Annotated in this window: 102 protein-coding genes and 1 other RNA gene (1 of these 103 running past the window's edge); 58 read left to right on the top strand and 45 right to left on the bottom strand. The window is 33.3% G+C overall.

The window, feature by feature from the left end; genetic code table 11:
- A protein-coding gene (locus GB234_RS10885) for a peptidoglycan-binding protein LysM (RefSeq protein WP_151894598.1) crosses the window boundary here: on the top strand, window positions 1-322 show its 3' end. 329 nt of this gene lie to the left of the window's left edge; only the last 322 of its 651 coding nucleotides appear in the window; its start codon lies off the left edge, out of view; it ends in the stop codon at window positions 320-322.
- 8 nt (window positions 323-330) lie between these two features.
- Here GB234_RS10885 and GB234_RS10880 read toward each other — a convergent pair whose 3' ends face one another.
- From GB234_RS10880 to dnaA, 4 genes are all read right to left on the bottom strand, one after another.
- Window positions 331-1,044, bottom strand: a complete 714-nt coding sequence (locus tag GB234_RS10880; RefSeq protein ID WP_151894597.1) for an SAM-dependent methyltransferase — start codon at window positions 1,042-1,044, stop codon at window positions 331-333.
- A gap of 128 nt (window positions 1,045-1,172) precedes the next feature.
- Window positions 1,173-2,555, bottom strand: a complete 1,383-nt coding sequence (locus GB234_RS10875) for a PQQ-dependent sugar dehydrogenase (RefSeq protein WP_151894596.1) — start codon at window positions 2,553-2,555, stop codon at window positions 1,173-1,175.
- A gap of 45 nt (window positions 2,556-2,600) precedes the next feature.
- Complete coding sequence (locus GB234_RS10870) at window positions 2,601-3,056, bottom strand: low molecular weight protein-tyrosine-phosphatase (RefSeq protein ID WP_151894595.1); 456 nt, start codon at window positions 3,054-3,056, stop codon at window positions 2,601-2,603.
- Window positions 3,057-3,126: 70 nt separating this feature from the next.
- A complete protein-coding gene (gene dnaA / locus GB234_RS10865) occupies window positions 3,127-4,557 on the bottom strand; it encodes a chromosomal replication initiator protein DnaA (RefSeq protein WP_151894594.1) in 1,431 nt (476 codons plus the stop codon).
- 206 nt (window positions 4,558-4,763) lie between these two features.
- Between dnaA and GB234_RS10860 the strand changes: the two genes are divergently transcribed.
- Window positions 4,764-5,159, top strand: coding sequence for an acyl-CoA thioesterase (locus GB234_RS10860; protein ID WP_151894593.1), 396 nt, complete (start codon window positions 4,764-4,766; stop codon window positions 5,157-5,159).
- Between the two features lie 73 nt (window positions 5,160-5,232).
- On the opposite strand, the gene GB234_RS10855 is transcribed toward GB234_RS10860, so the two are convergent.
- Genes GB234_RS10855 through ribD form a run of 3 tightly spaced genes read right to left on the bottom strand, consistent with a single transcriptional unit; the run spans window position 5,233 to window position 7,789 of the window.
- Window positions 5,233-5,850: an IMPACT family protein gene (locus tag GB234_RS10855; protein WP_151894592.1), complete on the bottom strand. Its 618-nt coding sequence runs from the start codon at window positions 5,848-5,850 to the stop codon at window positions 5,233-5,235.
- Complete coding sequence (locus GB234_RS10850; RefSeq protein WP_151894591.1) at window positions 5,847-6,722, bottom strand: EamA family transporter; 876 nt, start codon at window positions 6,720-6,722, stop codon at window positions 5,847-5,849. The genes GB234_RS10855 and GB234_RS10850 overlap by 4 nt, the downstream gene beginning before the upstream one ends.
- Window positions 6,719-7,789, bottom strand: a complete 1,071-nt coding sequence (ribD, locus tag GB234_RS10845; RefSeq protein WP_151894590.1) for a bifunctional diaminohydroxyphosphoribosylaminopyrimidine deaminase/5-amino-6-(5-phosphoribosylamino)uracil reductase RibD — start codon at window positions 7,787-7,789, stop codon at window positions 6,719-6,721. Before ribD ends, GB234_RS10850 begins: the two co-directional genes overlap by 4 nt.
- Window positions 7,790-7,816: 27 nt before the next feature.
- Here ribD and GB234_RS10840 point away from each other — a divergent pair, with 27 nt between their 5' ends.
- The 18 genes from GB234_RS10840 to GB234_RS10760 all read left to right on the top strand — a co-directional run bounded on the left by GB234_RS10840 (window position 7,817) and on the right by GB234_RS10760 (window position 27,859).
- Window positions 7,817-8,302 carry a GNAT family N-acetyltransferase gene (locus GB234_RS10840; protein ID WP_151894589.1) on the top strand — a complete coding sequence of 162 codons (486 nt, stop codon included), beginning with the start codon at window positions 7,817-7,819 and terminating at the stop codon, window positions 8,300-8,302.
- A gap of 1 nt (window position 8,303) precedes the next feature.
- A complete protein-coding gene (gene prmC / locus GB234_RS15230; RefSeq protein WP_235906120.1) occupies window positions 8,304-9,227 on the top strand; it encodes a peptide chain release factor N(5)-glutamine methyltransferase in 924 nt (307 codons plus the stop codon).
- A gap of 3 nt (window positions 9,228-9,230) precedes the next feature.
- A complete protein-coding gene (locus GB234_RS15225; RefSeq protein ID WP_235906119.1) occupies window positions 9,231-9,821 on the top strand; it encodes an LOG family protein in 591 nt (196 codons plus the stop codon).
- A 151-nt stretch (window positions 9,822-9,972) separates the two neighbouring features.
- Window positions 9,973-12,012, top strand: a complete 2,040-nt coding sequence (ligA, locus tag GB234_RS10830) for an NAD-dependent DNA ligase LigA (RefSeq protein WP_151894588.1) — start codon at window positions 9,973-9,975, stop codon at window positions 12,010-12,012.
- A 74-nt stretch (window positions 12,013-12,086) separates the two neighbouring features.
- Entirely contained in the window at window positions 12,087-12,608 is a 522-nt protein-coding gene (locus GB234_RS10825) for a DUF6913 domain-containing protein (protein WP_151894587.1), read from the top strand.
- A gap of 46 nt (window positions 12,609-12,654) precedes the next feature.
- Complete coding sequence (dapA, locus tag GB234_RS10820) at window positions 12,655-13,533, top strand: 4-hydroxy-tetrahydrodipicolinate synthase (protein WP_151894586.1); 879 nt, start codon at window positions 12,655-12,657, stop codon at window positions 13,531-13,533.
- Window positions 13,534-13,665: 132 nt separating this feature from the next.
- Window positions 13,666-14,499, top strand: coding sequence for an outer membrane protein assembly factor BamD (locus GB234_RS10815; RefSeq protein WP_151894585.1), 834 nt, complete (start codon window positions 13,666-13,668; stop codon window positions 14,497-14,499).
- Window positions 14,500-14,503: 4 nt separating this feature from the next.
- On the top strand, window positions 14,504-14,839 hold the full coding sequence (locus GB234_RS10810; RefSeq protein WP_151894584.1) for a DNA-directed RNA polymerase subunit omega: 336 nt from the start codon (window positions 14,504-14,506) through the stop codon (window positions 14,837-14,839).
- Window positions 14,840-14,841: 2 nt separating this feature from the next.
- Window positions 14,842-16,056 carry a bifunctional phosphopantothenoylcysteine decarboxylase/phosphopantothenate--cysteine ligase CoaBC gene (gene coaBC / locus GB234_RS10805; protein ID WP_151894583.1) on the top strand — a complete coding sequence of 405 codons (1,215 nt, stop codon included), beginning with the start codon at window positions 14,842-14,844 and terminating at the stop codon, window positions 16,054-16,056.
- Window positions 16,049-16,939, top strand: a complete 891-nt coding sequence (gene porD, locus GB234_RS10800; RefSeq protein WP_151894582.1) for a type IX secretion system protein PorD — start codon at window positions 16,049-16,051, stop codon at window positions 16,937-16,939. The genes coaBC and porD overlap by 8 nt, the downstream gene beginning before the upstream one ends.
- Window positions 16,940-16,998: 59 nt before the next feature.
- The gene (recN, locus tag GB234_RS10795) at window positions 16,999-18,651 is read left to right on the top strand and encodes a DNA repair protein RecN (RefSeq protein WP_151894581.1); all 1,653 of its coding nucleotides are present in this window, start codon (window positions 16,999-17,001) and stop codon (window positions 18,649-18,651) included.
- 70 nt (window positions 18,652-18,721) lie between these two features.
- Window positions 18,722-19,537, top strand: a complete 816-nt coding sequence (locus tag GB234_RS10790) for an enoyl-ACP reductase FabI (protein WP_151894580.1) — start codon at window positions 18,722-18,724, stop codon at window positions 19,535-19,537.
- Between the two features lie 165 nt (window positions 19,538-19,702).
- The gene (locus tag GB234_RS10785) at window positions 19,703-22,894 is read left to right on the top strand and encodes a T9SS type A sorting domain-containing protein (RefSeq protein ID WP_151894579.1); all 3,192 of its coding nucleotides are present in this window, start codon (window positions 19,703-19,705) and stop codon (window positions 22,892-22,894) included.
- Between the two features lie 70 nt (window positions 22,895-22,964).
- A complete protein-coding gene (locus tag GB234_RS10780) occupies window positions 22,965-23,966 on the top strand; it encodes a glycosyltransferase family 2 protein (protein ID WP_151894578.1) in 1,002 nt (333 codons plus the stop codon).
- Between the two features lie 84 nt (window positions 23,967-24,050).
- Complete coding sequence (locus GB234_RS10775; RefSeq protein ID WP_172966877.1) at window positions 24,051-24,917, top strand: YbbR-like domain-containing protein; 867 nt, start codon at window positions 24,051-24,053, stop codon at window positions 24,915-24,917.
- Window positions 24,914-25,492, top strand: coding sequence for a dephospho-CoA kinase (gene coaE, locus GB234_RS10770; protein ID WP_151894576.1), 579 nt, complete (start codon window positions 24,914-24,916; stop codon window positions 25,490-25,492). The genes GB234_RS10775 and coaE overlap by 4 nt, the downstream gene beginning before the upstream one ends.
- Before the next feature lie 84 nt (window positions 25,493-25,576).
- Complete coding sequence (locus tag GB234_RS10765; RefSeq protein WP_151894575.1) at window positions 25,577-27,139, top strand: sensor histidine kinase; 1,563 nt, start codon at window positions 25,577-25,579, stop codon at window positions 27,137-27,139.
- A gap of 3 nt (window positions 27,140-27,142) precedes the next feature.
- Window positions 27,143-27,859, top strand: coding sequence for a response regulator transcription factor (locus GB234_RS10760; protein ID WP_151894574.1), 717 nt, complete (start codon window positions 27,143-27,145; stop codon window positions 27,857-27,859).
- Window positions 27,860-27,891: 32 nt separating this feature from the next.
- Here GB234_RS10760 and miaA read toward each other — a convergent pair whose 3' ends face one another.
- The 8 genes from miaA to GB234_RS10720 all read right to left on the bottom strand — a co-directional run bounded on the left by miaA (window position 27,892) and on the right by GB234_RS10720 (window position 35,650).
- On the bottom strand, window positions 27,892-28,803 hold the full coding sequence (gene miaA, locus GB234_RS10755; protein ID WP_151894573.1) for a tRNA (adenosine(37)-N6)-dimethylallyltransferase MiaA: 912 nt from the start codon (window positions 28,801-28,803) through the stop codon (window positions 27,892-27,894).
- Window positions 28,800-29,666: an ion transporter gene (locus GB234_RS10750; protein ID WP_235906118.1), complete on the bottom strand. Its 867-nt coding sequence runs from the start codon at window positions 29,664-29,666 to the stop codon at window positions 28,800-28,802. The genes miaA and GB234_RS10750 overlap by 4 nt, the downstream gene beginning before the upstream one ends.
- A 37-nt stretch (window positions 29,667-29,703) precedes the next feature.
- Window positions 29,704-31,086 (bottom strand): exonuclease domain-containing protein, encoded by a 1,383-nt coding sequence (locus GB234_RS10745; protein WP_151894572.1) that lies wholly within the window; start codon window positions 31,084-31,086, stop codon window positions 29,704-29,706.
- 35 nt (window positions 31,087-31,121) lie between these two features.
- Complete coding sequence (locus GB234_RS10740) at window positions 31,122-31,778, bottom strand: YggS family pyridoxal phosphate-dependent enzyme (protein WP_151894571.1); 657 nt, start codon at window positions 31,776-31,778, stop codon at window positions 31,122-31,124.
- Window positions 31,779-31,937: 159 nt separating this feature from the next.
- On the bottom strand, window positions 31,938-33,176 hold the full coding sequence (locus tag GB234_RS10735) for a DUF1015 domain-containing protein (RefSeq protein WP_151894570.1): 1,239 nt from the start codon (window positions 33,174-33,176) through the stop codon (window positions 31,938-31,940).
- Window positions 33,177-33,190: 14 nt separating this feature from the next.
- On the bottom strand, window positions 33,191-33,643 hold the full coding sequence (locus tag GB234_RS10730) for a hypothetical protein (protein ID WP_151894569.1): 453 nt from the start codon (window positions 33,641-33,643) through the stop codon (window positions 33,191-33,193).
- Window positions 33,644-33,758: 115 nt separating this feature from the next.
- Complete coding sequence (locus GB234_RS10725; protein ID WP_151894568.1) at window positions 33,759-34,646, bottom strand: 3-hydroxybutyryl-CoA dehydrogenase; 888 nt, start codon at window positions 34,644-34,646, stop codon at window positions 33,759-33,761.
- A 35-nt stretch (window positions 34,647-34,681) separates the two neighbouring features.
- Window positions 34,682-35,650 carry a Gfo/Idh/MocA family protein gene (locus tag GB234_RS10720; RefSeq protein ID WP_151894567.1) on the bottom strand — a complete coding sequence of 323 codons (969 nt, stop codon included), beginning with the start codon at window positions 35,648-35,650 and terminating at the stop codon, window positions 34,682-34,684.
- Between the two features lie 302 nt (window positions 35,651-35,952).
- Here GB234_RS10720 and GB234_RS10715 point away from each other — a divergent pair, with 302 nt between their 5' ends.
- Window positions 35,953-36,594 carry a protein-L-isoaspartate(D-aspartate) O-methyltransferase gene (locus GB234_RS10715; protein ID WP_151894566.1) on the top strand — a complete coding sequence of 214 codons (642 nt, stop codon included), beginning with the start codon at window positions 35,953-35,955 and terminating at the stop codon, window positions 36,592-36,594.
- A 1-nt stretch (window position 36,595) separates the two neighbouring features.
- On the opposite strand, the gene GB234_RS10710 is transcribed toward GB234_RS10715, so the two are convergent.
- Both GB234_RS10710 and smpB read right to left on the bottom strand, forming a co-directional pair.
- Complete coding sequence (locus tag GB234_RS10710; RefSeq protein ID WP_235906117.1) at window positions 36,596-39,079, bottom strand: DUF5686 and carboxypeptidase regulatory-like domain-containing protein; 2,484 nt, start codon at window positions 39,077-39,079, stop codon at window positions 36,596-36,598.
- Window positions 39,080-39,175: 96 nt separating this feature from the next.
- Complete coding sequence (gene smpB, locus GB234_RS10705; RefSeq protein WP_151894564.1) at window positions 39,176-39,643, bottom strand: SsrA-binding protein SmpB; 468 nt, start codon at window positions 39,641-39,643, stop codon at window positions 39,176-39,178.
- Between the two features lie 86 nt (window positions 39,644-39,729).
- Here smpB and GB234_RS10700 point away from each other — a divergent pair, with 86 nt between their 5' ends.
- Window positions 39,730-40,470 (top strand): DUF6503 family protein, encoded by a 741-nt coding sequence (locus GB234_RS10700; protein WP_151894563.1) that lies wholly within the window; start codon window positions 39,730-39,732, stop codon window positions 40,468-40,470.
- On the opposite strand, the gene GB234_RS10695 is transcribed toward GB234_RS10700, so the two are convergent.
- Complete coding sequence (locus GB234_RS10695) at window positions 40,463-41,026, bottom strand: SixA phosphatase family protein (RefSeq protein ID WP_151894562.1); 564 nt, start codon at window positions 41,024-41,026, stop codon at window positions 40,463-40,465. The genes GB234_RS10700 and GB234_RS10695 overlap by 8 nt on opposite strands.
- 134 nt (window positions 41,027-41,160) lie before the next feature.
- Window positions 41,161-41,292, bottom strand: coding sequence for a hypothetical protein (locus tag GB234_RS15275; RefSeq protein ID WP_262714110.1), 132 nt, complete (start codon window positions 41,290-41,292; stop codon window positions 41,161-41,163).
- Between the two features lie 297 nt (window positions 41,293-41,589).
- Between GB234_RS15275 and GB234_RS10690 the strand changes: the two genes are divergently transcribed.
- Window positions 41,590-41,775, top strand: coding sequence for a CsbD family protein (locus GB234_RS10690; RefSeq protein WP_151894561.1), 186 nt, complete (start codon window positions 41,590-41,592; stop codon window positions 41,773-41,775).
- 190 nt (window positions 41,776-41,965) lie between these two features.
- Here GB234_RS10690 and clpB read toward each other — a convergent pair whose 3' ends face one another.
- A complete protein-coding gene (gene clpB / locus GB234_RS10685; protein ID WP_151894560.1) occupies window positions 41,966-44,569 on the bottom strand; it encodes an ATP-dependent chaperone ClpB in 2,604 nt (867 codons plus the stop codon).
- A 214-nt stretch (window positions 44,570-44,783) separates the two neighbouring features.
- Between clpB and ytxJ the strand changes: the two genes are divergently transcribed.
- On the top strand, window positions 44,784-45,179 hold the full coding sequence (ytxJ, locus tag GB234_RS10680; protein WP_151894559.1) for a bacillithiol system redox-active protein YtxJ: 396 nt from the start codon (window positions 44,784-44,786) through the stop codon (window positions 45,177-45,179).
- A gap of 62 nt (window positions 45,180-45,241) precedes the next feature.
- Here ytxJ and GB234_RS10675 read toward each other — a convergent pair whose 3' ends face one another.
- The gene (locus GB234_RS10675; RefSeq protein WP_151894558.1) at window positions 45,242-46,426 is read right to left on the bottom strand and encodes a hypothetical protein; all 1,185 of its coding nucleotides are present in this window, start codon (window positions 46,424-46,426) and stop codon (window positions 45,242-45,244) included.
- Between the two features lie 118 nt (window positions 46,427-46,544).
- A complete protein-coding gene (gene fahA, locus GB234_RS10670) occupies window positions 46,545-47,822 on the bottom strand; it encodes a fumarylacetoacetase (RefSeq protein WP_151894557.1) in 1,278 nt (425 codons plus the stop codon).
- 335 nt (window positions 47,823-48,157) lie between these two features.
- On the opposite strand from fahA, the gene glyA reads away from it, so the two are divergent.
- The 3 genes from glyA (at window position 48,158) to GB234_RS10655 (ending at window position 50,489) form a co-directional block, all read left to right on the top strand.
- Window positions 48,158-49,432 (top strand): serine hydroxymethyltransferase, encoded by a 1,275-nt coding sequence (gene glyA / locus GB234_RS10665; RefSeq protein ID WP_151894556.1) that lies wholly within the window; start codon window positions 48,158-48,160, stop codon window positions 49,430-49,432.
- Between the two features lie 87 nt (window positions 49,433-49,519).
- Window positions 49,520-50,044: a GNAT family N-acetyltransferase gene (locus GB234_RS10660; RefSeq protein ID WP_151894555.1), complete on the top strand. Its 525-nt coding sequence runs from the start codon at window positions 49,520-49,522 to the stop codon at window positions 50,042-50,044.
- A gap of 253 nt (window positions 50,045-50,297) precedes the next feature.
- Window positions 50,298-50,489 (top strand): cold-shock protein, encoded by a 192-nt coding sequence (locus GB234_RS10655; protein WP_151894554.1) that lies wholly within the window; start codon window positions 50,298-50,300, stop codon window positions 50,487-50,489.
- Between the two features lie 283 nt (window positions 50,490-50,772).
- Here the strand turns inward: GB234_RS10655 and GB234_RS10650 are convergent, their stop codons facing one another.
- From GB234_RS10650 to GB234_RS10640, 3 genes are all read right to left on the bottom strand, one after another.
- Entirely contained in the window at window positions 50,773-52,311 is a 1,539-nt protein-coding gene (locus GB234_RS10650) for a hypothetical protein (RefSeq protein WP_151894553.1), read from the bottom strand.
- A 131-nt stretch (window positions 52,312-52,442) separates the two neighbouring features.
- Window positions 52,443-53,546 (bottom strand): carboxypeptidase-like regulatory domain-containing protein, encoded by a 1,104-nt coding sequence (locus GB234_RS10645; protein WP_235906115.1) that lies wholly within the window; start codon window positions 53,544-53,546, stop codon window positions 52,443-52,445.
- A gap of 98 nt (window positions 53,547-53,644) precedes the next feature.
- Window positions 53,645-54,694 carry a glutaminyl-peptide cyclotransferase gene (locus tag GB234_RS10640; protein ID WP_151894552.1) on the bottom strand — a complete coding sequence of 350 codons (1,050 nt, stop codon included), beginning with the start codon at window positions 54,692-54,694 and terminating at the stop codon, window positions 53,645-53,647.
- An 86-nt stretch (window positions 54,695-54,780) separates the two neighbouring features.
- Here GB234_RS10640 and ffs point away from each other — a divergent pair.
- The 7 genes from ffs to fsa all read left to right on the top strand — a co-directional run bounded on the left by ffs (window position 54,781) and on the right by fsa (window position 59,257).
- Window positions 54,781-54,879, top strand: an RNA gene (gene ffs, locus GB234_RS10635) — signal recognition particle sRNA small type.
- Window positions 54,880-55,013: 134 nt separating this feature from the next.
- The gene (locus GB234_RS10630; RefSeq protein WP_151894551.1) at window positions 55,014-55,343 is read left to right on the top strand and encodes an ArsR/SmtB family transcription factor; all 330 of its coding nucleotides are present in this window, start codon (window positions 55,014-55,016) and stop codon (window positions 55,341-55,343) included.
- 47 nt (window positions 55,344-55,390) lie between these two features.
- Window positions 55,391-55,858 carry a DUF6428 family protein gene (locus GB234_RS10625; RefSeq protein WP_151894550.1) on the top strand — a complete coding sequence of 156 codons (468 nt, stop codon included), beginning with the start codon at window positions 55,391-55,393 and terminating at the stop codon, window positions 55,856-55,858.
- 18 nt (window positions 55,859-55,876) lie between these two features.
- Window positions 55,877-56,509: an arsenate-mycothiol transferase ArsC gene (locus GB234_RS10620; RefSeq protein ID WP_151894549.1), complete on the top strand. Its 633-nt coding sequence runs from the start codon at window positions 55,877-55,879 to the stop codon at window positions 56,507-56,509.
- Between the two features lie 3 nt (window positions 56,510-56,512).
- Window positions 56,513-57,553, top strand: coding sequence for an ACR3 family arsenite efflux transporter (gene arsB / locus GB234_RS10615; RefSeq protein ID WP_151894548.1), 1,041 nt, complete (start codon window positions 56,513-56,515; stop codon window positions 57,551-57,553).
- Window positions 57,554-57,690: 137 nt separating this feature from the next.
- The gene (locus tag GB234_RS10610) at window positions 57,691-58,497 is read left to right on the top strand and encodes an SDR family oxidoreductase (protein ID WP_151894547.1); all 807 of its coding nucleotides are present in this window, start codon (window positions 57,691-57,693) and stop codon (window positions 58,495-58,497) included.
- A gap of 106 nt (window positions 58,498-58,603) precedes the next feature.
- Complete coding sequence (gene fsa / locus GB234_RS10605) at window positions 58,604-59,257, top strand: fructose-6-phosphate aldolase (protein ID WP_151894546.1); 654 nt, start codon at window positions 58,604-58,606, stop codon at window positions 59,255-59,257.
- A gap of 105 nt (window positions 59,258-59,362) precedes the next feature.
- On the opposite strand, the gene GB234_RS10600 is transcribed toward fsa, so the two are convergent.
- A complete protein-coding gene (locus GB234_RS10600; protein ID WP_151894545.1) occupies window positions 59,363-60,754 on the bottom strand; it encodes a thioredoxin-like domain-containing protein in 1,392 nt (463 codons plus the stop codon).
- 147 nt (window positions 60,755-60,901) lie between these two features.
- Here GB234_RS10600 and GB234_RS10595 point away from each other — a divergent pair, with 147 nt between their 5' ends.
- The gene (locus tag GB234_RS10595; protein ID WP_151894544.1) at window positions 60,902-62,527 is read left to right on the top strand and encodes an ABC-F family ATP-binding cassette domain-containing protein; all 1,626 of its coding nucleotides are present in this window, start codon (window positions 60,902-60,904) and stop codon (window positions 62,525-62,527) included.
- A gap of 78 nt (window positions 62,528-62,605) precedes the next feature.
- Here the strand turns inward: GB234_RS10595 and GB234_RS10590 are convergent, their stop codons facing one another.
- Both GB234_RS10590 and GB234_RS10585 read right to left on the bottom strand, forming a co-directional pair.
- Window positions 62,606-62,848, bottom strand: a complete 243-nt coding sequence (locus tag GB234_RS10590) for a DUF2007 domain-containing protein (protein ID WP_151894543.1) — start codon at window positions 62,846-62,848, stop codon at window positions 62,606-62,608.
- An 11-nt stretch (window positions 62,849-62,859) separates the two neighbouring features.
- On the bottom strand, window positions 62,860-63,576 hold the full coding sequence (locus GB234_RS10585) for a hypothetical protein (protein ID WP_151894542.1): 717 nt from the start codon (window positions 63,574-63,576) through the stop codon (window positions 62,860-62,862).
- Window positions 63,577-63,735: 159 nt separating this feature from the next.
- On the opposite strand from GB234_RS10585, the gene GB234_RS10580 reads away from it, so the two are divergent.
- The gene (locus GB234_RS10580) at window positions 63,736-64,311 is read left to right on the top strand and encodes a fasciclin domain-containing protein (RefSeq protein ID WP_151894541.1); all 576 of its coding nucleotides are present in this window, start codon (window positions 63,736-63,738) and stop codon (window positions 64,309-64,311) included.
- Between the two features lie 93 nt (window positions 64,312-64,404).
- Here GB234_RS10580 and pheT read toward each other — a convergent pair whose 3' ends face one another.
- Window positions 64,405-66,834, bottom strand: coding sequence for a phenylalanine--tRNA ligase subunit beta (gene pheT / locus GB234_RS10575; protein WP_151894540.1), 2,430 nt, complete (start codon window positions 66,832-66,834; stop codon window positions 64,405-64,407).
- A gap of 97 nt (window positions 66,835-66,931) precedes the next feature.
- Here pheT and GB234_RS10570 point away from each other — a divergent pair, with 97 nt between their 5' ends.
- Window positions 66,932-68,143, top strand: a complete 1,212-nt coding sequence (locus GB234_RS10570) for a peroxiredoxin family protein (protein WP_151894539.1) — start codon at window positions 66,932-66,934, stop codon at window positions 68,141-68,143.
- A 21-nt stretch (window positions 68,144-68,164) separates the two neighbouring features.
- On the opposite strand, the gene GB234_RS10565 is transcribed toward GB234_RS10570, so the two are convergent.
- Together GB234_RS10565 and recG are read right to left on the bottom strand one after the other, a co-directional pair.
- On the bottom strand, window positions 68,165-69,250 hold the full coding sequence (locus GB234_RS10565) for an acyltransferase family protein (RefSeq protein ID WP_151894538.1): 1,086 nt from the start codon (window positions 69,248-69,250) through the stop codon (window positions 68,165-68,167).
- Between the two features lie 86 nt (window positions 69,251-69,336).
- Window positions 69,337-71,442, bottom strand: coding sequence for an ATP-dependent DNA helicase RecG (gene recG / locus GB234_RS10560; RefSeq protein ID WP_151894537.1), 2,106 nt, complete (start codon window positions 71,440-71,442; stop codon window positions 69,337-69,339).
- A 208-nt stretch (window positions 71,443-71,650) separates the two neighbouring features.
- On the opposite strand from recG, the gene GB234_RS10555 reads away from it, so the two are divergent.
- Window positions 71,651-73,714, top strand: coding sequence for a M1 family metallopeptidase (locus GB234_RS10555; protein WP_235906113.1), 2,064 nt, complete (start codon window positions 71,651-71,653; stop codon window positions 73,712-73,714).
- 94 nt (window positions 73,715-73,808) lie between these two features.
- Here the strand turns inward: GB234_RS10555 and GB234_RS10550 are convergent, their stop codons facing one another.
- Entirely contained in the window at window positions 73,809-75,848 is a 2,040-nt protein-coding gene (locus tag GB234_RS10550; protein ID WP_151894536.1) for a T9SS type A sorting domain-containing protein, read from the bottom strand.
- A gap of 248 nt (window positions 75,849-76,096) precedes the next feature.
- On the opposite strand from GB234_RS10550, the gene GB234_RS10545 reads away from it, so the two are divergent.
- From GB234_RS10545 to GB234_RS10535, 3 genes are all read left to right on the top strand, one after another.
- Window positions 76,097-76,918, top strand: coding sequence for a hypothetical protein (locus tag GB234_RS10545; RefSeq protein WP_151894535.1), 822 nt, complete (start codon window positions 76,097-76,099; stop codon window positions 76,916-76,918).
- Window positions 76,919-77,556: 638 nt separating this feature from the next.
- Entirely contained in the window at window positions 77,557-78,342 is a 786-nt protein-coding gene (locus tag GB234_RS10540; RefSeq protein WP_151894534.1) for a sensor histidine kinase, read from the top strand.
- On the top strand, window positions 78,339-78,980 hold the full coding sequence (locus GB234_RS10535) for a response regulator transcription factor (RefSeq protein ID WP_151894533.1): 642 nt from the start codon (window positions 78,339-78,341) through the stop codon (window positions 78,978-78,980). The genes GB234_RS10540 and GB234_RS10535 overlap by 4 nt, the downstream gene beginning before the upstream one ends.
- Here the strand turns inward: GB234_RS10535 and GB234_RS10530 are convergent.
- The 3 genes from GB234_RS10530 to GB234_RS10520 all read right to left on the bottom strand — a co-directional run bounded on the left by GB234_RS10530 (window position 78,977) and on the right by GB234_RS10520 (window position 82,501).
- Window positions 78,977-79,501, bottom strand: a complete 525-nt coding sequence (locus GB234_RS10530; RefSeq protein ID WP_151894532.1) for a DUF7935 family protein — start codon at window positions 79,499-79,501, stop codon at window positions 78,977-78,979. The genes GB234_RS10535 and GB234_RS10530 overlap by 4 nt on opposite strands.
- A gap of 71 nt (window positions 79,502-79,572) precedes the next feature.
- Window positions 79,573-81,186, bottom strand: a complete 1,614-nt coding sequence (locus GB234_RS10525; protein ID WP_151894531.1) for an FMN-binding glutamate synthase family protein — start codon at window positions 81,184-81,186, stop codon at window positions 79,573-79,575.
- Window positions 81,187-81,220: 34 nt separating this feature from the next.
- The gene (locus tag GB234_RS10520; protein ID WP_151894530.1) at window positions 81,221-82,501 is read right to left on the bottom strand and encodes an amidohydrolase; all 1,281 of its coding nucleotides are present in this window, start codon (window positions 82,499-82,501) and stop codon (window positions 81,221-81,223) included.
- A gap of 285 nt (window positions 82,502-82,786) precedes the next feature.
- Between GB234_RS10520 and GB234_RS10515 the strand changes: the two genes are divergently transcribed.
- On the top strand, window positions 82,787-85,108 hold the full coding sequence (locus GB234_RS10515) for an ATP-dependent helicase (protein WP_151894529.1): 2,322 nt from the start codon (window positions 82,787-82,789) through the stop codon (window positions 85,106-85,108).
- On the opposite strand, the gene GB234_RS10510 is transcribed toward GB234_RS10515, so the two are convergent.
- Window positions 85,105-85,995 (bottom strand): alpha/beta hydrolase, encoded by an 891-nt coding sequence (locus GB234_RS10510; protein ID WP_151894528.1) that lies wholly within the window; start codon window positions 85,993-85,995, stop codon window positions 85,105-85,107. The genes GB234_RS10515 and GB234_RS10510 overlap by 4 nt on opposite strands.
- Before the next feature lie 146 nt (window positions 85,996-86,141).
- Between GB234_RS10510 and GB234_RS10505 the strand changes: the two genes are divergently transcribed.
- The 3 genes from GB234_RS10505 to GB234_RS10495 all read left to right on the top strand — a co-directional run bounded on the left by GB234_RS10505 (window position 86,142) and on the right by GB234_RS10495 (window position 87,964).
- Window positions 86,142-86,351, top strand: coding sequence for a hypervirulence associated TUDOR domain-containing protein (locus tag GB234_RS10505; RefSeq protein WP_151894527.1), 210 nt, complete (start codon window positions 86,142-86,144; stop codon window positions 86,349-86,351).
- A 67-nt stretch (window positions 86,352-86,418) separates the two neighbouring features.
- A complete protein-coding gene (locus GB234_RS10500; RefSeq protein ID WP_151894526.1) occupies window positions 86,419-87,036 on the top strand; it encodes an L-threonylcarbamoyladenylate synthase in 618 nt (205 codons plus the stop codon).
- A 193-nt stretch (window positions 87,037-87,229) separates the two neighbouring features.
- Window positions 87,230-87,964: a flavodoxin family protein gene (locus GB234_RS10495; protein ID WP_151894525.1), complete on the top strand. Its 735-nt coding sequence runs from the start codon at window positions 87,230-87,232 to the stop codon at window positions 87,962-87,964.
- Between the two features lie 38 nt (window positions 87,965-88,002).
- Here GB234_RS10495 and GB234_RS10490 read toward each other — a convergent pair whose 3' ends face one another.
- The 5 genes from GB234_RS10490 to GB234_RS10470 all read right to left on the bottom strand — a co-directional run bounded on the left by GB234_RS10490 (window position 88,003) and on the right by GB234_RS10470 (window position 93,821).
- Window positions 88,003-89,433, bottom strand: a complete 1,431-nt coding sequence (locus tag GB234_RS10490; protein WP_151894524.1) for an AAA family ATPase — start codon at window positions 89,431-89,433, stop codon at window positions 88,003-88,005.
- 109 nt (window positions 89,434-89,542) lie between these two features.
- Entirely contained in the window at window positions 89,543-91,243 is a 1,701-nt protein-coding gene (locus tag GB234_RS10485) for a phytoene desaturase family protein (protein WP_151894523.1), read from the bottom strand.
- 168 nt (window positions 91,244-91,411) lie between these two features.
- The gene (locus tag GB234_RS10480; RefSeq protein ID WP_151894522.1) at window positions 91,412-92,269 is read right to left on the bottom strand and encodes an OmpA/MotB family protein; all 858 of its coding nucleotides are present in this window, start codon (window positions 92,267-92,269) and stop codon (window positions 91,412-91,414) included.
- Between the two features lie 88 nt (window positions 92,270-92,357).
- The gene (locus GB234_RS10475) at window positions 92,358-93,353 is read right to left on the bottom strand and encodes a glycosyltransferase family 2 protein (protein WP_151894521.1); all 996 of its coding nucleotides are present in this window, start codon (window positions 93,351-93,353) and stop codon (window positions 92,358-92,360) included.
- Window positions 93,354-93,365: 12 nt separating this feature from the next.
- The gene (locus GB234_RS10470; protein ID WP_151894520.1) at window positions 93,366-93,821 is read right to left on the bottom strand and encodes a type I restriction enzyme HsdR N-terminal domain-containing protein; all 456 of its coding nucleotides are present in this window, start codon (window positions 93,819-93,821) and stop codon (window positions 93,366-93,368) included.
- Between the two features lie 173 nt (window positions 93,822-93,994).
- Between GB234_RS10470 and holA the strand changes: the two genes are divergently transcribed.
- Complete coding sequence (holA, locus tag GB234_RS10465; RefSeq protein ID WP_151894519.1) at window positions 93,995-94,999, top strand: DNA polymerase III subunit delta; 1,005 nt, start codon at window positions 93,995-93,997, stop codon at window positions 94,997-94,999.
- Window positions 95,000-95,008: 9 nt separating this feature from the next.
- Here holA and GB234_RS10460 read toward each other — a convergent pair whose 3' ends face one another.
- Entirely contained in the window at window positions 95,009-95,692 is a 684-nt protein-coding gene (locus tag GB234_RS10460; RefSeq protein ID WP_151894518.1) for a DUF6090 family protein, read from the bottom strand.
- Window positions 95,693-95,747: 55 nt separating this feature from the next.
- Complete coding sequence (locus GB234_RS10455; RefSeq protein WP_151894517.1) at window positions 95,748-96,119, bottom strand: DoxX family protein; 372 nt, start codon at window positions 96,117-96,119, stop codon at window positions 95,748-95,750.
- 268 nt (window positions 96,120-96,387) lie between these two features.
- Here GB234_RS10455 and GB234_RS10450 point away from each other — a divergent pair, with 268 nt between their 5' ends.
- The 8 genes from GB234_RS10450 (at window position 96,388) to GB234_RS10415 (ending at window position 108,275) form a co-directional block, all read left to right on the top strand.
- Window positions 96,388-99,729: a choice-of-anchor I family protein gene (locus GB234_RS10450; RefSeq protein WP_151894516.1), complete on the top strand. Its 3,342-nt coding sequence runs from the start codon at window positions 96,388-96,390 to the stop codon at window positions 99,727-99,729.
- A 139-nt stretch (window positions 99,730-99,868) separates the two neighbouring features.
- A complete protein-coding gene (gene menA, locus GB234_RS10445) occupies window positions 99,869-100,771 on the top strand; it encodes a 1,4-dihydroxy-2-naphthoate octaprenyltransferase (RefSeq protein ID WP_151894515.1) in 903 nt (300 codons plus the stop codon).
- A gap of 70 nt (window positions 100,772-100,841) precedes the next feature.
- Window positions 100,842-101,522 (top strand): metal-dependent hydrolase, encoded by a 681-nt coding sequence (locus GB234_RS10440; protein WP_151894514.1) that lies wholly within the window; start codon window positions 100,842-100,844, stop codon window positions 101,520-101,522.
- Between the two features lie 69 nt (window positions 101,523-101,591).
- Window positions 101,592-102,626, top strand: a complete 1,035-nt coding sequence (locus GB234_RS10435) for an o-succinylbenzoate synthase (RefSeq protein ID WP_151894513.1) — start codon at window positions 101,592-101,594, stop codon at window positions 102,624-102,626.
- 3 nt (window positions 102,627-102,629) lie between these two features.
- Window positions 102,630-103,598 carry a CPBP family intramembrane glutamic endopeptidase gene (locus GB234_RS10430; protein ID WP_151894512.1) on the top strand — a complete coding sequence of 323 codons (969 nt, stop codon included), beginning with the start codon at window positions 102,630-102,632 and terminating at the stop codon, window positions 103,596-103,598.
- A 42-nt stretch (window positions 103,599-103,640) separates the two neighbouring features.
- A complete protein-coding gene (locus GB234_RS10425; RefSeq protein ID WP_151894511.1) occupies window positions 103,641-104,735 on the top strand; it encodes an AMP-binding protein in 1,095 nt (364 codons plus the stop codon).
- Between the two features lie 131 nt (window positions 104,736-104,866).
- Window positions 104,867-106,834: a vWA domain-containing protein gene (locus GB234_RS10420; protein ID WP_151894510.1), complete on the top strand. Its 1,968-nt coding sequence runs from the start codon at window positions 104,867-104,869 to the stop codon at window positions 106,832-106,834.
- 121 nt (window positions 106,835-106,955) lie between these two features.
- A complete protein-coding gene (locus GB234_RS10415; protein ID WP_151894509.1) occupies window positions 106,956-108,275 on the top strand; it encodes a M24 family metallopeptidase in 1,320 nt (439 codons plus the stop codon).
- Window positions 108,276-108,358: 83 nt separating this feature from the next.
- On the opposite strand, the gene GB234_RS10410 is transcribed toward GB234_RS10415, so the two are convergent.
- Window positions 108,359-109,072: a leucine-rich repeat domain-containing protein gene (locus tag GB234_RS10410; RefSeq protein WP_151894508.1), complete on the bottom strand. Its 714-nt coding sequence runs from the start codon at window positions 109,070-109,072 to the stop codon at window positions 108,359-108,361.
- Window positions 109,073-109,161: 89 nt separating this feature from the next.
- On the bottom strand, window positions 109,162-109,809 hold the full coding sequence (locus GB234_RS10405; protein WP_151894507.1) for an alpha/beta hydrolase: 648 nt from the start codon (window positions 109,807-109,809) through the stop codon (window positions 109,162-109,164).
- A gap of 46 nt (window positions 109,810-109,855) precedes the next feature.
- Here GB234_RS10405 and GB234_RS10400 point away from each other — a divergent pair, with 46 nt between their 5' ends.
- The 4 genes from GB234_RS10400 to GB234_RS10385 form a co-directional block, all read left to right on the top strand.
- Window positions 109,856-110,275 (top strand): PaaI family thioesterase, encoded by a 420-nt coding sequence (locus GB234_RS10400; RefSeq protein WP_151894506.1) that lies wholly within the window; start codon window positions 109,856-109,858, stop codon window positions 110,273-110,275.
- Window positions 110,276-110,279: 4 nt separating this feature from the next.
- Window positions 110,280-111,347: an isochorismate synthase gene (locus GB234_RS10395; RefSeq protein WP_151894505.1), complete on the top strand. Its 1,068-nt coding sequence runs from the start codon at window positions 110,280-110,282 to the stop codon at window positions 111,345-111,347.
- Window positions 111,348-111,437: 90 nt separating this feature from the next.
- Window positions 111,438-113,111: a 2-succinyl-5-enolpyruvyl-6-hydroxy-3-cyclohexene-1-carboxylic-acid synthase gene (gene menD, locus GB234_RS10390; protein ID WP_151894504.1), complete on the top strand. Its 1,674-nt coding sequence runs from the start codon at window positions 111,438-111,440 to the stop codon at window positions 113,109-113,111.
- Window positions 113,112-113,218: 107 nt separating this feature from the next.
- Window positions 113,219-115,343, top strand: a 2,125-nt coding sequence (locus GB234_RS10385) for an FIDD domain-containing protein (protein WP_151894503.1), incomplete at its 3' end; no start/stop codon positions are given.

Here is a 115,343-nt window from a genome sequence, read left to right as displayed (position 1 = left end):
TGATAATCCAACAGGGTTTATCAAAGATAGTAAATTGCAAGAAAGAGCTTTTACTGCACATACATCACGTAATAAATGGATTTTACGTAGAGATATTAAACGATTTAAAGGAAAGTATATTAATGGTGTCAAAGTAACCGAGTCTGGTATCCTTGCTGCTGCACACCTTGCAGGTGCTGGAAATGTAAAAAAATATCTTCGCAGCGGAGGAGATTACAATTTTGAAGATGCCTTTGGGACAACCATTGGTTATTATCTTAAAAAGTTTTCGGGATATGATACCTCGCATGTAAAAGCAAATCAAAAAGCTACAGTAATATAAATTTATAATTATTGCTGAATGATAAATAAGGTGGGTCTTTTATGAAGGTCCACCTTTATTCTTTTCCATTCTGTTGCTGTTGCTGTTCTAATATATTCTGTGGGTAGTGTAATATCACAAGCCACACAAATTCTTGTATTTCCTTGTAATGTATTATGAAGGCTCTCGAGCATTTGATTATTGCGATAAGGAGTTTCAATGAATAATTGAGATTGATTTTCCTGTTGACTTCTTTTTTCTAATTTTTTTATTTCATTTTTACGTTCTCCCTTGTCAATTGGCAGGTAACCATTAAACGCAAAATTTTGACCATTAAATCCACTTGCCATCATTGCCATTAAAATAGAGGATGGCCCAACAAGTGGAACAACTTTTATCCCTTTTAAATGAGCATGTGAAACAACATCTGCTCCAGGGTCTGCGATTCCTGGGCAACCCGCATCGCTAATAACGCCTACATCATGACCTTCTAAACATGGTTGAAGCATTGTTGGAATGTCTTCAGGGTTAGTAAATTTATTAATTTCTTCAATCTTTAAACCGCCTTGATTTTTTTTCGAATCTATACTTTTAATAAATCTGCGTGCGTTTTTTTCATGCTCAACTATATAATATTCAATATGTTCTACGGCTTTTTTTACTAATAAAGGAAGTACTTCTAGTGGTGGTGTGTCTCCTAATGTACAAGGGATGAGATATAAATTTCCTTTTTTGATGTTCATGGTTTTATTGTTAGCTATTGGGAATTTCAATATAGTAAAAAAAATAATGTTGCCAATTGATTATGGAGTAATCAACAAGCAACATTGTATGTCTTTTGTAAGATAATTAATTAACCGCTATAATTAAATTATTGTATAATCAATTTCTTTATTACCACATTTCCGCTTTGCGTTTTAATAGTCATTAAGTACATTCCGCTTGCAAAAGTTGTTACATCAATATTTTTTTGAGAAGTGTTAATATCTGATTGTGATAAAATAACAGTTCCTTTTAGGTCTGAAATGTTAATCTCATCAACAACATCGTTATCTATACTCACATTGACATTGGTTATAGCAGGATTAGGTGTTAAGCGTATAGTATTTAAAATATTGTCATCAACTCCAGCAATTACTGTCGAAACTATTTTAAAAATGGAGCCACTATAACTGGCAATGTATAACTCTTTATTAAAGCCTTCGTAAAAAGTTGACCACATTCCTGGATAGGTATTTAAAATTGTTAAATCGTTTGATGGATTAACAATTCCAATTATGCTTGAAGAAAAGTCAGCGAAGAAATAAATGCCTTCTAAATCTGGATAATCATTACCTCTGTAAACATAACCTCCTGTAATTGAGCGACCAACAGAGTGGTTATATTCGGCAATGGGGAATATTAAATCTGTAGATGGGGGGCAAGTGCTTGAGTTGTTGTAAGGAGCGCTACCTTCGTAACATCTCCAGCCATAATTAAGGCCTCCAGTATCTTGAGTAGGGGTTATTTTATTTATTTCTTCAATTGCGCCCTGTCCTACATCTGCAATCCACAGGTCATTTGTTTCACTGTCAAAACTAAATTTCCATGGATTTCGCAATCCGTAAGCCCAGATTTCGTCGCGTGAATTTGCTACTCCCACAAATGGATTGTCGGGTGGAATGTTATAAGGGTTTGTTATCGAAGAGTTGTTTACATCAATTCTTAATAGTTTGCCAAGAAGGCTGTTTTGGTTTTGTCCATTGTTGTTGGGGTCGCCACCACTTCCTCCATCACCCATTGCGATATATAAAAAGCCATCTGGCCCAAACTTAATATCACCTCCATTATGATTTACAAAAGGTTGATTAATAGAAATAATGGATACAGCAGAATTTAAGTTTGCTATATCAGGATTTGAAGCGCTTACTGTGTACCGTGTTATTTGAGTGTTTTCGTTGCTATCTACATAATTGACAAAAAAGTGTCCGTTTGTTGCGTAATCTGGGTGAAAAGCCAAACCTAAAAGCCCTTGCTCTCCTCCAGGGGTAATAAGAGATGTAAGGTTAATAAATGGCGTTGCATTTACTGAGCCGTCTGGATTTAAAATTTTTATGCTACCACCTTGTTCAACGACAAAAATACGGTTGTCATTTGCGTGTTGAATATTTACTAAGTTATTAAAATCATCTTTAAGAAGTTCAAGAACAATTTCTTGGGCGCTAGAAAAAATAATAGTGAAGAAAATAAATAAGATAGAGAGTGTTTTTTTCATAACAATAGATTTGAAAATCAAGGTAATGAAAAAGAAAATAGCAAGCTAAGAAAGCCTACTCACAATTTTCTCACAGGATTGATAAAGCATATTAAATACATTATCAAAGCCATTGTTTCCGCCATAGTAGGGATCTGGAACATCAACATTCTCTCCGGGGAATAATTCATCAAGAATACGTTGAACTTTGTTAATTTCTTCTTGAGAGTTGGCAAGTTTTATAACATCATGGTAGTTTGTGTTATCCATTACAAAAATGTGATCGTAAATCTCAAAATCGTATTCAGAAAACTGCTTTCCTCTCTGGTCTGTAATGTCAATTCCATTTTTTTTAGCAACGGCAATACTTCGGGGGTCAGGAAGACTGCCTACGTGCCAACCACCAGTTCCAGCAGATGCTACTTCAAATTTTTCTAGGTCTATCATGCTTTTCAATATGCCTTCGGCAAGCGGTGAGCGGCAGATATTGCCAAGGCAGACCATTAGTATTTTTGTTTTCAATTGTTCAGGTTTTAAAATTTCCGAAGTAAAACAAAAAAATCCTACTCGAAAGCAGGATTTTTAATATTTTTTAAATGGTTAACTTTTTTTGGAGGTCTTCCACATATTTTCTAAACTGTTTGTCTGTACTTGATAAATTGTCTACTGTTTTGCATGCATGTAATACGGTTGCATGATCGCGCTGTCCTATTTGAGAACCAATTGAAGCTAATGATGCTTTTGTAAATTTCTTTGCAAAAAACATTGCTAGTTGTCTTGCTTGTACAATGTGACGTTTACGTGTTTTTGATTGTAATGTTTCTACGTCCATTTGAAAATAATCACTAACTACTTTTTGAATATAGTCAATAGATACTTCGCGCTTAGTATGTTTTACGTAGTTGTCAACAATTTTCTTCGCAAGTTCAATAGTGATTTCTTTCTTGTTGAAAGATGAATGTGCAATTAAGGAGATGATTGCTCCTTCGAGTTCTCTAATATTTGTTTTAATGTTATTCGCTAAAAACTCAACAATATCATCTGGCATTTCAACACCGTCTCTATACAGTTTATTTTTAATGATTGCGACACGGGTTTCATAATCTGGATGATTTAACTCAGCAGATAATCCCCATTTAAAACGAGATAACAAACGTTGCTCAATGTCAATCATATCAACAGGTGCCTTATCACTCGTAAGTATTACTTGACGTCCATTTTGGTGTAAATGATTGAATATGTGAAAAAATACATCTTGTGTTCCAGCTTTGCCAGAGAGTAATTGTATATCATCAACAATCAGCACATCAATAACTTGATAAAAATGTATAAAATCGTTACGATTGTTTTTTTGAACAGACTCACTATATTGTTGCACAAATTTCTCTGCGGAAATATATAACACCGTCTTCTCGGGGTATTTGTCTTTTATATCAACACCTATAGCATGAGCTAAATGTGTTTTTCCAAGACCAACACCACCAAAAACTAATAGTGGATTGAAAGATGTTCCTCCAGGTTTATTTGCAACAGCAATACCTGCAGAACGGGCTAAACGATTAGACTCTCCTTCAAGGAAGCTATCAAAATTATAATTAGGGTTTAATTGGGATTCGATTTTTACATTTCGAATTCCAGGGATAACAAAAGGATTTTTAAGTTCTGGACTCTTATTTTTAAGCGGAACATCAACATTTTGTGATGCCTGTGTATTGCTTCTATTTGAACTAGGAATTCTTTCAGTAAATGGTTGTTTGTTTCCGTAGGTATTTTCCATACGAATAACATAAACTAATTTTGCAGTAGCGCCAAGCTCTTTAGTCAAGGCAACCTTTAATAATTTAACATAATGCTCTTCAAGCCACTCATAGAAAAATTTACTAGGAACTTGTATGCTAAGTGCACTATCTGTAAGTTTTACTGCTTTAATGGGTTCAAACCAAGTTTTATATGCTTGAGAGGTAATATTGTCCTCGATGAATGCAAGACAATTATTCCAAACGGTTGCAGCAGTATTACTCATAATTGTTTTTAGAATTTCTTTTAGTTAATTGGTCATTATCAAAAATGAAGAAATTGGAATTTCTTACTGGTTTTTCGATAGTACAAATATGTGAACAAATAAGTGAAAAAAAAAGCCAAAAGGGTGTTGAATTTTCCGTTTTTTTTTCGCATACTTATTTCAAATAACTTTGTGTAGTAAAGTAACCCTTTTTATTTAAAAATATTGTGAAAAAAGCATCAACTAAATTAAGAGTACGTTATAATGAAACAGATAAAATGGGTGTTGTTTACCATGGAAATTATGCACAATATTTTGAACAAGGTAGGACTGAATGGCTAAGAAATATGGGCTTTTCCTATAGATGGATGGAGGAAAATGGCGTGCAGCTTCCTGTCATTAATTTAAACTTAGATTACAAGCAACCAGCACATTATGATGATGAACTGACGATAGTTACAGAAATAAAGAAAATTCCTACATATAGGATTGAGTTTCAGTACAAAATCTATAATCAAAATGATCAATTATTGGTTATTGGAGAGACTACTTTAGTGTTTATTAATTCGGTAACAAATAAGCTAATGAAAGCGCCTAAATATCTGTTAGATAAATTAGCATAAAAGCTAAACAAAAAAGTTTTTTATTGAGTAGATTCTTAGCTAATTTTAATCTTAAAATTTAATGTGGATTTTTTTAGGCTTTACTTTTTTTGATTATCACTTTATAAGTATTCTCAAAAATTTCAAAAATACGTTGAGCTTCTTTTTTTCTTACTGATATTTCAATTTCACAAGACAATTCCATTTTTTGATGTTCAATCTTCAAGTTTTCGTCTTTGATAATCCTCATCACTATATTCATTTCTGGGTATTCAAATTTGAGAATAAAATGTTCGTTTATAGTTAATTGTTTGATTTTTGATGCTTCAAGTGCTAATTGTGCACTCGCTTTATATGCTTGAATTAAACCACCAACACCTAATTTTGTTCCGCCAAAATAACGTACTGATACTACTAAAATATTTGTAACATCAAATGCTTGTAGTTGGCCATAAATGGGCATTCCTGCACTGTTGCTAGGTTCTCCGTCATCGTTTGCTCTATAATGTTCGTAGGTTTTTCCAAGTTGCCATGCATAGCAAAAGTGCCTTGCGGTGTGATGTTGTTTTTTTAAATCTTCAATAGCTTCTTTAATTTCATCTTCTGTCTTAACCGGAAATGCATATCCAAAAAACTTGCTCCCCCTATCTTTAAAGAGTGTTTCTTCTCCAGGCTTTAAAATGGTATTATATGTGTCTCGTTCTTCGCTCATAAAAATTGTCCAACTGCTACTAGCATAATACTTATAATTGCAAGGATAATCCCAATCCAGTTTTTTGTAAGTAATTTTTCATTAAAAAGTATAATTCCTACAAGCGTTGAAAGCATCACAATTCCTACATTGTTTACTGTAAAGATTCCTGAGCTATCAAATAAATCTGATCGTAAGGTTTTGATTAAAAAGTAAATAGAAAAAAAGTTTGGGATTCCTAAAGCTAGGCCGCCAATAATATTTTTAAATTCAAATTTTGACCCACCAGTAATTCCTTTTATGCTAATAATTGAAATACCTATAAGTGCTGCTGCTGCAAAAATTGTTGATGAAAATAGTGCTATGTCACCATCAGCAACAAAACTATCTTCGAGAAATTTAATGCTTGTATCAATAATTCCACTGCCTAAAAATACTAAAACAGGAAAAATTAAATAACTTCTTTTAACAACTAGTCCGTCACTATTTTTAATTGACGCAAGATAAACAGCTACTAATGCAAGCAACATTCCTATACCTTTATATATGCCCAAAGATTCCTTGTAGTATATCAACCCAAAAAGAATAGGGATCACTAAACTCATCTTTGTAGCGACAGATACTACAGAAAGTCCGCTACGTTGTGTTGTTAGTGCCATTAAATTAAAAACGATAATAAATAAAGCTCCAAGTCCTAATGTGTAGTAAAACCATTCGTATTGTGGGATTTCGCTCAAAACAATTGGTTTTCCGTATCCAATAACCCCACAAATGCACGCAACAAAATAATTAAATACAATAGCGTGTAAAGTGTTAATTTTAAATCGTGTAAATAATTTAAAAACCACAAAAATTAATGTGGATGCGAGTATGCTTAACAATAAATAAATCATAAAGATTGATTTTTAAAATAAATTAACTCGTCTCCTTTAATTAGTGTTTTTTCAATTGTTTTTCCTTTTAAAACAGGGGATTGAACTCCTTTTTTAAAAGTGCTATTTCCTTTAAATACAAATGCTTCATCCCAAAGATTTGTATCAATAAATGCTTGGATTGTACGAGTTCCTCCTTCAATTATCACACTTTGAATAGAATGTTTATAGAGGGTTTTGCAAATTTGATTTGGAATGTCCTCGGAAATTTTAAGTGCTTCAAAAAAAAGATTTCCATTATTCTCTTTAGTAACTTCTGTGAGTATAATTGTTTTCACTTTTTCGTCATAAATTGAAGCTGTGGTTAAAATTTTTAAATTTTTATCTATAACCACTCGCACAGGAGAATTCCCTTCCCAATCACGTGCTGTCAAACTTGGGTTGTCTTTAAGGACAGTAGTTGTGCCTACTAAAATGGCTTGTTCCTCAGTGCGCATTTTGTGGGTAAATTGCCTTGATTGTTTATTTGTAATCCATACTGGTGCTTTTTCTTCTCTAGATAGCGGTGCAATAAATCCATCAGTAGTTTCTGCCCATTTTAAAATAATAAAGGGTCTCTTTTTATTCTGAAATGTAAAAAAACGTTTGTTTAATGTGTCGCATTCATTTTCAAGTATGCCTAAGATAACTTCGCAACCAGCCTCAATTAGTTTTTTAATACCTCTTCCGGCTACTTTTGGATTTGGGTCTGTGCTTCCAATTACTACTTTTTTAATGCCTTTTTCAATTATTAAATCGGCACAGGGTGGTGTTTTTCCGTAATGACTACAAGGCTCTAAACTCACATAGATTGTAGCCTCACTAAAAATAGTGTTGAGACGGCTCGTTTCCGAAGCAAACCTCATTTCCGTAGCATTTATAGCGTTTACTTCTGCGTGAGGGCTGCCTGCTTTGTAGTGCCATCCCTCGCCAATAACTATATTGTTATGTACAATTACGCTACCAACTAGCGGATTAGGGTACGTTGTTCCCAGTCCATTTTTAGCTAGCTGAATGCAGCGAGACATATATTTTTCGTGTATTTTCACAATTCAAAAATACAATGATTTAGGCTTATGGCAGACGCTATCATACGACCAATTCAAAAAAAAGATAATCCCCACATTGCAAAGGTAATACGTAAGGTGCTCGTAGATTTAGGTGTGCCAAAAGTGGGTACGGCTTATGCAGATACTGCGCTAGACTGCATGTTTGAAACCTATCAAAAAGATCGTGCTATTTATTTTGTGGTGGAGCAAGAGGGTAAAATAATAGGTGGAGCAGGTGTTGCAAAACTTGATAATTATGAGGGTAATGTTTGCGAACTGCAAAAAATGTATTATCTCGAAGAAGCGCGAGGCAGGGGTATTGGTTCGCAAATGATTGCATTGTGTTTAAAAGCTGGCAGCGATTTTAACTTTGAAAAATGCTACCTTGAAACAATGACATTTATGGAAGCGGCTCAAAAATTATACAAACGTAATGGTTTTAAATACCTTGATGGTCCTCTTGGTAATACAGGTCATTTTTCATGTCCAGTACAAATGCTTCGAGATTTATAACATGACGCTACAAGAATTTCAAATAGATTTTAAAAAGGAGCTTTTAGAACAATATCCTAAAGAAGAGATACAAAACTTTTTTTCTATTCTATCTTCAGAAATTTTAGGGTATTCACGCTTTGAGGTTTCCTTGAATAAGTCTCAGAATCTTGAAGAAGCAGTATTGCTTAAGTTTAGAGATGCTCTTTCAAGGTTAAAGAACAATCAACCTATACAGTATATAATAGGACATACTGAATTTTATGGATTACAATTTAACGTAAATGAACACACGTTAATTCCAAGACCAGAAACCGAAGAGTTGGTTGAGTGGATTTTGACAAGTGAAAAAGAAAATTTGAAAATAAAAACAGAAGAAAATTCAAAAAAACAAATTTCAGCAACCCTTCCGATTACAGCGTACATTGAAAATAATATTGAAATTTTAGATATTGGTACAGGTTCTGGTTGTATAGCAATTTCGTTGGCAAAACAATTACCATTGGTTTCTGTTTCTGCACTTGATATTTCAAAGGAGGCGCTTAAAATGGCTGAAAAAAATGCTATTTTGAATAAGGTTTTGGTTAACTTCATGGAGCTAGATGTGCTTAATGCTACCTCATTTCCGAAGCGATACGACGTTATAGTTTCTAACCCGCCCTATGTGCGAGATTTAGAAAAACAAATGATGCAGGAAAATGTATTAAAATACGAACCTGATGGGGCGTTATTTGTAAGCGATGAAGACCCGCTAATTTTTTATCGTACCATTGCAAAACTGGCAAAAACGAACTTGAAAGTAAACGGGCTATTATATTTTGAGATAAATGAGTATCTTGGAAAGGAGATGCGAGAAATGCTTGTGGGTGAAGGGTTTGGTGGTGTTGAAATTAAAAAAGATATGTTTGGCAAAGACCGTATGTTACGATGTTCCATTAAAAATTAAGGTATGAATGATTTAAAAAGTATTTGTGTTTTTTGCGGAAGCAGTGATGGTAATGATGCTCAAATTACTAAAGCAACTAAACAATTGGGTAGCACACTTGCAGCACAGAATATAACGCTGGTTTATGGTGCGGCAAAAATAGGGGTCATGGGCACATTAGCTCAAACTTGTCTTGATGCAAAGGGAAAGGTAATAGGCGTTATCCCTGATTTTTTAAAATTAAAAGAGGTGGTTCATCTTGGGTTGACAACACTGCATACTACTCAAAATATGCACGAACGAAAAATGATGATGCAAGAAATTAGTAATGGTTTTATTGCGCTGCCAGGAGGATTTGGAACCCTTGAAGAGTTATTTGAAGTTATTACTTGGGGGCAATTGGGATTACATGCAAAACCCATTGGTCTGCTTAATATAAATGGTTTTTATGATGACTTATTGGGGTTGTTAGAAACAATGGTAAAAAAAGGTTTTCTTAGTATTGAAAACTATGAGCTGTTGCTAGTGGATGCAGATGTTGATGCCCTACTCGAGAAAATGCGAAACTTTAAAGCTCCTGAAGTCCCTAAATGGTTAAAGCCAGACAGGACTTAATTTTAAATTTAGAATAAGTATTTTAATAAAAGCATCTGTTTAATGTAGGTTATTCTGAAATATAATCTTCATTAACACTTGTTGATAAAAATGCAATGAAATGGTACAAGACTAAAAACCTTGTGCCATTTTGTTATTTATCTTTGTTTTCATGACTGCTGAAGAAAAAATTAATATCCTCCGCAACGAACTGCGCGAACATAATTACAACTATTACGTCCTCGATAATGCAACAATTACCGACTATGATTTTGATGTAAAATTAAAGGAGTTACAAGCGCTTGAATTAGCACATCCAGAATTTTATGACGCTAATTCTCCCACACTGCGCGTAGGTGGAGAAGTGACCAAAAATTTTGAAACCGTTAAACATGAGTTTCGCATGTATTCTTTAGATAACAGTTATTCAAAAGAGGATCTTGAAGATTGGGAGAACAGAATTAAAAAACAAGTTGACGGTAAAGTTGAGTATACGTGCGAGCTTAAATATGATGGAGCATCGATGAGTTTAACGTATGAAAACGGAGTGCTAATTAAGGCTGTAACTCGTGGTGACGGTTTTCAAGGTGATAATGTTACTGCTAATATTAAGACAATTAAATCCGTGCCGTTAAAATTAAAAGGAGATTTTCCTCAAAAATTTGAAATTCGTGGCGAAATAGTATTGCCATTTGACGGTTTTATAAAGATGAATGAAGAGCGAGAAGCTGCCGGAGAAGAACCTTATAGAAATCCTAGAAATACGGCTTCAGGAAGTTTAAAGTTGCAAGATAGTAGTGAGGTAGCAAGAAGACCTTTAGAGTGTTTATTGTATGGTCTAGTAGGTGAAAAGCTACCTGTTAAAACACAAATGGAAGGACTTGAGGAAGCTTCAAAATGGGGCTTTAAGGTGCCATCTATCGCAAAACTTGCAACAAGTATTGATGAGGTCATAGCGTTTGTTAATTATTGGGATATTCACAGGCACGATTTGCCTTATGAAACAGATGGTGTTGTAGTCAAAGTAAATAATCTACAGCAACAGGAAGAGCTTGGTTATACTGCAAAAGCACCTCGCTGGGCAATGGCTTATAAATTTAAGACAGAGCGGGTGAGCACGATTTTAAGTGAGATTACATATCAAGTTGGGCGTACGGGAGCAATTACTCCTGTAGCAAACTTAGAGCCTGTAGAGCTGGCAGGAACCACAGTAAAACGAGCTTCATTGCACAATGCAGATCAGATTGAAAAATTAGATATCCGTGAAGGAGATATGGTATATGTAGAAAAAGGAGGAGAGATTATTCCTAAGATTATAGGAGTAAATTTAGAAGAACGTCCAATAAATTCTACACCTACAAAATATATTGAAGATTGCCCAGAATGTGCCACAAGATTAGTGCGTACGGAGGGAGATGCCAAGCACTATTGTCCTAATGAAAAAGGGTGCCCTCCTCAAATTATAGGGCGTATTCAGCATTTTATTTCAAGAAAAGCAATGGATATTGAAGGTCTTGGGGGTGAAACTGTAGCCTTGTTAGTAGAAAATAATTTGATTTCAAATTACGCTGATTTGTATGATTTAAAAGTAGAGCAGCTTTTGCCCTTAGAGCGTATGGCTCAAAAGAGTGCAGAAAATTTGGTTGCAGGTGTTATTGCTTCAAAAGAAGTGCCTTTTGAGCGAGTTTTATTTGCGCTCGGCATTAGATTTGTGGGCGAAACTGTTGCAAAAAAATTAGCAAAACATTTTAAAAGTATTGACGCATTAATGTTAGCTAAAGAAGAGGAATTAATTGCTGTGGATGAAATAGGGGAGCGCATTGCTCAAAGTGTGGTTGCGTTTTTTGGTTCTAGTACTTCAACCGATTTGTTTTCTGAATTGTCACCCAGCGCTGAGGAAAATCGTGATATTATAGAAAGATTAAAAAATGCCAATGTTCAATTACAGATTAGTGAGTCTGAATTGGCAAACCAAACAGATACACTTGACGGAAATATTTTTGTAGTTTCGGGCGTGTTTGCTCGAGTTTCTCGAACGGAACTTAAAAAGCTTATTGAAGATAATGGTGGGAAAGTTTCGGGGAGTATTTCAGGGAAAACTAATTATGTGGTCGCAGGTGAAAATATGGGGCCGAGTAAGTTGGCAAAAGCCGAAACTTTAGGTGTTGCAATTATTAGCGAAGATGAATTTTTAGCTATGCTTGGATTGTAAAAGGTTGTTTTGTAATATTTCAATAAAAAACCTACAATAAAAGTCTTAATTTTACAATCTAGTTAAGCTAACGAATGTTCGAAAAATTACGCCGTAAAAATTTACAAAAGCAAATTGATAAAGCACTTTTAAATAGAGATGTTTCAGGACGAAATGGGAAAATAAAATCTTTGGCATTTTTGTACAATGAAGATGTAATATCTTCTGTTTCTGAAATGAAAAAGATTGCAGATGTGCTTAATATTTCTGAAGAACAAATAACTTTTTTATCATTTGTAACGTTTGATAAAAAAAACACGTCATTAACTTGTGAGCAGTTTACAAATAGAGATTTTTCGTGGAAGGGAGATTTGAAAAGAAAAGAATTAAAAGATTTTGTACACATACAATTTGATGCTTTGGTTTATTTTCAAGATGGGAGTCATGAGTTTTTAGATATTGTTGCAGCAAGGAGTGCTGCTAAGTTCAAAATAGGGCTATTAAATAGTGATGAGCGCATTCATGATTTGATGATATCTGTTACTGCTAAAGAAATAGATAAGGCGGCTCAAGAAATTAAAAAATACCTCCAGATAATGGGGAAGTTAGATATATAAAAAAGTTGAATTTAATGGATATTCCGTTTGCGACGGGACAATAAATATGAAAGAATTAATAGGAACAGGAGTTGCTTTAATTACACCGTTTACTTCAGATTTTAAAGTGGATGTTGAGGGTTTGAAGCGAGTGGTTCAATATCAAATAAATAATGGCATTGAATATCTTGTTGTGTTAGGAACAACGGGAGAAAGTGCTACATTAAATGATGAGGAAAAACAATTAGTAATTAATACTGTTGTTAAGGAAAATGCAGGTAAACTACCATTAGTTTTAGGTATTGGTGGTAATAATACTGCCGCAGTTGTTGAGGAATTTAAAACAACAAATTTAGATGCTTTTGTCGCAGTGCTTTCAGTGTCGCCAATGTATAATAAGCCAACACAAGAGGGGATTTATCAGCACTTTTCTGCGATAGCAAAAATATCTTCGAAGCCTATTATTTTATACAATGTTCCTGGAAGGACTTCAAGTAATTTAGAGCCTAGAACGGTAGCAAGATTAGCGCATGATTTTGGTAATATTGTGGCCATAAAAGAGGCAAAAGGAGACTTAGTACAAGCGATGGATATGATACATCAAACACCAGATGACTTTCATGTAATTAGCGGTGATGATATGATTGCCTTACCTATGGTGCTTGCCGGTGGGTCGGGCGTGATTTCGGTTATTGGGGAAGGTTTTCCTAAGCAGTTTTCAGATATGATTCGTTTGGGATTACAGCGAGATGTAGATGCTGCTTATAAAATACACTATGATATTGCCCCATGTATAAATTATATTTTTGCTGAGGGGAATCCTGCGGGTATTAAAAGTGTTTTCAGTGCGAAAGAAATTTGTGAAGATACTGTAAGACTCCCGTTAGTTATGGTTGGTGAACAACTTCGTAAAGATATTGAGGCTTTTGTTCTCTCTCATTCTTAATGCTGAAATTTTAAACAAAAGCCATCTTGTTTTTTCCAGCTCGTTTCTGCAATAATAGCACTAATACAAGCTAATAATATGTTTTTGTAATCTCTTTAATTTAACTACTTTTGCACGATGTTTTTTAGACAAATGAAATTATACTTTTTACCACTCCTTTTTATCTTGTTGTTTTTTACTTCATGTAGTGAATATCAAAACGTTTTAAAAGGTGATGACTCTGCTGCTAAACTTAAAATGGCAGAAAGTCTTTACCAAGTTGGCACTAAAGGAAAATATAAGAAAGCTCTTAGGTTAATGGAACAAATTGTGCCATTATATCGTGGAAAGCCTCAAGCAGAGAAGTTGATGTATATGTATTCAAATACATTTTATGAATTAGAAGATTATTTTGTAGCAGGTTATCAATTTGAAAGATTTGAATCATCGTACCCTAAAAGTGATAGTGTAGAAAGGGCTGCTTATAAAAGTGCTAAGAGTTACTATGAGTTGTCACCAAGGTTTTCTCTTGATCAAACAGATACAAGAAAGGCACTTGAAAAATTACAGGCTTACGTAAATAAATACCCAAACTCTCAATTTAGGCAGGAATCAAATGCACTTGTTAAAGAGTTGAGAGAAAAGCTAGAGAGGAAAGATATTGAAACAGCAGATCAATATTTATTAATTGGAAAACAAATAGGAAGCTTTAAGCCTGCTATTGATGCTTATGATAATTTTGTAAGTGATCACCCTGGTTCAATTTATAGAGAGCATGCTTTTTACGGTAGATTTGAAGCAGCGTATAATAGAGCGATAAATAGTATACCATCAGTAGTTGAAGAGCGTTTAATAACTGCAAAAGGATACTACAATCAATATTTAAAATATTACAAAGAAGGTGAAATGAAAGCTGATGCAGATGAATTGCTTGCAACGGTTGAAAAACTTTTAAGCACCTACGAAACAACAACTACAGAAAATTAAGATTATGGCAGATATAAAAAATAGCGAAGCACCGTTAAGTACAACTACTATTGACAAGAACAAAGTAGATTATGCTACTAACAATATTTATGAAGCAATTTCTATTATCTCAAAAAGAGCAAATCAAATTAATGGAGACATTAAAAAAGAGCTTTTAGAGAAACTAGATGAGTTTGCTACTTATAACGAAAGTCTTGAAGAGATTTTTGAAAACAAAGAGCAAATCGAAGTTTCAAAATTCTACGAAAAGTTACCTAAGCCACACTCGCTTGCAGTACAAGAATGGTTAGATGATAAAATCTACTACCGTAATACTGCTGATGAAGATTTAGCACAATAAACATGTCAGTCCTAAGCGGAAAAAATATTTTACTTGGCGTTACGGCAGGTATTGCCGCTTACAAGGCTAGTTTTTTAGTACGATTGCTGGTAAAAGCAGGGGCAGATGTGAAAGTTGTAATGACCCCATCGGCAAAAGATTTTGTCACCCCATTAACGCTTTCCACGCTTTCAAAAAATGAAGTTTTTTCTTCGTTTACTAACGAAGAAGATGATACTGCCCAATGGAATAACCATGTTGAGTTAGCCCTTTGGGCAGACTTGTTTATAATTGCTCCGGCAACTGCAAATACGCTATCAAAAATGGCGCATGGTACTTGTGATAATATTTTACTTGCGGTCTATCTTTCAGCAAAATGTCTTGTTTATTATGCTCCAGCGATGGATTTAGACATGTACAAACACCCTTCAACTAAAAATACTTTTGATACTTTAGATAGCTTCGGAAATATTAGAATTCCAGCAGCACATGGTGAATTAGCCAGCGGATTAGTGGGACAAGGAAGAATGGCAGAACCCGAAACTATAATTAGTTTTGTGGAAGCCGAAATTTCTAAAAATTTACCATTAAAAGGAAAAAAAGTACTTGTAACTGCAGGACCAACTTTTGAAGCTATTGATCCAGTAAGATTTATAGGAAATCACTCCAGCGGAAAAATGGGATGTGCCATTGCTGATGTTGCTTTAAGAATGGGTGCTGAGGTTGTTTTAGTTTTAGGGCCATCTTCGGTTATGGTGGATGAAGAGAAGATAAATGTACTTAGAGTAACAACAGCTGCTCAAATGTATAAGGCTGTTCATAATAATTTTAGGGATTGTGATGTTGCTATATTTAGTGCAGCAGTTGCAGACTATCGCCCCATTAATATTTCCGAAGAAAAAATTAAGAAAAAAGCTGGCGAAGGAATGACTATTGTGTTAGAACGAACACAGGATATTTTAGCATCGGTTGGAGAAATAAAGACGTCGCAGTTTTTAGTAGGTTTTGCATTAGAAACACAGAACGAACTTGAAAATGCAAAAAAGAAACTTGAAAAAAAGAATTTAGACTTAATTGTATTAAATTCGCTAAGAGACAAAGGAGCAGGTTTTAAAGCTGATACCAATAAGGTTACTTTTGTTGAAAAAGACAATAAAGTGACTCCTTTTGATGTTAAATCAAAGCAGGAAGTTGCAAAGGATATTTTAGAACATATTAGTAAAAAGATACATGCGTAAATTTATATACTTAATAGGATTGTTATTAACTTTTTCAACAGGTTTAGCTCAAGAGCTAAATGCTGTGGTAACTGTTGATAGTGAGCAAGCTGGAGGAAATTCAAATCTTCAAATCTTTAGAACATTACAACAGCAATTAACAGAGTTTATTAATAATCAACAATGGACTACAGAGGAGTATAAAAACCAAGAACGTATAGATTGTAATTTTACGTTGATTGTAACATCGTATGACGGTGATGCATTTAGTGGTTCACTACAAGTGCAGGCTTCTAGACCAGTTTATAATTCAACTTATAATACTTCAATTTACAATTATAACGACAAGCAGGTTAATTTTAATTATAAAGAGTTTGAGCCGTTAGTGTTTAATATAAATCAATTTAATTCAAATTTAATTTCGATAATTACTTATCATATTTACACAATTATAGGTCTTGATGCTAGTACGTTTGAATTAAATGGTGGCGATGCATATCATGAAGTTGCAAAACAAATTATTAATACAGCATCTTCTAGTAGTTTTGCTGGATGGAAATCTACAGATGGAACACAATCCCGTTACCGTTATAATGATGCCTTGGTAAGTCCTGTTTATAAGGAATTTCATGCAACAATGTATGAATACCACCGTTTAGGAATGGATTTAATGGCAGACGATGCAAAGGGGGCAAAAAATAACATTGCAGCTTCTCTTCAAACATTAAAAAGTATTAATGATAGGAGACCTAATTCTTATTTACTTAGGACATTTTTTGATGCAAAAGTTGATGAAATAAAAGCAATTTATAGTGGAGGTCCAGCTATGGATACATCAGATATTGTTGAATCCTTAAATAGAATGGCGCCAACTAGAAGAGCTTCTTGGGCAGAAATTAGATAAGGTTTCTAATTAAAAATATGTTATAGTTTCATTGTGTTTTTATCTTAAAAATTCATTTTGTGATTTTAAGTCTTTCCATAAAAAATTACGCTTTAATTGAAGACATTCGTGTGGATCTAGATAATGGTTTAACTATTATTACAGGTGAGACAGGAGCAGGAAAATCAATTTTATTAGGGGCATTGTCTCTATTAATGGGTAAGCGCGCAGATAGCAGTAGTGTTAAAAATGCATCAATTAAATGTATTATTGAGGGAGAATTTTCTTTGAAAAATTATAATCTTTCTGGAGTTTTTTCTGATAATGATTTAGATTACGACGCACACACAATTATTAGAAGAGAAATACTGCCAAGTGGCAAGTCCCGTGCTTTTGTCAATGATACTCCAGTAAGTTTAAATCAATTGCAATCCTTGGGAGAGCACCTTGTTGACATACATAGTCAAAATGAAACAAGATCATTTGCAAGTGAGGAATTTCAGTTTGAAGTATTAGATGCATTAGCTGGAAATTTTCCTATTTTGAATGACTACGGAAATTTGCTATCTGAATATAATTCTGTCTCAAAAGAACTTCAAATGCAAACCGAGTTAAAAAACGAAGCCTTAAAAGAGCTTGATTATAATTCTTTTTTGCAATCAGAGTTAGCCGAAGCTAATTTGACTAAACTTAATCAAGAAGAATTAGAGGCTATTTTTAATACATTAGATAACGCAGAAACTATCGAAGAGTCTTTTGCATCATTAATGCAGCTGTTTTCTCATGAAGAAATAGGAACAATTGAAACAGCAAAAGAAGCAAGAGGTGTTATTGGTAAAATTTCAAACTTTACAGATGCGTATAAAGAAATTCATGAACGTTTAAATAGCATAGTTATTGAGCTTGAAGATATTTTTGATGCCGTTGAGCGTGCTTCATTAAAAGTAGAGGCTGATCCAAATGAGTTAGCAACTGTTAATGAACGACTACAGATTTTATATAAACTCCAACAAAAACATAACGTAAACACTGTTGAAGAACTAATAATAATTGAAAACGAGCTTTCTTCAAAAATAAGTACAACACTTCATCTTGATACTATTATAGAAGCAATGATAATTGAAAAGAAACTTCTTTTTAATAAGTTAGAAAACATAGCAGAAAAATTGCATAAGAAAAGAAAGAGTGCAGTACCGCAATTTTTGCAAAAAATAAAAGTTTATCTTGATATGCTTGGGTTGCCTAATGCGAAGTTTGACTTTGTGTTTTCAAAAGTTGATTCTTTTAAGAAAAATGGAACAGACGTTCTTCAGGTTAATTTTACAGCAAATAAGGGATCTTCATTAGGACCTTTAAAAAAGGTAGCTTCTGGGGGAGAAATGAGTAGGATTATGCTTTCGGTCAAGGCGGTTCTAGCAAAATACAGAAAATTACCTACGCTTGTTTTTGATGAAATTGACACAGGAGTTTCTGGTGAAGTGGCTCTTAAAATGGCTACTATTATGGGAGGTATGAGCAAAGAAATGCAATTGATAAGTATTACTCACCTTCCGCAGATAGCTTCAAAAGGGGCACAACATATTAAAGTTTTCAAGGAAGATGTTAATAATAAAACAATAACTCAAATGCAACGCCTCACTGATGAGGAGCGTATTGTAGAGATTGCTCAAATGATAAGCGGAAACAAAATAACAGATACAGCTTTAGCGAATGCTCGTGAGCTATTAAATTAAATAAAAGTATCTTGTATCTTTACAGGATAAACAAACAAATAACCTTACTAAATAATTTAAACCAACCACCATGTCATATAACTTACTTAAAGGAAAAAGAGGAATTATTTTTGGCGCATTAGATGCAAATTCAATCGCTTGGAAAACTGCAGAGCGTGTTCATGAAGAAGGAGGAACTTTTGTTTTAACAAATGCTCCTATTGCATTAAGAATGGGAGAGATTAAAGAGCTAGCCAAAAAAACAGGATCAGAAGTAATTCCTGCAGATGCTACTTCGATGGAGGATTTAGAAAACCTAGTTGAAAAATCTATGGAAATTCTTGGTGGTAAAATTGACTTTGTCTTACACTCTATTGGTATGTCTGTAAATGTAAGAAAGGGTAACCATTATACAAGTCAAAATTATGATTACACTCATAAAGGTTGGGATATCTCAGCTGTATCATTTCATAAAACTATGAGTGTTCTATATAATAAAGATGCAATGACAGAATGGGGAAGTATTATCGCTTTAACATATATGGCAGCACAGCGCGTATTTCCTGATTACAATGATATGGCAGATAATAAAGCATATTTAGAGTCTATTGCCAGAAGTTTTGGCTATTTCTTCGGAAAAGATAAAAAAGTACGTGTAAATACAATTTCACAATCACCCACACCCACAACTGCTGGTCAAGGAGTAAAAGGTTTTGATGGTTTTATAGCTTATGCAGAAAAAATGAGTCCACTAGGAAACGCTACTGCTGAGGACTGTGCAAATTACACAATAGCTATGTTTAGTGATTTAACTAAAAGAGTAACACTTCAAAATTTATACAATGATGGAGGTTTTTCAAATATGGGAGTGAGTGATGCTGTCATGGATACTTTTGTAGGAGAATAATTTTTATTCAATTTTAATTTAATACCCGATAGTCTATAAAGATTATCGGGTATTTTTATTTAAATCAATTTATAGTCGTCAAAACATGTCACTCGTCGAAAAACATTTTGCGAATACATTATTTTGAATACATTTAAGATATTATTAACTAATTGTAAATTTATTATGAAAAAAATTACATTTTTATGGTGCGCATTATTTTCCGTTATGGGGATAACGTATGCACAAAATTACACAACGGCTGAGCAGCTTGAAATTAACGCTGCCTCCAATCTCGGTAATTGGCAACAAAATTTTGATATTAATATTATCCAACAAAAAGTCAATAATGCGACTTATGAAAATGTAGGTAATAATGCTATAAATGGCGAGAATAATATATTGACGCCCCAAGAGAGTGACTTTTATTCAAATTATGTTTACTCACAAAACCGTAACGTACTAGCGGATTTTATTCCAACTGCAGGAGCGACTGAAACATTTAATGTTGCAACAGGAGATTTCTTTTTTGATCCGGGTGGACCAGGAGGATCTATTGATACTGATGGAGTACCTGGAAATTATCCTAATTGTAATTGTATTACAACTACGACTTTAGTTGGTGCCGATGAGGTTACTTTTAATGATTTCTATGTGTTTTCAACTTTTGATTGGTTAAGAATTTATGATGGTGCAGATAATTCAGCACCTCTTCTTTTTGAAAATGATTTAACTACAACAATAACGTATGCTGATTTTATTGCAGCAAATGGAGGATCAGCATCAATAGTATCTACAGGAGGTATGCTAACTTTTGAATTTAGATCTTCTACTGTTGTTGACCGACTTGGATATGATGTTGAAATTACAAATGGCTCCGGAGGAGGCGGTGGCGGCGCAATGGCTTGTAATCAAGAACATACAGCAGCTGGTTCTGCAGCTGGTTCTGGTGTAGGGTCTTCTCTTGATTCTGATTTCAAAACTGCTGCAGATATTACTGTAGCTGCTGGTGAAAATTTTACTATTGACGCTATAACTGCTAGTTTTTTAACGTTTGCACCAAGCGACCCTCCTGTAAATGCTACGGTTACTTATTATGAAGATGCTGCTGGTTTTCCAGGAACAATGATAGGAACTGAAACTTTAGTGCCTACTATTGTTAGTGCTATGCCTTGGGTTAACCCAGTTGCAGATGTTTATGAAACCTCTTTAGCAATTACTCCATTTACTTTTGTAGGAGATATGGCAGCTGATACAAAATACTGGATAGAGATAGCTATGGGAACTGCAACTGCTCAAGGAACAGTTTTTTGGGAAGGAACTACAGACACAACTATTCAAGGTGAGCCTGCTGTGCAGTTTGATGCAACAACAGGAAATTGGACTGTTCCTCTTAATGGGACTACAGGATTACCACAAGATAATCAAGAAGTTATATATAATTTTAGTGGTGATTGTGAAGCTATCGGTGGTGGTGGTAGCGGTGATTGCTTTATTACAGACTCTACAGCAGTACCATTTGAAATTGACCCAGGTGGAACTCAGACAGCAGATTGTGCGGTAGCACCTAACTTAGTTCCTGTAACAATAACTGAAACTGGAATTATTGGTACTGATTATGACCTACAAACTGTAACAGTAGATATTGAACATACTTTTTCTGGAGATTTAGATTTATCATTAGTAGCTCCAGATGGAACAACTCTTGATCTTGCTTTAAGTTTAGGAGGAGGAACTGATGATGCATACAACGGGACTCAATTTCAAGATGGAGGAGCTGATATTAGTGCAGCAACAGCTCCATTTGGAGTAGGCCCTTATGAAGCTACAGGAGGTGCATTTTCAGTAGCCTTTGCTGGAGTGTCAATAGCAGGTGATTGGCAGTTACAAGTTTGTGATGGTGCTGGTGGAGATACTGGACAGGTACTTCAATTTTCAATTGAATTTTGCCCACCTGGTGCTGGACCAACAAATGATGAATGTGACTTTGCAATCAATGTAGAATGTGGTGATGTTGTAACTGGAGATACTAGTGATGATACAGATAGCGGTGGAAATGCTGCTCCAGATGAATTTTTTAAATTTACTGGTGATGGTGTAGCACAGGATGTTACTATATCTTTATGTGACGGTGGTACAGCATATGACTCATTATTAAGAGTTTTTACAGATTGTACACTAACAACAGAGATTGCAAGTAATGATGATAGTTGTGGATTACAATCAGAATTAGAGTTTGAATCTGATGGGGTTTCAACTTACTATATTATGGTTGAAGGTTTTGGTTCTAATTCTGGAGCTTTTAGTTTAGCTGTGACATGTGCATCTCCAGTTGAAAATGACTTATGTGAAAACGCAATTGAAATTGATTGTGGTGCTTCTGTAACAGGGACAACTATTGCAGCAACAATCGACAATGATGTAGCAGGTGCTAACTGTGGTACGGATATTACAGCGCCAGGAGTTTGGTATGCATTTACAGACTCTAGTGGTCTTCCTGGTACAGCATTAGCTACATTATGTAATGGAACAGATTACGATAGTAAAATATCTGTATTCTCAGGAGATTGCAGTGCATTAGTTTGTATAGATGGTAATGATGATGATTGTGGATTACAATCTTCAGTTACATTCCCTACTGACGGAGCTTCAACTTATTACATTTTGGTACACGGTTTTGGTGCTAATACAGGTAACTTCACCTTAGATGTTACATGTATGCCTACACCTCCACCAAACGATATGATAGCGAACTCTATTGATGTTGATGAAATAGGTTTCCCTTACACAGACCCAGCAGTAGCTATGCCAGCAGCAACACTTGAAGCAGGTGACCCAGCAGGTTGTTCTATTAATGGTTCTGCAGGAGTTTGGTACAATTTTGTAGCAGGTGGATCAGGAACTGCAACTGCATCTATTACTTCTCCAGGAGGAGCAAGTGCTGTAATTTTCTATACAGCTCCAGATGAGAATGCTTCTGAAACTGATCTTGTACATGTTGACCAGTTTAACAACCAGTGTGTTGGAGGAACTAGCGCATCCATTAATACACTTGCAGGTCAAGCGTATTATGTATTTGTTGTAAACACTGGAGCAATTACAGATATTGTAATTGATGGAACATTACTTGGAACAAATGAAAATACAATCGAAGGATTTGCATTTTATCCTAATCCTGCAAATGACCAATTAAACGTTACTGCAAAAGATACAATTGATAGCTTAATTTTATTCAATGTATTAGGGCAAAAAGTAATTGATCAAAATGTGGGAGCAACATCTTCTCAATTAGATGTTTCTTCACTACCAACAGGTACTTATATAATGAAGGTATCGGTTAATGGTGAAATAGGTACTTACAAAGTGATTAAACAGTAATTTTTTTTCATACCTAGTGAAAGACCGTCTCAAGTAAAATTGAGGCGGTTTTTTTATGTAAATTTGTGGAATGCAACGCTATTATTCTTTCATAATCCCCGTATACAATAGACCTCAAGAAGTGCAGGAATTATTAATAAGTTTTTCTGAAATGACAACTAAAATACCTTTTGAGGTGGTCATTGTAGAGGATGGATCTACTGAGGATTCTCAGCATGTTGCTAAATTATTTGAAAGTAAATTAAATATTAATTATCATCAAAAGCATAATACTGGTCCAGGCGACTCAAGAAATATTGGGATGCAAATTGCAAACGGAAACTATTTTATTATTTTAGATTCAGATTGTATAATTCCACAAAATTATCTAGAAATTGTCAATGATTTTTTAAATGAAACATATGTTGATTGTTATGGAGGGGCTGATGCTGCTCATGATGATTTTTCACCATTACAAAAAGCAATTAATTATGTAATGACATCTCTTTTAACTACTGGAGGAATAAGAGGAAATAAAAACGCAGTTCAAAAATTTGAACCCAGAAGTTTTAATATGGGTATTTCAAAAGAAGTATTTGAAGCTACTAAAGGATTTTCAAAAATACATCCAGGTGAAGATCCAGACTTATCTCAGAGAATAGAAAAAAAAGGATTTAAAACAGCATTTATTCCTAAAGCATTTGTTTATCATAAACGCCGTATATCATGGGAGAAATTTTATATACAAGTAAATAAATTTGGTTTAGTAAGACCAATTCTTAATGTATGGCATCCTAAAGCGGCGAAGCTTACGTTTTGGCTACCCACCTTGTTTATATGTTTTGTGTTCTCATCGATTGTACTGGCTATTGTATTTCATTACTCATTAATAGGACCCTTGCTCTTTTATATATTTATAGTTTTTATAGATTCGTCTTTAAAAAATAGAAGTTTATATATTGGGCTATTAACAATACGAGCATTGTTCATTCAGTTTTTTGGCTATGGAAGGGGTTTTTTAGTTTCAACATACTATATTGGATGGCTCAAACGGGATCCCGAGAAACAGTTTCCGAAGTTATTCTTTAAATAAAATTTAGACACTATCAAATCACCATTTAGAAATACAAAAATTAAAGCATTCTTGTTCTTTTTGCTGTTGTCATCAATTTTTTGGGTGCTCACAAAATTTTCAAGGAAAGACATTTCTGAAGTGAAAGCTAATATTGAATATGTAAATGTGCCAACAGATAAATTATTAGCAAATGATAACCTATCCACTTTAACCTTTGATTTACAGTCAAATAAATTTGAAGCAATATATTATGGCACAAAAACCCCAATTATACGTGTTGATGTCGGGGCTTATTTAGTGTCATCAAAAAAGAAAGCAATTGTAGACAAGGCTACTTTAGAGCTTTTAATACTTAATCAGGTAAATAAAAACTTAACAATTCGAAATATTTCGGTTAACGAACTTGAAATCAATTTGGATGATATTGAAACTAAGAAAGTTCCTGTAAAACCAATTACATCTATAACCTTTAAAAATGGGTTTGATGGAGTGGGAGCTGCTAAAATTAACCCAGATTCTATTTTATTAAAAGGACCATTAAAATTATTGGATAGTATTTCTGAAATTTCAACCATTAAATTTAACAGAGATAATATTGACAAATCCTTAAGAGTTAAAATTCCATTAAATCCTTTAATATCAAACGATGTTTTTATGGAAGAAACTTCAATTACTTATGCTTTGAAAGTTGAAGAGTTTTCACAAAAAATTGTAACAGTACCTGTTAAACTTATTAATGCTCCGCAAAGTGGTTCGATTAAACTAATACCTAATAGGGTAGAGGTTGATTTTACTGTATCGCTTAGTTTATTTAATGAAATAAGGGCAGAAGACTTTAAAGTTATTTGTGATTATGCTAAACGAAATTCTGAAGAAAACTTTATGATTCCTGAAATTGTTACATTTCCGAAGGAAATCAAAGATGCGGAACTTACTACAAAAAAAATAGATTTTTTAATATTCAAATGAAAATTATAGGACTCACAGGAGGGATAGGTAGCGGTAAATCTACTGTTGCAAAAATGTTTAAATCTTTAAATGTCCCTATTTATATTGCTGACGATGAAGCAAAAATACTTTTAGCAAATTCAAAAGTTATTAGAAAAAAAGTTATTGCATTGTTAGGAGAAGATGCTTACACTATTGATGGTCCTAATAAGCAATTTATAGCTTCAAAAATTTTTAATAATACAACTTTATTAACGGCAATGAACGCTATTATACATCCTAAAGTTGCGAGTCATTTTAAGCGATGGGTTGCAAAACAAGATGGACCTTATTGTATAAAAGAAGCTGCAATACTTTTTGAAAATGACGGCTATAAAAAATGTGATGCAACAATTTTAGTAACTGCTCCTAAGCAAATGCGTATAGAGCGTGTGATGTTAAGAGATGGTGTTACAAAAAAACAAGTAATTGAAAGGATGAAAAACCAGTGGGAGGACGAAATTAAAATTCCCCTTGCTGATTATATTATTGAAAATATTGAGCTAAAATTGACTGAAAAATCGGTTAGAGTTCTTCACAAAAAAATAGCTGATTAATTATATTAAACAATCTTTAAATTGTTTGTGTTAACATTTGGTTAAACAGCTAAGCAGCTAAATGTTAAAATCTTACTTTTGGATATGGATAAAAAGCTTTTTGGCTTACTAATAGCATTGATGACCCTCGCCTTATTGGGGATTATTTTCGTTCAATGGTATTGGATATCAAACTCTTATCAAAGTAAAGAAAGTCAATTTGTAACAACAGTTCGTCAAGTTTTATTAGACACGGCAGACGAGATTGAACTCCGTGAAGCTGAGAAGTATTTTGAAATGTATAATGATTTGTTAAGGGAAGCTGAAAATCCAGAAAATGTAACCTTTAGTGAATTGATTTACAGAATAGGGAATGGTAAAAGTAATGATGCCCATATTTTTTCGGATGGAATCCTTGAGGAAGATTTTAAATTATCTTCAAGTTTTTTAGATACAGATGTAGATAGTATTCTCTTTAAACGAATAACTAATAAGAAAGTAAAAACAAAAATTTTAAAAGATATAGACGCAGGAAGTAACCGTGTAGAAAAAACTGAGTCGTTTAGTCGTTTAAAACCTTATGAAAGAGCTCAATTTGAAGATGCATTTTCTAATATTTCAGCAAAAATTCCTATTCATAGAAGAGTTACTGCTAATGATATTAGTACTATCATTAATGATGAGTTGACTTTGAGAGGTATAGAATCAAAATTTCAATTTGCTATTTATAGTAATGATTTAGGAACTAAAGTGAGAACTCAGCGTTTTGATTTAGATCCTGAAACTACATTTAGGGTATCTTTGTTTGATAACAAAGACTTAAATATCGGTTATCAATTATATGTAAATTTTTATGAGCAAGAGCGAGAAGTTTTTGGTTCATTAATAGGAATGACTATCTTATCATTACTGTTTACAACTGTTATATTTGTAGCTTTTTATTCAGCACTTTCACAGTTATTTAAACAACGTCAAATTTCTCAAATAAAGAATGACTTTATTAATAATATGACGCATGAATTTAAAACACCTATAGCAACAATAAATTTAGCTTTAGATGCCTTAAAAAACCCTAAAGTAAAGGCAAGTGATGAATTTACTGGTAAATATTTAAAAATGATTAGGGATGAAAATCATAGAATGCATGAACAGGTTGAAAATGTTTTAAGAATATCTAAATTAGATAAAAACGAGCTTGATTTACCTAAGGAGCGTTATGATCTACATGACATTATTGAAGATTCAATTTCTCATATAGAATTGATAGTTGATGATAGGGGTGGGTATATTAATTCTCATTTGGGAGCATTAAAAACAAATGTGCTTGTAAATGAATCTCATATTACTAATGTCATTGTAAATATATTAGACAATGCAGTGAAGTATTCTGAAGATGAGCCTAAAATTGATATTTATACCGAGAATATTAAAAATTATGTTGTTCTTAAAATAAGAGATCAAGGTATGGGGATGAGTAAAGCAGCATTAAAAAAAATATTCGAAAAATTTTATAGAGTCCCCACGGGAGATATTCACAACGTTAAAGGTCATGGACTTGGATTGTCTTACGTTAAAAGAATTCTAGATGATCATGATGCTCAAGTGAGTGTTGAAAGTGATCAAGGAAAAGGAAGCACATTTATAATTAAATTACACTTAATATCTTAATATATGGAAACTGAAAATAAAAAAATACTATTAGTAGAGGATGATCCTAATTTTGGGACAGTCTTAAAAGATTACCTAGCTATGAATGACTATAATGTTACTCATGCAAAGAACGGTATGGAAGGTTTTGAAAAATTCAAGAAAGATGATTACGATTTGTGTATTCTTGATGTAATGATGCCATATAAAGATGGTTTTACACTTGCGAAAGAAATTAGAGAAAAAAATGAGGAAGTGCCTATTATTTTCTTGACTGCAAAAGCAATGAAAGAAGATGTCTTAAAAGGTTATAAGGTAGGTGCAGATGATTACCTTAATAAACCCTTTGATAGTGAAGTGCTTTTAATGAAGATTAAAGCAATAATTCAAAGAAAAGCAACTGACTCCATTGCAGATAGCAAACAATTTGAATTTGAAGTGGGTAACTTTTTCTTAAATTCTAAATTACGTTTTTTATCATATAAAAAAGAAGACCCAGTAAAATTATCACCAAAAGAAAATGAACTATTACGTTTACTCGCCTTACATAAAAATGACTTAATGCCAAGGGAATTAGCATTGACAAAAATATGGAGAGATGATAATTATTTTACATCTCGTAGTATGGATGTTTATATTGCTAAGCTTAGAAAATATTTAAGCCTTGATGACGATGTTGAGATTATCAATATTCATGGAGAAGGTTTCCGTCTCGTTGTAAAAAGTGAAGTTGATAATTAACATTTAAAGATATAGTGTAGAAAACGCCCTTTTTAGGGCGTTTTTTCATTGATAAAATCAATTACCTTCGATATTGGTGTATCATAGTTAAACCATGAGATTTCATTGTTTTTTTTATACCAAGTACCTTGGCGTTTAGCAAATCTACGAGTGTTCTTTTTAATTTCTTCAACAGCAACTTCCTTTGTGTAAAAACCATCAAAGTATTTAAATAACTCTCTATAGCCTACAGTTTGTAACGCATTTAATTCTTTGTGTTCTTCAAGGTTTTTTGCCTCTTCTATTAAACCAGCCGTGACCATAAGGTCAACCCTACGATTTATTCGGTTATAAATTATGGGACGCTCAGCTGTGATGCCAATAAACAATGTATTAAATGCTCTGTTATTTTTATTTTTATTTAAAAAAGAAGAGTACGGTTTTCCAGAACTACGAGAAACTTCAAGTGCTCTAATAACGCGCCTAGGGTTATCAATATCTATATTGTTATAATAAGTTGAGTCAACGTCTTTAAGCTCTTTTTGTAATTTTTCAATTCCATAAGTTGAAAGCTCTTGGTTAAGAACTTCTCTTGTTTTTACATCTACCTTCGGAAATGTATCAAGCCCTTTTACAACTGCATCTACATATAATCCTGAGCCTCCTACCATTACAACAATAGAATGTTTTTGAAATAGCTCTGAAAGTTTTAACAATGCCTCCTTTTCAAAATCACCTACTGTGTACTTTTCAAAAATACTTTTATGTTGAATGAAATGATGTGGTGCTGCTGCAAGTTCTTCTGGTGATGGAACTGCAGTTCCTATTTCCATTTCTTTAAAAAATTGCCTAGAATCTGCACTTAAAATTTCAGTAGAAAAAAAATTTGCTATCTTAATTGCAAGTGCTGTTTTTCCTATTCCAGTAGCACCTACAACACAGACGAGTAGTGGCTTTTTTTTCATGTATTTATAATATCTTCAGGGTGCAAATGATTTCCGCAGCGATGACAATAATCTGCATCATCTCTATGTTTTTTAGCTCCGCAATTTCTGCAAAGTTGTGTGTTTAAATGAACATAATCAGGGTCGTTTACATCTTTTGGCTTCGTGCTTTTTACATACTCAGCACTTACTATTCCAGTAGGAACAGCAATAATGCCATAACCCATAATCATAATGATTGCTGCTATAAATTGGCCTAGTGGGGTAATGGGAGCAATATCTCCAAAACCAACAGTTGTTAGTGTAACTATACACCAGTATACACTAACTGGAATACTAACAAACCCACTTTCTTCCCCTTCAACAAGGTACATAAGTGTACCTGATATGATTGCAATAATTAAAACAGCAAATAGAAATACTAATATCTTAGGCCGACTATCCTTTAGTGCTTTTGTTAACTTATTTGCTTCTCCTATATAGCGTGTAATTTTAAGTATCCTAAATACCCTTAGCAAGCGCAGTGCACGAACGGCAAGTAATACATTTGAACCAACTAAAATAAATGAAAGATATAGTGGAATGGTAGATAGAAAATCAATGATACCATAAAAACTGAAAATATAAATTGACGGTTTTTTGACGGTAATTATTCTAGCAATATATTCAAAAGTGAAAAAGATTGTAATAACCCACTCTCCATAGTAAAGCCATTCATACAAGTAGGGTGGGAGTCCTCTTATACTTTCCACCATTACAAAAATAACACTAACTACAATGAGTACAAGCAATAGAACATCAAACAGCTTACCTAATGGAGTATCTGCTTCATAAATGATAGTGTATAGCTTATTACGCCATCCGTTATTTATCCTTTTGCCCACTTATATTGATTTATTTTTAAAAATAGTCAAGTTTACCTTATTTTACGGAGTTTGATTTTAAATTAACAATTTTAAGCACTTTATTTTTTCTCAAATAACTTTGAATGATGTGTTGAGAATCACGATTATTATCCATGGGACGAATAATTGATTTTAAGATTTCAGGATTGTTAATTTGATAATTTAAGTTATAAAATCCAAAACCTTTAAACTTTCCTTCTTCGATTAAAACCACAGAACGCTCTTCAATATCACGGCCTCTATCAATAACAAGCATATTCTTGTCAGCATAACTGTATTCATCTAGAAAATTTTGAACTCGGGTATTATATAATTCAGGCGTTTCTTCCTGTATGCAAGCTCCTTCACATTGTTTTATTTCATAATTAAAACAACTGCCTTTAGTAGTATGAAATCCTCCTAATCGTTGGCAAAGGTTGTATTTATTAATAATATTTTCAAGATTATTTTTTGCTGATTGATAATTTGAAAAAGTAGTGATAGCTTTTTTACGAGCATCTGCCTTTTCAATTTTTAAATTAATGTACCCTAATTCATCTTTAAACGAACCTAATTGATAATTAAAAACAGTTTTGCGTAAAGCTCTATTATATTTAGGTTTGTGTTTTTTTATTTCATCACTCTCCTGTAATAATGCGATAAGTTCATTTCCAGTTTTTTCAAAAGTAACTGCAGTTACGACAAGTTGTATTGCCTTTGATTTTCGGTTATCGCTAGTAAAATGCTGAGTAAGTCGTTTCTTTATGTTTTTACTTTTCCCAATATAAATAATATCTCCTTGTTCATTGTGCATATAATAAACACCAACCTCTGAAGGCGTTCCTTTTATGATCTCTAACAACTTGGTGTCAATTTGCTTTTTTGGATCTCTCTTTACAAATTGTTTGACAATATCTTTATTTGTATCTTTTACTAAGAGTATCTTAAATAGCTCAACGGTTGCTTTTGCGTCACCTTGGGCACGATGTCTGTCACTTAAAGGGATTCCTAATGACCTAACTAACTTGCCCAAACTATATGAAGGCATATCTGGAATTAATTTTTTTGCGAGCTCCACTGTACAAAGTGTTTCTTTTTCAAAATTGTAACCTAATCTATCAAACTCTGTAGTTAAAATTCGGTTATCAAATTTTGCGTTATGTGCTACAAGTACTGCGCCATCAGTAATTTCAATAATGCGTTTTGCTACCTCATAAAACTTAGGTGCGTTACGTAACATTTCACTATTAATACCAGTAAGATTGACAACAAAAGGTTGGATAGAACGTTCGGGGTTTACTAAACTTGCAAATTGGTCAACTACTTTAGTGCCGTCAAATCTATATATCGCAATTTCTGTAATACCTTCTTCATTGTATTTTCCTCCGGTGGTTTCTATGTCTAAAATTGCGTATTCCAAATGTATTTTTCCTAAATCTAAATTCTTAATTGTGTTTAATTTCGGCTTCCAAAAATAGAGCTACCTATGCGTACCATAGTGCTGCCATGTTCAATCGCAAGCTTATAATCACCGCTCATGCCCATACTCAGTGTTTTTAATGCTGAATGTTTACTTCGGAAATTTTTAAAAATCACTTTCAATCTTTCAAATTCTGAAGCTACTTGACTTTCGTCTTCTGTAAATGTAGCCATTCCCATCAATCCTACGACCGAAACATTTTTTAATTCTTTAAATTCTTCTGAAATTAATATTTCTGAAGCAAGTGAGGCTTCCATTCCAAATTTACTATCCTCTTCGGCAATTTTTATCTGCAAGAGGCAGTTAATTTTTCTATCATTTTTTAAAGCTTGTTTGTTGATTTCTTTTAACAATTTTAAACTATCCACTGCATGAATCAAACTAACAAACGGTGCCATATATTTAACCTTGTTACGTTGCACATGTCCAATCATATGCCATTCAATATCCTTAGGCATTTCTTGCCATTTAGATTCCATTTCTTGAATCTTATTCTCACCAAAAACACGTTGACCAGCTTCGTAGGCTTCCATCAAATCTTCAACAGGTTTTGTTTTTGATACTGCTACAAGTGTAACATTTTTAGGTAACTCAGTTTTATATTTTTTTATGTTTTCTGAAATTTCAGACATACGTAATATTCAATGTTTAATTAATAGTAATCAATTAAAATGGTGTTTTCTAATTGATTGCAAAATCTTAAGTTTTAATTTTTCAGATACTTCAAAACAAAATAGTTGAAATTATTGATTTCACTAAAACCTAAAAAATGATAATAATTGATGGTTATATTAAAACTCATAAATGGTCACCCCACTACGAAGTTTTGGTTCTATATATGTACTCTTAGGTGGCATTTTTAGTCCCTCATCTGCAATTTGTTTCATTTCCGAAGTAGTTACAGGAAGCATACCAAATCCAACGGCAAATTCCCCCTTATCAACGGCACTTTTAAGAAATGCTAAATCGTTTTTGCCATGCGAATATTCTAACCGAGTGTCATTTCTTACATCTTCAATTCCTAAAATGGGCTTTAAAATTGTAGCATATAATATATGAGTGTCCAGCGCATCAAGGGCATTATTTATAGTATAATAGTCCTTTCGAAGATAGAGCGAATAAAAATCGCCATCTAGATACATACTAAAATGATGCTTCTTTGAGGGTTTGTAATATTCATGTCCTCTATTTTCAATTCGGAAAATTTCATCAAGTTTTATTAAAAATTCGTCTTTCTTTAGTCCGTTTAAATCTTTTATGAGCCTATTAAACTCATATATTTTTAAATCACTTTCAGGAATCAAATAACTCATAAAAAAGTTATAAGATTCTGTTCCATTATGTTTATCATTTTCAGCCTCTGATTTCTTTGCTAGTAGATAAGATGATGAACTTCTATGGTGCCCATCTGCAATGTAAAGTGTTTTTATTTCAGCAAATATGCTGGTAATTTGAGTAACTAATTCAACATTTGCGACAGGCCACATATAGTGAGTGTCTCTGTATGTTGTTGTAAATTCATACTCTGCTCTTGTCTCCATTATTTTGGCAATAATAGAGTCTAGATCTTTATTGTCAGGGTAAGTTAGTAGTACAGGCTCTGCATTAAAACCTACGGTTTTTAAGTATTCAACAAATATAGTCTCCTTATATTCTAGTGTGTCTTCGTGTTTTTTTATAACATCATCTTCATAATCCTGAGCACTTGCAGCAGCAACAATGCCATTAAATTCAAGACCGTCGCGGTTTACTATTTTATAAATATAAAATGAGGGGGCAGTATCCTTAATAAAATACTCATCTTCTTTAAATTCTTGATACCGATTACGAACTAGTTTATAGCGTTGAGCGCCACTTGTTACTTGTTGATATTTATAACCGGGGTTGACAATGTGTAAAAAAGAAAATGGATTGTCGCGGAGTCTAGCTTCCACTTGCTCTGGTCTATAACTATCATACGACCTTGCTGCAATAAGACTCACCTTATCCCGTGTGGGGCGAACTGCTTTAAATGGAATTATTTTTGCCAAATTTTATAGTATAATTAGCTATTATTTTTTCGTTTGTATCTTTTAAGTAATCGAAGTTCTTTTTTACGAACGTGTCTTATTACATTGTTTCTGGTGCATAGGCCAGTCCAATTATCTTGTTCAAAATTATTTGTATGTACTAAATAGGTTTGTCCTAAATCAAAATTATAGCCACAAGCAGCACCATCTTGTTGTGACTTTATTTTTATAATTTTCCTTTTAGAAACACCTTTAAATTTTTTGACAATTTCAAACGTATATAAGTTGTAACGTGAAGAAAATTCATTTTTTCCATCGTCAATTCTTTCAACATTAATAACAAGTCCAATAAAAACATAGTCGCTGCTTTCAATGCTGTAAAGTACTTTCTCTTTAAATGAACCCGAAACCTCCACACAAGAACATGCAAAAGAATTCTGAAAACCAAAAATCAGTATTGCAAATAATATGTATTTTAACTGGTTCATAATTTTAATTAACTCTTGGTTTAAGTTAGTAATCGTATGTCGAAAATTAATTATTACTTTTCGAAACTAATAACTCACTTTTTACTATCGTCTAAAAGTTACTGACTATGGTTTTTTATACAAACATACTAGCAACAACTTCGGCTTTCCTGTTTTCAGAATAATCATAGAAACCTTCGCCACTTTTTGCACCTAGTTTTCCTGCCATAACCATATTAACTAATAGTGGGCAAGGAGCATATTTAGGGTTTTTAAAGCCATCATACATTACGTTCAAAATAGAAAGACAGACATCAAGACCAATAAAATCTGCAAGTGCAAGCGGCCCCATTGGGTGAGCCATTCCTAGCATCATTACGGTGTCAATTTCTTTTACTCCAGCAACTCCATTATATAATGTTTCAATAGCCTCATTAATCATAGGCATCAAAATACGGTTTGCTACAAACCCTGGGTAGTCGTTTACTTCTACAGGAACTTTACCTAGTTTTTTAGAGATTTCTTCAACTGTTTTGTATGTTTCGTCGCTAGTACTGTACCCTTTTATAATTTCAACCAATTTCATAATTGGGACTGGGTTCATAAAATGCATTCCAATCACCATTTCTGGTCTTGAAGTTACTGCCGCAATTTGTGTAATAGAAATGGATGAAGTGTTGCTTGCAAGGATTGTGTCATCTGGGCAAAACTTTTCAAGGTCTCTAAAAATCTTCAGTTTTAAATCAAGATTTTCGGTTGCTGCCTCTACCACTAAACCAGCATTTTTTACACCCGCTTCCATGTTAGTAAAAGTGGTAATGTTGCTTAACGTTTCGGCTTTGCCATCTTCTGTTATTTTTTCTTTCGCTACCATGCGGTCAAGGTTTTTAGAAATGGTGGCCATTCCCTTATCAAGCGACGCTTGCGAAATATCAATCAATTGTACTTTATATCCTTTTTGTGCAAACGTGTGGGCAATACCGTTACCCATTGTTCCAGCACCTATTACTGCTACATTTTTCATATTCATTCCCCACAAATGCGGGTGTCTTTAAATTATTATATTTCTTTAAAATTTTCAATCACTTGCATTGCTACTCTCAGTGCATCTGCACCTTGTGATAATGATACCTCAGGAGTCGTGTCATTTGCAATAGCTTGGGCAAAACTATCAAGTTCGTCGAGAATTGCATTATTGCCTGCCACCTCAGGATTATCAAAGTAAATTTGTTTTTTCACACCTTCGGCATTGGTGAGTACCATTGCAAAATCGTCTGGATTTTTAGGAGCATCTTTCATCTTCACCACTTCACATTTTTTCTCTAAAAAATCGACCGATATATATGCATCTTTTTGAAAGAAACGCGCCTTACGCATTTTCTTCATCGAGATTCTACTCGCCGTTAAATTTGCCACACAGCCATTTTCAAACTCAATACGCGCGTTTGCTATATCTGGCGTGTCGCTAATTACAGATACGCCACTCGCATGCACATTTTTCACCTTACTTTTAACAACGCTTAAAATGGCATCAATATCATGTATCATCAAGTCTAAAACTACAGAAACATCTGTGCCTCGAGGATTGAAGTCTGATAATCTATGCGCTTCAATAAACATAGGATTTTCAATCATATGATTCACCGCCATAAACGCAGGGTTAAAACGTTCTACTTGCCCCACTTGTCCACGTACACCGTGCTTTTTAGCTAAGTCTCTAATGGTATCAGCTTCGGTTACCGTGTTCGTTATAGGTTTTTCTATAAAAAGGTGTTTACCAGCTTTGATAACTTTTTCGGCACACGCAAAGTGATGAATAGTGGGTGTAACAACATCAACCATATCGCAGGCATCAATAAGTGCCTCCATGGATGAAAAACTTTTATAGCCCAGCTCAGCTTCTAGAGCTTTTGCTGCCTCTTGATTTGCATCATAAAAACCCACTAATTCATAATTTGTGGATTGCTTTAATAACTTTAAATGAATTTTACCTAAGTGTCCAGCACCCAAGACTCCTGCTTTTAACATGCGCTCGTGTTTTCTACAAATGTACGAGAATGATAGGGAGTTTAAAAGGGTGATTTAATAGAAATATTGTTAACTTAAAATGGATGAATAATTATAATTATAAAGATTAATGTGTTTTCTTTTTTCTAAAATTTTAACGGCGGGAATGATGGGTGTTGTTTAAAGGTTTCGTACAATTTATTTGTAAAATTACTCGTCTTTTAAAAAATAAATTATTTCTCAAATTGCAATTTATTACATCAAAATTTATTTTCTTTTTTGCTATTTTGCAATCATCCATAACCTCCCAAAATTCTAGCACATTGAAAGACACTTTTACTCATCAAGGCATGCGTAAGCGCCTCGTGGAAACACTTAAGAAAAAAGGAATTACAAATCCAGATGTGCTCGCTGCCGTAAATAAAATACCACGCCATTTATTTATGGATAGTAGTTTTATTGATCATGCTTACGTGGATAAAGCATTTCCTATTGCTGCAGATCAAACAATCTCTCAACCCTATACCGTGGCACGTCAAACAGAATTACTAGGAGTAAAAAGAGGTGATAAAATACTCGAAATAGGTACAGGGAGTGGGTATCAAACGGCCGTTCTTCTTGAGGTAGGGGCAAAAGTTTATAGTATTGAACGCCAAAACGAACTTTTTAAAAAAACAAAACGCTTTCTACCCAAACTAGGCTACCGGCCTAAAAAATTAATTTTTGGGGATGGGTATATTGGTCTTGAAAACGAAGCGCCTTTTGATGGTATAATTGTAACTGCAGGAGCGCCGTATGTGCCTAAACCATTATTGGCACAATTAAAAGTGGGTGCTAAGCTAGTAATTCCTGTGGGAGATAAAGTGCAAATTATGGAAGTGTACACGCGTATCTCCCCAACTGCCTTTAGCAAAGAAGAATTTGGTGAGTTTAGGTTTGTACCTTTATTAGAGGATAAAAATTAATTTACAACCCCAATAAATCTAAAAACTTTAACCCAAATATAAATGCACCGTCTTTTACACCATTGTAATTAGAACGTACATAATCAACACGGAGTAATCGATAGTTACCAAAACCTAAATTATCAATACCTACTGAGAATTCTGAGTATGGCTTTCTGCTGTCTGTAGCTAATATGTGAGCGCCAATAACTAGGTTAAAATTAAGTTGATTAATACCAGGAATTTTTCCGAGGATCCAACCTTTAAAATCGTGTTCTAAGTGTCCTTCTAAATAATTTTGGTTAGTACTCAAATCATAATATGGTAATAGATTAAAAGTATTTGTATAATTAGGTGAAGTGCCTACTCTAGTTTGGTTTCCGTTGAAATGTTGATAATCAGCAAAGCTTATATCATCGCCATTAAAAAAGGTTCCACCTTTAACGCGATAGTAAAATTCGCCTTTATTTCCGAGGGAAAAATCTTGATACAATTCTCCGCTTAATTGGCTATAATTATAATTATTATTTGATGCGCCTAATCCATTTTCAAATCGAAGAGTAAGTTGTGGATATAATTCATTACCAATATTAAATTTCATATCAGGATTTGAAAAATATTTTTGCCCAAACGTAATACGCAATGCTATATTACTTTTAAAAATAGAGTGCTCGTCAATTGCAGAATTATCAAAATCTGCAGGTGTCAATGGATTGTTTGAAGTATAACTCACATCACTACCATTATTAATATAATAATGATTTGAATTATTAAAAATGGGACTTCTATTTTCATAGCCCAAGCGTACGCGAGTTTCTAGACCGTTAAATAATTCTTGCTGATAATTAAAACGCACAAAATCAAGAGCATACAATTTCATATAATTGCGCTCAAAAAACAACGTCGCAATGCTATTAATCAATGGCGAAATTGGTTCACTAGCATTAAATTGTTCGAGTTTGCTTCCTCCGGAAATTGAAACCCTTAAATTATTTTTTCGATTAAAATTTTTAGTAATGCGTCCAGTAAATCTAAATCTGTCTTCATCAATCCCGTAGGTTGCATTAACAGATGCTGCGAGCCAGTTTGTTTGATTTTCATTATACCATTTAAAGAAGCTCAATCCCGCGCTACTATTATAGCCTTGAACTGTATTAAATGCAATTTCAGGAACAGGACCATCATAACTAAGTCTCCATTTATCATAACTTTTACTGTAAGTATAGCCCAATAATGGGGCAGTTAAGCTAAACTTGTTTGATTTTTTATCAAGCGAATCTAAATAAGGCTTAGAGCGCCGCAATGTTTGTAAACTGTCCTTTTTTATATAATCATTGAGTTCTTCATTTGTTAAAGGCACTGGGCGTGTTCCTTTCCAGAAAAGGCTGTCTTTCTTGTTTGCTTCTGGCTCAAAGGAAAGCACTTCATTGCTAAAACTTTTTTTATCAAAATTAGGTTTAAAATCGTAGTTACTATAATTACAGATATAATGCCCTTCTCCGTTAAGTCCCATAAATCCAAAACCAAAATCGATGGTTTGAGATAGCTTTACCCAAAAGTCGTATTCACTATCATATTTAAAGTTTTGTTTAAAAACAATCTCTTTAATAAAGGGGACTTGGATGGCACTCCCTGTAGTTTTAATTTCTACTCCATAAAGTTGCCAGTCATCTTCAACAATATAAATTTGCCCACTAAATACACGATCTTTTGGTCTTTTAGGGATGACATTTATTTTATTAATGAGTTTGCCATTTTCATAAAAGACACCGTCAAGCTTATAATCGTAATAACTAAAAGCGTTATTAGCAATAGGAGAAACAATTGCCGCACTCAAATCAATGGTGTTTTCGTAAAACGAAAATGTAGATTCCTGCGCACTATTAAAACTAAAGCCATTATCTCTTCCGCTCACTTTGCTTGCAATGATGCGCTCATTAAAGTCATTAGGTTCTTGATACGAAATTTTTGAAATTGTTTCGGAAAGATAAATAATACCCGTACGCGTAGAATCTAAAGCGCCATCAAGATCACCTACTTCTTGACCAAGTATTTTTTCAGGAACATCTTCAACTTTCCATAAACCACGAGAGTAAAAATCTGCGGTGTACTCGCTAATTTTAGCTAAATTTTCTTTGCGCTGAGCAATAGTTGCTCTTATAATGCGATTTGCAGGGTCTTCTTCACTGTCTATTACAACTTCGTCAAGGCTAGTTGTCTCCTCGTTTAAGGTGATATTTAAAATGTAAGGAAATGACTTAATATTTATTTCTTTAGTAACCTTTGTATATCCTAAAAATTGGACGATAATAGTGTAAATGCCTTCGCGTCCCACATTAAGTTCAAAATTTCCATCATCATTTGTGGTTGTACCAGTATATGTATCTTGCACGTATACATTTACATAGGGGAGTGGTTCTTTAAGAGTATTAGTAACTTTACCAACAATTTGTGCTTCGGAAATGAAACTAGTGAGAAAAAGTAATGCAATAATTAATCTTTTCATAAGCTGAATATATAGCATAACGAAGATACGCAGAGCTGAGTGCTTATGAAAAATTTTTTAACTTTAGGAATACTATTAACTTACTCTAAAATATTTTTAATTATTAAAACTTTTCTTAATCCTCGCTAAGTTCCGTTTACTATCTCTATCTTTAATTGAATCTCTTTTGTCAAACTCACGTTTACCACGACATAAAGCGATTTGGATTTTTGCAAGCCCTTTATCATTTGTAAATAGCAATAGAGGTATAATTGTCAAACCAGAGGCTTTTACGGATTTGTGCAACTTTTTTAGCTCAGCACGATTGAGTAATAATTTGCGTTCGCTTTTTGGGTTGTGGTTAAAATGGGTTGCGTGCGAGTATTCCTGCACCGTCATGTTAATGACAAATAACTCTTCTTTTTCATTGAATTCGCAAAAACTCTCAGCAATAGATGCTTGTCCTTCGCGGATGGCTTTTATTTCAGTGCCAGCAAGGACAATACCTGCGACGTATTTGTCGAGAATTTCATACTCAAAGCGAGCTTTTCTATTTTTAATTTTTACGTTTTTCTGTAATGCCATAACACAAAAATAGAACTAATCCATTAAACATTTAAATAACTAACATAACTTTAAGTGGCTATCTTTGCTACTGAAATATAAAACTCATGAAATATATACTTTCCATAATCCTTTTTACGACTCTTGTTTCTTGTGCAAATACCGAAGAAAAACTAACCGCACAACAAATAATAGATAATGCTATTGAGACTGCCTGTAGTGGAAATTGTGAAAATATAACCATTGATTTTGACTTTAGAAAAGGAAAGTATCAAAGTACTAGAGATGGTGGAAATTATAGTTATAGCAGAATTATCCACGATAGTGTTTCTGTTATTAAAGATGTATTTTCAAATACAAATTTCAGAAGAGAAATAAATGATTCTATCGTTAATGTATCAGATTCTATAAAAATAAAAATTGTTGACGGGGTAAATTCGGTGCACTATTTTTCTCAGTTGCCGTATGGATTAAATGCTCCAGCGGTTAATAAAAAATTAGTGGGTGAGGGGAGTATAAACGATGTGCCGTATTATAAAATTGAGGTTACTTTTAAAGAAGAAGGAGGAGGGACAGATTTTGATGATGTATTTATGTACTGGGTTCACAAAACAAATTTTACCGTAGATTATTTAGCATATAGCTATGCTGTAAATGGAGGCGGGATTCGTTTTAGAGAAGCGTATAATCCACGTACTATTGAAGGAGTTCGTTTTGTAGATTATAATAACTACAAGCCTGAAAGTCTTGAAACACCACTCACAGATCTTGATAAGTTATTTGAGCAAAATAACCTAAAATTACTCTCAAAAATTGAAACTGAAAATGTGCGTGTAATGCTTAATTAATGTCTTTAACGATTGCAGTAGCGGTGTTTCCTTTAAATGTTACAACATATAGATTGTCGTAATCATTATCATCAATGTCACTAAATTTTTCTTCACCAATCATTCTATTAACTAGTTGAGGTATAGTATTGCTGTGACCTACAATGACTGCTGTTTGTCCTTGTACTTTGTTAAGAAATTGATTGTTGAAAAGTTCGCCAGGGTAATATAATTCGGCAGAAATATCTTTATCTCTCGCTAGATAAAAAATAGTATGTCTTGTCCTGTCGTAATTTGTAGTGTAAATTGCATTAATGACTTCGTTACTAAAATATTCAGCCCAAGATTCAGCACGTTTTTTTCCTTCCTCTGTTAATGGTGGGTCTTCACTTTTTACATCACGAGTATCCTTGTCTGCATGTCTAATGAGGTAAAAAGTAGTAATTGTCGACTCTGGAATTTTAATAGAATCATCTTTCAATTCAGCCGTTACGTCAGCTTCCTTTTGCTCATTCTTGTTTTCTTGACAAGACATACTTGCTACCGCTAAAAATAAAATAAATACCCAATTTTTCATCTGTAAGATTTTTAAAAGTTTTTCAGAAATTAGTAGTTTCAAAATTCAAAAATACGAGAAAATTTGGTTGTGTTATAGATAAAATATTGACTAAAATTTCCGAAGAAAAAAATTTTATCTCTAGAGATTCTCTTTTATAATTGTGTTTGTGCAAGAAAAATAGCGTAAGTAATTACAATAGTTGTAATGCTAAACATATAAATTGCTAGTGGAGTATTACGTTGTTGTATTGTCTCTCTTTTCTGTGTATTTTTTTGCGTTTTCATAATAATTAATTTTAAAGGTTATGCCATTTTTTTTAAATGATTAATGACGTCTCACATAAATATGACGCGCAAACTGTTGATTTTGTTACATCTATATAATCAGTTTTTTAAAGTTTATAGTAGGAATCGATTTTCCCAGAACAATTTTTTTGCAGTATTTTAATATTGACTTTTGTTATTACTTAAATATCTTTTGAAATTATGACAATATTAGGGTATTATTAGCTTTTACTTAATACTAAGAGTAATTGATGTTTTGTAGTTTTATATTAGTATTAATTTCTAAACAAAAAAGCTATGAATACGACAGAATTAAAAGGAAAATGGAACCAAATTAAAGGAAAAGCAAAAGAACAATACGGCATGACTTTTAATGATGATGAAGCTTTTTCTGAAGGGCAGTACGACCAACTAGTTGGTAAGATGCAAGAGAAAACAGGTAAGGCTAAAGAAGCAGTACAAAAAGAAATAGCAAGCTGGTAAAACAGTAAGTTATTTAAAAATGCCTCTAGAATTTTAATATTCTAGAGGCATTTTTTTATTTTAAAGAACCGCTAATGCTTTTTTAAAACATTAGCGGCTAACCAACCAATTATGAAACTGAGAGTTTTTTTTCCTTAATAAGTCGATAGATTTACTTCCAGAAATGAGGTACACTCAAAACCTCGTATTGTTAATTTGTAACTAGATCATTTTGGTTTCTAAAAACTAATTTTGAATCAAAACTATCTAGTAGAATGATACTATCTGTAGTCACTTTACCCGAAAGAATTTCTTTAGATAACTCATTTAAAACTTCTTTTTGAATAACTCTCTTTACCGGTCTTGCACCAAACTGGGGGTCAAATCCTTTCTCAGAAAGATAGTTAATAGCCTCATCTGTAGCATCTAGTGTAATACCTTGTTTTGTTAACATTTTTGATAATCCTTTTAATTGTAATCCCACAATTTTTTTGATGTGGTCTTTATTTAAAGGAGTAAACATTATTATGTCGTCAATGCGATTTAAAAATTCTGGGCGTACCATTTGTTTTAACAATCCAAGTACTTCTACTTTTGCACCTTCCATTGCAGTTTCTGGATCTTTAACCGTTTCAAACTTTTGTTGGATGATTTCACTTCCCATATTACTGGTCATAATGATAATCGTATTTTTAAAATCTGCAATACGCCCTTTATTATCTGTTAATCTTCCTTCATCAAGTACTTGTAGTAAAATATTAAAAGTGTCTGGATGTGCTTTTTCAATTTCATCAAGCAGTACCACTGAATATGGTTTTCTTCTTACTGCCTCAGTCAATTGCCCACCTTCGTCATAACCTACATATCCTGGAGGAGCACCAACTAAACGGCTTACACTATGACGTTCTTGATATTCACTCATATCAATTCTAGTCATTGCGTTGTCATCATCAAACATATATGCTGCAAGGGCTTTTGCTAGCTCAGTTTTACCTACTCCAGTTGTTCCCAAGAATAGAAAACTTCCTAGTGGTTTTTTGGGATCTTGTAATCCAGCTCTACTTCTTCGTACAGCATCACTAACCGCCACAATTGCTTCTTCTTGTCCAACAACTCTTTTATGGAGCTCGTTTTCTAACTTTAGTAGCTTTTCTCTATCACTTTGTAGCATTTTAGTCACAGGAATCCCTGTCCATTTTGCAACAACTTCAGCAATATCTTCATTAGTAACCTCTTCTTTGATTAAAGAATTTCCAGATTGGTTTTTAGCAAGTTGTTGTTCTAATTCTGAAAGCTTTTCTTGCGTTTCTTTAATTTTTCCGTATCGAATTTCAGCTACTTTACCAAAATCTCCCTCGCGCTCCGCACGTTCTGCTTCAAGTTTATAGTCTTCAATCTCAGTTTTTAAATTCTGGACATTTTCAACAACTTCTTTTTCGCTTTTCCATTTAGCATTAAGTTCGTTGCGTTCTTCTTTTATATTAGCGAGATCACTTCTTAAGCTTTTTAATTTTGTTTCGTCATTCTCACGTTTTATAGCCTCTATTTCAATCTCAAGTTGCATAACTTTACGATCAAGAACATCAAGTTCCTCCGGCTTGCTATTAATTTCCATACGCATTTTACTAGCAGCTTCATCCATTAAATCAATAGCCTTATCTGGTAAAAACCTGTTAGTAATATAGCGTTGTGATAACTCAACAGCGGCAATAATTGCCTCATCTTTTATGCGTACTTTATGGTGTGCTTCATATTTTTCCTTAATACCTCTAAGTATTGAAATTGCACTTTCTGTATCAGGCTCATTCACCATCACTTTTTGAAAACGACGCTCTAAAGCTTTGTCTTTTTCAAAATATTTTTGATATTCATCAAGTGTTGTTGCTCCTATAGCACGAAGTTCTCCACGTGCTAATGCTGGCTTTAAAATATTTGCCGCATCCATCGCACCCTGTCCACCACCTGCACCTACGAGTGTGTGAATCTCATCAATAAAGAGAACAATATCTCCATCACTTGATGTCACCTCTTTAATGACAGCTTTAAGTCGTTCTTCAAACTCTCCTTTAAATTTAGCTCCTGCAATTAAGGCACCCATATCTAAAGAAAACACTTCTTTAGTTTTTAAATTTTCGGGAACATCACCATCAACTATTCTGTGTGCAAGTCCTTCGGCAATAGCTGTTTTACCAGTACCAGGTTCTCCTACGAGCATTGGGTTGTTTTTGGTCCTACGAGTTAATATTTGAAGAATTCTTCTTATCTCTTCATCACGTCCAATTACGGGATCTAGTTTTCCGTCGCGCGCTAATTGATTTAAATTTCGTGCGTATTTGTTAAGTGAATTGTATGTTTCTTCAGCACTCTGAGAAGTCACCCGGTCACCTTTCCGGAGTTCTTCTATTGCAGCTTTTAAACCTTTTTCTGTAACGCCTTGATCCTTTAATGTTTGGGCAATATTACTTTTTGATTTAAAAATAGCCAATAGTAGATGTTCTACTGAAACGTATTCGTCATTCATTTTCTTCGCAATGTTGCTAGCCTCATTAACTGTGCTGCTAGCCGAACGCGATAACATAATATCACCGCCAGATACTTTAGGAAAGCTTTCTAATTGCTTATCTAAAATTTGCTGTAACGTAGATACGTTTACGTTTAATTTTTTTAATAGAAACGGAGTAACATTTTCATCCACTTCAAAAATGGCTTTCATAATGTGTTCGTTTTCTATTTGCTGATGGCCATATCCTTGCGCAAGTTGTTGGGCTTGCTGTATGGCCTCTTGACTTTTTATGGTATAATTATTAAAATTCATTTTTTATATTTTATTCTGAAACGGATTAAATCAATTTCAGTAGTTGTTATATTTAATTTCGAGATGCATATTTCAAAAGGTAAGCCAATTTAAGAAAAAGACAAAATGTCTGTTATTACAGGTGTTTAGCAAGACAAAATGTCGGCTTATTACTTTAATATAACATTCAGAAAAAGTAATTATCTAGATTGTATCTTTGTTAAAATTAAAAGATATGGGATTATTTAGCAAATTTAAAAAGACAGCAAGCGACGTTGCAAAAGAAGAGATTATAGAAGTTCCTTGGCATGTGCTTTCTCAAATGGAACAACTAGAAGAGATTGTTGAGCAATCAAAATCTACTCCTGTGGCTATTTTTAAACACTCTACAACTTGTGGAATTAGCAAAATGGTATATCGAAATTTTGAAAGAAGTTATTCTTTGAACGATAGTCAAATGAAATTGTATTACTTGGATTTAAAAGCATATAGAGAGGTTTCAAATGAGGTTGGGTATAAATTTCAGGTTATTCATCAAAGTCCGCAACTTATAGTTGTTAAAAATGGAACAGCAGTATTTAATGAATCTCATCATTCAATTCAAGCAGCAGATCTTGAACGGTTTGTTTAAAATAAAATAGTATAAAAAAAAGACTCCTGCTAGGAGTCTTTTTTAGTTTTAGAAAAATCAATTTACCTAAAACCATTATTTTTTAAAATATCTTTAAGTCTTAATTTTAAATCCTCTCCAGCATCAAAAACCATTTGTTCACTAGTAGGAAAAGGAATATAATCACGTTTTAAAAATTTTCTATCCTCTGGAGTTAATGCTCGCTCATCTCCTCTAAACCTCGCAAATTCATTTTCAAAAATAAATTCGCTAGCCATTGGGTATCTATTTAATAGTCTATTTTTAACTAAATCTTTATAAACAACATCTCCACCTATAATAGTAGCTTTAGTTTGTGTTGTAAAAGTTATACGAGCATTAACCGTAATATATTTGTCGATTTTAATATCATTTCCGAGACTATCTTTTTTTACATTTCCACGGCGGTCGTATACATATTCCCAACCATCTTTAATTCTTTTACTACGACGTTCTTCAACTTCACTCATTCTTTCTGGAGCAACAGAGATTTCTCGAATATCAAATTCAACACCAAAATTGTAATCAATATCTCGTTCTTTCACAGAATGATATTGTGTCCAGAAATCATCTAAACCATAGGTGTTGAAGTCAAGTAGGTCACGTTCTAATCTTAATGGAATTAATTGACCACTACGATTATAAAGTTGTACATGTACAAAATCTGTCCCATAAAAACGAGCATCATCCTTTAATTGAGTAACATTTTTATAATTAGATTGTAGTTCATCAATATCACAATATATATTATAAGCTGTCCTATAGTCATCTATTGTCTGCCTATTCATATAGATATCTGCTTCATTATATAGCGCATTTAAATAATTATTTTTAGCTAGTATAATATCATTGCTATAATCAACCATTTTAAACTTTGCATACCTATTCAAAGAAGCACTATGTAAAGGCAATAGTGGGCGTATCATACTCTGGTAATATTCCATATTTTGATACGTGTAAAAAATTTTTCTAGTTGCTTGCGGAGTATTCTGTTTCTTTAAGAATGAAATACTACGCGTATCTTCATCGATAGCTTTTGCAAAAGCATCCTCAAGTAAAACAATTCGAGCATCATTTTTTCCAGCAGATTTATCTTTTTGAAGTTTTTTAACAGCAAGCTCAATTGCTTGTTCATATTCACCTTCACTAAGTAATCGCAAGTTTCGCTTTGTGCTATTGCAACTTGCAAATAGCATAGCAACTAATAATATGATTATAAAGTTTTTCATAACTCAAAGGTATTGGTTATGATTTTAACATTTCAATTGGCGTGCCAAAAAAAAAAGTCACAAAGAATTTATTCTTTGTGACTTCATAAATTATAATTTTAAAATAAGCTAATTTTAATTACAATATGGCAGGTAAAACTTTTCCATCGCATTCACCAAAACCTATTCTTAACCCATCTTTTTCACAGTGTGCTCTCATTATTACAGTATCACCATCGTTGATAAATTTACGTTCTGTTCCGTCGCTTAACTTAATTGGGTTTTGTCCTCTCCAAGTTAATTCTAACATAGAGCCGTAGCTATCTTTTGTGGGTCCCGAAATTGTTCCACTACCCATCATATCACCACTGCGCACGTTACAACCATTTACCGTATGGTGTGTTAATTGTTGCGCCATTGACCAATACATATATTTAAAGTTTGAATTTGCTACCACAGTTTCTTCACCATCTTCTGGCTTAATACCTACTTGTAGGTTAATATCAAAATTCATTTTTCCATGTTGTTCTAAGTAGGGAAGTGGTTCTGGATCTTGTGTAGGTCCATCAGTTCTAAAAGGTTCTAGAGCATCAAGCGTTACAATCCAAGGAGAAATTGTTGAGGCAAAACTTTTCCCTAAAAATGGCCCTAATGGAACATACTCCCAAGCTTGAATATCTCTAGCACTCCAATCATTAAATTGAACTAAACCAAAAATATAATCCTCGGCTTCACTAATATCAACACGCTTTCCAAGATCATTAGCAGCCGTTGTAATAAAAGCCATTTCTAATTCAAAATCTAATAATTTTGAAGGTCCAAAACCAGGAACACCATCTTCACCAGGTTTCATTTGTCCCACTGGTCTACGCACTGGCGTACCGCTTGGAATAATAGATGAACTTCTCCCGTGATATCCTATGGGGATGCGAAGCCAGTTAGGCAACAAAGCATTTTCTGGGTCTCTAAAAAGTGATCCCACATTTGTTGCGTGCTCTTTACTTGCATAAAAATCTGTATAATCACCAACATCCACAGGGAGTTGCATTTCAATTTCGCTAAGTTTAAATAGTATTTTACTACAATGAGCGCGGTTAGTTTGTAGTTCATGATTTCCTTTTAAGAAAATATCACTAATTCTATTTCTAACCAAGCGCCATGTTTTACGACCATCGGCAATAAAATCGTTTAAGCTATCTTGAAGAAAAATATCATCAGTCAAATCAATCCCTTTAAAGTAGCCTAATTGGTGCAGTGCTGCAAGATCAATCGCGGTATCACCTATTCGGGTACCAATTGTAATAATATCATCACGGGTTAAAAATACTCCAAACGGAATATTTTGTATTGGGAAATCACTGTTCTCAGGAACATCAATCCACGTCTCTCTCTTTGGGTTATTAGCGGTTAAGGGCATAGTGTTTAATTTCTGTTAGTAAAATACACATCAAATATATAATTTTAAGAATAGGTCACGTATGGATTTGGTATTTTTGGAAGAAATTAACAGTATCGTAATATGATGTTGTTTTTGGTTTCTGAAATTATAGATTTGATTGTTTTTCTTCCGAAATATAGCCAAATAAATATATACTAGCCATTAAGTATTTTGATAACGGATTTTTTTGTTTTTTTAAATTTCCGAAGTCTTTTAGAAACATTAAAAATTTAAACCAAAAGCACATTCTTGAAGCCTTAAAATTTCCGAAGTGCATAAAAAATACATTCAACAATTAAAAATTAGCGCATCCTATGAAACGTGACGAACAAATATTTGAATTAATCCAAGCAGAGCACGAACGTCAATTAGACGGACTAGAATTAATAGCTTCTGAAAATTTTGTAAGCGACCAAGTAATGGAAGCGGCAGGCTCAGTTTTAACAAATAAATATGCAGAGGGATACCCAGGAAAGCGCTACTATGGTGGTTGTGAGGTTGTCGATGAGGTGGAACAAATAGCGATTGATAGAGCGAAGGCTTTATTTGGTGCAGAGTATGCAAATGTACAGCCGCACAGTGGTTCACAAGCAAATACAGCAGTTTTTGCTGCTTGTTTAAAACCTGGAGATAAATTTTTAGGTTTTGATTTGTCCCACGGTGGTCACTTAACGCACGGGTCTCCCGTTAACTTTAGTGGTCGTTTATATTCGCCAGTTTTTTACGGTGTTGAGGAAACGACGGGTATGCTTGATTATGATAAAATTGAAGCAATTGCAATTAAAGAACAACCTAAATTAATCATTGCAGGGGCATCAGCATATTCACGTGAAATAGACTATAAACGTTTTAGAGAAATTGCTGATAAGGTAGGGGCAATCCTATTTGCAGACATTGCGCATCCAGCAGGTTTAATTGCAAAAGGTATTATTGCAGATCCTGTTCCACATTGTCATATTATTACTACGACCACGCATAAAACATTGCGAGGACCTCGTGGAGGGATGATTTTAATGGGTAAGGATTTTGAAAACCCATTTGGGATTACTTTAAAAAATGGAAAGAAAAGAATGATGTCTTCTCTTTTAGATAGCGGAATTTTCCCTGGAAACCAAGGTGGCCCCTTAGAACACATAATCGCAGCAAAAGCAATTGCTTTTGGCGAAGCATTGACAGATGAGTTTTTGCATTATATGATTCAAGTAAAAAAGAATGCAGCTGTAATGGCACAGGCTTTTGTAGATAAGGGATATAAAATTATTAGCGGCGGTACAGATAATCACATGATGTTAATTGACCTTCGAAATAAAAATATTACGGGAAAACAAGCTGAAGAAGCCTTAGGAAAAGCAGATATTACTGTAAATAAAAATATGGTACCGTTTGATGATAAATCTCCTTTTGTTACCAGCGGAATTAGAATAGGTACAGCAGCCATTACTACTCGAGGATTAAAAGAAGGTGCAATGCAGAGTATTGTCGATTTAATTGATGAGGTTATCACAAACCACGAAGATGAAGCAAAACTTGATGTCATTGCAATTAAAGTAAACGCTATGATGGAGGGAATTCCTTTATTTAAAATGTAGTACTTCAATAGATTTTAAAAGGCTTCAAGTTTTATTGAAGCCTTTTTAATTTTATGAACATATTCTAAAAGACATACCTTATATATAATGACACCAATTAGTTTACCATTAATAACGGAGCGATTAATGATTCGTGAAATAAAAACGAGTGACGCCCCATTTTTTTTGGAGCTATTTAATTCAAAAGGATGGATTGAATTTATTGGAGACCGAAATATTAAGAGCATTAAAGATGCTGAAATTGTATTAAAGGAGAAGTACTTAAGTAGTTATGTTGACAATGGTTTTGGTTCTTATCTTGTTTTAGAGAAAGAAACACAAAAACCAATTGGAACATGCGGAGTCTACAAAAGATCAGACTTAGATCACCCAGATTTAGGCTTTGCTTTTTTAGATAACCAAGTAGGGAAGGGGTATGGAATTGAGTCTAGCAAGGCGGTGTTAGAATATGTTACCTCAAATTTTACTATTCAAGAATTGTATGCTTTTACATTACGCACAAACCCACGGTCTATTCATTTATTGGAGAAGTTAGGGTTTAAAGAAAATGGAACATATAAACCCGAAGGTGATGATGAAACATTGTTATTATTTACTTTTGAAATTTTCTAAAGTCTCTAATAATTAAGAAGTATGAGGAAACAATAATTAACTAAAGTTAAGGTTGCTAATCTAATTACCTAATTTGCTTAAAAAACTACTTTTTTAAAGTTATTAATTTTTAGTAGAAGGGAAAATTTATAGTTAAATGTTCGTGAAGCCTTGATATAGTTGCGATTTGAGTGAATTGTAAATAAAAGCTAATTTGTATTGTCTACTCAATAACTAAGTTTACCTTTGTGGCTTAATAATTTAATTCATTACAATGAACAAAGGAACAGTAAAATTCTTCAACGACACTAAAGGTTTCGGATTTATCACAGAAGAAGGAGTAGAAAAAGATCATTTCGTACACATCTCAGGTCTTATTGACGAGATTAGAGAAGGTGACGAAGTAGAATTTGACCTTAAAGAAGGTAACAAAGGTCTTAACGCAGTAAACGTAAGAGTACTTTAATATATACTTTTTGAATTTACAGAAAGCCCATTCTTAACAGAATGGGCTTTTTTTGTGGAGTTATTTTAAAACCTTTTTAAAGTTGATTGAGAAAAAACGGTTCTATTTATCTGCTCTAAACAAATATAATAGACTATGGATCTTTGGTTGAAAATTATAATTTTTTAGTGAGGTACATTATCGTTAATGTAAAAAGTCTCTTTTCAGCAATAAAAAAAGGGTTAAAAAGTAAATCATATTATGATTGACCTTTAACCCTTAATATTCTATTTAAAAGTTTTCTCTAACCTTGAGGGAAAACAACACTTTCATAAGCTCCTGCATCTGGAGGAGTTGCACGAGATGTACCATTGAGGTCAACAGGGACAATACCATTTATTGAAGAGTCCCCAATATTCTCTGCTCCCGAAACATTTTGCTCAATATTAAAATCATTTAATTGTGAATCAAAAAATGCTGGATCTTCATTGAGTACTACATTGTTATAAGGAGCTTGATCAAATTGATAAAGAGGATTATTTGTAAAATCATTTCCTGTATCATTAAAACGTAGTAACGTATTGTTTAATTCATAATTAAAAAGTACTGACGCATCATCAACTGCAAATAAGCCAAGTTCGAGATTCTCATTTCCGTAGATAATACAATTATTAAAATTTGCTTGGACTAATGACGAAGCTAGTATCTCGCTTCCTGTATCAATTGCATTATTTATTGATACAGTAGGGAAGGATCTAAAACTGTTGGACCAATAATTTGCAAAAGTGCAATGATTAAATTCGTAATTTCCTCCAAGTGAAATTGTTAAGCTTGACTGTCCGCAATTATTAATAACCATATTCTGGCCATTTACCGTTCCAGTTAATGCTTCAAGTCCACTTACAGCTGCGTTATATATTTGTACATTCTCTAAATCAATTTGACTATTCGCAACGCGTAAACCTATTAAAGAATTTTTTATGGTTGCATTAGTAAATGTATTTCCTGTACTGTTATTTGTAAACCAAATAGTTCCCCATTGTCCAGGAGTGTTTTCAAAATCTGGCTCTAAACGGTCACCTTGAAAAATCACTTCGTTTTCTAATAATTCTGGGTCTGCACTTGGAGTTCCATTGACATTCATTACACCTCCTTCATTGATTAAAAGACCACTTCCATTATGAAAATGAATTCGTGCTCCTGCATCCACGGTTAATGTTTTTCCGGTATTAACAGCCGCGTATCCATATATAACATAAGGCTTTTCATTGGTCCAATTAAGTTCTGTATCATCTAAGAAAAACCCTTCTATGAGGATGTCATTACCTTCTCCATCTTGCCCTAAATTGAGGGTTTCTACCATTCCGTTTCCTAAATCAGCAGGAAATAGAAATACTGCATCTTGCACTAAAGTTACTAACTCAACTTTTTGCTGTATAGCGCCTGTGTCAAATAAAATTTGATCAGTATATAGAAAATTTAAATCATTTCCTGGAAGATTATCAATATCTAGTGTAGTTTCTACAAAAACAAAAATACTATCGTTTGCAAGTATATTGATATCGTTAAATTCCTTTCCTGGGATCCCGTCAACATTTAGTCTATAATTTGAAAATTGTCCTTCTCCAAGAGATATAGTAGGTATTGTAATGTCATCATCGCTGCGGTTGTATACTTTTAAATTATAGGTACTAGAGCCTATATTCGTAAAGACAGTGTCTAGATAAACAGTGTCTCTTGAAAACTCAAGATTTCCTGTGTTAGCAATAGTTTCAAAATCGTTTCGGCACGAACTCCATAGGATAATGCAGCAAAATAACGCCAAGCCATAGATATATTTCATCAAAGAAAATTTTAGGTAAAAATATAACTTTTATTTGGCTCTAATATTGTGAAACCTCCTTGATTTATTAGAATTGTCAAATCAAAGCACTCTAACTGTTTTTTAAAAGTTTTTATTAAAATTTAGAAGGTTTAATTTCTACTTTTGTTTTTTAGTTTTTCAAATCTCTTTTCTTTTCGTTGTTTTCTTTTTAATTTTCTTGCTTCTCTTTTTTCTCTCCATTTTCTACGCTTAAATTTTAATCCATTTTCATAAGCGTCTCTTTGTTTTTTCTTAATAGCATCTCTTTCATAATCATAAGCAAAAGAGATGTTTCCAAAGGGCATTATTGATGGGCCTGATGGTTCTGAAATAATTAATCCTACGGTATAAAAACCACCAGTAATGTTTTCTTCCATCATTAGGTTAATTGTTTTTGAATGTTCTGAAATAACTTTTTCAACATTATCAAACCCCACATAGCTAAAAACTAAGGATTGTCCTTCCTCAGCATTTATATTATAAAGCCCATCAAAATCACTTTGTGTTCCACTTGTTGTGCCTTTTACAATAATATTTACACCAGGTAGAGGCAAACCGCTACTGTCAGTCACTGTGCCTGATATTTTTATTAGGGCTTGGTTTTTATTTAGAGATACATTTTTTATTTTATTTTGGTTTTTAATAATAATTTTAGAAGGATCAAAATTTGCAGCTTCAAAAAGGAGAGTTTCTCCATGATTACAGGTAATTTTATATTCGCCTTTGTAATTTGTATAGGATACAACGCCTGTTTCAATAGAAGTAATTTTTACGTTTTTTATTGCATTTCCGAAGCCATCCGTTACAACCCCAATAGTAAGGTTGACGGCTTTTGAGGGTATTGTAGTATCACTAAATTTGCCAATACCTATTGATTTGTATACACTTTCAGTTTTATTTTCTTTTGAAGAAGCCTTACTGTTTAGACTCCCCAATAATGTCAACGGTAACAATAAACTAGCAGCATATGGAGCAAGAGATGTTGTAGATTTTCGTTGAAGTATAATCTCTCTATTTAGCTGTGTTTTCTTAAATCGTCCACAGCTATTAGGGTTTTCTTTTAGAATTTTAAAAATTTGCTCGTCGCTTTTTTGAGTAAAGTCTGTCACTTCTTTTTCGCAAGAAGCACAATGTCTACCTTTTTCTGTTAGAGTCATTTTCTTCCAATCCTCATGACAAGGTTTTGGAATTTTTACAAGTATAGTCTTTTTCATCTTTAATGGTTTTGTTACCACAAAGGTGAGTTTAACATAGGTTATTTAAAATGACAATTGAGGGAATGGATGTTTTGATTGAGGGAGAGTTAAAAAAATTACTTTTCAAATATCTCTATCTTAAAAAGCTTATCCCATTTTTTCCCCGTAACATAAATAATATTTGGTTCACCTTTATAAGCAATCCCGTTTAAAACATCAAGCTGGTTGTGCTGAGTCACTTTCTCTTTTAAGCCTTTCATGTTGATAATGCCAGTTACAGCGCCGTTTGCAGGGTCAACTATTGCTATAGCCTCGCTTTGATAAACGTTCGCAAAAATTTTTCCTTCAATCCATTCAAGCTCGTTAACACTTTTTACTTTACTTGTGTTTGTATATATTTCTATATAATCTTCTTCGGCAAGGGTGTTTGGGTTAAGAGTCCATATTTTTTCAGTGCCATCACTTTTATAAATTTTTGTACCGTCGTTTGCTAGTCCCCAGCCTTCTTTGCTTTTATTATATTTAAACGTTGTGTTTTGTTTTAATGAAGGAAAATCATAAACAATCCCTTGTCCAGCTTGCCATGTGAGTTGATATAATTTATCATTTAAAATTGTTAAACCTTCACCAAAAAATTGAGGTTTTAAATCGTTATCAATGAGGACTTCGCCAGTTTTATAGTTCGTTTTTCTCAAGTCAGAAAATCCACGTTGGCCTGTACTTTCATATAAGTCTTCACCCTCAAACTCTAATCCTTGTGTATAAGCTTCTTGATCATGTGGGTAAACTTCAAGAACTCTGTAGCCATATAGTTTAGGTTTTACAGATGATAAAATTGTAAAAGGTTTTGAAATAGTATAATCATTTCCCTCAGAAGTAATCGTTGCATTTATGGTACGTTCGCCAAGTTTTTCTGCGGAAATATTAAGCGATGCACCACTCGTTTTTCCATCAAATGGATTTTCGTCTAGCGAGTAGGAAACATTATCAATAGGTTTCCCCTTTTTACTTATTAGTGTTATAGCTACCGTTTCCGAAGTTGTAAAACTCTTTTTATTATCCTTTATTTCAATTGAAAAATGTTGATTAGGATTTTTAATTTCTTCATCACAACTTGTAATTAATAACAGTAAAACAAAGACAATTAGTAGATTAGCAAATTTCATAACGCGGCTATTTTTTACGCAAGATATTTATTAAAAATGAGTTGGAAAAATTATTGCAAAAGAAGGGAAAAGAAGTATCTTTGCAGCGGCAAGTCCTACACAACTAGCTCCTGTTGAATCCCCCAGGGTGGGAACGCAGCAAGGGTAGACGGTCGTAGCAGTGTGATGTAGGTAGCTTGCCATTTTTTGTACCCTAAAGTCAAGGACTTTAAACTTCGAAAACCTAATTCTATCTAACTATTTTCATTAATTTTTTTAATAAAATTTTAGACTTACATATATTAATCGTAATATTGCAATCAAGTAATAAAAGGAACTTATGGGATTAGCAAAAACCGAGATGTTTACAGATCAACAAAATGAAATAGCTTTGTTTGCAAAGGTATTTGGGCATCCAGCAAGGGTTGCTATATTACAACATTTGTTTAATATAAATAGTTGTGTTTGTGGTGATTTAGTAAATGAGATAGGGCTTGCGCAACCTACAATTTCTCAACACCTTAAAGAATTAAAACATTTAGGCTTAATTAAAGGTAATGTCGAAGGAACTAGTGTTTGCTATTGTATTAACACTGAAAATTGGGTAAAAATGAAAGAAGTTATGTCGCAATTTTTAAATCAAGATATTTCAAAAGCAGAATGTTGCTAAAAAAATTTAGCGCATTAATCGTATAATCGCAATAAACAAATATAATTATGAAACTCTCAGAAATAAAAAGTAAATTAAACGAACTAGAAACCATTTCATTTCAGTTGCCAAATGGAACGTTAGTCCCTAATCATTTTCATGTTACAGAAGTGGGGAAAATAACAAAACACTTTATTGACTGTGGTGGGACTGTTAGAAACGAAGAGGTTGCAAATTTCCAACTTTGGAACGCAAACGACTATGACCATAGGTTACACCCTGAAAAGTTGTTGAACATAATTGAACTATCTGAAAAGATATTAGGTATTGAAGATTTAGAAATTGAAGTTGAATACCAAGGAGACACGATTGGGAAATTTGGTCTTGATTTTGACGGGGTAAATTTTGTTTTGACAACAAAACAAACAGATTGTTTGGCAAAAGACCAATGTGGTATTCCTACAGAAAAACCAAAAATAAAATTTTCAGAATTACAAACCGAAAACTCTTGCACACCTGGAGGTGGTTGCTGTTAAACTATATAATTTCCTATTATGAAAGCAAAATTATCAGGTTTGTTCCCAGATATTGAAAAGATAGTTAATGGTCTTGAAACAGAGACTATCACAGAAGAGCGTAAAGCAATTTTGAAACCTTTAATTGATTTTATTAAATCAAAAGTTTCAATACAAGAAACTTGCCGTATTAATTTTATCTGTACTCATAACTCCCGCAGAAGCCATTTGTCACAAATTTGGGCACAGGCAATGGCGTTTCATTTTAATATTAAAAATGTTTTTTGTTATTCTGGCGGAACTGAAAATACGGCGCTTTTTCAAATGGTTGTTGAGACTTTAAAAACTTCCGGGTTTGGGATTGTTAAAATTTCAGAAGGAGAAAATCCTATTTATAGTATTAAGTATGCTGAAAATGAGCACCCTATAATTGGGTTTTCTAAGCAACTTGATAATGACTTTAATCCAAAATCTAATTTTGCAGCAATTATGACCTGTGATAGTGCAAATGAAGCGTGTCCATTTGTGCCTGGTGCTGAAAAACGTATACCTATTACTTATAAAGACCCTAAGGCTTTTGATAATACACCACAACAAGTTGAAAAATATAATGAAAGAAGTCTGCAAATTGCGACTGAATTATTTTATGTCTTTTCTCAAATAAATTCTTAAAAAATGGCTTTAAAAAAATTAAGTTTCCTTGATAGTTATTTAACTCTTTGGATATTTACTGCAATGGTAGTAGGTGTAGGATTAGGTTATTTTTATCCATCATTTCCAGAAATTGTTAACTCTTTTAGTAGTGGTAGTACAAATATTCCTATAGCAATAGGTTTAATGATTATGATGTACCCACCTTTAGCTAAAGTTAATTTTGCCTTACTACCTAAGGTTTTTAGAAATACAAAAATTCTTTCTATTTCGTTAATCTTAAATTGGATAGTTGGTCCTATTTTGATGTTCATTTTAGCGATTACTTTTTTAAGAGACTACCCTGAGTATATGGTAGGGTTAATTTTAATAGGATTAGCGCGTTGTATTGCAATGGTTTTAGTGTGGAATGACCTCGCAGAAGGTAGTAGTGAATACGGTGCAGGATTAGTAGCATTGAACAGTATTTTTCAAGTATTTGCTTATAGTTTTTATGCCTGGCTTTTTATAACAGTATTGCCGCCTTATTTTGGATTTGAAGGTGCAATTGTTGATATATCAGTAGGAACAATAGCCGAAAGTGTAGCTATTTATTTAGGGATTCCTTTTTTAATGGGCATTTTAAGTAGGGTCATTTTAGTTAAATTAAAAGGGGAGACATGGTATTCTCAAAAGTTTATTCCAGCAATTTCACCCTTAACATTAATTGCTCTTTTATTTACAATCATAATAATGTTCTCATTAAAAGGAGAGTTGATTGTGGAGATACCTATGGATGTATTAATAATAGCAGTTCCTTTACTTATCTATTTTACATTAATGTTTATTATTGGTTTTTTCTTTACAAAAGCAATGGGAGCGACGTACGATAAAACAGCAGCCGTTGCTTTTACTGCAGCAGGTAATAATTTTGAATTGGCAATCGCAGTCGCTATTGCAGTTTTTGGATTAAATTCTGGACAAGCCTTTGCGGGAGTTATAGGTCCATTAGTTGAAGTTCCGGCATTAATTTTATTAGTAAGGGTTTCTTTTTGGTTAAGGAAAAAGTATTACTTAAAATCTTAATTTTTAATAATGTTGTTTCTTAACAATACAGCTCATAGGTTTATTATTTTTAACTAAAGAGAAATTTAAAAACCTTCATTAAATAAAATTTTGCATATATCACAACGTAACTGCATCTTTGCATCTTACAAAATTTTATGAGTAAGGTTGTATTGATTACAGGAGGTTCTTCAGGAATAGGGAAGGCAATAGGAGAATATCTTTCTGAAAAAGGATATACTGTTTATGGTACAAGTAGAAATCCTGATAGATTTAAAAATGATTTTCCATTTAACTTAGTAGCTCTGGATGTTACAAATACAGAGAGTATTAAAAATTGCATCTTAGATGTAATTGCTTTGGAAGGTAAAATTGATGTACTTATTAACAATGCTGGAGTGGGAATCACTGGCCCTATGGAAGAAACTCCAACTATAGAGATAAAAAAGGCATTTAATACAAACCTTTTTGGCCCTATTGAAATGATTAATGCTACGCTCCCACACATGCGAAAGCAAAAAAATGGTCATATTATTAATATTACATCAATTGCAGGGTATATGGGATTGCCATATCGCGGTGTTTATAGTGCGACAAAAGGTGCTCTTGAGTTAATAACAGAAGCTTATAGAATGGAGGTAAAGCAATTTGGTATTCAAATGGCAAATGTTGCTCCTGGAGACTTTGCTACGAACATTGCTGCTGGAAGATATCATGCACCAGTTTTAGAACAATCTGCATACAGACAAGCTTATGGTGATACACTAAAAATGATGGATGCGCACGTAGATGGTGGTAATGATCCCAATGAAATGGCAAAAGCAGTCCTTTCTATCATTGAAACAACAAAACCAAGAGTGCATTATAGAGTAGGTGCATTTGTACAAAAACTTTCCATAGGCCTTAAAAAAGTATTACCTTCAAAAACCTATGAAAAAATGTTGATGAAACATTATAAGCTGTAAAATAAGAAGCTTGTATTATATAGCTTCAATAACTTAGTACCGCTTTAACAAAGCAACACAATTTTCTTCTTTATTTTTATACTGAAATTTTAATAAAACAAAAACTATGAAATTTTTCATTGATACTGCGAATCTTGACCAAATTAAAGAAGCACAAGCTTTAGGGGTTTTAGATGGTGTAACCACAAACCCATCATTGATGGCGAAAGAAGGCATTACTGGGCATGATAATATTTTAAAACATTACGTTTCTATTTGTAAAATAGTTGACGGCGATGTTTCTGCCGAAGTAATCTCCACAGATTTTGAAGGAATGGTAAAAGAAGGAGAAGCACTTGCTGAGTTGCACCCACAAATTGTAGTAAAAGTTCCTATGATTAAAGAGGGTATTAAAGCGATAAAGTATTTTAGTGATAATGGCATTCGTACTAATTGCACATTAGTTTTTTCTGCAGGGCAAGCGTTATTAGCTGCTAAGGCAGGAGCTACATACGTTTCTCCATTTATAGGAAGACTGGATGATATTTCAACAGATGGTTTAAATCTTATTGCCGAAATTAGATTAATCTATGATAACTATGGTTTTGAAACCGAAATTTTAGCAGCCTCTGTGCGTCATACGATGCATATTTTAGAGTGTGCAAAACTAGGGGCAGATGTTATGACTGGACCACTATCTTCTATTGAAGGATTGTTAAAACATCCTTTAACAGACATTGGACTTGCTAAATTTTTAGAAGATTATAAAAAAGGAAACTAGAAAAATAATTAGTTTATATTATATTTCTAATTATCTAAAATAGTTTTCAGTTTTAATATTTCCGAAGAGAAAGAAAAAGGTTTTCAAATAATTGAAAGCCTTTTTTTAGTTAATATAACCAAGCAATTTTGTTTCAAAACCTTGATTAAATATATTTGAGTAAGTGTCAATGATTTTACTATCGTTGTCAATTATTATAGCCTTGTTGACAGAATTGATCAATAATTCATTCTCAGCTTCTTTATCATTTTCAAATTGATATTCATGGGTTTTGCTATAACCAGAAGCTAATACAGTTTTTTGCCATTTCTTAAAATGATTATCTGTGTTAATACCTATGTAATCGTATTCAGGAAATTTGCTTTTTAGCTCAGCAATGCGCAAATGAATTTCCTTATAATGCCTAATAGAATTTTTTGACCAAAAGAAAAGTACTGTTTTTTTCTTAAGTATATCTTCTAAAAGAATAGTTTCATTCGTTACTGTGACTAATATTATTTCTGGAACTTTCTCTCCTTTTCTTAATTTTGAAGTTTTTTGAGCATACTTTAAAATTTCAGATTGGTGGCGTTTATTGGTGTCAATTTTGTTGAATAAGGCTAGTAGCTCTGTATCTCTACTCGCATCGTGTGTGTCAATTAAATACCTGCGTAAATTTGAACGTAATAAGTTATTTTTCAAACTTTCGGTTTTTACAAGACTATCAATTAAAAGCAATTTATATTTATGTTGCTTAAAATCTGCTTCAAGTTCTTCATCATTAATTTTACTTAACGCGAGGTTTTCAAAATGTCTATTTAAAAACCTATTATATGCATAATGATTTTGAAGTGATGAATCACTGTAAGCAATCTTATTTCTAAAATCATAGAAGTTAGCAGGGATTTTAGCTGAAGAGTTATCTTCCTCTTCCATTAACCTTTTACTTAAGTACCGCTCTTTTTGAGAATAACTATTGTAGTCTATAGTCCCTTGAGCTATTTTAATAAAATCATCAGATAATGGTATACTCTCTTCTAACTCGGTAAGTGAATTTTTACGACGGTTAGTTATAGAATCTATTTTTGCAGAATATGCAGCTGGTGATAACTTATAATAACCAGGTAGTTTTTCTGCTACAGACTCATTTTTGAGAAATAAACTGACTAAAAAATTATTTTTTTCTGCACCTTTTCCAGAAAATGCTAATGATTCATCAAAATCAACAGTATTAACTCTAAAAAGTAAACTATCTCCTTTTTCTAAATAGAAAAATTGAATTTCACCGTGTCTAAAAGTATATAGTCCAGTTTCTAAAGATTCACATTCAAAACGAAATGAGCCATCATCATCAAGACGGATGGTATCGTTTTTTGAATTAAAATCACTTATAATAACAAAATTAGAAACCGGATTAATTATTTGTCCACCTAAAAAGGTAGCTTCCTTCTTATTATCATTGTTTTCACATGATATAAAAGGGATTAACAAAAGAGAGAGAAGTAGTTTTTTTATCAAAAATGGGGTTTTAGTTGAGCAAATATAACCGTCTCCTAGTGACTCAATTGTTAACACATAGTTAAAATGATTTTAAGAGTTTTAAAGTTTTAAAGATGTACCTTATTTAATTACTTTTGCGCAACATTTTAAACAAGGAAAAATAGTATGCTTTCAGTTTCAAATTTATCAGTGCAGTTTGGTAAACGTATTCTTTTTGATGAGGTAAATACGCAATTTGTATCAGGCAATTGTTATGGAATTATTGGTGCAAACGGTGCTGGTAAATCAACGTTCTTGAAAATCATTTCAGGCAAACAAGATCCAACCTCTGGGAGTGTTCATTTAGAGCATGGTAAGCGTATGTCTGTGCTTGAACAAAACCATAATGCTTATGATGAATATCCAGTTTTAGAAACTGTGGTTAGAGGTAATAAGGAGTTATTTGAAATTAAATCTAAAATAGATGCTCTTTATGCAGATTATACTGACGAGAACGCAGAAAAAATAGGTGAACTTCAAGTTATTTTTGAAGAAATGAATGGTTGGAATGCAGATAGTGATGCAGCAGCACTTCTTTCTAATTTAGGTATTGATGAAAGCTTGCATTATAGTATGATGAGTGATGTTGATGGAAAGCAAAAAGTACGTATTCTTCTAGCTCAAGCACTTTTTGGTAATCCAGATGTATTGATAATGGATGAGCCTACTAACGACTTGGATTATGAAACAATAGGTTGGTTAGAGCATTTTTTAGCTAATTATGATGCGTGTGTAATAGTTGTATCTCACGATAGGCATTTTCTAGATGCGGTTTGTACTCATATAAGTGATATTGATTTTGGAAAAATAAATCATTTTAGTGGTAATTACACTTTCTGGTATGAGAGTAGTCAATTAGCTTCTCGTCAAAGAGCCCAACAAAATAAAAAGGCAGAAGATAAAAAGAAAGAATTAGAGGAGTTTATACGTCGGTTTTCTGCAAATGTTGCGAAATCAAAACAAGCAACAAGTAGAAAGAAGATGATTGAAAAGCTTGATGTAAGTAACATAAAACCCTCAAGTAGAAGATATCCAGCAATAATATTTGAAAGAGAGCGTGAAGCTGGAGATCAAATATTAAACATTGAAAATCTTTCTGCATCATTAGAAGGTGATGTGCTTTTTCAAAATGTTGATATTAACCTTGTAAAAGGAGATAAAATTGTAGTTTATTCTAAAGACTCAAGAGCTACAACGGCTTTTTATCAGATTATCTCTGGTAATGAAAAGGCAGATGGAGGCGAGTATAATTGGGGAGTAACAACTAATCAAAGTTATCTCCCATTAGACAATCACCACTTTTTTGAAAGTGATGACTCTCTTGTAGATTGGCTACGTCAATGGGCAAAAACCGAAGAAGAAAGAGAAGAGGTGCACATTCGTGGTTTCCTTGGTAAAATGATATTTAGTGGGGAAGAAGCATTAAAAAAATGTAATGTACTTTCTGGAGGTGAAAAAGTACGTTGTATGTTAAGTAGGATGATGATGATGCGTGCAAATGTGTTGATGCTTGATGAGCCTACAAACCACTTAGACTTAGAGTCTATTACGGCATTTAATAATTCGCTTAAAAACTTTAAAGGAACAATAATGTTTACAACTCATGACCATGAGTTTGCTCAAACAGTAGGTAATAGAGTTATTGAATTAACCCCTAATGGAGTTATTGATAGATATATGACCTTTGATGAATATATGAATGACCCAAAAATTAAAGAACAGCGTGAAAAAATGTATGAAGTTAACGCTTAATTAATCCTCAGCTATTTTTAATAGAAAGCCCCAATATATCAAGTAAGATATTTGGGGCTTTCTATTGTCTTTTAGGTTTTAATTTTCTCCTACTTCTTTTAAGTATAACTCAATCAACTCTTTGGATTTTTCAAGTTCTTCTCTTCTTATAAATAACCTAACTTGATTAGGAACTCCTGTAGCAAATCCTCCTGTAATACCACTTTGGTGGTCATCTTTTACAATTGGCGAAATTCCTAAGTCATTTAATCTTGCTATTAATCCTTGACCTATCATGGCAGGTCCTGTAAATATTCGTACTGTTTCTTTTTCTAAATCCATTAGGTATAAGTTTAAGCATTATAGTATTTGCTATTCCAGATAGCACCATTAAAGTTTTTTCCTTTAGAAAAACCATAAAATAGCACTACACCAGCGACACCTTTGAACATAAATAAAAATAACATAAGGTATTCTTGATTTAAATCTCTACGAGAAAACAAGTGCATTGGTGTAATCATTGTAAGAAATATACTTACTAATAAAATTGTAAAAACAAGATTTTCAAAACTTTTATAAGGCCACATTTGAGCTTTTCTAAATGGATGTAAATCTGTACCCCATTTATGTACTAAATAATAATAATCATTCCCCATGGGAGAAAAGAGTAGTGGATCATCAGCATTTTCTAACTTCATTAATTTTGCAGGAGCTACAATTTTAAATCCTTTTAAAGTTGTGTCATGCATATTTTCAAGGCTTCTTATTTTAGAAATTGCTTCGTCTGGATATGGACCTTTAAAATAATGAGAGTCTAAAAATCGAAGCCTGTAATCGATACAAAGTTTTTTAATATCTTCAATGTGAAAAATATTTTCTGAAATTAACAAATCAATGTTAAAACGGTTTTCATTTAAAATGTTTTTAGTCTCAAGTCTATTTTTAATTACATCTCGTTCTTTTTGATTTTTTTTAAAAATTTCTTGAACCTTACATAAAATTTCCTTTTCGTCAATTCGTTTTGCTCTTGTTTTTTCTAACTGCGTTTTAATATTCGTACGTGCTATCATAGCGATAATTTATTTATATAAATTTACGGGCAAAGCATTTAAAAAACAACACGTTTTAGTAATTTAACTAATTAGAGCAACTATTTAATTAAATTAACGTTGTGGTACATAGTTTGTATCTTTGATTTTAACAAGTATAAATTCTGAAATTTTAAAAACATGAAACATATAATTTTTGCACTTTTAATCGTAACATCTTTTTCAGTATCGGCTCAAAAGTATATGAATAAAACAGCAAACAATAGTACTAAGATTTTTAAAGGAACTACATTTACTGGGGCGAAGACACTAATCGATAATATTTCTGAAAGTAATTCTTTTACATATGCTACTCAAATACTTTCAAATGAAACACTTTTAAAAGAAATAGACCAAGAAGAGATGGTGACTGTTTTTGTTATGACTGATAAGGTTTTTAATAACATGGACAAAGAGGAACGTGAAGCACTTATGATTGATACAGATAAGTTATCAATGATGTTTAAGGCTCATAGTGTACCAGGAAGATTAGATGCAGTATCTATTAAAAAGGCAATCGAAAGTAACAATGGTTCTGCAAGTTTTTTAACATTAGCTGGAACAAAACTTATCGCAACCTCAAATGGAAATACTATCACGTTAAATGATGTTGAAGGAAATAAAGCTTTGATAATAGATACTAATTTTTATCACAAAAATGGTTTCTTTCATATTGTAGAGGGAATGGCATTCTCTTTAAAAGAAGAAAAAAAATAACTAAAATAGAAATAACAGTAGAGAAAAAATCCTGAGAACGTTTTATTCTCAGGATTTTTTAAGTTTTGCTAATTGCTAATTGCTAATTGCTAATTATCTCAAACTGGCTCCATAATCTTTTTCAAATCGTTGTTGCAGTTTCCCCATAATTTTGTCAATTTGCTTATCTGTAAGCGTTTTGTTTTCATCTTGTAGTGTAAAACTCAATGCGTACGATTTTTTTCCACTTGGGAGATTTTTTCCAGTATAAACATCAAAAAGGTTAACTTCCTTTAATAAACTTCGTTCTGTTTGAAATGCCGTATTTTTTAAATCTGAAAATAATACCCCTTCATCTAATAACAAAGAGAAATCTTTTTTCACCTTCGGAAATTTAGGAATAGGCTGTACTGTGAAATTTGATGTGGATATTTCTGAAAGTATTGCATTCCATTGAAAATCTGCGTATAAAATTTCTGTATCAAGGCCAAAATGTTTTGTTACTTTCTTTGATATAACACCAAACTCAACTAATACTTTTTTCTTTTTTGCTATTGCAATACCTTCAGAAAACAATGAGTTTTTCAATTCTCTTTCAATCGTTCCATTAATTCCCAACAGCTCTAAAATTGACATCGCTACCCCTTTTCCGTAGAAAAAATCACCCTTTTGAGCTGTAGCGTTATGCCAATTATCTTGAGTTTTATTTCCTGAAATTAATAGTGATAGATGACTCATCTCTTCACGCTTATCGCTGTAATTGTGGTAGGTTTTCCCAAATTCGAATAGCTTTATGTTTGTAGCTTTTCGGTTTGCATTATATGCTAAGGATTCTAATCCACCAAATAGCATAGACTGTCGCATAACAGATAATTCTTGGCTCAATGGATTAAGCATAGATACATCGTTGTCATTACTCAAACCTTCACTTAACTCTAAATATTTAGGAGAAGTGAGCGAGTTGTTCAACATTTCATTAAAGCCTATACTCGCAAGAAATGTAGCTGCCTTATTTTGAATTTTATAATCTTGAACTCCGTGAGTAGTTGCAATTGACGCATTTAATTTTTGTGTAGTTTTAATGTTATTATAACCATAAACACGTAAAACCTCTTCAATTACATCTGCCTCTCTTGTCACATCGTTGCGATAGGCTGGGATGGTCATTCCTATACCTGTTTCAGTAACGTTATTTACTTTGATTTCAAGAGAAGTAAGTATTCTTTTTATGGTTTCTTTAGAAATCTCTTCGCCTATAAGGCTATTTGCCTTTTCATAATTTAAAAATACTTGATGATCTTCAATCTTTTTGGGATACACATCAATTATATCGCTACTTATTTTTCCACCAGCAATCTCGCATATTAAAATAGCAGCACGTTTTAATGCGTATTCTGTGATATTAGGGTCAATGCCTCTCTCAAAACGAAAAGAAGCATCTGTGTTTAATCCATGACGTTTTGCAGTTTTACGAATGCTTACAGGATTGAAATATGCACTCTCCAAGAAAATGCTAGATGTACTATTTGTAACCCCGCTATCTATACCGCCAAAAACTCCAGCAATACACATAGGCTTATTCTCATTACAAATCATTAAATCCTCTTCATGCAATGTTCGTTCTACGCCGTCAAGGGTTGTAAATTTAGTGCCTGATGGAAGTGTTTTTACATTAATTATATTACCCTCAATTTTTGCGCCGTCAAATGCGTGCAATGGTTGTCCAAGCTCGTGGAGAATATAATTAGTGATGTCAACAATGTTGTTAATAGGTGCAAGTCCTATAGCTTTCAATCTGTTTTGAAGCCATGCAGGAGATTCTTGCACTACGATTTCTGAAATACTTACACCACAATATCTTGGTGCAAGTTCATTATTTTCAACATTGATTTCAATTTTTCGAGTACGGTCTTCAATATGAAAATTTGATGTTGATGGAGTAATTAATTCCATTGAAATATCTTTTTGAATTAAACCAGCTCTTAAATCTCTTGCAACACCCCAGTGGCTCATTGCATCAGCGCGGTTGGGCGTTAACCCTATTTCAAAAATTTCGTCATTTTCAACATCTAATATTTCCGAAGCTAACGTTCCAGGAGCAATTTTTTCATCAAGCACCATAATGCCATCATGCCCTTTTCCTAGCCCAAGTTCGTCTTCTGCACAAATCATTCCTTCGCTTACTTCGCCTCTTATTTTTCCTTTCTTTATTTGCCAAGGGTTGCCTTCTGCATCATAAAGTGTAGTTCCTATAGTAGCTACAGGTACTTTTTGACCAGTAGCAACATTAGGTGCTCCACAAACTATTTGTACAATATTGCCATCGCCAAGATCTACTTTTGTCACCTTTAAGCGGTCTGCATTGTTGTGTTGTTCGCATGAGAGTACGTGACCAACTACGATACCTTTTAATCCGCCTTTAATTGAAGAATATTGTTCTATTCCTTCAATTTCTAATCCAAGGTCAGTAAGGAGTTCGCCAGTTTTTTCGGCTTCCCAGTCGGTTTTAATAAATTGTTTTAGCCAGTTGTATGAGATCTTCATTATAAAGTTTTCTTAAAGAACGGCAAAGATAACATTTAGAACATTTAATGTAAGTACTTTTAAAACTTATAGTCTAAAGATTTTATAAATTATACTGATGAAAAAAGTTTTATTGTTTCTTATAGTACCATTTTTTATTGCTTGTCAAGAGGCAAAGCCGAAATTTCCTAAAGATGGTACTTGGAGAGCTGCATTAAAGCTTGATAAAGGTAAAGAGATTCCGTTCATTTTAGAATGGCAGAAAGGTTCAAAAATGATTATTCAAAATGCCGAAGAGCGCATTGAAGTTAAGGATATTACATTTTTTGGGGATAGTGTGTATATTGAACATCCTGTTTTTGAGGGTATATTTAAAGGAATTTATTCAAATGATACAATTTCAGGAAATTTTATAAAACCTAGTCTTGATAGAGTTGTTCCATTTTATATGTATGCAGGAAAAGAAAAACGTTTTAAAATAAAAGGAGCGCCCACAGTAATTATTAATGGGGCCTGGGAAACTGTTTTTAGTCCAAATAAACCAGCTGATAGATATATTGCAAAAGGTATTTTTAAGCAAACAGGAAATAAAGTGCATGGTACTTTTAGAACAACCACTGGTGATTATCGTTATCTCGATGGAATGATCCAAGATGATACTTTAAAGCTTTCTACTTTTGATGGTGCACATGCTTTTTTATTTGAAGCAAAAGTGACAGATAGTTTGATGGAGGGGCATTTTTATAGTGGTAATCATTGGAAAGAGCCTTTTATGGCAAAACTTAATAATGAGTATGAGTTGCCAAGTACAGACTCTCTTACATTTATAAAAGAAGGATATGAAAAGATAGAATTTACTTTTAAGGATACTAAAGGAAAAGAGGTTTCATTGGCAGATGATAGATTTAAAGATAAAGTTGTATTGGTTCAAATAATGGGAACATGGTGTCCTAACTGCCTTGATGAAACAAAATATTTTTCTGAATATTACAAAAAGAATAAAAGTGAAAATCTAGAAATGGTAGCTCTAGCATTTGAATATGCAAAAACAGAGGAGGGTGCAATAAAATCTATCAACAAATTTAAAAAGGGTGTTGGTGTTCCTTATCCTGTTTTACTTGCTCAATATGGAAGCGCTAGTAAGCTAAAGGCTAATAAAAAATTACCAATGCTTAACCATGTTTTAAGTTACCCTACGACTATTTTTATCGATAAAACAGGAAAAGTACGCAGGATACACACGGGTTTCAATGGACCAGCAACGGGTAAGGAGTATACAAAATTCACTAAGGAATTTGAAGAGTTTGTTGGCGGGTTAGTGAAAGAGTAGTAATTAGTTTTTTTTTACTATTTAATTATTTCTTGTTTTACGTTTCATCTTTAAGAAATATTTCTCAAAATATTGATAAGAAAAATGAGACACAGTTATAGTAATTCCAATCACTAAAACATTGATTGTTATGATGGTTAGTGCATTGTTTATTTTAAATTTTGGAAGTAATTTCAGAAATAAGAAACCTACGGATTGCATTGCGATGGCATGATACATATAAATCCCGTAAGATATTTTGCCTAAGTAATTCATGACTTTGTTTTCAAGGAACCTAATAGGTTTAACTGCTAATACAGCTATTGTGAACCCAAAAAGTAATACGCTAAATGCATGATAAATAATATCATTTAAATTTTTACTGAAAATATCTGACACAAAATAAAGTATAAATAATACTAGAATAGGTAATCTCATTATTGTGATAGTACGCTGTATGTGTTTTTTGTTCCATAGAATTGCACAAATACCACTAAATGAGAAATAATAGTAGAGCATATCATATTTTCTAAAAAATATAAATTGCTCTGAGAAAAAAACTAAAAAGTAAAATGTAGTAAATACTCCTAAAAAAAATACAACTCTTTTAACAGGTAACAATAAAAATAATGGTGCAATTAGTAAGTAAAATTGCTCTTCAATACCTATAGACCATAAGATTTCAAGAATACCTCCTGGTGAAAAAGTAGCAAAAACATTAGGAAGAAAGCAAACGGATAAAAATATTCCTGTGATTAAATCATAATTATTTTCAAAATCAAATCCTAAATGGGGGAGTATTAATTGATAATACAGAAATCCAATAATCAAAATAAGGTAATATAATGGGAATATTCTTAGAATTCGCCTTATGTAAAATCCTTTAAGATTAACTGTCCCTGTTTTTTTCTTTTCTATAAATAGCTGTTTAATAATTAAAAAACCGCTTAATGCAAAAAACATATAAACTGCTTCTCGGCCTTTGTGGAAAATAGCTAAATCATTAAAAAAAGGAAATCCTCTGTTATTTGAAAATTGAGGAATATGATAAATAACTACAAGAAGAGCTAAAAAAAATCGTATAGGAGTTAGGTTAGGTATATGTTTCTGCTTAATCGAGGTGCTCATGCAGTGTTATTAGTTGTGTTTTGTAAATTAGCTAAAAGCAAATATAAATTTTTCAATGGTGCTATATTAAAACCCTTCTTAGGTCATTAAGATATATAATTCCAAATATTCTTATATTTCATCAATTGCGCGTAGCTATCCTTAATAGGCTCATTTTCTTGCTTAACAAAATTGGGATCTTCTCTTAATAATTTTTGAGCATAACTTCGCGCTATTTTTAAAATTTCAGTGTCTTTAATGATGTCTGCGATTTTTAAATTGAGAACGCCACTTTGTTGCGTTCCCATAATGTCGCCAGGACCTCGAAGTTTTAAATCAACTTCGGCTATTTCAAATCCATCACTAGTGTGTGTCATAGTTTGTATTCTTGTTTTTGCATCTTCACTTAATTTATGGCTTGTCATTAAAATACAGTAACTTTGCTCAGCACCGCGACCCACACGACCTCGCAATTGATGGAGTTGCGATAGACCAAAACGCTCAGCGCTTTCAATCACCATCACAGACGCATTAGGCACATTTACCCCAACCTCAATTACCGTTGTTGCGACCATTATTTGAGTTTCGCCTTTGATAAAACGGTTCATTTCAAATTCTTTATCAACTGCTTTCATTTGCCCGTGGACAATAGATATTTGATATTTTGGCTGCTGAAATTCTCGAGAAATACTCTCATAGCCATCCATTAAATCTTTATAGTCTAACGCCTCGCTTTCTTGTATCAATGGATAAACAATATATACCTGTCTTCCTAACGCAATTTCATCTCTTATAAAACCAAATACTTTCAATCTATTCGCATCAAAACGGTGTACAGTTTTAATGTCTTTTCTTCCTGGTGGTAGTTCGTCAATTACACTAATGTCAAGGTCGCCATAAACACTCATTGCAAGGGTTCTAGGAATAGGGGTGGCGGTCATCACAAGAATATGTGGAGGGTATTCGTTTTTATGCCAAAGCTTACTCCGTTGTGCTACGCCAAAACGATGTTGTTCATCTATAATAGCAAGTCCTAAATTTTTAAACTTTACTTTATCTTCAAGCAACGCATGTGTGCCAACAAGTATGTTTAATTCACCATTTTCAAGAGATTTATGTATGATTCGCCTTTCTGAAGTTTTACTTGAGCCTGTTAAAAGTGATATGCTGATATTCAAATCGTTACACAGTTCAAGTAATCCATTGTAATGCTGTACTGACAAAATTTCAGTAGGCGCCATTAAACACGCTTGAAATCCGTTGTCAAGTGCCATTAGCATTGATAAAAAGGCTACAATCGTCTTTCCACTTCCTACATCTCCTTGTAATAAGCGATTCATTTGTGCATTACTACCTAAATCAAACCGTATTTCTTTAACTACTCGTTTTTGTGCGTCTGTTAATTCAAAGGGTAATTGTTCATTGTAAAAAGTGTTGAAGTAGTTCCCTATTTCGGTAAAAGGATATCCTTTTATTTTGCTTTTATGAATGAGGTTTTTGAATAATAATTGCAGCTGAATGTAAAATAATTCTTCAAATTTTAATCTATATTGTGCTCTAGCCAATTTTTCCTGACTTTCTGGAAAATGAATATTTATAATTGACTCGCCTTTTGGCAGTAATTTTAGTTCACTCAAAAGTGGTTTTGATAGCGTCTCTTTTTGGTTGTTTTTAATTTCAGAAAAGAGCGTTGCAAGCAGTCCTAAAAGTACTCTGTTTGTAATGTTGCTATTGGCTAATTTTTCTGTGGACGGATATACGGGCTGCATGGTTGCTTTAAGCCCTTTTTCATATTCGGTAAGTAATTCCATTTCCGGATGTGGCATGGAATAACTATGGTTAAAATGATTGGTTTTTCCAAAGACAACATACGGCACATTAATTTTTAAATTTTCTTTAATCCATTTGTGACCTCTAAACCAGACTAATTCCATCGAGCCAGTTTCATCTCTAAATGTAGCAACTAATCGTTTCCCTCTCTTTTGCTGCACAGTTTTAATATGCGTAATTTTTCCAATGATTTGAATATCTGCACTTGTAGGTTTTAATTGCGCAATTTTATAAAACTGAGTGCGGTCAATGTACCTATTTGGAAATAAATGGATGAGGTCTTGAAACGTATGAATCCCAAGCTCCGTCTTTAGCAATGAAGCCCTATTAGGGCCAACACCTTTAAGATACTCAATGGGAGTTTGTAGAAAATTTGAATTCATAAAACGAAAATAATGAATTTTAAATTTGGAATTCAGAATTCGGAATTCAGAATTATTATATTTACGTATGGAAATCCATTTTAGAACAAAATATATCTCTTAAATTTTCCCCTGTCATAGAGGATGTAGAATTGATTATTAGTAAAGTAAAACGTTCTCGACATACAAAAATTACAATGCATTAGAAATTCAAAATAAAGCTTCAACATTGATAAAATATCTTTTACTCTTTGCCTCAATCGCATCTTTTTCCCAGCAAACAAATATTGTTGATTTCAAAAAAATCACAGCGACGATAATGCCCAATGCTTCGGAAATGTCTGTCAATGGAGATGTTTTTGTCTCATTTACCATTTTGAAGGATATAGATAAAGTTTATCTAGACGCGATTAATATGGAGCGCCCCGATGCGAAAGACGGTGATACCAAAATTTATTACACCGATGATAAAATTATTTTCCACAACAATTTTAAAGCGGGTAATACCTACGAGGTCAATTTTCAATACGTTGCAAAACCTAAAAAGGCGCTTTATTTTACTGGCGATCATATATGGACACAAGGACAAGGGAAAAATACATCGCACTGGCTACCGAGTATTGATGACATGAATGATAAGATTGAGTTTGATTTAAAATATGTTGTTCCAGAAACACAAACTATTTTAAGTAATGGAATATTAGTAGATATAATTAGAAAAGATAATTTTAAAGAATATTTTTTCGACATGGAAAACCCAATGTCAAGTTACCTAGTAGCTTTTGCAATGGGAGATTATAATAAAACTACAGTGGTTTCGGCAAGTGGAATTCCTATTGAGTTATATTATAGGCCTAACGATTCAGCAATTGTAAAAACTACGTATAAGCACACAAAAACCATTTTTGATTATTTAGAAAATGAAATAGACGTTCCGTACCCTTGGCAAAATTACAAACAAGTTCCTGTGCGCGATTTTCTGTATGCAGGTATGGAGAATACAAGTTGCACTATTTTTTCTGAATCTTTTGTCGTTGACGAAATAGGCATAAATGATAGAGATTATACAAACGTAAATGCGCATGAATTAGCGCATCAATGGTTTGGAAATCTAGTGACAGAAACCTCTGGAACTCACCATTGGTTGCAAGAAGGTTTTGCAACGTATTATGCGCTATTGGCAGAACGAGAAATCTATGGTGATGATTATTACTATTGGAAATTGTTACAATCAGCAAACAGTTTACAAGAGGTAAGCGAGGCTGGAAAAGGGCAATCTCTTTTAGACCCAAAAGCATCTTCACTTACTTTTTATGAAAAAGGAGCATGGGCATTACATATTTTGAGAGAGCGAATAGGGGATACCGCATTTAAAAACACTATTAAGCAATACCTCGAAGAACATGCATTTAAAAATGTAGAAACAGATAATTTTTTAAATATGGTCAAACGTAATACAACAATTACGATAGACAATTGGGAAAAAGACTGGCTTCAACAAACGGCCTTTCAGGCCAATCAAGCATATGAGTCTTTACTAGCGTCACCATTTATAAAAGAATATTTTGAGCTTTCTTCTTTGCGACCAGTAGCAATAGCCGAAAAGAAAATACCATTGACCACTGCGTTGACTTTTAACAATGAGTATTTAGGTCAAGAGGCTGTTTTTCAATTAACTGCGGAGCCTGTTGAGAAAGTGATTCCATATTTAAAGAAAGCCTTTGAGAGTAATAATTTAATGACGCGACAAGCGATTGCAATTTCGTACGAAGGGGCAATACCTAATGTATTAAAAGCAGATTTTGAATCTTTACTAAATGATGAAAGCTACGTGACTATTGAAGCGGCTTTACTTTTATTAAGAAAAGCATTACCAAACCAAATGCCAAAATATTTAGACAAAACCAAAGGTATTGTTGGTTTTCAAGATAAGAATGTGCGTCAAATTTGGTTAGTTCTCGCAATGTTAACAGAAGGCTACCAAAAGCAGAACGCAGCAAATTTTACAAGTGAACTAAATAATTATACATCAAACAACTACTCTTTTGAAATACGAGAAAAAGCTTTTGAGTATGTAAATTATTTAGGAATTTTTGATGATACATCCTTAGCGTCATTAGTAAATGCTAGTACACATCATTATTGGAGGTTTAGAGACAGTGCTCGCACTTTACTCACCGAGGTTTTAAAAGAAGAAAAATATAGCAATAAAGTTAAGGAAATCTATTCGCAATTTTCAGATACAGAAAAAGAGTATCTTGAAAGAATAGGTTTTAAGGCTTCGGAAAAGTAACTATTGTTTAAAATTTCCGAAGTAAAAAAATATAAAAAAGACCCTTTGAAATTATATCAAAGGGTCTTAAAAAATCTAATTATGGTTAGTTGGCTTATTCAATAATTAGCTTTGATGTATGCATGCTACCGTCTGCTGCGGTTGCTTTTACTAAATACATCCCTGATGCTAGCCCTTCAACATTTACTTCTTGAAATGTATTACTATTTCTATTTGTATCATCTTTTACAATGTTTCCACTCATAGTTGTAATGACAACTTGATTGACAGTATTGTTTTCAAGGCGAACAGTAACAATACTTGTAGCAGGATTAGGTGACACATTTAACATTGAAATATTGTTAGATATTTGAATTCCATCTCTACGCGAACCAATTGTAGGTGCATATCTGCCTAACATTGAGATAATACGTTGTTTATGTGCTGGGTTTAATCCAGATTGCGGTATTGAAGGTATTCGATTATTATATGTTAATTGGTAAGTGAAACCTTCATCATAACAATCTACACAACAACTATTAGAGTACATCCCTACAATATAAAGTTTGTTTTGATCAAATGGGAAGTTGTTGTAAACTGTTGTTAGATTCCATGGAGTTGCTCCAGATGTTCCTGGATTGAAAATACTATATCCAGTATCATTACCCCAACCATAAGAGTCTGCAAAATCTATTGTAATGCTTCCTCCGCTATAGTTGTCAACGGTAGCTACAAACCAGTACCACGGCTCTTCACAAATTTCGGTATCAAATGGTAATACATCATCACCTGTGCTTATTGTATTTATAGACCCTGTAATTTGTTGAGGATTTCCTTGGTGTTGTACTGTAATGGTTAATTCTGGGTCAGCCAACTCGCTAACTGCGATATCATCAATTGCAAGATCATTACCATCACCTAATCCGTCTTCTTTAAGTAATATTCTAAAATCCATATCTTCACCCCCAGTAAAACAAAAGCTTACTGATTGCCATGCACAAGGATCTGTAGGATCTACATCAATCACTGCAGTCTGGCTAAATCCTGTTGTGGTTACGATTTCAATTTCCGGAAGAATATCAAACGTACATTGTGGCATATTTTTGAAATTAGCACAAAAACGGTATTCTTTATTTTCATCTAAGTTTAATGACTTTCTGTAAATTTCTGAAACAGTACCTGCGGGTTGTGTCGTCTTTCCATTTACTAAAAGAAATTTATCATTTGTGGCATATGCTATGGGATCTTCGCAAAATGAGTGGTCTGTAATGTTTGCACCAAATGCACTTGCACTATCTGTTACATCATATTGTCCTGGTAGTGTTGCACCATTTTGCGAATAGCTACTTGTAAATCCTGTGTTTCCAAATTCAAAATTTCCATTTGTCATAAGGTTTTCACTTTCATCACAACAATATGATCCATCTTCTGTAGGTGGTTCTTCTGTAAATGTACTATCACAATCTTGACTTATACATATATTGTCAATACCAAAGCGTTCATCCCCACCCGCTACATCTACTAAATATGCAATTGACCCTACGTTTGAAATTAATGAATTCCACGCTGCAGCTCCTCCGCTATTAATTACCCATGTGCCATCACTATTGCCTGGTAGGTTTCCAGCAGCATCAGCAAAATCAATAGGGGCACAAATACGTACCCATCCTCTCGATGGATCCACAGGAATGTTAAGTGTAAATACTGCAGATACTGTTGAAGATTGTGGGTCTGGACCATCGTAAATACGAAGGGAACTTCCACTTAATGTTCCGGTTTGAATATGAAAAGTCCTAAAATCATAACAAAAGCAACCTTCATCTTGCGTCATAGCCATCCAGTTTCCTGCGTAGTCTATTGCATTATAAATAAAACTAGCTCCATTACCACATGAGCCATCATCCATATAAAGGTATCTGTCACCAGCACCGTTCTGGCTATTATTATCTGTATAGTTAATATCTGTATTAATGACTCCCCAATTATCTAAAACATTAGGTGTTGCAACCCCATTACACCCAGGACCTGCTGGTGAGGTATTGTTAAACTGATCAAAAGGTTCACAAAAACCTTGATTTTGTGCGCTCATGCTTGCTGTAAATAAAATGCAGCAAAGCCATGCGACTTTTTTTGAGATGTGTAGAAAATTTTTCATGATAAAAGTTTTAATAATACCTACTCTTTTTTTGTGGCTTTTCAGTTACCGCCAAGTAATGGTTGGTTAGCATTACTGAGGCAAAGATGCTACCCAAATCACATTAATTGTCAAGTTAAACAACTGTTAATTAGAAATTTAAGTCCTTTTTTGATTTAGTCATTTCTCTTTTTTAAAAAGGGGGAATCCCCCTTTTGTGTATTTAGCTATTACTCATACATTTACATAAACTAAAAAACTAACAAACAATGAAAGATTTAAAACAAACAATTATTGGAGCTATTGCTATTTTTTTATTTGCGACTTTATTTAGTTCATGTGGTTTATTTTCAGAAGAGCCTACAGGTGATTCAAACGATGAAACTCCACCAGAATATGTAAATGAGCCTGCTAAAATTATCTCAATTAAGCAAGCTAAAAACATGTATGATATTTATACAGAGAGAAAAGTACCTGCTTTAATGTGGGGAGCAGATAATCCAGAATTAAATCAAAACTCTGATGGAACTAACACGACAGATCCTAATTTTAAACCTACGCGATATATTGAGTATAGCTTAGAAGAGATAAAACATTATATATCTTACATAGAAAGTGAAGCTGATTTAGCAGGTGCTAAAGTAGGGAATCTTAGAATCTATCTAGGTGCATACCCAATCAAAGGCGATGTGTTTGAAAGTGGAGAAGTTGCTAGATATAATAGACAAGAGTCTATTTTTATTTTGCCAACCACTAAAAACCCAGCAAATGGAATGCAACAAGGCTTTTATACTTCTGGTAGTGCTAATGGAGGAAAGCGAGAGCCAGTATTTCTAATTAATGGGGTGGAAGAACTAAATAAAAAAGACGGTAAAGTAAATAGAAAAGGGAATAGAATTGGTAAACAAGTATCTCAAGCTTCAATGTTAGGTTTTAATATTGCTCAAGACAACGAGGATAGAAGTCTTATATTAAATGACGGTAATGTTGTTCCTCCACCTAAGCAAAATACTGATATGGGAGGTAGTGATAACGATAATGATAGCAACGACAATGATAATGACGATAATAATAATGGAAAAAAAGGATAATTAATAGCTAAGTAATTTAAATTGGAAACCGAAACACTTATTTCTATTCTTGTAAAAACCTACATGGTGCAATACGTTATTGTTGCGTTACTTGCAATATGGAGGTTTAAGGAATATAAAGAGACTGGGCTTAAGTGGTTTCCTATATTAGCCGTACTTATTTTTTTAATAGAATTTATTGGATTTTTTACAATTCAAATTTTAAATCTTACTACAAACTTTATTTTTTATAACATTTTTTATCTTTTTTATTTCTTATTTATTTTCCAAGTTTTTAAAGAAAATGTTATTTATAACATTTTCAAAAAATGCATAAGCGCTATGATGATTATTTTCATTCTTCTATATGGAATCAAGATAATTATAAGTAATTTCTTCACAGAAATGCAAGTGTCTATTTATGTTTTAGGTGGATTTTTTACAATCATATCTATTGTAATGTTTTACATAGATTTATTGAGGACTAAGCGAGTAATGATAATTCAATTTAATATGCTTTTTTGGATTAGTGTGGGATTATTCCTCTTTTTTATTGGATATATTCCCATAAAAATTATAAAAAATAGTTTTGTTGAATACAATAATTTATTCTTTCAATTCAGCATATTACAGTATGTATTAATTATAATAATGAACTTATGCTTTATAGTGGGCTTATTAGTGGCGAAAAAGAAGTATTTAGCGTTACGCTAATTGGTATTGCACTTTTGCTGGCAGTAGTCATTATTGTACTATTGCTTGTATTTATGGGGAGTAAAAACTCACTAGTTAAAGAACAGGAACAAGCTAAAAAATCGTTTGAAAAGGAGCTTGCCGAATCACAAATTGAGATCAGGGAGGCAACCCTTCGCAATATAAGTTGGGAGTTACATGATAATATTGGCCAATTATTGACATTAGCAAAAATACAAGCACAGAGCATTAAAGACCATCCAGAACGTATTGACGAAATGGTACAAACTATAGGCACAGGATTAGATGAATTGCGTGCATTATCAAAATTAATAAATCCAGATGTACTTAAAAGCTTATCTCTTTCTGAGGCTGTCCAATTAGAGATTGACAGGTTCAATAGGCTAGAATTTATAAACGCATCTTTAGAGATTAGTGGAAGCCCATTTTCATTTAATGCAAATCATGAGATTATTTTGTTTCGTATACTTCAAGAGTTTTTTTCAAACACAATAAAACATTCAAAAGCATCTAATCTAGAAGTAGTTATTTCCTTTTCAGAAATAGTAACAATGGAAGCTAAAGACAATGGTATTGGCTTCGCCGAAATGTCAAAAATTGAAGGAATAGGACTATTGAATATGAAAAATAGAGCAAAATTAATAGGTGCCCAATTGCAGCTAATTTCCGAAGAGAAAAAAGGAACACAACTTAAAATTCAATATAAACCTACTAATCAAAAAATAATATGAAAAAATACACCGTAGTAGTAGTTGATGATCACACTTTATTGTCACAGGCCATAGGAGGATTAGTAAACGATTTTAAAAATTTTGAAACTTTATATCTCTGTAAAAACGGACAAGAACTTTTAGACAAATGTAAAAACCCTAATTTTGTGCCAGACGTTGTTTTAATGGATGTTAATATGCCCATTTTAAACGGAATTGAAACTACCGAAATTTTGAAATCTGAATACCCAAGAGTTAATGTAATGGCATTGTCTGTTGAAGAAAATGAGGAAACTATATTAAAAATGTTGCGAGTAGGAGCAAAGGGGTATTTGATGAAAGACACAAAAAAAGATATTCTAGAAGATGCACTTGAACAACTTATGGAAAAAGGATTTTATCATACAAATGCAGTTTCAAGACTTTTAATTAACTCTTTAAACGGTACAAAAGAATCATCACTCCAGCTCAAAGATCGCGAAGTAGAATTTTTAAAACATGCGTGTACAGAGATGAATTATAAAGAAATAGCCTCGCAAATGTTTTTGAGTCCAAAAACAATTGAAGGCTATAGAGATTCTGTATATGAAAAATTAGGAATAAAAAATAGAATAGGGTTAGTACTCTTTGCTATTAAAGCAGGATATTTTAAACCCTAAAATAATTCTGAAATTTCTGTTTTTATAAAGGCAAGTGCTTTTTGAGAAGGTGAAACTCCAGCCATAGCATTATTTAAAAGTGATTCTCTTAATTTATCTGCCGAATCATTTTTCTCATTCATTGCCATTTGTCTTACAGTTTGTATTGTAGCGTTTTTAGCTGTACGAATAATATTCCAAGCCTCTGCAGAAACATAAATTTGTTGCGTCAAATTGTGTTCATACTCTTGTTCAATACCATTGATTAAATCATTCTCATAAACTTCGACATTACTATTTCTAGGTTTAATGCGTACAACAGATTTGTTTAAATCCATACGTTCTAGAAAGAGTGTGATTCGCTCAAAAGCTTGTAATCTAAGAGGTAATAATTTTCCTTGTGCATCTTTATGAAGCAAATAACGACGTCGATTTTCTTCGTTTTCTGTATGTTTTTTAAAAAATAAAAATGCCACTGCACCAACTATCAATGCAGTAATTATTAAAGCAAAATAAGGAAATAATTGTTCGAGTTGTTCCATAAATAAAGTAGGTTGATGATTTGGATTTTATAAACTTAAAAAATAACGAAAAATAAATGTAGGTATTGTTTTTAATATCTTACTTCTTCTTTTTTGATTGCAGCTTTTACGACTTTCTTTTCTTCTTTAACTTTATAGCCTCCACCCAGATGTTCACACTTTTGTAATGTTTTTGTATTACTAAATGGAACTTTTACTTTATTATACTTAAATACACGAGATAAATCATTTACCATTTCTTTATCTCCAGTTGCCATTTCAACATCATCCATGGTAAATAAACAAGGATGTTCATAGCCAGCAGCATGAGTCATCTCTAATAACTCTTTTCTAAAATTTTTAAAATAGTAATGCGCTCTAACAGATTTTTCATCAACATTAATACCCATTTGCTTCCATTTGCTTTGAGTAGCAACACCACTTGGACACTCGTTAGTATGACATAATTTAGCTTGTATACAACCTATAGATAGCATTGCTTCACGAGCAACATTAATACAATCTACCCCCATTGCAAAAGCCATAACCGCTCTTGCAGGAAATCCTAATTTTCCACTTCCTATAAATACAATTTTTTCGTTGAGGTCATATTTTTTAAAAATTTGATAAATTTCACTAAACCCATAAATCCATGGTAAAGCAACATGGTCTGCAAAACTTGGGGGCGCAGCACCTGTACCACCTTCACCACCATCGACTGTTATAAAATCAGGGCCTTTACCAGTTTCGGCCATTATAGAAGCTAGTTTTTCCCAATCTTCCAATTTTCCAATAGCTGCTTTTATACCTACTGGTAATCCAGTAGCATTTGCAATATCTTCTACAAAATCAACAAGCCCATCAACGCCATTAAATGCTGAGTGTGTAGGAGGTGACAAAACATCTTTGCCAACTTCTACATGTCTAATTTCGGCAATTTCAGCAGTAATTTTTTTACCAGGTAGGACACCACCTTTTCCTGGTTTTGCACCTTGTGATAGTTTTACTTCAACAGCTCTAACTTGAGGGTTCTCCGCACAAAGTTTTACCATTTTTTCCATAGAAAAAGTACCTTCGCTACTGCGTACACCAAAGTAACCTGTTCCAAAGTGGAAAATAACATCCCCACCTTTTTTATGATAAGGTGATAGTCCACCCTCGCCAGTATTATGATATGCATGTGATAACTTACAGCCTACATTCAAAGATTCAACTGCACGCGCAGAAAGAGAGCCAAAACTCATAGCAGAAACATTAATTACTGATGCTGGTCTAAACGGTCTCCTTCTTTCATGAGCTAATCCCATGACTTTAGCACAAGGTAGAAAATATGGGTCTTTCGCATTTGGGTGGTTATTTTCTACTTTAAAAGGCATCATTGCATTCTTAACAAAAATATAGTTAGGTTCGTATATATCTCTGTCAGTTCCAAAACCTTCATAATTATTTTCATTTTTTGACGAAGCATAAATCCAACCCCTTTCAATACGGTTAAATGGTAGTTCTTCTCGGTTATTTGCTACAATATATTGTCTCAACTCAGGCCCTATACTTTCAAGCATATATCTAAAGTGACCAACTACTGGAAAATTATGTAAAATGGTGTGTTTTTTCTGTAGTACATCATATACTGCAACTAATAACACTACAAGAATTACCCAGCCCCACCAAGGGATATTTCCTAGAAAACTTAAAATTTCATTCATACCTTAAACAATTTTTTTTGTTTGTCACTTTATTTTATTCATTCAAAAAGTCTATTGCTAATTGTGATAATGCTTTTACTCCAAGCAACATCCCGGCATCGTCAATTTGAAAATCTGGTGTATGGTGTGGATATGGATTTGTGTTTCCAGGTGTCATCCCACCTAAGAAAAAATAAACTCCAGGAATTTTTTCTTGAAAATAACTAAAATCTTCACCTCCAGTAACCGCTTTCATATCTTCTACCTTATCTGCCCCCGCAACACCTTTTAAAGTTTCAATAGCTTTCACAGTAAGTGCTGGGTCGTTATAAGTTACAATGGTATTGTTTTGCCATTCAATCGTTGCTTTACCTCCATATGCTTTTGCGATGTCGCCTGCCATTTCGGTCATGCGCTTAATGATGAGGTCTCGCATATTTGGATCTAATGTGCGAACCGTACCAATTAACTCAGCACTTTCAGGGATGACATTAAAACGTGTTCCACTAGTTATTTTTCCTACTGTAATTACTGCGGGTGCATCAATCAAATTAGACTCGCGAGAAATAATTGTTTGAAACCCATCAATTATTTTTGCCGAAATTAATATAGGATCAACTCCACTCCAAGGTGCAGAACCGTGCGAACCTTTTCCTTCTACATTAATCACAAAACGCTCCACCGCAGCCATAATACCTTCGGGCTTTAATTTAATCGTTCCCACCGGAGTTCCGCTATTTATGTGTAATCCATAAATTGCATCAACATCTGGGTTTTTAAGAACACCTTCTTTTACCATTAATTTTGCGCCACCTTCTTCACCGGGAGGTGGGCCTTCTTCGGCTGGTTGAAAAATAAATTTTATTGTACCGTTGATTTTGTCTTTGTGCTTGCTCATTACTTCGGCAACGCCCATTAATATTGCAATATGTGTGTCATGACCACAGGCGTGCATTACGCCAGTTTCGGTGCCTAGGAACGTATCTTTTACATTGCTTTTAAAAGATAAATCGTTTCTTTCGGTCACTGGCAATCCGTCTATATCTGCTCTCAAAGCAACGACTTTTCCAGGATTGCTACCTTTAAGTAAACCTACAACCCCCGTTTTTGCGATACCTGTTTGCACTTCCATCCCTAAGCTTTTTAAATGCTCCTCAATTTTCTTTGCAGTGTTAAATTCGCGGTTGGAAAGCTCTGGATTTTCATGAAAATAATGACGCCAATCGATAACTTGGCTTTCTATATTTTCAATGTCTTTTAAAATAGATATATCTAATTGTGCATTTGCACTAAAGACTATTAATGCAAATAGGAGGAGGGTGTATGTTTTTTTCATATTTTTTATTTTACTTAATTCGCTTTACTTCGGAAATATAGTACAACCATTAATTGAAAAATGAATGAAGCATTTTGTTCGGTAATGTCACTTTAATGTAAATTGTAAGTACAATCAACGCTAAAGATATTCAATTAATATCATTTCAGAAGTGAAAAAAAGTTTGTTTATAATTTCTGAAAATAGCTTCGGAAATTTTAACCTAAATTGAGTATTTTCGAAGTAGTAAAAAATCTGCTTATTTCGAAACCCCATTATATTTCCGAAGTACTAAAAATCAAACATTTGCAAGAATATTTAGATCAACTCAATGAGGCACAATTAGCGCCTACGATTCAAAAAGACGGTGCCATGATTGTTATTGCTGGCGCAGGCTCTGGCAAAACACGTGTGCTAACATACCGTATTGCTTTTTTAATGTCAAAAGGTGTAGATCCTTTTAGTATTCTCGCACTTACGTTTACTAATAAAGCAGCCCGCGAAATGAAAAAACGTATTGCTGATATTGTGGGGACAAGTGAGGCTAAAAACCTATGGATGGGAACGTTTCATAGTATTTTTGCTAAGATTTTACGGTTTGAGGGACATCAATTGGGGTACCCTTCAAATTTTACAATTTATGACACGCAAGATTCTCAAAGTGTGATTCGAGCTGTTATTAAAGAAATGCATCTTGACAAAGATGTGTATAAATACAAGCAGGTTTATTCGCGAATTTCGAGTTATAAAAACAGTTTAGTTACTGTAAAGGCATATTTTAATAATCCAGAATTAATGGAAGCAGACGCCATGGCAAAAATGCCGCGTTTAGGTGAAATCTATAAAAGCTATTGCGATAAATGTTTTAAGGCCGGGGCGATGGACTTTGATGATTTATTATTGAAAACAAATGAGCTTTTAACACGTTTTCCAGCGACACTTGCTAAGTATCAAAATCGTTTTAGGTATATTCTAGTTGATGAGTACCAAGATACAAACCACAGCCAATATTTAATTGTAAAAGCATTGAGTGATAAGTTTCAAAATATATGCGTAGTAGGTGACGATGCTCAAAGTATTTATGCTTTTAGAGGCGCAAATATTAATAACATTCTCAATTTTCAGAAAGATTATGATGATGTTAAAACATATCGTCTAGAACAAAATTATCGTTCCACAAAAAATATTGTTAATGCAGCAAACAGTATAATTGAAAAGAATAAAACACGTCTTGATAAAGTGGTGTGGACAGCGAACGATGAAGGTGTGCCTATTATGATTAATCGCACAATGACAGATGGTGATGAAGGAAGATTTGTAGCCAGCAACATTTTTGAAACACAAATGAACGAGCAGCGTAAAAATGGTGATTTTGCCATTTTATATCGTACAAATGCGCAATCAAGAGCTATGGAAGACGCGCTTAGAAAACGTGATATTCCTTATAGAATTTACGGAGGATTAAGTTTTTACCAGCGTAAAGAAATTAAAGATGTACTCTCATATTTACGTTTAATTTTAAATCCTAAGGATGAAGAAGCTATTAAGAGAGTGATAAATTATCCAGCTCGTGGAATAGGGCAAACAACCATTGAGCGATTAACAGTTGCTGCAAATCACTATGACCGTTCTATGTTTGAAGTGATGAAAGTTCTAGACAAACTAGAATTAAACATTAATAATGGTACAAAGAATAAATTAAAGAATTTTGTTACTATGATTGAAAGCTTTCAGGTTGTTAATCAAACGATGAATGCTTTTGAAATTGCTGAGCACGTAGCTAAAAAAACAGGCCTTTTAACTGAGCTTAAAAAAGACGGTACACCTGAGGGAATTGCTCGTATTGAAAACATTGAAGAGTTGCTAAACGGTATGCGAGATTTTACCGAAGAGCAAAAAGAACTTGCTGATGCAACGGGAAGCCTTTCAGAATTTATGGAAGACGTAGCACTAGCAACAGACCTTGATAATGATAAAGGCGATGATGATAGAGTTGCTTTGATGACTGTACATTTAGCAAAGGGATTAGAGTTTCCGTACGTTTATATTGTAGGGATGGAGGAGGAGCTATTCCCAAGCGGGATGGCAATGAATACGCGTGCCGAGCTTGAAGAGGAACGTAGATTGTTTTACGTTGCATTAACACGCGCAGAGAAGCAAGCGTACTTGACATACACGCAATCTAGGTATCGTTGGGGTAAATTAATAGATGCTGAACCTAGTCGCTTTATTGATGAAATAGCCGAAGAGTACAAACAATACCTAACGCCAATAACAGAACATCGCTATAAGCCTCTTTTAGATGCAGATATTTTTGATGAGGTAGACAAAAGTAAATTGAGATTAAGCAAGCCTGTTGCAGGAAAGGCACCTACGGGACCTAGTGAAGATCAACTTAGAAAACTAAGAAGGCTTAAGCCTGTAACTAGCAGCGCAGACAAAAATTTTGACCCAGCTGCAGCTAACTTAAATGTAGGAACATTTGTAGAACATGTGCGTTTTGGAAAAGGGCGTATAAATAAAATTGAAGGCGTAGGCGCAGATACGAAAGCCGAAATTAATTTTGAAAACGGAGGACTTAAAAAGCTGTTACTTCGTTTTGCTAAGCTGAATGTATTAGATAATTAATCAATAGCTAAGTGTGCTTCGATAAAAGCAGATAATTTTGCTTCAACGTCTGCAAATTGAATTGTATTCCAATTGCCATGTCCACCATCATACACAGTATATTGATGTTCAATACTGTTTGCCTCAAGAGCAGCATTGAGCCTGTCTCCATTTGTTAATGGTACTAACTCATCTTGATTACCATAGAACATAATCGTAGGACTTGTTCTAACACTTACTTGTAATGCAGGGCTTAACGCTGTTGCAAAATTTGTATTTGGGGGGTATTGAGATTCGTCTGTGAAAAAATTTAATAAAGTACTAAAATTAGGATTATCAGCGTAAAAAGGATCTGTAAAATCTGATGGCCCAACAATATCTGCCACAAACTTTACTTGATCATTTGTATCATACACAGAGTCGTATTGTAACGATATGTGTGCTCCAGCACTTAAACCAATTAAACCAAATTCTGGTAAAATTTGTAAAGTTTCGCGCTCTGCGGTTAACTTTGTTATCACTGCTTTTAAATCTAAAAATTGATTAGGGAACGCAGGTATTGTTGGAATAACCGCGAGTCTATAATTCATATTTACTATCGCATGATTAGGGTTGTTTTGTTGTATTAATGAAATATAACCAGTCACATCTGCTTTGTCGCCTTCAATCCATCCACCGCCATGTACAAGGATAATTACTTTAGTTTTCTCATCTGTTCGGTTTGCGGGAAGATATAAATCATAGACCTGTTGACTATCATTTCCGTAGGAAACATTTTGCTGAAAAGAAGCTTCAAGAGGCTCAGAGTTTTCCATCATTTGAGGAATTTCATTTATAGACTCATCATCATTACAGCTAATAAATGATGATAAAATGAGGAATGAGAATAAATAAAAAGTGGTTTTCATTAACAAAGTTTTTAGGATAACGTAAAAAAACTATTTTTATGTTAATGAAGTGTTATTCTGTTGGTAACACTAAAAAACTATAATTATTTTAGTTTGGCGGAGCACTTTGTAATCCTAATGCTTCGGAAATATTAAATAATTAAACTATGATAAAAGAAGGAACAAAAGTAACTTGGAAATGGGGTAGTGGTTCTGCTAGCGGAAAAGTAAAAAGTACCTTTACAAAAAAAGTAACTAGAACAATCGATGGTACCGAAGTAACACGAAACGGAGAAGAAGGAAATAAGGCATTATACATTGAGGTAACAGATGGTAACAATGTTCTTAAGCTAGAATCTGAAGTAGAACGCGCTTAAATTAAATTATTAAACTAGAATTAATTAGGTAATTCTCAATTTAAACCTCAATCCTAAATATAATAATATGGCAGAATTAATTAAAATTTACGAAGATAATCCTAACCCTAAAGAGATAAAAAAAGTTGTGAATGTACTTCGCAACGGAGGATTGATAATTTATCCTAGCGATACAGTATATGCTTTGGGGTGCGATATTACGAACAAAAATGCAATGGAGCGAATAGCTCGTATTAAAGGCGTTAAACTAGAGAAAGCAAATTTTGCATTTGTTTGTGAGGATTTAAGTAATCTTAGTGATTACGTTAAACAAATTGATGGTGCTACCTTTAAATTATTAAAACGTGCCCTTCCAGGTCCTTATACATTTATATTAGAAGCAAATAATAACTTGCCATCTACTTTTAAGAAAAAGAAGGAAGTAGGGATTCGTGTGCCAGATCATAACACGGTGCGTGCAATTATACATGAGTTAGGAAATCCAATTATTACCTCATCGATAAAAGATGAAGACGAAGTTCTAGAATACACAACAGACCCAGAACTTATATTTGAAAAATGGGAAAATCTTGTCGATTTAGTAATAGATGGTGGTTATGGTGGTAATATAGCCTCAACCGTTATTGATTTGACAGGTGGTGAGCCAGTGCTTATTAGAGAAGGAAAAGGAAGCTTAGAGGTCTAGTTTATATCAAATTAAAATGATTTTATATACCTTAAAATAAAGGGATGATTTCTTTGTATGTAAGTTTAGTTTGTAATTAACGACGATAAATAGACCTCAATTATTACGGAGATTCATTCAAGTTTATTTAAGTTTGGTAAAATTACTAGGCGGTTTGAATAAAATAGCCTTCTAATTTTCTAAAACAAAAAACATGAAAAAACCAGACTTTAGTAATTTAAAAGTTGTCTATGTAAATTGTACACTTAAAAAATCGCCAAGCGAAAGCCATACTGAAACATTAATTAGTGTTTCTAGAAAAATTATGGAAAAAGAACATGTTTCAATTGATGATATTAGATTAGTTGACCATGAAGTGCCACCGGGTGTCTATCCAGATATGACAGAGCATAATTGGAATGCAGACGAATGGCCTCAATTGTTTGAGCGTATTTTTGCAGCAGATATTTTGATAGTAGGAACCCCAATCTGGCTTGGTGAAAAATCATCTGTCGCTCAAAAATTAATTGAGCGATTATACGCTATGAGCGGTAAAACAAATGAAAAAGGACAGTATCTTTTTTATGGCAAAGTAGGAGGTTGTGTAGTCACTGGAAACGAAGATGGAGTAAAACATTGTGCTATGGGTATTTTATACGCTTTGCAGCATATAGGCTACTCTGTGCCACCACAAGCAGACTGCGGTTGGATAGGCGAGGTTGGCCCTGGTGCTAGTTATGGAGATACTGAGTGGAATGGAAAAAAATTAGACAATCCAGTAGGATTTAAAAGTGATTTCACAAACCGAAATACAACATTCATGACTTATAATTTACTTCATTTAGCAGCAATGTTAAAATCAAATAGTGGATACTCTAGCTACGGTAATTCTAGGAAAGATTGGGACGCTGGTACACATTGGGCATTCGAAAATCCTGAATATAGATAATTTTTTTTCTACTGAAATTTTCTTCGATTGATTTTTTTTTAGTCAAAGAAAATTTCAGTAGTTAAATCATTAGTTACAATTTCAGATTTATATTTATTTTCAAGGACACCATACGTGCTAATAAATGTGAGATGAATTACTTTTCTAGTATTTGTCACGGTTTTTAATCCCTGCAATTTTGTACGCAATTTTTTGGCATAGTCTATATTAATAGTAAACTCGTCTGCATAGAATTTCATTTCACAAATATTGATAATGTCATCTTTTCGATCTATCAAAAGATCAATTTGAAATCCTTTTCCAAAGCGGTCATCACCTTTGTGTAAAAAACTATTTACACTAGTTTCGACTGCCGAAATTCCCAAGGCATTCTTAATGTTGTCAACATGTTTCATACAAAGGGATTCAAATGCATATCCCACCCATATTTTGTACCCTTGACTTTCACTAACTCGCATCCAACTATTTTGACCACTCACCCGCTTGCCATCCATAAATTTTAGATAGAATAAAGAATATTCGTCAGTTAATCGAAATAATGTTTGCTTCTTTTTATTTTCTAATGGTTCATACGTAGAGATAAAACCAGAGCTTTCTAATTCTTTTAAAACTTTAGAAAACCAGCCTCCATCAGTCATGCTTGTAGCACTTAAAATTTCTTGTCTATCAAGTCCTTTTGCTTTAGTTGCAAGTGCTTTAATAATTTGAATATGCTTACTTGAATTATCAAAGAGTGCAGCATATAATTGATCAAACTCATTGCGAAGGATACCATCTTTTGAAAAGCATAGCTCTTGAATATTCTGTGCTGTACTTTTTCCTTTTTCAACATGGTTGAGATAATGAGGAATACCTCCTATAGTTAGGTATAATTGGATTATTTGATAATCTGTTAAGGACACTTTTTTTGCTGTAAGAAACTGTTTAGTTTCCTGTAAAGTAAAAGGCATCAAGGTAATTAGTTTTGTAATTCGATTGTGCAGACCTCCTTTTGCATTAACAACATTATCTAGCATCCAAGAAGCTGCTGAGCCACAAACCACCACCACTATATTTTGTTGAGAACCCCAATTATTCCACCAGTGAGCTAATGCTTCTGTAAAACCTGAACGTCGTGTTGCCATCCACGGTAACTCATCAAAAAATACAACAGGCTTCTTTTTAAATTTTGATTTAGTAATCGCTTGGCTTAAAATATGAAACGCTTCTAACCAACCTTCAGGCTTTGATAATGGTGTGTCAGTTTCAAAATACTGATTCATTTGAAACGTAAAATTTAAAAGTTGATTGTTGAGGTCAGCATCTTTAATGCCTGTCATTTCAAACACCTTTACTTCTTTATAAACTTCTCTAATTAAAAAAGTTTTACCCACACGCCTTCTACCTATTATTGCTAGAAAATGAGCATCACTATCTTTTAATAGTGACTGCATATGGTGGATTTCGGGAGTTCTACCTATTACTTTCATTAATTTATATTTCGCGGAATAGTGTAAATATAATAACTTTCAGCGAATTATAAATTTATATTTCGCGGAAACTATGTTAAAATAGGAGATTCCGCGATATATAAAATTATTATGTAGCAAACTTATTTACACCAGATGCTAGTTTTGCTTTTTTAACTTCCATCTTTTTCAAAATCCATTGTGGATATTCACTTGAGTCTTCAGCATTATAGGTTTTAACTTGCTGTTCTGGATTGGGTAGTAGTAATTCGTTTTGTTTTTTTCCTAAAATTAATCCTGCAGTTTGAACACCGCTGTAACTTGCACCAGCAACACCATGAGCAGCAATACTTGCTCCGCAGAGGTATAAGTTTTTAACTTCGCTTTTAGCTTTAAATCCAAACGGACCTATGTGTTTAAGTGTTTTTTCAGTTCCATAAACGCTACCATGAGTAGAGTTTACATAAAATTCATTAGTAATTGGTGTGCCAAGGTCTTTATGAACAATATGATTGCGTACTGTAGGCAAAGCTTTTTCTAAGGTCCTAATCATTTTTTCAGTAAGCCTAGCTTTAAAATCTAAATAACCTTCAGAGCGTTCTAAATCTTCGTTTTCATATTTTTTAAAAGAATCATAATTAATATAGGTAATTGCTTCAATTGTATGGTATCTCCCATCAAAACTTGGTGGATCTTTTAAAGTAGTACAACTAATAAACATTCCGGTAAAGGTTTCATCGCTTAATATATCTGCTTGTTGATTTCTTCGGAAATTTTCACTCATGTTACCTCCTTCAAGCATCCAGATATTTCCAGAGTCTAATCCCGCAGCCCTAACATCCATATCTACTGTTAAAAAAAGCATCAATGATGTGCAAGAGTATTTAGCTTTACCCAATTTTTCATAGAGTTTTTTACTTAAATTTTCTTTACCTATTAAGGTATTATACGTTATTCCAGGGTCTGCGTTTGAGATAATATTTTTTGCAAATAATTGAGTGCTATCTTCAAGTTCCACACCAATAGCACGTTTTTGCTTATTACCTTCAATCAATATCTTTTTTACAGCTGTACTTGTTTTTACCTTACTACCATGTTTTTTTATAGCATTAGTCATAGCCTTGATAATGGCACCACCACCACCCATTGGGTAATAACCTCCTTTAAAATAATGATTCATTAAAGCAGCATGTAAAACGAAGCTTGCACGGTCTGGCTCTACGCCATGGTCACCATATTGTACATTTAAAAAATCTTTAAGTAGGGGGTCTTTAATATGCCAATCTATTACGCGCTGTAAAGTAAATAAGCCATATTTTCCCATATCTTTTGTGCGAAATGGAATGGTTACTTTATCCCAGAAAGTTTTAACCTCAGGAATTAAGCTCAATTGATAACCAACTCTTTTTAATAGATTCAAATATTTTTTTATGCCTTTTTTTTCATGTGGAAAACGTTCTTGTAAACGTTTAATAAGCTCTTCGTGTGTGGAAGGATAATCAAATCTTTCTTCCCCAATCCAGCAATGCTCGTAAGCTGTGGGATTCATTTGAAAAAACGTAAGGTTACCACCTATTCCAAGTCCCTCGTATAATTCGCTTGTAGAGTTTCCATCTCCTTCATTTCCGCAAAGTCCTACGTAGTGTACTCCGGGGGTAAATCTATGACCGTTGAGGTAAAAACTGTGACACCAACCTCCAGGAACATCATGCTGCTCTAAAACTAAAACTTTTTGACCTTCTCTTGCAAGACAAATTGCTGAAGCTAGACCACCTGCACCTGCACCTATAATTATGGTATCGTATTGTTGAGACTTATAGTCGTCTTTCATTTAGCAGTATTTAAGTGGCTTACTCAAGTATTTGAATAGTCTCAAAGTTAGTTTATATTCTATTTAAAAAAAAGAGGAGTGAAATGATTAAGATTTCCGAAGAGAAAAGATATAAAAAAATCCCATTCGAGTTACGAATGGGATTCTAAATTTAATTTTTAAATTTAATTATTCTTCTGAAAGATTTTTCATTTCATCTTCAATCATTTCGTAAAATTGATCAATCTTAGGTAAGATTAAAATTTTAGTTCTACGGTTTGTTGAACGATTTTCTGGAGAGTCATTTGACACTAACGGAATGTACTCACCACGTCCTGCTGCAATTAATTGAGCTGGTTTAACACCTAGTGATTGTAATTCACGAACAATAGCTGTAGCACGTTTAACACTTAAATCCCAGTTGTCTAAAAGTGTACCGTTGCTGTTAAAAGGTACATTATCTGTATGTCCTTCAACCATTGCTTCAAAGTTAGGCTTCCCGTTGATTACGGTGGCAACTTTTCCAAGAATTTCTCTTGCACGAGATGTTACTTGGTAACTTCCACTTTTAAAAAGTACTTTATCACTTAATGAGATAAACACAACACTCTTCTCAACATTGATTTCAATATCTTCATCGTTGATACCAACTTCTTTTTTCAAGCTTGTAACAAGTGCTAAAGTCACACTATCTTTCTTAGTTAATGCGTCTTGTAAACGAGAAATTTTAAGATCTTTTTCTTTTAAGCTCTCTAAAGATTTTTCAAGATTTTTTGCTCCTTGAGTTGTCAAAACAGTCATGTCTCCAGATGTCTGGATTAAATCTTGGTTTGTTTTACGCATTTCTGCAAGACGTTCCTCAAGTGATTTAACTCTTGCGTTTGCTGCAGCTTTATCACTCTCACAAGAATTTAATTTTACAGTAGCGGTATTTAATAAATCTTGCGTGCTTTTTTGCTTGGCCTCAAGTTCTTTAAACTTTTTTGAAGATACACATGACCCTAAAACTAGAGTGCTGCAAAGCATTAATAACATGATTTTTTTCATAGGTTGTAATTATTTAAATTGTTAAATTCGATACCAAATGTATATAAAGGACGACAGAAATTACGGAGTTTAACAAAAGATTAGAAATTTATTTTAACATTTTAAAAGTCTTTCTTTTATTTATGAAGTATTGTTTGATAAGGTGTTTGTTTTTAGCGTATTGAAACGTAGATTTCCATTTTTTTCGTTTAGGAAAGAATGCCCAAATATGACTATAAAAAGAAATATGAGCTTTAAAAATTGAAACAAAATGAGAAGGTTTTCCTTCTAATAAAAACTTGAATGCGGCAATACCATCGAGTATCATTCTCAAAAATAAAATGCGGTAAATTTTTACTCCTTCAATATTTTTAAATAATACTAAAAGTGAATTTCTAAAATTATAAAAAGTTTTTTTAGGATTACCCGCTGCTAATGTTGCACCTCCTACGTGATAGACCTTAGAGCTCCCAAAATATTTAATAATCCCGCCATTACTTTGTAATCTCCAGCACAAATCTATTTCTTCTTGGTGTGCAAATAAATCTTCATCAAATCCGCCAGCAGCTACAAAGGCATTTTTTCTAATAAAAAGACAGGCACCAGTCGCCCAGAAAATCTCTGTATTGTCATCATATTGACCTTCATCTTTTTCAAGGGTTTCAAAAATGCGTCCACGGCAATAGGGATACCCTAAATTATCAATGTAACCTCCAGCTGCGCCTGCATATTCAAAATATGCTTTGTTTTTAAAGTCTAATATTTTAGGTTGTGCGGCTACTAAATTTTCGTGTTTTTTAAAAGCAGAAATAATTGGAGTTAACCAATTTTCTGTCACTTCAACATCACTGTTTAAAAGAACAAAAATATCTTCGGTTAAATGGGCAAGTGCGTCATTATAGCCTTTAGCATAGCCACCATTTTCATGGTTTTTAATAATTTGAACGCTAGGGAACATTTCTGTAGTAAATGCTATACTTGTGTCTGTTGAGGCATTATCTGCTACATAAATTGTTGCTTCTTTTGAAAATGAAAGCACTGATGGCAAAAACTTCTCGAGGAGTTTTTGACCATTCCAATTTAATATGACTACGGCAATTTTCACGGGTGTAAAATACTAAGAATGGTTGGGAATATAAGGAGGGAGTGACTCCAAAAATGAATAACGTTTATTTTCAAAATCCATATTGCAATAATAATGTTCTAACCCGTTTGTGACCATTAAATATTGTGCTTTTAATACATGGTTATAACGTGCAATTTGGTCAAAAGTTTCTTGAGTAATATTAATTTTTGGAGCTTTACATTCTACAATTAAATGAATACTTCCATCGCTGTTAAATGTAACAATATCGTAACGTTTAGTAGTGTCGTGTAACTTAATTTGCTTTTCCACATTGATTAATGAAAGTGGATAATTTAATTTATTAATTAAAAAATGTACACAATGCTGGCGCACCCATTCCTCTGGCGTGAGCACCATAAATTTTTTGCGAATAACATCAAAAATAAAGGTTTTTCCCTCTTTATTTTTAAGCCGAAATGAATATTGATTAAAGTATAATTGTTGCATTACGGTAAAAGTAGGAAAATTAGAAATTTTAAAATTTGATTTAAAGACTTCTATTATTAGTATTTCTGAAATTTGCCAAAAGATACACATTGAAGTTGTAAAGAAATAGTCGATTATTTTGATATTTTTACAACTTAATATTTCCGAAGTCACTTCAACCAGTCTTATAATTTATGTCTCTCCAAATTGCAAAAGAAATAGTCACGAACATCAAAAATGGTGATATTAAACCTGTTTACTTTTTGATGGGCGAAGAGGCGTATTATATTGATGCAATTAGTGATTATATTGAAAAAGCAGTACTTAGCGAAGAAGAAAAAGGATTTAATCAAATGGTTTTGTACGGTAGAGATGTAACTATCGATGACATTGTGGGGAATGCAAAGCGTTACCCAATGATGGCAGAACGGCAAGTTGTGATTGTCAAAGAAGCACAGGATTTGTCACGTACTATTGAAAATCTAGTTACTTATGTTGAGAGTCCTCAGCCTACCACAGTACTTGTTTTATGCTATAAGTACAAGAAACTGGATGCTCGTAAAAAATTATCAAAAGCAATTAAAAAGGCGGGTGTTTTGTTTGAGAGTAAAAAATTGTATGACAATCAAATTCCAGAATGGATAAAGAGAACATTAGCAAGTAAAGGATATACTATTTCGCCAAAGGCTGCCCAAATGCTTACTGAATTTTTAGGAACAGACTTAGGTAAAATTAATAATGAACTTGATAAACTTAAACTCATTTTAAAGCCGGGAGCCCAAATTACACCTCAAATTATAGAAGAAAATATAGGAATAAGTAAGGACTTTAATAATTTTGAATTACAAAAAGCAATTGGGGAACGGGATATTAGAAAAGCATTTTCTATCATTCAATATTTTTCTCAGAACCCCAAAAACAACCCTATTGTAATGACAGTTTCATTGCTTTATGGTTTTTTTGTAAAAGTTTTAAAGTATCATTCTTTGACTAACAAAGCGAGTGCAGCAAAAGAACTTGGAGTAAATCCATATTTTTTAAAAGACTACGAAAAAGCAGCCCGAAATTACCCAATGAAAAAAGTAAGTAGCATCATCGCTGCTATTAGAGGAGTTGACATGAAAAGTAAGGGTGTGGGTGCAGCAAATATGTCGCAAGGCGATTTGTTGAAGGAGTTGCTTGTTAAGATATTTGAGTAGTTAATAATATTATAACAGCCTATCATCAATATCTTCAATCAATTTCTTTGCCTGTTCATTATAATCATTTAGTTTTTTTATATAGTTATCACTAATCATTACTTTAAAATACGCTACTCTGTTTTTAAAATCTGGATCGTTTGTAATATAATCTATAAATTTTGGGTCGCCTTTTCCTGAAATAACTTTTGAAAACCAAGGATAATTATTTCTCCAGTGTTTAATATTTTCCATTACATTTTTACCAACTTCAATTCTCGTTGGTTCAAAGTTAATTTCATTTTCTTTATAAAATCCTAAAATATTAAAAGCTAAAGAGTCATTTTGAGAAATTGATAAGTTCAAATTAGATAGTAAAATTGAGCCTTTTTTATTTAATAAAATGGGAAATTCAAAAGCTAACATAGAAGCACAAAAAATACAAGATTTATAGTCATTCTCGCTTAGTTCATCATTTACTATTCTTTTTGCTAAGGTAGCTCGAGATTCATAATAAGGAATTGCTTTACTAATACTTAAAGTATCTTTAATTAAGTCAAACCTTATGTTGTTTAATATCCTTAAATATTCATTGTTTTCTTTCCTTGCTTCATTGTTATTATTAATATTCAATGCTAGTAAAATTCCAATCACTACTAAAACTATCTCGCCAATTGCGTATAATAGATACCGCCCAATTTTATTCTTGAACATATATTGAAGTTTTACTTTTTTTAAAGTTATTGACATTAAAAAGTTTTAATTTATATTACTTCTTATCAACACTATGTCTTCCTGGTCCTAAAAGAGTGATTGAAGCAAATGCAAATAAATATAATAATGCTTTTTCTTTTGTAGCAAGAGCATCTGCGCCATGAACTATAAATGCTGCAACACCCATTGCGATAACCACTGGAATGGAAGCGATTCTTGTCCTATATCCTATAATTATTAATAAAGGACAAATTACCTCAGCAATTACAATTAATATAAAAGATGGCACGCTACCTATACCTATAGGGTCACCAAACTCCATATTACCTTGTATAAGTTTCATTAATTTAGGGATGCCGTGCGTAAGCATCATCGCGCTAAAGGTGAGTCTTAAAAATAAAAGTCCAATGTGGTAGGTTGATGTCATGGGGAATAATTTTTTTTCTGAAATGAGCCTCAGATTATTATAAAGATTAAAATAAATTTAAATTCCGAATTTTTTAAAATTTCGGCTGAAAGCTAAAGTAACCAAAGAAATCTAAATTATAAATATCATAACGATTAATTTACATTTTCTTAAAATTTCAGAAGAAATCATAGCTATCTCACTAAAAATTCTTCACGATACCGTAAAGTTTAGTTAAACATATCTGCAGTTGTAATTAATAGTTTTGGGGCTCAATTAAAAACCAATTATGAAAAAAATTACACTATTAGTACTTGCCTTCGTGGGTGCTATTTCACAAGCACAAGTTAGTACGGTAGCAGCCACAAGTTTTGAAGAACCTGATGTTAATACGGGGATGTACACAGATACTGGAGATGCAAATACGCAACACGTATTAATAAGCAATGCGGGAGAGCCTATTATAAATTTTGTAGGAACTAATGAAATAGGTTTTAATGCAAATTATGTTCCTTATGATACTCCAGATGTAGGATTAACAGACGGAGATTTTGTGGGAGTGACAGATTTTACAGGAAATGTAGGGATGTTCACGGATGGAGCAAATGGGTATCAATTATCTGACACAGATGGTACAATGACTGTTGAATTTGATATAGTTGATTTTTCGGGGTACATAAATACAACTGTAAAAGTTGATTATCATATTAATGATACTGGATATGAAGGTGATGGTACCGTAAATGAAAGTGGGAGCGACCGTATGAGAATTTACGTGCGTGATTTGACAAATATGACAGAGATAGACATCCTTAATACTACAGGAAGTGATATTAACGATTTGATGATAGAAAACACTTGGATAACAGGATTAGCATCAGTACCAGCAAATATACAAGCGCAGTTAGTGATAGAGGTTCGACTAAATTCAGGTTCCGAAGCATTAACAATAGACAATATATTATTTGAAGGAGAAGCAGTTGTCGCAACACCACAATTAGAAATTACAGAAATATTTTCAGGTCAAGCAGGAACAGACTTAACTGCAGACTGGTTTGAAATTAAAAACACGGGAACAGTTGCTTATGTAGCTGCAACAGATGGTGATTTGTTTTATGATGATGAATCTGCAGATCCTACAACAGCAGATGCTGTTCAAGGAATAACAGAAATTCAGCCAGGAGCAACAGCGATAGTTTTAGTAACAGGAGATACTTCAGATATTACAACATTTACAAATATTTGGAGTCAAGTAATAGATTTGACAGGAATACAAATAGGAAATACAGACGGCGCAGGGCTCGGTGCAGGTGGAGATACTGTTGTTTTGTGGTTGGGAGACCCAGCTACAACAAGACCTATCGCAACTGGAATATACCCAGATACAGCTGCAAACGATGGACAATCTTATGATGTAGAATTATCAGCCTTTAGTGTTGTAGGTAATGCAAATGGAGCCGTTGAAACTATCGAACTTGGAGGTGCAAATAGTGATGTACCTAATATAGGTTCGCCAGGAAATGGGTTGCCAGCAACACCTTTAGCATTTATTAATTTTGATACAGCGTATATTTCAGTTTCTGAGGATGCAGGATTAGCTACTGTTACATTAAGTATAAGCGACACACCAACAACAAATGCAACTATTGATGTTTCATTAGTTGCTGGAGGAACTGCTTTAGAAGGAACAGATTTTACATTTGCAATAGTACAAACTGTTATATTTCCAGCAGGAAGTAATGCAGACCAATCATTTACAATACCGTTGCTAAACAATACAGATGATAACTCAGATGTGTTTTTTGTAGTACAAGCAGAGAACGCTACAAATGCGTCAGTAGGTACAAATGATTTATTTTCGGTTTATATTCTGGATGATGATACGGTTGTGCCAGTAGGTGATAGTTCACAGCTTGACGCAAACTTTTTAACTAGTTACACAGTTGATGAAGATGGAACGGCAGAGATTGTTGCTTATGACCCAATCAACCAACAATTATTTGTGGTAAATGCTGCAACGATCAATATTTTAGACTTTAATGACCCTTCAAACGTTTCACAAATTGATTTTGCAGATATTACTCCAGTGGGAGCATCTGCACAGAGTGTAGCAGTGAATGGTAATTTACTTGCCATCGCCATTGCAAACAATGATGAGACAGGAAATGGATTTGTAGCATTTTCAGATACTTTAGGGAATGAAACTCCTGTAATTGTTGAAGTAGGAGTATTACCAGATATGCTAACATTCACACCAGATGAAACAAAATTACTCGTAGCAAACGAAGGACAACCTAATAACGATTACACAATTGATCCAGAAGGAACAATTTCAATAATTGATGTTTCAGGAGGACTTTCTGCAATTGATCAGAGTAATGTAACAAGTGTAAATTTTAACGCTTATAACGGTCAAGAAGTAATGTTAAACGCAAACGGAATTAGAGTTTATGGTCCTAATGCAAATGCTTCACAAGATTTTGAACCAGAATATATTGCAATTTCTGATGACTCCGCAACAGCTTACGTAGCGCTGCAAGAAAACAATGCATATGCAATTATAGATATAGAAACGGCGACGGTAATTGATATTAAAACATTTGGTTTAAAAGACCATTCATTTCCGCAGAACTCCTTAGACACAAGCGATGAGACAGATTTTATTTTTAACGCCTCATGGCCAATTAAAGGGATGTACATGCCAGATGCCATTGCATTTTACAGCGTGGGTGGTGTAGATTATATCGTTACTGCAAACGAAGGTGATGCAAGAGAGTATGATGCATTTGAAGAGGAAGTAAACATAAGTGACTTAAACTTAAACACCACAGTTTTTAGTACTTCGGAAATTTTAAACCTTGGAAGTAATTTAGGCGCATTAAACTTTTCGTCTGCTTCTGGGGATAGCGATGGCGATGGATTTTACGAAGAGTTGCACGTTTTTGGTGGGCGTTCATTCTCAATTTTTGAAGCTGCAACAGGTACCTTAATATACGATAGTGGAAATGATTTTGAAGTTATCACAGCTGCCGATCCTATTCTTGGTGGAATTTTCAATGCAAGTAACGCAAACAACAACCCAAAAAACCGAAGCGACAATAAAGGTCCAGAGCCAGAAGGAGTTTTAGTTAAAGAAATTGATGGTGAATTTTATGCTTTCATTTTATTAGAAAGAATAGGTGGAGTAATGATTTATAATGTTACAGACCCAGCGGCACCACAATATTTACAATACATCAATAATAGGGAGGCTACTCCAGGAGGAACTGAAATGGGAGATTTAGGACCAGAGGGATTAGTATATGTAAGTGCAGAGGAAAGTACTACAGGAACAGCGTATTTAGTTGTCGCAAATGAAGTAAGCGCAACATTAAGCATTATTTCATTAGACAATGTTGTTTTAGGAACACAAGATTTTATTGTAACAAATAATGGTTTTAAAATCTATCCAAACCCATCAAACGGAACCGTATTTTTCAACACGCCAGACACATATATGGTGTATGATATGTTAGGGCGTGAGATTGTAAAATTAAAAAATGTAGCATCAATGAATACAGCATCAATGACCGCTGGAACATACATTATAAAGAATAGCCAAGGAGCAACCCAAAAGTTACTAGTGAAGTAATAGTATTTGAATTTTAGCCAATTTAATAAGACCCGCGTTATTATTGTTTAAATGATAGCGTGGGTTCTTTTTTTTATCAATGTTTAAAATGTAAGCTCCTTAAAACTCAAAAAATGTATTTTTGCCAAAAAGATACAAAATGACTAAACTTCGAGCTTGGATTTCAGCAGCTAGACTACGCACATTGCCACTTTCAATTTCAGGAATTTTAGTTGCAGGAGCAGCCGCATTGTTGGCAAATTCGTTTTCGACTCCAGTATTTGTTTTAGCCCTATTAACAACTTTAGGATTACAAATTCTTTCAAATTTTGCAAATGATTATGGTGACGGAGTAAAAGGGACAGATAGTGCAGGTAGAGTAGGGCCTATGAGAGCATTACAGAGTGGGTTAATTTCAAGACAAGAGATGAAACGTGGGATGATAATTACTTCTGTAATTACACTGTTACTTGCGAGTATGCTCATTTTTAGTGCCTTTGGAAATAAAAACATCATACTTTCATTTGTGTTTTTTAACCTTGGAATTGCAGCTGTAATTGCAGCAATAAAATATACAGTGGGAAAAAGTGCATATGGATATCGCGCAATGGGAGATGTGTTTGTCTTTTTGTTTTTTGGGTTAGTAGGTGTAATGGGGTGTTATTTTCTTTTTACACAGTCTTTAGGTGATTGGATTATTCTTCCAGCAATATCAATAGGATTAATGAGTACAGCAGTTTTGAACCTCAATAATATGCGAGACAGAGAAGCAGATGCTCTAGTGGATAAAAACACATTAGCTGTAGTATTAGGAAGAGATAAAGTAAAATTATATCACACGGCTTTGATAGTAGTTGCTTTTTTTGCAGCCGTTAGCTATTTTCTATTAGTTGCAAATGAGCTATTGGATTATATACCCTTAATCGCATTTGTACCTTTATTTATGAATGTTGTAAAAGTACATAAGGTTGAATCTCATATACTGCTTGACCCAGAACTTAAAAAAGTAGCATTGAGTACTTTTCTCTTTTCAATTTTATTTTTCTTGATTTCCTACTTTTAAGAATTTTTGTGATTTATTTGTATGAAAATGCAGTATTTTCAAGGATTAAAATTTCAGAAATAAAGCAACTATGAAAATTACATTTTACGGACAAAATAGTCTAGCAATTCAAATTAAGGACACACATATTATTGTTGATCCTTTTATTACGGGTAATGAATTAGCGAAGGATAAAGTGGATATAATGGATTTAAAAGCTGATTATATTTTTTTAACCCACGCTCATCAAGATCATATTCTAGATGCTGAGGCAATTGCTAATAATACAGGGGCGAAAATTGTGAGTAATTATGAAATTGCAAACCACTATGAAGCAAAGGGACTTAAAGTTCACCCCATGAATCACGGCGGAAACTGGAATTTTGATTTTGGGATGGTAAAGTATGTAAATGCTATTCATACAAGTTCTTTCCCAGATGGTAGCTATGGAGGGCAACCTGGCGGGTTTATTTTTAAGGCAGACGATAAAACAATTTACATTGCAGGAGACACAGCGCTTACGATGGATATGAAATTAATACCGCTACAATTTAAGCTAGATTTGGCAATTTTACCTATTGGAGATAATTTTACAATGGGGATTGATGATGCTGTTTTAGCAAGCGATTTTGTTGAATGTGATAATGTATTAGGCGTGCATTATGACACCTTTGATTATATTAAAATAGACCACGATCAAGCGAAAAAAGCTTTTGAAAAAGCAGGGAAAAAATTGCACCTTTTGGATATAACCAAAAGTATTGCAGTGTAATTTTTAATGTCAATTACGCTTTCGCGGAAATGTGACACACATTAAACATTCGTAATAAATAGATAACGATTGAAAGCAAATTTCAAAAAACATACTTTAGAATTTAAACGACCTAGTGGTACATCTCGCGGAGTTTTAAAAAAAAAGGAAACTTATTTTTTAATTCTTGTAAAAGAAGGAAAAAAAGGAATTGGTGAATGCGGACTTTTGAAGGGGTTGAGTATTGATGACCGTCCAGATTATGAAATAAAATTACAATGGGTTTGTGATAATATTGATCTAGGTTTTAAAAAGCTATATGATGAATGCCTTGAATTTCCATCTATACAAATAGGAATAGAAACAGCTTTTAAATCATTAAAATCAACAGATCCCTTTCAAATCTTTCCGTCAAATTTTTCTCACGGAAAAGCGTCTATCGAAATAAATGGTCTCGTGTGGATGGGAGATAAAAATTTTATGAAAACCCAAATCGCTGAAAAGCTAAAGCAAGGCTTTGGTTGTGTAAAAATGAAAATTGGTGCCATTGATTTTGAAACCGAAATAGATTTATTAAAATCTATTCGTAAAAACTTTGGACCAGAGGAAATTGAATTGCGAGTAGATGCCAATGGAGCATTTAATTTTCACGATGCTTTAGAGAAATTAAAAACCCTATCAGACTTACAATTACATAGTATTGAACAGCCTATTATGCAAGGACTATGGGAGAAAATGGCACATCTGTGTGAAAAGTCACCATTACCGATTGCTCTCGATGAGGAATTGATAGGTATATTTTCCGAAGAGAAAAAAAAACAATTACTTCAAACTATAAAGCCACATTACATAATTTTAAAGCCTTCCTTTATTGGTGGTTTTGAAGGTAGTGATTCGTGGATTTTAGAGGCCCAAAAACTGGGGATAGGGTGGTGGATAACATCTGCACTAGAAAGTAATGTAGGTTTAAACGCAATTTCGCAATATACATTCACAAAAAATAGTACATTGCCGCAAGGATTGGGCACGGGTAGTTTATACAAAAATAATATTCCTTCGCCTTTAGAAGTAAACAACGGTAAAATAAAGTACAACCCAATGATTGATTGGGATTTCAACGTTTAATTTATGAATTATATTCAACAAGTTTATAAAGGAAAAAATAGCCCTTGGATGTTTTGGCTCACATTTATTCTCACTGCAGGACTTTTTATAGGAAACCTAATATTCTTTTTGTTTTTTGGAGACGGTATAGACATCGCTGAGGAACAACGTAAATTGATGGAAATTATTCCTAGTAAAAACTTTTGGTTAGCAGCTAATTTACTACCCTTTGCTTTTTTACTTGGGTTACTCTTTTTATTAGTAAAGTTTCTTCATGAGCGCAGTCTTTTATCATTGACAACATCACGTTCAAAAATTGATTTTGGAAGGGTTTTCTTTTCATTTTTTTTAATAGTAATAATTACTATAGTTTCTTTTGCATTGTCTTATTTTGTAGACCCTTCGCAAGTAGAGCTACAATTTGATCCAGTTAAGTTTACTATTTTATTAATCATTAGTTTACTATTATTCCCTTTACAAATAGGACTAGAAGAATATCTTTTTAGAGGCTACATGATGCAGCACGTGGGAGCCTTTGTAAAAAATAGATGGTTTCCATTAATAATCACATCAGTACTTTTTGGAGTATTTCACGGAGCAAATCCAGAGGTAGCAGAGATGGGATGGGTAATTATGATTTTTTATATAGGGACAGGATTGCTTTTAGGTATTATGACACTTATGGATGAGGGCCTAGAGTTAGCTTTAGGGTTTCATTTTGGTAATAATTTAATGGCAGCAATTTTAGTAACCTCAGAATGGAGCGCATTACAAACAGATGCAATTTTTATTTACACAGCAGAAGAAGCAGGAACATCACTTGCCGAAATTATACTACCAGTGTTTATAGTGTATCCAATTATATTATTAATACTAGCTAAAAAATATAAATGGAAGAATTGGAAAGACAAACTCTTCGGAAAAGTGACTCCACCTATTACTACATCTCCGCCAGAAGCACCATTTAATGATAATCTAATTGAACATAACTGATATTATAAAAAAAAATATTAATTAAACTGAACCCCAAAAAGCGTGTTAACCTCACAACTCCACCCAGCTTTTAAATTTAACGGTCTTCAATTTGACCATCCAGATGATTTACTTGCATTTGCACATCGACTCAAAGAAGATGGAGTAAAGTTTGAACAACACGTTGCAAAGTTTATTATAAAATGGTTTAATGAAGAAAATTACATTAAAGTTAAAACAAGCGGCTCAACTGGAAAATCAAAAAAAATAAAGCTTCAAAAATTGCACATGATTAATAGTGCAAAAGCTACAGGAGTTTTTTTTAAAATGGGAGAAGGCAATACTGCTATTTTATGTTTATCAGCAAAATACATTGCAGGAAAAATGATGCTCGTAAGAGCGTTAACAATGGGATGGGATTTGCATGTTGTTGCACCCGAGAAGGACGCGATTACCCAGTATGACAATAAGTATGATTTTGCAGCAATGGTGCCCTATCAAGTCTATCATTCAATGAAAGCTCTTAATAAGGTTAAAAAATTAATCATTGGAGGAGGCGAAATTTCAAGCGAACTCGAAGAATTATTACAACAAAAAAACGTAGAAGCATTTGCTACATACGGGATGACCGAAACTATAACGCATGTTGCTGTACGAAGAATCAACGGAGCAGGCAGAACCATAGAATACGCAGCGCTCCCAAACGTTAAATTTTCAATAGATGAAAGAGGATGTTTAATTATCGAAGCGGCTGGTATCTCTCAAAATATAATTGTAACAAATGATTTAGTCACACTGTTAACGCCCACTTCTTTTATTTGGTTAGGGCGCTTTGACAATGTCATAAACACTGGTGGGGTAAAAGTCTTTCCTGAACAAATAGAAAAGAAAATATCTTCGGAAATAAACCTCCCTTTTATAATTTCATCAAAGAAAGACGAAGCGTTAGGCGAGCGGGTAATTCTAGTTTTAGAAACCGAAGATTCAACAAAAATCTCCAATTATTCTGAAGTATTTCAGAAACTGTCACAATATGAGCGTCCTAAGAAAATTTACACGTTATCAAAATTTCCACTAACAGAAAATGGAAAAATTAAGCGTAATGAAATTAAAGGTTTATTAGCAAGATATAAGTTTATTAAGCCTAACGAACAATAGAATTAAATTCATTTTTTAATATTTCCGAAGAACATCATACTTCCCTCATTGATAATGACGGTTCACTCAATCTTAATTTTCTAACATTTATTCATAACATAGTTTTACTGCATAATCTAAAACTCAACGTTATGAAAAATTTACTTTACATTTTATTATTAATTGTTGTGCTACCACTACAAGCACAAAAAATTACAATTATTGGAATTATTACAGAAAGCTCTGGATTGCCATTAGCGGGTGTCAATATTGTAGAAAAACAAACCTCAAATGGGACGCAAGCAGATTTTGATGGTAATTATTCTATTACAGTTAATATAGGTAGTGAGCTTGTTTTTTCCTATGTAGGGTTTGATTCAAAAACGGTTAAAATTTCGGGAAGAAAATCTGTTATTGATGTTGTATTAGAAGAAGGAGCCACTTTAAGCGAAGTAGTTGTAACGGGTTATAGCGGTGTAACAAAACAGCGTAAGTCATTGGGTTATGCTGTTTCAAGAATGGATGCTGAATCAATCGAATCAAAAAGAAATATTAATGTCGTTAGGTCATTAAATGGAAAAGTGCCAGGTGTTAAAATTACTAGTAACGGTGGTGCTACAGGTTCAGGAACTAAGTTTATTGTTAGAGGTAAAAGTTCAATGCCCACTAACCAAAATCATTTAAATAATAGGGATGATGTCATTTATAATAATACTGAAAATGAAGATTATGATATCATTCGGGAGAATATCTTTAAAAATGTTATAACGGCTCCTTTATCCACGTTTTCAATTGATGTTGATAAGGCAGGATATAGCAATGTGCGTCGTATGATTAATAACGGACAGAAAATTCCTAAAGACGCTGTTAAAATAGAAGAAATGGTAAATTATTTTCAGTACGATTACCCGCAACCTGCCTCAAATGAACCATTTTCTATTACTACCGAAATGACAACCTCACCATGGAACAGCAATGCTCAATTAGTGCGCATTGGTTTGAAGGGGAAAGATATTACGAAAGGAAATATGCAGGTTCCAGCCTCTAATTTAGTTTTTTTACTTGACGTCTCTGGCTCTATGAATAGCGAAAATAAATTACCATTATTAAAATCTGCATTACGAGTTTTAGTGGATCAATTACGACAGGAGGATAAAGTTTCGATTGTTGTATATGCGGGTGAAGCTGGATTAGTTTTACCTCCTACTTCTGGTGCTAATAAAGCCGAAATATTAAATGCGATTGACAGATTAAATGCTGGTGGTTCTACCGCTGGCGGTGCAGGAATAAATCTGGCTTATAATATAGCTGAAGAAAATTTTATAAAAAATGGAAACAATAGGGTCATCCTTGCTACAGATGGAGATTTTAATGTGGGAGCTTCAAGCAATCGTTCTATGGAAGAATTGATAGAGGAAAAGAGGAAAAGTGGTGTTTTCTTAACATGTCTTGGATTCGGAATGGGAAATTACCAAGATTCAAAAATGGAAACCTTAGCAGATAAAGGAAACGGTAATCATGCATACATCGATACAATGCAAGAGGCTCGTAAAGTTTTGGGATCTGAATTTTTTGGAACACTTTATACCATTGCAAAAGATGTAAAGTTACAAGTAGAGTTTAATCCTAACGTGGTTCAAGCATATAGATTAGTAGGCTATGAAAATAGACTGCTTAATGATGAAGATTTTAAAGATGATACTAAAGATGCAGGAGAACTAGGAAGTGGACATAGTGTAACTGCTTTTTATGAAGTAATTCCTGTGGGTGTAAAAAGCCCATATTTAAAAGATATTGGTGGTTTAAAATATACAAAATCTACAAAAACTTCTAATACAGATGAAGTATTGACTGTTAAATTTAGATACAAAGAGCCAGATGGAAAGAAAAGTAAGTTAATTGTTAAAACAATGAAGAATAATATTACTCCTATAGAGCAGATGAATGAGGATTTCAAATTTTCGGCAGCTGTGGCGTTATTTGGGATGCAGTTAAGACATTCAATATTTACAAAAACTTTTAAAAAAGAAGATGTACTTACATTGGCGCAAGCAGGAAAAGGGCTAGACAAAGAAGGATATAGAGCAGAGTTCATTCGTCTTGTAAAATCATCTATTTAATTTTTTATAAAAGTTTGTTTGTTTTAAAACCTGTCAAGTTTGTAATGAATTTGACAGGTTTTTTTCTGAAATGTTGCAGAACTTTTAAATCTTGACGATATTTAATGAAAAACTAAATATTATGAAAAAAACAGTAACCTTCCTTTTACTTTTAATTGCAATATCATTAAATGCTCAAATTTTATCTGAAAGAGATAGAGCAACAATGCGAGATGAGATTTTAGCAGACAGATTTACAAACCTACTCCCCAAACTTATGGATGATACTGGATTTGATATGTGGTTAGTAATAGCTAGAGAATATAATGAAGATCCAGTTATGCGTACAATGTTGCCAGCAAAATGGTTGAATGCAAGGCGCAGAACAATGCTAGTTTTCTATAGAGACAAAGCAACAAATAAAATGGAGCGTATTGCCGTTGCACGGTATGACGTAGGTGATAATATAACATCTGCATGGGATAAAGAAAAACAACCAGACCAATGGGCAAGACTTGTTGAAATTATCAAAGAGCGTAACCCTAAAAATATAGGTATAAATGTTTCGAAACATTTTGGAATAGTTGATGGACTCGTAAAAACAGATTATGACGAATTAATGAATGTACTTCCACAGCAGTATAAAGAGCGTGTGGTTTCCGCAGAAAAATTAGCTATAGGTTGGATTGAAACACGTACCGATAAAGAAATGAAACTCTACAATCAACTAGTTGATGTAACTAGTGCTATAATTGACGAAGCTTTTTCTAATAAAGTGATTATACCCGGAAAAACAACCACAGATGATGTTGTATGGTGGATGCGACAAAAAGTGACAGAATTGGGGTTAGAAACATGGTTCCATCCTACAATTGATTTGCAGAGAGATAATGAAGAATTAAAAAGTCATATTTATTCATTTACAAAAGGAGAGAAAGAGAAAGTCATTATACCGGGAGATTTATTGCATTGTGATTTTGGCATAACTTATATTACATTAAATACAGATTGCCAGCGACACGCTTATGTCTTAAAAGAAGGAGAAACTGAAGTCCCACAATTTTTAGTTGAAGCTTTCAAAAAAGGAAATAGAATACAAGATATTTTCACATCAAATTTTAAAGCGGGTAGAACAGGAAACGAGGTGCTTGCAATGTCACTCAAGCAAGGTAAAGAGGAAGGCATGCGTCCATCAATCTATACACATCCACTAGGGACTTACGGTCATAGTAGTGGCACAACACTGGGGATGTGGGATTCGCAAGGAGGTGTTCCTGTAACTGGAGATTATCCACTTCATCACAATACTGTTTATGCAATTGAGTTAAATACAACCGTGAATATTCCTCAATGGAATAAGGATATACGAATCATGCTTGAGGAAGCAGGGTTTTACGGAAAAGATGGATTTAGGTATGTAAATAAAAGACAGGAAGCAATTAAAGCTATAAAGGTTTTTTAGAATTACTTCGGAAATATTAGACAAAAAAGAGTCCTAACATTTGATTGTTAGGACTTTTTGAATATAACACAAAAAATAAAACATTAATTTTCATCGTCGCTAGTCTCAGTTGCAATAACTGTTTTTGCTGGAGCAAACGTTCCAGGGTTTTTAAAAGCTGGATTATCTACATCTTTCTCAAATAATAATACTTCTGCAAAGGCTTCAGTATTAGTTATTTCATTTTCAGCAATTACTAATTTTTTTAAACTTTCACTGCCTACTAAAGCATAAGGAATTGTTCCTCCTAGATTATTGTCAAACAAATTAAGAACTTCTAAATTTTCAAGATTACCAATTGCTACTGGTATGGTACCTTCTAAGCTGTTACTACTTAAGTGTAATTGCTCTAAATTTGAAAGTTGTCCAAAAGATGAAGGTATAACACCTTCTAATTGATTTCCGTTTACAGCAAAAACTTTTAAGTCCTCTAAGTTTCCTACAGTTGTAGGAATTTCTCCTGATAATTTATTAAAAGAAAGTTCTAATTTTTCTAAATGTTCAAGATTACCAACAGATGTAGGTATCTCACCATTAAGATTATTAAACAATAAGTTGATTTCAACTACATTATTATCTTTAACTGTAATCCCATGCCATGTTTTAACTGGCTCGTTTAAGTCCCAAGTATGTACCCAGTTCTCACCGTTTGTTGTAATATAAAGATCTGTAAGCGCATCTTTTTCTTCTTGTGAAACCTGTGCAAAAGTTGCAGTAGCAGTTATAGAAAGTGCAGTTATAAAGGTTAGTAGTCTCATAATTTGGTAGTTAATTTCTTACAATAGTAAGAAAATAAACTCTATATTATGATGTTCTGCAAAAATATTCGATGAAATGCATGTTCTTTTTATTTTTTCTTAGCGAATTTTTCCAACGAGGCTACGTGAACTTCATGAATACCTTTAAAAACCTGTGTTTCAAGTCTATTACCAAATAACTTGTCGCCTTTTAAATTTTCTTCGGTTTTCTTAGCTTCGGTAATATATTCATCTGCATCACCGTAAAGATAAGTTACCATAGTTGTAGGACTCAAAAACTCAAAATCATCAGGAGTAAGCTCCACTGGAATGGCGCCACTATGTAAAATAAGTTGCTTGCATTGAATTTTTCTAGAGGCTAGCCACCTCGTTGCAATTGATACACCTTGCGAATAACCTAAAACAATAAAATTTATAGGTGTTTCTGAAATTTCAGCTTCATAAACCGCATCAATATAACGCAGTACATTTTCTTTTTCAACAGCAGTATTTTCCTTAGTGAGCCAACAAGCTCCTACATGTTTGAACTTGCTCCCTAAATAAAATTTTGAAGGTGCTTGAGGCGCTATGATGTAATTTTCTTCATTATTTAATGTTTCAAAGCTTTTTAAAAAGTACCGGCTTAAATATCCTAAACCATGAAAAACAAACCATACATTTTTGGTTTTTGGAGTTAGTTTATTTAGTGTTTCAAAAGTGTTTTTACTTGTATAATTTACTGATTTTTCAATAGCCATTTAAAAGGGGTTTTGTAGCTTTACAAATGTAATTTAATGAAAGGTAATGGGTTTAAATAAAGCCGAAATTTTAAAAAAGTGTAACAACATGTGTAAAAACACATTAATGGAAACACTTAATATTGAATTTATTAATATTTCCGAAGATACTGTAACGGCAAAGATGCCAGTTAACTCACGAGTACATCAACCAGATGGAGTTTTGCATGGTGGGGCTTCAGTAGCGCTTGCTGAGAGTGTGGGAAGTGCAGGAGCATTTATCTTTTTAAATGAAAAAGATGTTGCAATACGTGGGATTGAAATTTCAGCAAATCACATAAAGAGTATTAAAGAAGGGTTTGTATACGCAAAAGCAAAAATTTTGCATAAAGGGCGTACAACACAATTATGGCATATTGCTATTGAGAATGAAAATGAAGAATTAATATCTATGGTAAAACTAACAACGCTCACTTTACGTAGATAAATTAATGATACTTCCTCAATTTATCCTTTCTGTAGAAAAACATTGGCAAAAAAACTTGCCATTTGTTTTATTTTCACAACCCAATGACAATCGGGTTACTGCCTATTTACAACAAGATGCAGTTGCATATTCAACAAAAGACTTTAGTGAAGAATCTTTTGTTTTTGCGCCTTTCGATTATAAAGAAGAGGCACTGTGTATTTTGAAAGATACTGCTACAGTTTTAGAGTCAAACATAGCAGTTCAATTTACTACTCAAAAAACTATAACCTTAAATTCAGATCCAGTAGAGGAGCAGCGCTATAAAGATTTTATTCAAAATATAATTGACTCAATAAGTACTAAGAGTGTGGTGAAGGTTGTTGCGTCTAGAAGAAAGGCTGTGTCAATTCCTAATATTAATTTTGAATTATTAGTCAACGAACTTTTAAACACTAATCTTTCTGCATTTAGATACATATGGTATCATCCTAACACAGGACTCTGGTGTGGAGCTACTCCCGAAGTACTTTTCTCATGCGATGGAATTTCGTTCTCAACAATGGCACTTGCAGCAACACAAAAAAATATAGAAAATAAAACGCCAGTCTGGAGTTATAAAGAACAATTTGAGCAACAATTAGTGACAGATTCAATAGTAACTAATTTACAACGATTAACATCTGTTTTAAAAACATCAAGACCTAAATCTCATGTAGCTGGTTCTCTAGTACATTTAAAGACAGATATACAAGGAGTATTAAAAAATGGACGCTCCACAATTCCTAACATTGCCTCTGTATTACACCCTACTCCAGCAGTATGTGGATCACCCACAAAACTGGCAAAGTCAATATTATTAAAAAATGAAGGATACGATCGCGAATATTACACAGGTTTTTTGGGCACCGTGAACGGAAAAAAGAAATTGGCAAGCCTTTTTGTTAATTTAAGATGTATGAAAATCCAAGATACAACTGCTTATATTTATGTAGGAGGAGGAATTATTCAAGGGAGTGAACCCGAAGCCGAATGGGAAGAAACCGAAAATAAAATGGCAACAATGTTGAGCGTTATTGCACCTATGGTTTAACTACGAGTTATTTATAAATAATAAATTATTCGGTTTCTAAAATTCAATTCTTTTCTTCAAAAATGAGACAAGCATTTGTACATTTGTATAATGAAATTTTCAAACAAATCCCTTTCTCAGACCATAACGCAACTATGTCTCGCAAAAGCAGTTGATCATATAGTAATTTCTCCAGGTTCTCGCAATGCCGCTTTGATTACAGGGTTTGTAGGTGACGATAATTTTAAAAAATTTTCAATAGTTGACGAGCGTTGCGCAGCATTTTTTGCACTAGGTATAGCCCAGCAACTTAAACAACCAGTAGTACTTGTATGTACATCTGGTTCTGCATTATTAAATTATTTTCCTGCCATAGCAGAGGCTTTTTATAGCGACATTCCGCTTATTGTAATTTCGGCAGACAGACCTGCACACCTCATAGAAATAGGAGATGGTCAAACCATTCAACAAGAAAACGTTTATGGCAATCATGTTTTGTATAGCGCAAATTGTATTGAAGGTGAAGAGCATCAAACTCATAATGAAACCGAAATTAACATCGCAATAAACACAGCGATAGAACTCAATGGTCCTGTACATATCAATGCGCCATTTAGTGAACCATTATACCGTACCGTTGAAACCCTTACAGTACACCCTCAAAATGTTCCAGCAAGAACTATTGATAAAAAAAGTATTCTTTCTGCGGAAATTTTAAAACCATTAGCAAACCAGTGGAACAATGCACATCGTAAAATAATTCTTGCAGGCGTTGTTCCACCAGAAAGTATTGAACAACACTTACTAGATGAGCTAGCAAAAGATGATAGTGTAATAGTATTGACAGAAACTACATCAAATCTTCATCATCCAGATTTCTTTCCAGCAATTGATCAATTAATTGCACCACTAACCGAGGCAGAATTTAAAGATTTACAACCAGATATATTACTCACTTTTGGAGGGATGATAATATCAAAAAAGATAAAGGCATTTTTAAGAAATTATTCGCCCACAGTTCATTGGCACATAGATGATAAAAAAGCTTATGATACTTATTTTAATCTAAAAGAGCATATTAAAATTGATATTAATAGCTTTCTAAAAGAATTTTTGCCATTAACCAATAAACTTAAAGGTGATTATAACCCACAATGGTTAGACATTAAAAATAAACGTTTGGAAAAGCACGAACAATATGTAAATAGAATTCCATATTCAGATTTCTCTGTTTTTGCTCAAATTTTTAAACAACTACCTCAAAACATACAATTACAATTAAGTAATAGTGCTACCATTAGGTATGCACAGTTATTTAATTTTGATGCAAGCGTACACATATTTTGTAACCGAGGAACAAGTGGAATCGATGGTAGCACAACAACTGCTATTGGTGCAGCATACGCATCAAAATTACAAACAATTTTCATTACGGGAGATTTAAGTTTTTTCTATGACAGTAACGCTTTGTGGAATAATTATATACCTCAAAATTTTAAAATAATCGTTGTAAATAACGGAGGTGGTGGTATCTTTAGAATTCTACCAGAAGCTAAATTCTCAGATAAGTTTGAAGAATTTTTTGAAACAAAACATAACATGACCGCAAAACAATTGTGCGAGCAGTTTGGTTTTGAGTATCATACTGCTAATAATACTATTTCTGTCAAAGAGCAATTAACTTCATTTTTTAATATTTCCGAAGGTCCAAAACTTCTTGAAATCTTCACCCCATCTATGGTTAATGATGAAGTATTGTTAGATTATTTTAAATTTATTAAATAGAATTTGACTTAAAACACACCGTTAATTGATAAATTAACGGTGTGTTTTATTTATTTACTAGCTATAAATAATAGAATTTACGCTATTTTAGTATAAATAACTTTCTCATGAAGAAGCATTTACAATTATTATTGATTTTTTGTATATCTACTACTTTTGCTCAAGATGCTGTTCCTATTTCTCTGTACGAGCAGTTTTATGGTCAAGTAAATTTTACAGAATTTGGTAACACTTTAATCACTGATGATAATTTTAATAATATAGATTTAAATATTCCATCAGAAAGTGATGCAGAGCTAACATTAAACCCTGGACAAACTGTAATAGCAGCTTATCTTTATTGGGCAGCAAATTTTCCAACAGAACCAGGAGGTATTGCAGAACAAGATTTTTCAGTAGCTTTAAATGGCATACCTGTCACTGCAACGAGAACATTTTTAATATCAGGCGGATTTTTCGCTAATCCTTTTAGCGGTTTTGCAGATGTTACAGCTATTGTTCAAGCAGAAGGAAATGGAACGTATACATTTTCAGAATTAGAATCTCCTCCAGAAAATTACAATGGGGCATCTAGTTTTGCAGGTTGGTCTGTGGTGGTAGTTTATGAAGACTTAAGCTCTACACAAAACCAGGTGTCTATTTATGATGGTTTTGATTATTTAAGTGAAGAAATTGATGTAAACTTTACTTTAAATAGTTTAGATATAGCGAGTACAAATTCAGCAAAAATTAGTTTTTTAACTTGGGAGGGCGATATGAATGATCCTACTGTATCTATGGAATCGCTTAGTGTAAATGGTATGCGCATGTCAAATGCACTAAATCCAATTAATCAGGTTTTTAATGGTACTAATGGCTTTAGTAATAACCCCAATAATTATCAAATGGATCTTGATTTGTTTGATGTTGGAGCTGCTGTAAACACAGGAGATACATCTGTAGATGTTGCTTTAACAACAACTCTTGATGTAATTGCAATAAATCATGTGATCACAGTTTTTAATTCTGAAGTTCCTGATGCTAGTATTGAAATTGACGGAATTGGGGTACTGTGTGAAAATAATGATATAGATGTAAACTATACAGTTTTAAATATAAACAGTACTGAAGATTTACCTCCTGGTGTTCCTATTGCTTTTTATGCAGATGGTGTTTTAGTAGGACAAACTACTACAGCTGGAATCATACCTATTGATGGTTCTGAGAGTGGTACCATAACACTCAACTTTCCACCCAGTGGAGGAACACCAGTCGTTTTTACTTTAACAGCTGTTGTTGATGATGATGGAACTGGTAATGGAACAATAATGGAAACCAATGAGAATAATAATGAAGATGAACTTCTAGTTGATTTATCATTACAAGGATTAGATTTAGGTCCAGATTTGTTGCAATGTTTAAATGATATAGTTTCGATAGGTCAAGATCTAGGACCTACATTTACGTATCAATGGTTTTTAAATGGGGTTGCTTTAACTAGTGCTGGAGGTCCATTTATTAATCCTACTCAAACAGGGACCTATAGGTTAGATGCTTTTCAAGGAATTTGTTTTGTGACAGATGAGATAGAAATTACTTTTCGTCCTAATCCTATTGCTGTGGTTCCTGATGATATAGAATTATGTGATGATGGCCCACTTGATGGATTTGCTATTTTTGATTTAACACAGCGCATTCCTCAAATTGAAAATGGTCAAGCGGGCACCTCTGTTACTTTTCACACAACTGAAGCACTTGCAGATATAGGAGCATTTCCATTTGTAACACCAGATGCCTTTACCAATACTACCGCCTCTTTTCAAACCGTGTGGGCAAGATTAGTCTTTGATGCTACAGGTTGCGATGATTTAGTCCCTTTAAATTTGATAGTCAACGACAGTCCATCTATTACCTCCCCCATCAGCGATTATTTTTTATGTGATTTAGATGGAGATGGTTTTGAAACTTTTGATTTAACGAGTAAAGACGCAGAGATTTTAAATACTCTTGTTGATGTTGACTTGAGTTATCATGAGAGTGAGCTAGATGCCCAGAACAACACAGCACCAATTGTTCCTGCAGATGCTTATGTAAGTAGCAATACCGTTGTTTGGGTTCGTGCAGTGAACTATGAGAACGGTGACCCTAATGGCGCCGAGCTTTGTACAACTGTTGGCAGTTTTAATTTAGTATTAGGACAAGTACCTGTTTTTAATGTGCTTCCAGAAATCACAGCCTGTGATGATGAGATAG

Origin of the sequence: Patiriisocius marinistellae (assembly GCF_009014635.1) — a bacterium.
In the GTDB taxonomy this organism is placed as follows: Bacteria; Bacteroidota; Bacteroidia; order Flavobacteriales; family Flavobacteriaceae; genus Patiriisocius; species Patiriisocius marinistellae.
The sequence above is the reverse complement of the archived record's forward strand: the minus strand, read 5'-3'. Positions and strand labels throughout refer to the sequence as shown.

Excerpts from the sequence above, each read along its gene's own strand:
- GB234_RS10880 (WP_151894597.1), bottom strand. The coding sequence starts at position 1,044 with ATGAACATCAAAAAAGGAAATTTATATCTCATCCCTTGTACATTAGGA.
- GB234_RS10875 (WP_151894596.1), bottom strand. The coding sequence starts at position 2,555 with ATGAAAAAAACACTCTCTATCTTATTTATTTTCTTCACTATTATTTTT.
- dnaA (WP_151894594.1), bottom strand. The coding sequence starts at position 4,557 with ATGAGTAATACTGCTGCAACCGTTTGGAATAATTGTCTTGCATTCATC.
- GB234_RS10855 (WP_151894592.1), bottom strand. The coding sequence starts at position 5,850 with ATGAGCGAAGAACGAGACACATATAATACCATTTTAAAGCCTGGAGAA.
- GB234_RS10850 (WP_151894591.1), bottom strand. The coding sequence starts at position 6,722 with ATGATTTATTTATTGTTAAGCATACTCGCATCCACATTAATTTTTGTG.
- GB234_RS10840 (WP_151894589.1), top strand. The coding sequence starts at position 7,817 with ATGGCAGACGCTATCATACGACCAATTCAAAAAAAAGATAATCCCCAC.
- prmC (WP_235906120.1), top strand. The coding sequence starts at position 8,304 with ATGACGCTACAAGAATTTCAAATAGATTTTAAAAAGGAGCTTTTAGAA.
- GB234_RS15225 (WP_235906119.1), top strand. The coding sequence starts at position 9,231 with ATGAATGATTTAAAAAGTATTTGTGTTTTTTGCGGAAGCAGTGATGGT.
- ligA (WP_151894588.1), top strand. The coding sequence starts at position 9,973 with ATGACTGCTGAAGAAAAAATTAATATCCTCCGCAACGAACTGCGCGAA.
- GB234_RS10825 (WP_151894587.1), top strand. The coding sequence starts at position 12,087 with ATGTTCGAAAAATTACGCCGTAAAAATTTACAAAAGCAAATTGATAAA.
- dapA (WP_151894586.1), top strand. The coding sequence starts at position 12,655 with ATGAAAGAATTAATAGGAACAGGAGTTGCTTTAATTACACCGTTTACT.
- GB234_RS10815 (WP_151894585.1), top strand. The coding sequence starts at position 13,666 with ATGAAATTATACTTTTTACCACTCCTTTTTATCTTGTTGTTTTTTACT.
- GB234_RS10810 (WP_151894584.1), top strand. The coding sequence starts at position 14,504 with ATGGCAGATATAAAAAATAGCGAAGCACCGTTAAGTACAACTACTATT.
- coaBC (WP_151894583.1), top strand. The coding sequence starts at position 14,842 with ATGTCAGTCCTAAGCGGAAAAAATATTTTACTTGGCGTTACGGCAGGT.
- porD (WP_151894582.1), top strand. The coding sequence starts at position 16,049 with ATGCGTAAATTTATATACTTAATAGGATTGTTATTAACTTTTTCAACA.
- GB234_RS10790 (WP_151894580.1), top strand. The coding sequence starts at position 18,722 with ATGTCATATAACTTACTTAAAGGAAAAAGAGGAATTATTTTTGGCGCA.
- GB234_RS10785 (WP_151894579.1), top strand. The coding sequence starts at position 19,703 with ATGAAAAAAATTACATTTTTATGGTGCGCATTATTTTCCGTTATGGGG.
- GB234_RS10780 (WP_151894578.1), top strand. The coding sequence starts at position 22,965 with ATGCAACGCTATTATTCTTTCATAATCCCCGTATACAATAGACCTCAA.
- coaE (WP_151894576.1), top strand. The coding sequence starts at position 24,914 with ATGAAAATTATAGGACTCACAGGAGGGATAGGTAGCGGTAAATCTACT.
- GB234_RS10765 (WP_151894575.1), top strand. The coding sequence starts at position 25,577 with ATGGATAAAAAGCTTTTTGGCTTACTAATAGCATTGATGACCCTCGCC.
- GB234_RS10760 (WP_151894574.1), top strand. The coding sequence starts at position 27,143 with ATGGAAACTGAAAATAAAAAAATACTATTAGTAGAGGATGATCCTAAT.
- miaA (WP_151894573.1), bottom strand. The coding sequence starts at position 28,803 with ATGAAAAAAAAGCCACTACTCGTCTGTGTTGTAGGTGCTACTGGAATA.
- GB234_RS10740 (WP_151894571.1), bottom strand. The coding sequence starts at position 31,778 with ATGTCTGAAATTTCAGAAAACATAAAAAAATATAAAACTGAGTTACCT.
- GB234_RS10730 (WP_151894569.1), bottom strand. The coding sequence starts at position 33,643 with ATGAACCAGTTAAAATACATATTATTTGCAATACTGATTTTTGGTTTT.
- GB234_RS10725 (WP_151894568.1), bottom strand. The coding sequence starts at position 34,646 with ATGAAAAATGTAGCAGTAATAGGTGCTGGAACAATGGGTAACGGTATT.
- GB234_RS10720 (WP_151894567.1), bottom strand. The coding sequence starts at position 35,650 with ATGTTAAAAGCAGGAGTCTTGGGTGCTGGACACTTAGGTAAAATTCAT.
- GB234_RS10710 (WP_235906117.1), bottom strand. The coding sequence starts at position 39,079 with ATGAAAAGATTAATTATTGCATTACTTTTTCTCACTAGTTTCATTTCC.
- smpB (WP_151894564.1), bottom strand. The coding sequence starts at position 39,643 with ATGGCATTACAGAAAAACGTAAAAATTAAAAATAGAAAAGCTCGCTTT.
- GB234_RS10700 (WP_151894563.1), top strand. The coding sequence starts at position 39,730 with ATGAAATATATACTTTCCATAATCCTTTTTACGACTCTTGTTTCTTGT.
- GB234_RS10695 (WP_151894562.1), bottom strand. The coding sequence starts at position 41,026 with ATGAAAAATTGGGTATTTATTTTATTTTTAGCGGTAGCAAGTATGTCT.
- GB234_RS15275 (WP_262714110.1), bottom strand. The coding sequence starts at position 41,292 with ATGAAAACGCAAAAAAATACACAGAAAAGAGAGACAATACAACAACGT.
- GB234_RS10690 (WP_151894561.1), top strand. The coding sequence starts at position 41,590 with ATGAATACGACAGAATTAAAAGGAAAATGGAACCAAATTAAAGGAAAA.
- clpB (WP_151894560.1), bottom strand. The coding sequence starts at position 44,569 with ATGAATTTTAATAATTATACCATAAAAAGTCAAGAGGCCATACAGCAA.
- ytxJ (WP_151894559.1), top strand. The coding sequence starts at position 44,784 with ATGGGATTATTTAGCAAATTTAAAAAGACAGCAAGCGACGTTGCAAAA.
- GB234_RS10675 (WP_151894558.1), bottom strand. The coding sequence starts at position 46,426 with ATGAAAAACTTTATAATCATATTATTAGTTGCTATGCTATTTGCAAGT.
- fahA (WP_151894557.1), bottom strand. The coding sequence starts at position 47,822 with ATGCCCTTAACCGCTAATAACCCAAAGAGAGAGACGTGGATTGATGTT.
- glyA (WP_151894556.1), top strand. The coding sequence starts at position 48,158 with ATGAAACGTGACGAACAAATATTTGAATTAATCCAAGCAGAGCACGAA.
- GB234_RS10660 (WP_151894555.1), top strand. The coding sequence starts at position 49,520 with ATGACACCAATTAGTTTACCATTAATAACGGAGCGATTAATGATTCGT.
- GB234_RS10655 (WP_151894554.1), top strand. The coding sequence starts at position 50,298 with ATGAACAAAGGAACAGTAAAATTCTTCAACGACACTAAAGGTTTCGGA.
- GB234_RS10650 (WP_151894553.1), bottom strand. The coding sequence starts at position 52,311 with ATGAAATATATCTATGGCTTGGCGTTATTTTGCTGCATTATCCTATGG.
- GB234_RS10645 (WP_235906115.1), bottom strand. The coding sequence starts at position 53,546 with ATGAAAAAGACTATACTTGTAAAAATTCCAAAACCTTGTCATGAGGAT.
- GB234_RS10640 (WP_151894552.1), bottom strand. The coding sequence starts at position 54,694 with ATGAAATTTGCTAATCTACTAATTGTCTTTGTTTTACTGTTATTAATT.
- GB234_RS10630 (WP_151894551.1), top strand. The coding sequence starts at position 55,014 with ATGGGATTAGCAAAAACCGAGATGTTTACAGATCAACAAAATGAAATA.
- GB234_RS10625 (WP_151894550.1), top strand. The coding sequence starts at position 55,391 with ATGAAACTCTCAGAAATAAAAAGTAAATTAAACGAACTAGAAACCATT.
- GB234_RS10620 (WP_151894549.1), top strand. The coding sequence starts at position 55,877 with ATGAAAGCAAAATTATCAGGTTTGTTCCCAGATATTGAAAAGATAGTT.
- arsB (WP_151894548.1), top strand. The coding sequence starts at position 56,513 with ATGGCTTTAAAAAAATTAAGTTTCCTTGATAGTTATTTAACTCTTTGG.
- GB234_RS10610 (WP_151894547.1), top strand. The coding sequence starts at position 57,691 with ATGAGTAAGGTTGTATTGATTACAGGAGGTTCTTCAGGAATAGGGAAG.
- fsa (WP_151894546.1), top strand. The coding sequence starts at position 58,604 with ATGAAATTTTTCATTGATACTGCGAATCTTGACCAAATTAAAGAAGCA.
- GB234_RS10595 (WP_151894544.1), top strand. The coding sequence starts at position 60,902 with ATGCTTTCAGTTTCAAATTTATCAGTGCAGTTTGGTAAACGTATTCTT.
- GB234_RS10590 (WP_151894543.1), bottom strand. The coding sequence starts at position 62,848 with ATGGATTTAGAAAAAGAAACAGTACGAATATTTACAGGACCTGCCATG.
- GB234_RS10585 (WP_151894542.1), bottom strand. The coding sequence starts at position 63,576 with ATGATAGCACGTACGAATATTAAAACGCAGTTAGAAAAAACAAGAGCA.
- GB234_RS10580 (WP_151894541.1), top strand. The coding sequence starts at position 63,736 with ATGAAACATATAATTTTTGCACTTTTAATCGTAACATCTTTTTCAGTA.
- pheT (WP_151894540.1), bottom strand. The coding sequence starts at position 66,834 with ATGAAGATCTCATACAACTGGCTAAAACAATTTATTAAAACCGACTGG.
- GB234_RS10570 (WP_151894539.1), top strand. The coding sequence starts at position 66,932 with ATGAAAAAAGTTTTATTGTTTCTTATAGTACCATTTTTTATTGCTTGT.
- GB234_RS10565 (WP_151894538.1), bottom strand. The coding sequence starts at position 69,250 with ATGAGCACCTCGATTAAGCAGAAACATATACCTAACCTAACTCCTATA.
- recG (WP_151894537.1), bottom strand. The coding sequence starts at position 71,442 with ATGAATTCAAATTTTCTACAAACTCCCATTGAGTATCTTAAAGGTGTT.
- GB234_RS10550 (WP_151894536.1), bottom strand. The coding sequence starts at position 75,848 with ATGAAAAATTTTCTACACATCTCAAAAAAAGTCGCATGGCTTTGCTGC.
- GB234_RS10545 (WP_151894535.1), top strand. The coding sequence starts at position 76,097 with ATGAAAGATTTAAAACAAACAATTATTGGAGCTATTGCTATTTTTTTA.
- GB234_RS10540 (WP_151894534.1), top strand. The coding sequence starts at position 77,557 with ATGCTTTATAGTGGGCTTATTAGTGGCGAAAAAGAAGTATTTAGCGTT.
- GB234_RS10535 (WP_151894533.1), top strand. The coding sequence starts at position 78,339 with ATGAAAAAATACACCGTAGTAGTAGTTGATGATCACACTTTATTGTCA.
- GB234_RS10530 (WP_151894532.1), bottom strand. The coding sequence starts at position 79,501 with ATGGAACAACTCGAACAATTATTTCCTTATTTTGCTTTAATAATTACT.
- GB234_RS10525 (WP_151894531.1), bottom strand. The coding sequence starts at position 81,186 with ATGAATGAAATTTTAAGTTTTCTAGGAAATATCCCTTGGTGGGGCTGG.
- GB234_RS10520 (WP_151894530.1), bottom strand. The coding sequence starts at position 82,501 with ATGAAAAAAACATACACCCTCCTCCTATTTGCATTAATAGTCTTTAGT.
- GB234_RS10510 (WP_151894528.1), bottom strand. The coding sequence starts at position 85,995 with ATGAAAACCACTTTTTATTTATTCTCATTCCTCATTTTATCATCATTT.
- GB234_RS10505 (WP_151894527.1), top strand. The coding sequence starts at position 86,142 with ATGATAAAAGAAGGAACAAAAGTAACTTGGAAATGGGGTAGTGGTTCT.
- GB234_RS10500 (WP_151894526.1), top strand. The coding sequence starts at position 86,419 with ATGGCAGAATTAATTAAAATTTACGAAGATAATCCTAACCCTAAAGAG.
- GB234_RS10495 (WP_151894525.1), top strand. The coding sequence starts at position 87,230 with ATGAAAAAACCAGACTTTAGTAATTTAAAAGTTGTCTATGTAAATTGT.
- GB234_RS10490 (WP_151894524.1), bottom strand. The coding sequence starts at position 89,433 with ATGAAAGTAATAGGTAGAACTCCCGAAATCCACCATATGCAGTCACTA.
- GB234_RS10485 (WP_151894523.1), bottom strand. The coding sequence starts at position 91,243 with ATGAAAGACGACTATAAGTCTCAACAATACGATACCATAATTATAGGT.
- GB234_RS10480 (WP_151894522.1), bottom strand. The coding sequence starts at position 92,269 with ATGAAAAAAATCATGTTATTAATGCTTTGCAGCACTCTAGTTTTAGGG.
- GB234_RS10470 (WP_151894520.1), bottom strand. The coding sequence starts at position 93,821 with ATGCAACAATTATACTTTAATCAATATTCATTTCGGCTTAAAAATAAA.
- holA (WP_151894519.1), top strand. The coding sequence starts at position 93,995 with ATGTCTCTCCAAATTGCAAAAGAAATAGTCACGAACATCAAAAATGGT.
- GB234_RS10460 (WP_151894518.1), bottom strand. The coding sequence starts at position 95,692 with ATGTTCAAGAATAAAATTGGGCGGTATCTATTATACGCAATTGGCGAG.
- GB234_RS10455 (WP_151894517.1), bottom strand. The coding sequence starts at position 96,119 with ATGACATCAACCTACCACATTGGACTTTTATTTTTAAGACTCACCTTT.
- GB234_RS10450 (WP_151894516.1), top strand. The coding sequence starts at position 96,388 with ATGAAAAAAATTACACTATTAGTACTTGCCTTCGTGGGTGCTATTTCA.
- menA (WP_151894515.1), top strand. The coding sequence starts at position 99,869 with ATGACTAAACTTCGAGCTTGGATTTCAGCAGCTAGACTACGCACATTG.
- GB234_RS10440 (WP_151894514.1), top strand. The coding sequence starts at position 100,842 with ATGAAAATTACATTTTACGGACAAAATAGTCTAGCAATTCAAATTAAG.
- GB234_RS10430 (WP_151894512.1), top strand. The coding sequence starts at position 102,630 with ATGAATTATATTCAACAAGTTTATAAAGGAAAAAATAGCCCTTGGATG.
- GB234_RS10420 (WP_151894510.1), top strand. The coding sequence starts at position 104,867 with ATGAAAAATTTACTTTACATTTTATTATTAATTGTTGTGCTACCACTA.
- GB234_RS10415 (WP_151894509.1), top strand. The coding sequence starts at position 106,956 with ATGAAAAAAACAGTAACCTTCCTTTTACTTTTAATTGCAATATCATTA.
- GB234_RS10410 (WP_151894508.1), bottom strand. The coding sequence starts at position 109,072 with ATGAGACTACTAACCTTTATAACTGCACTTTCTATAACTGCTACTGCA.
- GB234_RS10405 (WP_151894507.1), bottom strand. The coding sequence starts at position 109,809 with ATGGCTATTGAAAAATCAGTAAATTATACAAGTAAAAACACTTTTGAA.
- GB234_RS10400 (WP_151894506.1), top strand. The coding sequence starts at position 109,856 with ATGGGTTTAAATAAAGCCGAAATTTTAAAAAAGTGTAACAACATGTGT.
- GB234_RS10395 (WP_151894505.1), top strand. The coding sequence starts at position 110,280 with ATGATACTTCCTCAATTTATCCTTTCTGTAGAAAAACATTGGCAAAAA.
- menD (WP_151894504.1), top strand. The coding sequence starts at position 111,438 with ATGAAATTTTCAAACAAATCCCTTTCTCAGACCATAACGCAACTATGT.